The 109902-nt window shown below is 71.3% G+C and carries 110 protein-coding genes (1 of these 110 cut by a window edge); 53 read left to right on the top strand and 57 right to left on the bottom strand.

Annotated features, from left to right (window positions below):
• Positions 1-120 precede the first annotated feature (120 nt).
• Genes ACZ7CH_RS06095 through ACZ7CH_RS06085 form a run of 3 tightly spaced genes read left to right on the top strand, consistent with a single transcriptional unit; the run spans position 121 to position 3145 of the window.
• Positions 121-1113, top strand: a complete 993-nt coding sequence (locus ACZ7CH_RS06095; RefSeq protein ID WP_360386743.1) for an efflux RND transporter periplasmic adaptor subunit — start codon at positions 121-123, stop codon at positions 1111-1113.
• Positions 1113-1823, top strand: a complete 711-nt coding sequence (locus ACZ7CH_RS06090; protein WP_360386741.1) for an ABC transporter ATP-binding protein — start codon at positions 1113-1115, stop codon at positions 1821-1823. Before ACZ7CH_RS06095 ends, ACZ7CH_RS06090 begins: the two co-directional genes overlap by 1 nt.
• Positions 1823-3145 carry an ABC transporter permease gene (locus ACZ7CH_RS06085; RefSeq protein ID WP_360386739.1) on the top strand — a complete coding sequence of 441 codons (1323 nt, stop codon included), beginning with the start codon at positions 1823-1825 and terminating at the stop codon, positions 3143-3145. Before ACZ7CH_RS06090 ends, ACZ7CH_RS06085 begins: the two co-directional genes overlap by 1 nt.
• A 117-nt stretch (positions 3146-3262) precedes the next feature.
• Here the strand turns inward: ACZ7CH_RS06085 and ACZ7CH_RS06080 are convergent, their stop codons facing one another.
• Together ACZ7CH_RS06080 and ACZ7CH_RS06075 are read right to left on the bottom strand one after the other, a co-directional pair.
• Positions 3263-4054 carry an aldo/keto reductase gene (locus ACZ7CH_RS06080; protein ID WP_360388317.1) on the bottom strand — a complete coding sequence of 264 codons (792 nt, stop codon included), beginning with the start codon at positions 4052-4054 and terminating at the stop codon, positions 3263-3265.
• Positions 4055-4108: 54 nt separating this feature from the next.
• Positions 4109-4879, bottom strand: coding sequence for an SDR family NAD(P)-dependent oxidoreductase (locus ACZ7CH_RS06075; protein ID WP_470373284.1), 771 nt, complete (start codon positions 4877-4879; stop codon positions 4109-4111).
• Between the two features lie 84 nt (positions 4880-4963).
• On the opposite strand from ACZ7CH_RS06075, the gene ACZ7CH_RS06070 reads away from it, so the two are divergent.
• From ACZ7CH_RS06070 to ACZ7CH_RS06055, 4 genes are read left to right on the top strand one after another with little or no spacing between them, the layout of a single operon-like run.
• Entirely contained in the window at positions 4964-5401 is a 438-nt protein-coding gene (locus tag ACZ7CH_RS06070; RefSeq protein ID WP_360386734.1) for a MarR family winged helix-turn-helix transcriptional regulator, read from the top strand.
• 21 nt (positions 5402-5422) lie between these two features.
• The gene (locus ACZ7CH_RS06065) at positions 5423-6523 is read left to right on the top strand and encodes an acyl-CoA dehydrogenase family protein (RefSeq protein ID WP_360386732.1); all 1101 of its coding nucleotides are present in this window, start codon (positions 5423-5425) and stop codon (positions 6521-6523) included.
• A 26-nt stretch (positions 6524-6549) separates the two neighbouring features.
• On the top strand, positions 6550-7347 hold the full coding sequence (locus tag ACZ7CH_RS06060; protein WP_470373283.1) for a thymidylate synthase: 798 nt from the start codon (positions 6550-6552) through the stop codon (positions 7345-7347).
• Complete coding sequence (locus ACZ7CH_RS06055; RefSeq protein ID WP_470368650.1) at positions 7344-7799, top strand: dihydrofolate reductase; 456 nt, start codon at positions 7344-7346, stop codon at positions 7797-7799. The genes ACZ7CH_RS06060 and ACZ7CH_RS06055 overlap by 4 nt, the downstream gene beginning before the upstream one ends.
• Before the next feature lie 18 nt (positions 7800-7817).
• Here ACZ7CH_RS06055 and ACZ7CH_RS06050 read toward each other — a convergent pair whose 3' ends face one another.
• Positions 7818-8177 (bottom strand): MmcQ/YjbR family DNA-binding protein, encoded by a 360-nt coding sequence (locus tag ACZ7CH_RS06050; protein WP_360386723.1) that lies wholly within the window; start codon positions 8175-8177, stop codon positions 7818-7820.
• 8 nt (positions 8178-8185) lie between these two features.
• Complete coding sequence (locus tag ACZ7CH_RS06045; RefSeq protein ID WP_470373282.1) at positions 8186-9076, bottom strand: proteasome assembly chaperone family protein; 891 nt, start codon at positions 9074-9076, stop codon at positions 8186-8188.
• Positions 9077-9235: 159 nt separating this feature from the next.
• Here ACZ7CH_RS06045 and ACZ7CH_RS06040 point away from each other — a divergent pair, with 159 nt between their 5' ends.
• Positions 9236-9826: a DUF4230 domain-containing protein gene (locus tag ACZ7CH_RS06040; RefSeq protein ID WP_470373281.1), complete on the top strand. Its 591-nt coding sequence runs from the start codon at positions 9236-9238 to the stop codon at positions 9824-9826.
• 96 nt (positions 9827-9922) lie between these two features.
• The gene (locus ACZ7CH_RS06035; protein ID WP_470373280.1) at positions 9923-11548 is read left to right on the top strand and encodes a serine/threonine-protein kinase; all 1626 of its coding nucleotides are present in this window, start codon (positions 9923-9925) and stop codon (positions 11546-11548) included.
• Positions 11549-11603: 55 nt separating this feature from the next.
• Here ACZ7CH_RS06035 and ACZ7CH_RS06030 read toward each other — a convergent pair whose 3' ends face one another.
• The 4 genes from ACZ7CH_RS06030 to ACZ7CH_RS06015 form a co-directional block, all read right to left on the bottom strand.
• The gene (locus tag ACZ7CH_RS06030; protein ID WP_470373279.1) at positions 11604-13601 is read right to left on the bottom strand and encodes a transglutaminase TgpA family protein; all 1998 of its coding nucleotides are present in this window, start codon (positions 13599-13601) and stop codon (positions 11604-11606) included.
• Positions 13598-14713 (bottom strand): DUF58 domain-containing protein, encoded by a 1116-nt coding sequence (locus ACZ7CH_RS06025; protein WP_470373278.1) that lies wholly within the window; start codon positions 14711-14713, stop codon positions 13598-13600. The genes ACZ7CH_RS06030 and ACZ7CH_RS06025 overlap by 4 nt, the downstream gene beginning before the upstream one ends.
• A gap of 601 nt (positions 14714-15314) precedes the next feature.
• Positions 15315-16280, bottom strand: coding sequence for an AAA family ATPase (locus ACZ7CH_RS06020; RefSeq protein WP_470373277.1), 966 nt, complete (start codon positions 16278-16280; stop codon positions 15315-15317).
• A complete protein-coding gene (locus tag ACZ7CH_RS06015; RefSeq protein ID WP_470373276.1) occupies positions 16277-18442 on the bottom strand; it encodes an NHL repeat-containing protein in 2166 nt (721 codons plus the stop codon). The genes ACZ7CH_RS06020 and ACZ7CH_RS06015 overlap by 4 nt, the downstream gene beginning before the upstream one ends.
• Positions 18443-18686: 244 nt before the next feature.
• On the opposite strand from ACZ7CH_RS06015, the gene ACZ7CH_RS06010 reads away from it, so the two are divergent.
• Complete coding sequence (locus ACZ7CH_RS06010) at positions 18687-19331, top strand: hypothetical protein (RefSeq protein WP_360398621.1); 645 nt, start codon at positions 18687-18689, stop codon at positions 19329-19331.
• Between the two features lie 179 nt (positions 19332-19510).
• Here ACZ7CH_RS06010 and ACZ7CH_RS06005 read toward each other — a convergent pair whose 3' ends face one another.
• Positions 19511-20185, bottom strand: a complete 675-nt coding sequence (locus tag ACZ7CH_RS06005) for a fibronectin type III domain-containing protein (RefSeq protein WP_470368656.1) — start codon at positions 20183-20185, stop codon at positions 19511-19513.
• Positions 20182-20784 carry a polysaccharide lyase family protein gene (locus ACZ7CH_RS06000; protein ID WP_360398625.1) on the bottom strand — a complete coding sequence of 201 codons (603 nt, stop codon included), beginning with the start codon at positions 20782-20784 and terminating at the stop codon, positions 20182-20184. Before ACZ7CH_RS06000 ends, ACZ7CH_RS06005 begins: the two co-directional genes overlap by 4 nt.
• 80 nt (positions 20785-20864) lie before the next feature.
• On the opposite strand from ACZ7CH_RS06000, the gene ACZ7CH_RS05995 reads away from it, so the two are divergent.
• Positions 20865-21752, top strand: a complete 888-nt coding sequence (locus tag ACZ7CH_RS05995) for a LysR family transcriptional regulator (protein WP_458433416.1) — start codon at positions 20865-20867, stop codon at positions 21750-21752.
• Here ACZ7CH_RS05995 and ACZ7CH_RS05990 read toward each other — a convergent pair.
• Positions 21655-22518, bottom strand: coding sequence for an EamA family transporter (locus ACZ7CH_RS05990; RefSeq protein WP_470368657.1), 864 nt, complete (start codon positions 22516-22518; stop codon positions 21655-21657). The two genes, ACZ7CH_RS05995 and ACZ7CH_RS05990, sit on opposite strands and share 98 nt — an antisense overlap.
• A gap of 93 nt (positions 22519-22611) precedes the next feature.
• Between ACZ7CH_RS05990 and ACZ7CH_RS05985 the strand changes: the two genes are divergently transcribed.
• The gene (locus ACZ7CH_RS05985) at positions 22612-23520 is read left to right on the top strand and encodes an RluA family pseudouridine synthase (RefSeq protein WP_458433418.1); all 909 of its coding nucleotides are present in this window, start codon (positions 22612-22614) and stop codon (positions 23518-23520) included.
• Here ACZ7CH_RS05985 and ACZ7CH_RS05980 read toward each other — a convergent pair.
• Positions 23515-24408, bottom strand: a complete 894-nt coding sequence (locus ACZ7CH_RS05980) for a phosphotransferase family protein (RefSeq protein ID WP_470368658.1) — start codon at positions 24406-24408, stop codon at positions 23515-23517. The two genes, ACZ7CH_RS05985 and ACZ7CH_RS05980, sit on opposite strands and share 6 nt — an antisense overlap.
• A 13-nt stretch (positions 24409-24421) precedes the next feature.
• Positions 24422-27616, bottom strand: a complete 3195-nt coding sequence (locus ACZ7CH_RS05975; RefSeq protein ID WP_470368659.1) for a GH92 family glycosyl hydrolase — start codon at positions 27614-27616, stop codon at positions 24422-24424.
• A 133-nt stretch (positions 27617-27749) separates the two neighbouring features.
• Here ACZ7CH_RS05975 and ACZ7CH_RS05970 point away from each other — a divergent pair, with 133 nt between their 5' ends.
• The 4 genes from ACZ7CH_RS05970 (at position 27750) to ACZ7CH_RS05955 (ending at position 30639) form a co-directional block, all read left to right on the top strand.
• On the top strand, positions 27750-28133 hold the full coding sequence (locus ACZ7CH_RS05970; protein ID WP_360398637.1) for a VOC family protein: 384 nt from the start codon (positions 27750-27752) through the stop codon (positions 28131-28133).
• A 109-nt stretch (positions 28134-28242) separates the two neighbouring features.
• Positions 28243-28932 carry a chitinase gene (locus tag ACZ7CH_RS05965; protein ID WP_360398639.1) on the top strand — a complete coding sequence of 230 codons (690 nt, stop codon included), beginning with the start codon at positions 28243-28245 and terminating at the stop codon, positions 28930-28932.
• 113 nt (positions 28933-29045) lie between these two features.
• Positions 29046-30110, top strand: a complete 1065-nt coding sequence (locus ACZ7CH_RS05960) for a glycoside hydrolase family 19 protein (protein ID WP_360398641.1) — start codon at positions 29046-29048, stop codon at positions 30108-30110.
• 37 nt (positions 30111-30147) lie between these two features.
• Positions 30148-30639, top strand: a complete 492-nt coding sequence (locus tag ACZ7CH_RS05955; protein ID WP_470368660.1) for a DinB family protein — start codon at positions 30148-30150, stop codon at positions 30637-30639.
• A gap of 63 nt (positions 30640-30702) precedes the next feature.
• Here the strand turns inward: ACZ7CH_RS05955 and ACZ7CH_RS05950 are convergent, their stop codons facing one another.
• On the bottom strand, positions 30703-30948 hold the full coding sequence (locus tag ACZ7CH_RS05950; protein ID WP_360398645.1) for a mycoredoxin: 246 nt from the start codon (positions 30946-30948) through the stop codon (positions 30703-30705).
• Positions 30949-31230: 282 nt separating this feature from the next.
• On the opposite strand from ACZ7CH_RS05950, the gene ACZ7CH_RS05945 reads away from it, so the two are divergent.
• Entirely contained in the window at positions 31231-31857 is a 627-nt protein-coding gene (locus ACZ7CH_RS05945; protein ID WP_360398647.1) for a DUF4360 domain-containing protein, read from the top strand.
• A 57-nt stretch (positions 31858-31914) separates the two neighbouring features.
• Positions 31915-32559 (top strand): DUF4360 domain-containing protein, encoded by a 645-nt coding sequence (locus tag ACZ7CH_RS05940; RefSeq protein ID WP_360398649.1) that lies wholly within the window; start codon positions 31915-31917, stop codon positions 32557-32559.
• A 54-nt stretch (positions 32560-32613) separates the two neighbouring features.
• On the opposite strand, the gene ilvA is transcribed toward ACZ7CH_RS05940, so the two are convergent.
• Positions 32614-33849 (bottom strand): threonine ammonia-lyase IlvA, encoded by a 1236-nt coding sequence (gene ilvA, locus ACZ7CH_RS05935; RefSeq protein WP_360398651.1) that lies wholly within the window; start codon positions 33847-33849, stop codon positions 32614-32616.
• Positions 33850-33950: 101 nt separating this feature from the next.
• On the opposite strand from ilvA, the gene ACZ7CH_RS05930 reads away from it, so the two are divergent.
• A complete protein-coding gene (locus ACZ7CH_RS05930; protein ID WP_470373459.1) occupies positions 33951-34664 on the top strand; it encodes a lytic polysaccharide monooxygenase in 714 nt (237 codons plus the stop codon).
• A gap of 83 nt (positions 34665-34747) precedes the next feature.
• The gene (locus tag ACZ7CH_RS05925; protein WP_470373275.1) at positions 34748-35995 is read left to right on the top strand and encodes a ThuA domain-containing protein; all 1248 of its coding nucleotides are present in this window, start codon (positions 34748-34750) and stop codon (positions 35993-35995) included.
• Positions 35996-36007: 12 nt separating this feature from the next.
• On the opposite strand, the gene ACZ7CH_RS05920 is transcribed toward ACZ7CH_RS05925, so the two are convergent.
• Positions 36008-36388 (bottom strand): hypothetical protein, encoded by a 381-nt coding sequence (locus ACZ7CH_RS05920; RefSeq protein ID WP_360398655.1) that lies wholly within the window; start codon positions 36386-36388, stop codon positions 36008-36010.
• A gap of 164 nt (positions 36389-36552) precedes the next feature.
• Here ACZ7CH_RS05920 and ACZ7CH_RS05915 point away from each other — a divergent pair, with 164 nt between their 5' ends.
• From ACZ7CH_RS05915 to ACZ7CH_RS05895, 5 genes are read left to right on the top strand one after another with little or no spacing between them, the layout of a single operon-like run.
• The gene (locus tag ACZ7CH_RS05915; protein WP_360398657.1) at positions 36553-36990 is read left to right on the top strand and encodes a helix-turn-helix domain-containing protein; all 438 of its coding nucleotides are present in this window, start codon (positions 36553-36555) and stop codon (positions 36988-36990) included.
• A 3-nt stretch (positions 36991-36993) separates the two neighbouring features.
• Positions 36994-37506 (top strand): hypothetical protein, encoded by a 513-nt coding sequence (locus tag ACZ7CH_RS05910; protein WP_360398659.1) that lies wholly within the window; start codon positions 36994-36996, stop codon positions 37504-37506.
• Entirely contained in the window at positions 37506-38615 is a 1110-nt protein-coding gene (locus tag ACZ7CH_RS05905; protein WP_470373274.1) for an MAB_1171c family putative transporter, read from the top strand. The genes ACZ7CH_RS05910 and ACZ7CH_RS05905 overlap by 1 nt, the downstream gene beginning before the upstream one ends.
• Positions 38616-38630: 15 nt before the next feature.
• Positions 38631-39695, top strand: a complete 1065-nt coding sequence (locus ACZ7CH_RS05900; protein WP_470373273.1) for an ATP-dependent DNA ligase — start codon at positions 38631-38633, stop codon at positions 39693-39695.
• Positions 39692-40291 carry a YigZ family protein gene (locus ACZ7CH_RS05895; RefSeq protein ID WP_470373272.1) on the top strand — a complete coding sequence of 200 codons (600 nt, stop codon included), beginning with the start codon at positions 39692-39694 and terminating at the stop codon, positions 40289-40291. Before ACZ7CH_RS05900 ends, ACZ7CH_RS05895 begins: the two co-directional genes overlap by 4 nt.
• Here the strand turns inward: ACZ7CH_RS05895 and ACZ7CH_RS05890 are convergent.
• On the bottom strand, positions 40288-41103 hold the full coding sequence (locus tag ACZ7CH_RS05890) for a helix-turn-helix transcriptional regulator (RefSeq protein ID WP_470373271.1): 816 nt from the start codon (positions 41101-41103) through the stop codon (positions 40288-40290). The genes ACZ7CH_RS05895 and ACZ7CH_RS05890 overlap by 4 nt on opposite strands.
• Positions 41104-41211: 108 nt before the next feature.
• On the opposite strand from ACZ7CH_RS05890, the gene ACZ7CH_RS05885 reads away from it, so the two are divergent.
• Positions 41212-42264, top strand: coding sequence for an aldo/keto reductase (locus ACZ7CH_RS05885; RefSeq protein ID WP_470373270.1), 1053 nt, complete (start codon positions 41212-41214; stop codon positions 42262-42264).
• Between the two features lie 60 nt (positions 42265-42324).
• On the opposite strand, the gene ACZ7CH_RS05880 is transcribed toward ACZ7CH_RS05885, so the two are convergent.
• Both ACZ7CH_RS05880 and ACZ7CH_RS05875 read right to left on the bottom strand, forming a co-directional pair.
• A complete protein-coding gene (locus ACZ7CH_RS05880) occupies positions 42325-44898 on the bottom strand; it encodes a glycoside hydrolase family 3 protein (RefSeq protein WP_470373458.1) in 2574 nt (857 codons plus the stop codon).
• Between the two features lie 247 nt (positions 44899-45145).
• Positions 45146-46792 carry a glutamate--tRNA ligase gene (locus tag ACZ7CH_RS05875; RefSeq protein ID WP_470373269.1) on the bottom strand — a complete coding sequence of 549 codons (1647 nt, stop codon included), beginning with the start codon at positions 46790-46792 and terminating at the stop codon, positions 45146-45148.
• A gap of 76 nt (positions 46793-46868) precedes the next feature.
• Between ACZ7CH_RS05875 and ACZ7CH_RS05870 the strand changes: the two genes are divergently transcribed.
• Both ACZ7CH_RS05870 and ACZ7CH_RS05865 read left to right on the top strand, forming a co-directional pair.
• Positions 46869-48050, top strand: coding sequence for a zinc-dependent alcohol dehydrogenase (locus tag ACZ7CH_RS05870; protein ID WP_360398673.1), 1182 nt, complete (start codon positions 46869-46871; stop codon positions 48048-48050).
• 20 nt (positions 48051-48070) lie between these two features.
• Positions 48071-48691, top strand: coding sequence for an L-threonylcarbamoyladenylate synthase (locus ACZ7CH_RS05865; protein ID WP_458433427.1), 621 nt, complete (start codon positions 48071-48073; stop codon positions 48689-48691).
• Between the two features lie 146 nt (positions 48692-48837).
• Here ACZ7CH_RS05865 and ACZ7CH_RS05860 read toward each other — a convergent pair whose 3' ends face one another.
• Positions 48838-50664, bottom strand: coding sequence for a S8 family serine peptidase (locus tag ACZ7CH_RS05860; RefSeq protein WP_458433428.1), 1827 nt, complete (start codon positions 50662-50664; stop codon positions 48838-48840).
• A 245-nt stretch (positions 50665-50909) separates the two neighbouring features.
• Between ACZ7CH_RS05860 and ACZ7CH_RS05855 the strand changes: the two genes are divergently transcribed.
• The gene (locus ACZ7CH_RS05855; RefSeq protein WP_360398679.1) at positions 50910-51875 is read left to right on the top strand and encodes a hypothetical protein; all 966 of its coding nucleotides are present in this window, start codon (positions 50910-50912) and stop codon (positions 51873-51875) included.
• A 324-nt stretch (positions 51876-52199) separates the two neighbouring features.
• Here ACZ7CH_RS05855 and ACZ7CH_RS05850 read toward each other — a convergent pair whose 3' ends face one another.
• A complete protein-coding gene (locus tag ACZ7CH_RS05850) occupies positions 52200-52784 on the bottom strand; it encodes an NUDIX hydrolase (protein WP_360398681.1) in 585 nt (194 codons plus the stop codon).
• A gap of 130 nt (positions 52785-52914) precedes the next feature.
• Here ACZ7CH_RS05850 and ACZ7CH_RS05845 point away from each other — a divergent pair, with 130 nt between their 5' ends.
• A complete protein-coding gene (locus ACZ7CH_RS05845) occupies positions 52915-54012 on the top strand; it encodes a helix-turn-helix domain-containing protein (RefSeq protein ID WP_360398683.1) in 1098 nt (365 codons plus the stop codon).
• A gap of 15 nt (positions 54013-54027) precedes the next feature.
• Here the strand turns inward: ACZ7CH_RS05845 and ACZ7CH_RS05840 are convergent, their stop codons facing one another.
• On the bottom strand, positions 54028-54921 hold the full coding sequence (locus ACZ7CH_RS05840) for a ParB/RepB/Spo0J family partition protein (protein ID WP_458433432.1): 894 nt from the start codon (positions 54919-54921) through the stop codon (positions 54028-54030).
• 79 nt (positions 54922-55000) lie between these two features.
• On the bottom strand, positions 55001-55393 hold the full coding sequence (locus tag ACZ7CH_RS05835) for a CoA-binding protein (protein ID WP_360398687.1): 393 nt from the start codon (positions 55391-55393) through the stop codon (positions 55001-55003).
• A gap of 131 nt (positions 55394-55524) precedes the next feature.
• On the opposite strand from ACZ7CH_RS05835, the gene ACZ7CH_RS05830 reads away from it, so the two are divergent.
• Positions 55525-55947 carry a YciI family protein gene (locus ACZ7CH_RS05830; protein ID WP_360398689.1) on the top strand — a complete coding sequence of 141 codons (423 nt, stop codon included), beginning with the start codon at positions 55525-55527 and terminating at the stop codon, positions 55945-55947.
• Positions 55948-56006: 59 nt separating this feature from the next.
• On the opposite strand, the gene ACZ7CH_RS05825 is transcribed toward ACZ7CH_RS05830, so the two are convergent.
• Complete coding sequence (locus ACZ7CH_RS05825) at positions 56007-56753, bottom strand: LysR substrate-binding domain-containing protein (protein ID WP_470373268.1); 747 nt, start codon at positions 56751-56753, stop codon at positions 56007-56009.
• 74 nt (positions 56754-56827) lie between these two features.
• Here ACZ7CH_RS05825 and ACZ7CH_RS05820 point away from each other — a divergent pair, with 74 nt between their 5' ends.
• From ACZ7CH_RS05820 to ACZ7CH_RS05810, 3 genes are read left to right on the top strand one after another with little or no spacing between them, the layout of a single operon-like run.
• Complete coding sequence (locus ACZ7CH_RS05820) at positions 56828-57193, top strand: DUF5997 family protein (RefSeq protein WP_360398876.1); 366 nt, start codon at positions 56828-56830, stop codon at positions 57191-57193.
• Positions 57194-57248: 55 nt separating this feature from the next.
• Entirely contained in the window at positions 57249-58193 is a 945-nt protein-coding gene (gene ligD / locus ACZ7CH_RS05815) for a non-homologous end-joining DNA ligase (protein ID WP_360398693.1), read from the top strand.
• Entirely contained in the window at positions 58183-59100 is a 918-nt protein-coding gene (locus ACZ7CH_RS05810) for a DNA polymerase domain-containing protein (protein ID WP_360398695.1), read from the top strand. Before ligD ends, ACZ7CH_RS05810 begins: the two co-directional genes overlap by 11 nt.
• Positions 59101-59105: 5 nt before the next feature.
• On the opposite strand, the gene ACZ7CH_RS05805 is transcribed toward ACZ7CH_RS05810, so the two are convergent.
• From ACZ7CH_RS05805 to ACZ7CH_RS05780, 6 genes are all read right to left on the bottom strand, one after another.
• Positions 59106-59966 (bottom strand): hypothetical protein, encoded by an 861-nt coding sequence (locus ACZ7CH_RS05805; RefSeq protein ID WP_458433437.1) that lies wholly within the window; start codon positions 59964-59966, stop codon positions 59106-59108.
• An 89-nt stretch (positions 59967-60055) separates the two neighbouring features.
• A complete protein-coding gene (locus ACZ7CH_RS05800) occupies positions 60056-61747 on the bottom strand; it encodes an ABC transporter family substrate-binding protein (RefSeq protein WP_360398699.1) in 1692 nt (563 codons plus the stop codon).
• 77 nt (positions 61748-61824) lie between these two features.
• Positions 61825-63954 carry an ABC transporter ATP-binding protein gene (locus ACZ7CH_RS05795; protein ID WP_470373267.1) on the bottom strand — a complete coding sequence of 710 codons (2130 nt, stop codon included), beginning with the start codon at positions 63952-63954 and terminating at the stop codon, positions 61825-61827.
• Complete coding sequence (locus ACZ7CH_RS05790; protein WP_360398703.1) at positions 63951-64931, bottom strand: ABC transporter permease; 981 nt, start codon at positions 64929-64931, stop codon at positions 63951-63953. The genes ACZ7CH_RS05795 and ACZ7CH_RS05790 overlap by 4 nt, the downstream gene beginning before the upstream one ends.
• A gap of 14 nt (positions 64932-64945) precedes the next feature.
• Positions 64946-65923, bottom strand: coding sequence for an ABC transporter permease (locus tag ACZ7CH_RS05785; protein WP_360398705.1), 978 nt, complete (start codon positions 65921-65923; stop codon positions 64946-64948).
• A gap of 526 nt (positions 65924-66449) precedes the next feature.
• A complete protein-coding gene (locus ACZ7CH_RS05780; RefSeq protein WP_470373266.1) occupies positions 66450-67487 on the bottom strand; it encodes a hypothetical protein in 1038 nt (345 codons plus the stop codon).
• An 18-nt stretch (positions 67488-67505) separates the two neighbouring features.
• On the opposite strand from ACZ7CH_RS05780, the gene ACZ7CH_RS05775 reads away from it, so the two are divergent.
• Both ACZ7CH_RS05775 and ACZ7CH_RS05770 read left to right on the top strand, forming a co-directional pair.
• Positions 67506-68051: a DUF6886 family protein gene (locus tag ACZ7CH_RS05775; RefSeq protein ID WP_470373265.1), complete on the top strand. Its 546-nt coding sequence runs from the start codon at positions 67506-67508 to the stop codon at positions 68049-68051.
• Between the two features lie 45 nt (positions 68052-68096).
• On the top strand, positions 68097-68474 hold the full coding sequence (locus ACZ7CH_RS05770; RefSeq protein WP_360398711.1) for a PH domain-containing protein: 378 nt from the start codon (positions 68097-68099) through the stop codon (positions 68472-68474).
• Positions 68475-68526: 52 nt separating this feature from the next.
• Here ACZ7CH_RS05770 and ACZ7CH_RS05765 read toward each other — a convergent pair whose 3' ends face one another.
• Positions 68527-68955 (bottom strand): hypothetical protein, encoded by a 429-nt coding sequence (locus tag ACZ7CH_RS05765; protein ID WP_470373264.1) that lies wholly within the window; start codon positions 68953-68955, stop codon positions 68527-68529.
• Between the two features lie 274 nt (positions 68956-69229).
• On the opposite strand from ACZ7CH_RS05765, the gene ACZ7CH_RS05760 reads away from it, so the two are divergent.
• Entirely contained in the window at positions 69230-69628 is a 399-nt protein-coding gene (locus ACZ7CH_RS05760) for a VOC family protein (protein ID WP_360398715.1), read from the top strand.
• Between the two features lie 72 nt (positions 69629-69700).
• Positions 69701-70102, top strand: a complete 402-nt coding sequence (locus ACZ7CH_RS05755; protein ID WP_360398718.1) for an SAM-dependent methyltransferase — start codon at positions 69701-69703, stop codon at positions 70100-70102.
• Here the strand turns inward: ACZ7CH_RS05755 and ACZ7CH_RS05750 are convergent.
• Genes ACZ7CH_RS05750 through ACZ7CH_RS05720 form a run of 7 tightly spaced genes read right to left on the bottom strand, consistent with a single transcriptional unit; the run spans position 70085 to position 78001 of the window.
• The gene (locus tag ACZ7CH_RS05750) at positions 70085-71791 is read right to left on the bottom strand and encodes a DUF2264 domain-containing protein (protein WP_470373263.1); all 1707 of its coding nucleotides are present in this window, start codon (positions 71789-71791) and stop codon (positions 70085-70087) included. The two genes, ACZ7CH_RS05755 and ACZ7CH_RS05750, sit on opposite strands and share 18 nt — an antisense overlap.
• The gene (locus ACZ7CH_RS05745; RefSeq protein ID WP_470373262.1) at positions 71788-72738 is read right to left on the bottom strand and encodes a hydroxyacid dehydrogenase; all 951 of its coding nucleotides are present in this window, start codon (positions 72736-72738) and stop codon (positions 71788-71790) included. Before ACZ7CH_RS05745 ends, ACZ7CH_RS05750 begins: the two co-directional genes overlap by 4 nt.
• Positions 72735-73568: a carbohydrate ABC transporter permease gene (locus tag ACZ7CH_RS05740; RefSeq protein WP_470373261.1), complete on the bottom strand. Its 834-nt coding sequence runs from the start codon at positions 73566-73568 to the stop codon at positions 72735-72737. The genes ACZ7CH_RS05745 and ACZ7CH_RS05740 overlap by 4 nt, the downstream gene beginning before the upstream one ends.
• Positions 73565-74443, bottom strand: a complete 879-nt coding sequence (locus ACZ7CH_RS05735; RefSeq protein ID WP_360398730.1) for a carbohydrate ABC transporter permease — start codon at positions 74441-74443, stop codon at positions 73565-73567. The genes ACZ7CH_RS05740 and ACZ7CH_RS05735 overlap by 4 nt, the downstream gene beginning before the upstream one ends.
• The gene (locus ACZ7CH_RS05730; protein ID WP_470373260.1) at positions 74440-75738 is read right to left on the bottom strand and encodes an ABC transporter substrate-binding protein; all 1299 of its coding nucleotides are present in this window, start codon (positions 75736-75738) and stop codon (positions 74440-74442) included. Before ACZ7CH_RS05730 ends, ACZ7CH_RS05735 begins: the two co-directional genes overlap by 4 nt.
• Before the next feature lie 33 nt (positions 75739-75771).
• Positions 75772-76803 (bottom strand): substrate-binding domain-containing protein, encoded by a 1032-nt coding sequence (locus tag ACZ7CH_RS05725; protein WP_470373259.1) that lies wholly within the window; start codon positions 76801-76803, stop codon positions 75772-75774.
• A gap of 7 nt (positions 76804-76810) precedes the next feature.
• Positions 76811-78001, bottom strand: a complete 1191-nt coding sequence (locus ACZ7CH_RS05720; protein ID WP_470373258.1) for an MFS transporter — start codon at positions 77999-78001, stop codon at positions 76811-76813.
• Between ACZ7CH_RS05720 and ACZ7CH_RS05715 the strand changes: the two genes are divergently transcribed.
• The 4 genes from ACZ7CH_RS05715 to ACZ7CH_RS05700 all read left to right on the top strand — a co-directional run bounded on the left by ACZ7CH_RS05715 (position 77903) and on the right by ACZ7CH_RS05700 (position 79694).
• Positions 77903-78493, top strand: a complete 591-nt coding sequence (locus ACZ7CH_RS05715) for a helix-turn-helix domain-containing protein (RefSeq protein ID WP_470373257.1) — start codon at positions 77903-77905, stop codon at positions 78491-78493. The two genes, ACZ7CH_RS05720 and ACZ7CH_RS05715, sit on opposite strands and share 99 nt — an antisense overlap.
• An 89-nt stretch (positions 78494-78582) precedes the next feature.
• Positions 78583-78834, top strand: coding sequence for a hypothetical protein (locus ACZ7CH_RS05710; protein WP_360398745.1), 252 nt, complete (start codon positions 78583-78585; stop codon positions 78832-78834).
• Positions 78827-79111, top strand: coding sequence for an SH3-like domain-containing protein (locus tag ACZ7CH_RS05705; protein WP_360398748.1), 285 nt, complete (start codon positions 78827-78829; stop codon positions 79109-79111). The genes ACZ7CH_RS05710 and ACZ7CH_RS05705 overlap by 8 nt, the downstream gene beginning before the upstream one ends.
• Complete coding sequence (locus ACZ7CH_RS05700) at positions 79104-79694, top strand: nitrile hydratase subunit alpha (protein WP_470368681.1); 591 nt, start codon at positions 79104-79106, stop codon at positions 79692-79694. Before ACZ7CH_RS05705 ends, ACZ7CH_RS05700 begins: the two co-directional genes overlap by 8 nt.
• Before the next feature lie 8 nt (positions 79695-79702).
• Here the strand turns inward: ACZ7CH_RS05700 and ACZ7CH_RS05695 are convergent, their stop codons facing one another.
• The 3 genes from ACZ7CH_RS05695 to ACZ7CH_RS05685 all read right to left on the bottom strand — a co-directional run bounded on the left by ACZ7CH_RS05695 (position 79703) and on the right by ACZ7CH_RS05685 (position 82583).
• Positions 79703-80251: a hypothetical protein gene (locus ACZ7CH_RS05695; RefSeq protein ID WP_470373256.1), complete on the bottom strand. Its 549-nt coding sequence runs from the start codon at positions 80249-80251 to the stop codon at positions 79703-79705.
• Positions 80252-80362: 111 nt separating this feature from the next.
• Positions 80363-80824 (bottom strand): hypothetical protein, encoded by a 462-nt coding sequence (locus tag ACZ7CH_RS05690; protein ID WP_470373255.1) that lies wholly within the window; start codon positions 80822-80824, stop codon positions 80363-80365.
• Between the two features lie 58 nt (positions 80825-80882).
• Positions 80883-82583, bottom strand: coding sequence for a peroxidase family protein (locus ACZ7CH_RS05685; protein WP_360398760.1), 1701 nt, complete (start codon positions 82581-82583; stop codon positions 80883-80885).
• A 248-nt stretch (positions 82584-82831) separates the two neighbouring features.
• Between ACZ7CH_RS05685 and ACZ7CH_RS05680 the strand changes: the two genes are divergently transcribed.
• Positions 82832-83176, top strand: coding sequence for an STAS domain-containing protein (locus ACZ7CH_RS05680; protein ID WP_470368684.1), 345 nt, complete (start codon positions 82832-82834; stop codon positions 83174-83176).
• A 66-nt stretch (positions 83177-83242) separates the two neighbouring features.
• Complete coding sequence (locus tag ACZ7CH_RS05675; RefSeq protein ID WP_458433452.1) at positions 83243-83602, top strand: RNA-binding S4 domain-containing protein; 360 nt, start codon at positions 83243-83245, stop codon at positions 83600-83602.
• Here the strand turns inward: ACZ7CH_RS05675 and ACZ7CH_RS05670 are convergent.
• The 5 genes from ACZ7CH_RS05670 to ACZ7CH_RS05650 all read right to left on the bottom strand — a co-directional run bounded on the left by ACZ7CH_RS05670 (position 83591) and on the right by ACZ7CH_RS05650 (position 88802).
• Positions 83591-84469, bottom strand: coding sequence for an NAD-dependent protein deacetylase (locus tag ACZ7CH_RS05670; RefSeq protein WP_458433453.1), 879 nt, complete (start codon positions 84467-84469; stop codon positions 83591-83593). The two genes, ACZ7CH_RS05675 and ACZ7CH_RS05670, sit on opposite strands and share 12 nt — an antisense overlap.
• 1 nt (position 84470) lies before the next feature.
• Positions 84471-86168, bottom strand: a complete 1698-nt coding sequence (locus ACZ7CH_RS05665) for a cellulase family glycosylhydrolase (protein ID WP_470373254.1) — start codon at positions 86166-86168, stop codon at positions 84471-84473.
• Between the two features lie 163 nt (positions 86169-86331).
• Positions 86332-87189 (bottom strand): class A beta-lactamase, encoded by an 858-nt coding sequence (gene bla, locus ACZ7CH_RS05660; RefSeq protein WP_470368894.1) that lies wholly within the window; start codon positions 87187-87189, stop codon positions 86332-86334.
• Positions 87190-87283: 94 nt separating this feature from the next.
• The gene (locus tag ACZ7CH_RS05655; protein WP_470373253.1) at positions 87284-88114 is read right to left on the bottom strand and encodes a phosphatase PAP2 family protein; all 831 of its coding nucleotides are present in this window, start codon (positions 88112-88114) and stop codon (positions 87284-87286) included.
• 25 nt (positions 88115-88139) lie between these two features.
• Positions 88140-88802: a TetR/AcrR family transcriptional regulator gene (locus tag ACZ7CH_RS05650; protein WP_470373252.1), complete on the bottom strand. Its 663-nt coding sequence runs from the start codon at positions 88800-88802 to the stop codon at positions 88140-88142.
• Between the two features lie 73 nt (positions 88803-88875).
• Between ACZ7CH_RS05650 and ACZ7CH_RS05645 the strand changes: the two genes are divergently transcribed.
• The gene (locus tag ACZ7CH_RS05645; RefSeq protein WP_470373251.1) at positions 88876-89433 is read left to right on the top strand and encodes an ester cyclase; all 558 of its coding nucleotides are present in this window, start codon (positions 88876-88878) and stop codon (positions 89431-89433) included.
• A gap of 37 nt (positions 89434-89470) precedes the next feature.
• Here ACZ7CH_RS05645 and ACZ7CH_RS05640 read toward each other — a convergent pair whose 3' ends face one another.
• Together ACZ7CH_RS05640 and ACZ7CH_RS05635 are read right to left on the bottom strand one after the other, a co-directional pair.
• A complete protein-coding gene (locus ACZ7CH_RS05640; RefSeq protein WP_458433457.1) occupies positions 89471-90076 on the bottom strand; it encodes a response regulator in 606 nt (201 codons plus the stop codon).
• Positions 90073-91035 (bottom strand): sensor histidine kinase, encoded by a 963-nt coding sequence (locus ACZ7CH_RS05635; RefSeq protein ID WP_470373250.1) that lies wholly within the window; start codon positions 91033-91035, stop codon positions 90073-90075. The genes ACZ7CH_RS05640 and ACZ7CH_RS05635 overlap by 4 nt, the downstream gene beginning before the upstream one ends.
• Before the next feature lie 111 nt (positions 91036-91146).
• Here ACZ7CH_RS05635 and ACZ7CH_RS05630 point away from each other — a divergent pair, with 111 nt between their 5' ends.
• Complete coding sequence (locus ACZ7CH_RS05630) at positions 91147-91635, top strand: GlcG/HbpS family heme-binding protein (RefSeq protein WP_470368689.1); 489 nt, start codon at positions 91147-91149, stop codon at positions 91633-91635.
• Positions 91636-91699: 64 nt separating this feature from the next.
• On the opposite strand, the gene ACZ7CH_RS05625 is transcribed toward ACZ7CH_RS05630, so the two are convergent.
• Positions 91700-92035 (bottom strand): hypothetical protein, encoded by a 336-nt coding sequence (locus tag ACZ7CH_RS05625; RefSeq protein ID WP_360401780.1) that lies wholly within the window; start codon positions 92033-92035, stop codon positions 91700-91702.
• A 119-nt stretch (positions 92036-92154) separates the two neighbouring features.
• Between ACZ7CH_RS05625 and ACZ7CH_RS05620 the strand changes: the two genes are divergently transcribed.
• On the top strand, positions 92155-93006 hold the full coding sequence (locus ACZ7CH_RS05620; RefSeq protein WP_360401777.1) for a class II glutamine amidotransferase: 852 nt from the start codon (positions 92155-92157) through the stop codon (positions 93004-93006).
• Positions 93007-93202: 196 nt separating this feature from the next.
• Here ACZ7CH_RS05620 and ACZ7CH_RS05615 read toward each other — a convergent pair whose 3' ends face one another.
• Both ACZ7CH_RS05615 and ACZ7CH_RS05610 read right to left on the bottom strand, forming a co-directional pair.
• A complete protein-coding gene (locus ACZ7CH_RS05615) occupies positions 93203-94123 on the bottom strand; it encodes a LysR family transcriptional regulator (RefSeq protein ID WP_360401792.1) in 921 nt (306 codons plus the stop codon).
• Positions 94123-94659: a LuxR C-terminal-related transcriptional regulator gene (locus ACZ7CH_RS05610; protein WP_360401774.1), complete on the bottom strand. Its 537-nt coding sequence runs from the start codon at positions 94657-94659 to the stop codon at positions 94123-94125. Before ACZ7CH_RS05610 ends, ACZ7CH_RS05615 begins: the two co-directional genes overlap by 1 nt.
• 241 nt (positions 94660-94900) lie before the next feature.
• Here ACZ7CH_RS05610 and ACZ7CH_RS05605 point away from each other — a divergent pair, with 241 nt between their 5' ends.
• Complete coding sequence (locus ACZ7CH_RS05605; RefSeq protein WP_470373249.1) at positions 94901-98701, top strand: type I polyketide synthase; 3801 nt, start codon at positions 94901-94903, stop codon at positions 98699-98701.
• Here ACZ7CH_RS05605 and ACZ7CH_RS05600 read toward each other — a convergent pair.
• Both ACZ7CH_RS05600 and ACZ7CH_RS05595 read right to left on the bottom strand, forming a co-directional pair.
• Positions 98685-99308: a TetR/AcrR family transcriptional regulator gene (locus tag ACZ7CH_RS05600; RefSeq protein WP_360401768.1), complete on the bottom strand. Its 624-nt coding sequence runs from the start codon at positions 99306-99308 to the stop codon at positions 98685-98687. The two genes, ACZ7CH_RS05605 and ACZ7CH_RS05600, sit on opposite strands and share 17 nt — an antisense overlap.
• A gap of 444 nt (positions 99309-99752) precedes the next feature.
• Positions 99753-101444, bottom strand: coding sequence for an L-aspartate oxidase (locus ACZ7CH_RS05595; protein ID WP_360401765.1), 1692 nt, complete (start codon positions 101442-101444; stop codon positions 99753-99755).
• Between the two features lie 282 nt (positions 101445-101726).
• On the opposite strand from ACZ7CH_RS05595, the gene ACZ7CH_RS05590 reads away from it, so the two are divergent.
• Positions 101727-102323, top strand: coding sequence for a phosphoribosylanthranilate isomerase (locus ACZ7CH_RS05590; RefSeq protein ID WP_360401762.1), 597 nt, complete (start codon positions 101727-101729; stop codon positions 102321-102323).
• A gap of 10 nt (positions 102324-102333) precedes the next feature.
• Here ACZ7CH_RS05590 and ACZ7CH_RS05585 read toward each other — a convergent pair whose 3' ends face one another.
• Entirely contained in the window at positions 102334-102696 is a 363-nt protein-coding gene (locus ACZ7CH_RS05585; protein WP_470373248.1) for a DUF4406 domain-containing protein, read from the bottom strand.
• Between the two features lie 48 nt (positions 102697-102744).
• On the opposite strand from ACZ7CH_RS05585, the gene ACZ7CH_RS05580 reads away from it, so the two are divergent.
• Positions 102745-103485, top strand: a complete 741-nt coding sequence (locus ACZ7CH_RS05580) for a DeoR/GlpR family DNA-binding transcription regulator (RefSeq protein ID WP_458433462.1) — start codon at positions 102745-102747, stop codon at positions 103483-103485.
• Here the strand turns inward: ACZ7CH_RS05580 and ACZ7CH_RS05575 are convergent.
• Both ACZ7CH_RS05575 and ACZ7CH_RS05570 read right to left on the bottom strand, forming a co-directional pair.
• The gene (locus tag ACZ7CH_RS05575) at positions 103472-104113 is read right to left on the bottom strand and encodes a response regulator transcription factor (protein WP_360401789.1); all 642 of its coding nucleotides are present in this window, start codon (positions 104111-104113) and stop codon (positions 103472-103474) included. The genes ACZ7CH_RS05580 and ACZ7CH_RS05575 overlap by 14 nt on opposite strands.
• On the bottom strand, positions 104104-105363 hold the full coding sequence (locus ACZ7CH_RS05570) for a sensor histidine kinase (protein ID WP_470373247.1): 1260 nt from the start codon (positions 105361-105363) through the stop codon (positions 104104-104106). The genes ACZ7CH_RS05575 and ACZ7CH_RS05570 overlap by 10 nt, the downstream gene beginning before the upstream one ends.
• 85 nt (positions 105364-105448) lie before the next feature.
• Between ACZ7CH_RS05570 and ACZ7CH_RS05565 the strand changes: the two genes are divergently transcribed.
• The 3 genes from ACZ7CH_RS05565 to ACZ7CH_RS05555 all read left to right on the top strand — a co-directional run bounded on the left by ACZ7CH_RS05565 (position 105449) and on the right by ACZ7CH_RS05555 (position 109407).
• Complete coding sequence (locus ACZ7CH_RS05565; protein ID WP_470373246.1) at positions 105449-106195, top strand: ABC transporter ATP-binding protein; 747 nt, start codon at positions 105449-105451, stop codon at positions 106193-106195.
• Positions 106189-108084 (top strand): FtsX-like permease family protein, encoded by a 1896-nt coding sequence (locus ACZ7CH_RS05560; protein WP_470373245.1) that lies wholly within the window; start codon positions 106189-106191, stop codon positions 108082-108084. Before ACZ7CH_RS05565 ends, ACZ7CH_RS05560 begins: the two co-directional genes overlap by 7 nt.
• A 90-nt stretch (positions 108085-108174) precedes the next feature.
• Positions 108175-109407, top strand: a complete 1233-nt coding sequence (locus ACZ7CH_RS05555) for a cytochrome P450 (protein WP_470373244.1) — start codon at positions 108175-108177, stop codon at positions 109405-109407.
• Positions 109408-109410: 3 nt separating this feature from the next.
• Here the strand turns inward: ACZ7CH_RS05555 and ACZ7CH_RS05550 are convergent, their stop codons facing one another.
• On the bottom strand, positions 109411-109902 hold the 3' end of the coding sequence (locus ACZ7CH_RS05550) for an FAD-dependent monooxygenase family protein (RefSeq protein ID WP_470373243.1). It continues 1095 nt past the right edge of the window; 492 of the gene's 1587 nt are visible here — the last part of the coding sequence; the start codon falls outside the window, past its right edge; its stop codon occupies positions 109411-109413.

The raw sequence follows: 109902 nt of genomic DNA, 5'->3' as shown, positions 1-109902 counted from the left end.
ACACCCCGTGTACCCGTGACCGCGCGGTCGATGCGGCATCGGCCGAAAGTCCGATGCAACCTCGGGCGGGGATGCGGTGTCCTTATCGGTAGGTTGGTCGAAACGACATGGGGGACATTCGTGCGCAACATTCTTCTCGCGCCGCTGTGCGCGCTGGTCACGGTTGCCGTGGCGGCGTGCAGTCCGTCAGGTTCGGAACAGGCCAATCCGGAGCTGGCGCCGCGCGGCACGACGATGACCAAGGTCAAGCCGGGCAAGCAGGACCTGACCACCACGATCAGCATCACCGGCAAAGTCGAGATGAACCCGACGTTCGGGCTGGTCGCGCCGGTCGCGGGCCAGGTGCGGTTCTTCGACCTGCAGCCGTCGGGCGCCACGCCGACGAAGGCCACGCGGGTCGCGACGGTGTGGAAGGACGGCGCGCCCAACTACGTCGAGATCCCGGCGGGAGCGGTGTTCGCCGGCCGCCTGGTGGACGACAAGTCGACCGTCACCGCCGGCATGCCGCTCGCCTCGGCCAAGCACGTGGGGTACGCGCTGGTCGGTGACATCGACGGGCAGCAGGCGTACAAGGTCAGCGGCGCTCTCGGCGAGGTCAAGGCGCAGATCAAGAACGGGCCGGGCCCGTTCCCGTGCGCGGTGCTCGGCACGATCGCCGCACTGCCGCAGGGCACCATCCCGGAGAAGCCGGTGCAGACGCCGGACCCGAAGTCGACGCCCGACGCGAACGCCCCCAAGAACCCCGACCAGCAGCAACAACCACAGCAGCAGCCGAGCGCGTCCACCGGCCTGCGGATCGTCTGCACCGCGCCCGCCGACACCAAGATGATCAACGGCGCGGCCGCGTCGATCGAGGTCATCACCGGCAAGTCGGCGCAGGCACTGGTCGTGCCGGTCGAGGCAGTCGCGGGCCAGCAGGGCAAGGGCAGGGTCGACGTGCTCCAGCCGGACGGCTCGCGCAAGACCGTCGAGGTGGAGCTCGGTCTCACCGACGGCAAGGTGATCGAGGTCAAGTCCGGTCTCACCGGCGAGGAGGAGCTCGCGGTGCCGGGCCCGAACCTGCCGGAACCGCAGCAGGGCGGCGGCGACCAGAGCAAGCCGACGGGTCCGTGATGACCGAGTCCGAGACGACCACGACGATGGCGGCCGTACCGCCGCTGCTCCAGCTGAACGGCATCACGAAAGTCCTGAAGGGCCAGGAGGAACCGCGGACGATCCTGTCCGGTGTGGACCTCACCGTCCACCCGGGGCAGAGCGTGGCGATCCTGGGCCGGTCCGGTTCCGGCAAGTCGACGCTGCTGAGCCTGATCGGGCTCTTCGACCGCGCCGACGAGGGGCAGTACCTGCTGCACGGCAACGACATCACGAAGCTCCCCGAACGCAGGGCGGCCGCGTTGCGCAGCGCCGAGTTCGGGTTCGTGTTCCAGCGCTTCTTCCTGCTCAAGCACCTCACCGCGGCGCAGAACGTGGCCATGGCGCTGGTGAACGGCCAGGGCTGGGCCGCGCGCCGCAAGCGCAGGCAGCAGGTGATGGAGGCGCTGGAGCAGGTCGGCATCGCCCACCTGGCCAAGAGCAAGCCCTCCCGGCTCTCCGGCGGTGAGCAGCAGCGCGTGGCGATCGCGCGGGCCCTGGTCCGCAAGCCGCGGGTGATCCTCGCCGACGAGCCGACCGGCGCGCTCGACACCGAGACCGGCAACCTGGTGGTCGAGGTGTTGCTCAACACGACCAGGCAGGGCTGCGGCCTCGTGCTGGTCACGCACGACCACGACCACGCGCGCAAGATGGGCCGCGTGCTGGAGCTGCGCGACGGGCGGTTCAACTGATGTTCTCCGGCAAGCTGCGGTCCGCCCTGATCATCGGCGGGCAGGGCATCCGCGCCCGCAAGCTGCGCACGTTCCTCTCGATGGTGTCGCTGTTCCTCGGCGTCCTCGCGGTCGTGGCCGTGCAGGCCGGCGCCGCGCTCGCCGAACGCGCCATGCTCACCGACGTGGAGCTGCAGCAGGGCAGGGACGGCACGTTCCAGCTCTACGTCTCCGGCGAGGGCAAGTCCACCTCGGTCGTCGAGACCACGCTGAAGGGCAACTCCCAGGCCGTCGGCATCGTCGGCATGAACGCGGTGATCGGCGAGCCCGGCGTGCGCCCGATCAACGAGGGCGCGACCCCGTTCGAGCACGTCGGCCGCGGCGACTTCTACGGCGGCCCGTCGGTGTACTGCGACCAGAACGGCATCTGCACCGAGCAGAAGAAGCAGGAGAAGAAGCCCGACGGCCAGGCCATCGAGGTCCAGGTGAGCGCGCTGACCGGTGACCTCCGCCAGTTCCGGCCGTTCCGCCCGGTCTCCGGCTCCTGGCTGGACTTCGGCACCGCCCCGTCGCTGGCACCGAAGATCGTGCTGAACGAGGAGGCCGCCAAGGGCTTCGACCGCTACAAGGTCCCCGGCGAGATGATGCTGACCGGCGCGACGCACCACGTCTCGCCGCAGATCATCGGCGTGGTGTCCGACGGCATGTACCAGCCCACCGTCTACATGCGACTCGACGAGGTGCGCAACTGGCTGCCCTCGTCGGACAACGTCCAGGTCGACCGCTTCCGCGGCGGCCCCGGCCTGCAGGTCATGCTCGCACCGGGCACCCAGGACCTCCAGCAGCTGCTGACCGCACGCCTGGTCGGCGCGGGCATGCGCTCCGACGACGTCCGCTTCAACGAGATCCAGTCGAAGAAGCGCATGGAGAAGGAGCTGCTGATCATGCGATTGATCTTCCTGGGCATGGCGGGCCTCGTGCTGCTGATCGGCGTCGCCGGCATCCTCAACGTCGGCCTCGCCACCGTCGGTGAACGCGTCGAGGAGTTCGCGCTGCGCCGCGCGGTCGGCATGTCCCGCATGCTGCTGGCCGGGATCGTGCTCGCCGAGACCCTCCTGACCGGCCTGCTGACCGCCGCACTGGCCATCGGCACCGGCGCGGCGGGCCTCCAGGTGGGCCTGATGCTGTTCGGTTCGAGGTTCCCGTCGCTGGCGGACGTCGCGTTCCCGTGGGAGGCGGGCGTCGCGGGCGTGGTCGCCGGGCTGGTGGCGGGTGTGCTCGGCGGGCTGATCCCCGCGATCCGGGCGGCGCGGATTCCGATCGCCACGGTGATGCGGGCGTGAGCCCGAGGTGGTGACAGACGTGCGGGCCCGATAGAGGCAGGGTCCGTTGCCGGCGAAGCCCCGGTCCGCACCAAGGCGGGCCGGGGCTTCGTACTTCCGAGTGCGCGTTGCAGTCGGTCAGGCCTGGTTGAACTCGTCCGGGTTCGGCCCGATCCGCCCGCCGCGGTCCAGGGTGGACAGCGCGGCCAGCTCCTCCTCGGCCAGCTCGAAGCCGAACACGTCGATGTTCTCCCTGATCCGCGCCGGCGTGACCGACTTCGGGATCACGACGTTGCCGAGCTGCAGGTGCCAGCGCAGCACGACCTGGGCGGCGGACTTGTCGTGGCGGGCCGCGATCTCGGTGACCACGGGGTCCTTCAGCAGCTCGCCGCCCTGGCCGAGCGGCGACCACGCCTCGGTGACGATGCCGTGCTCGGCGTGGAACGCCCGCACCTCGGCCTGCTGCAGGTACGGGTGCAGCTCGATCTGGTTGACCGCGGGCACGACGCCGGTCTCGTCGATCAGGCGCCGCAGGTGCGCGGGCTGGAAGTTGGACACGCCGATGGCGCGGACGCGGCCGCTCTCCCGCAGCTCGACGAACGCCTTCCAGGTGTCGACGTAGAGGTCGCGCTCTGGCGTCGGCCAGTGGATCAGGTACAGGTCGACGACGTCGAGGCCGAGCTTGGACTGCGAGGCGTCGAACGCGCGCAGGGCGGCGTCGTGGCCGTGGTCGGCGTTCCACAGCTTGGTGGTGACGAACACGTCCGCGCGGTCCACGTCGGACTTGGTGATCGCCGCGCCGACGCCGGCCTCGTTGCCGTACGCGGCCGCGGTGTCGATGCTGCGGTATCCGGCGTTCAGCGCCTCGGTGACGGTGGGGATGGCCTCCTCGTCGGGCACCTGCCAGACGCCGAAGCCGAGCTGGGGCATGGTCACGCCGTTGTTGAGCTTCACGGTGGTCAAAGCGGTTTCCTCACGGTGGTGTCAGGGGATGAGCGTCGGGGCGGTGCCGCCGTCGACGCGCAGTGCGGCGCCGGTCGTGGCCGAGGACAGGTCCGACGCGACGTAGGTGATGAGGTTCGCGACCTCGTGCGGCCGGATCAGGCGGCCCAGCAACAGGGTCGGGCGTTCGGTGCGGACGAACTCCGCCTCGCCGCCGTCGCCGACCCGGTCGCGGATGAACTCCTCGACGCCGGGCGTCAGGGTCGGGCCGGGCAGCACCGAGTTCACGGTGACGCCGGTGCCCTTCACCGCCTGGGCCATGCCGCGCGCGATGGCGAGCTGCGCGGTCTTCGTCATGCCGTAGTGGACCATCTCGGTCGGGGTGAAGACGGACGACTCGCTGCTCACGAAGATCACCCGGCCCCAGCCGCGCTCGACCATGCGCGGCGTGTAGTGCCGCGAGAGCCGCACGCCGGACATGACGTTGGTGTCGAAGAAGCGCTGCCACTCGGCGTCGTCGATCTCGAAGACCGGCTTGGCGCCGTAGATGCCCAGGTTGTTCACGAGCACGTCGACGTCGGGCACCTGCGCGACGAGGTCCGCAGCGCCCTCCGCGGTCGAGATGTCGGCCGCGACACCGAGGACGTCGCCGGAGCCGTTGCCGCTGAGCTTGCCGACCGCCTCGGCGACCCGCTCCTCGCTGCGGCCGCTGACGACGACGGACGCGCCCGCCTTGAGCAGCGCCTCCGCCGTGGCGTAGCCGATGCCCGCGGTGGAGCCGGTCACAAGTGCCGTGCGTCCCGACAGGTCCATGTCTCTCCCCGGTAGACTTGTTGATGACGATTACAAGCGTACGCAATAGTTGCAGACGCTGTCTATTCGGAGGGGATGTACTTCATGTCACTGGACGACGACGCCGTCCAGGCGCGCGCGCAAGGCTGGCGCACGCTCGCGGCGCTGCACGCGCGCATCGAAGACCGCCTCGAACGAGCGCTGCAGAAGGCACACGAACTTTCCGTCAGCGAGTACACCGTTCTGGACGTCCTCAACCGCCAGGACGGCTTCCACCTTCGGATGAACCAGCTCTCCAACGCCGTCGTGCTGAGCCAGTCCGCCACGACCCGCCTGGTCACCCGGCTGGAGGACCGCGGCCTGTTGCAGCGCTACCTGTGCCCCACCGACCGCCGCGGCATCTACACCGAGGTAACCGAGAAGGGTCACGAGCTGCTCGCCCTCGCCCGGCCCACCCACGACCGCGCGCTGAGCGAGTCGCTGGACGAGGCGGGGGCCACGCCGGAGCTGAAGCCACTCGTTGAGGCGCTCGCCAAGCTGTAGCCGCTCCAGCAAGATCAGCGCATGCCCGCACCGGACCTGCACGCGTTGATCCGCTCCGAAGCCCACCTGGCCGAGCAGCAACGCGCGCTCACCGAGCCCGTGCTGACCGCGCTCGTCGACGCCGGCGTGCACCGCATGATCGCGCCTCGGCGCTACGCGGGCGCCGAGCTCGGGCTGCCGGAGTGGAGCCGGGAGATCGGCGAGCTGTCCCGTGCGGACGCCTCCACCGGCTGGACCGCCATGACGACCACCTCCTCGTCGTCGCTGGCCTGGTACCTCCCGGCCGACGCCGCCGACGAGGTCTTCACCGACCCGCGTGCCCTGATCGCGGGCACCGCCGCACCGCACGGCCGTGCCGAGGCGGTCGACGGCGGCTACCGCGTCTCGGGCCGCTGGGGCTGGGGCAGCGCCGTGCCGTGGTGCTCGTGGGTCATCGGCGGCACCCTCACACCCAAGGGCCCCCGTCTGGCCGTGTACCCCCGCGCCGACGTGACCGTCCACGACACGTGGCACTCCGCCGGCCTGCGCGCCACCGGCTCGCATGAGTTCTCGCTGTTCAACGCCTTCCTCCCGTCCCGCCGCGCCATCTGGCCGGTCGGCACGACCCCCGGCATCGAGGGCCCGGTCACCGCCTTCCCGTTCTTCAGCTTCCTGGCCGTCGGCGTCGCCTCCGTGTGCCTGGGCATCGCCCGCCGCGCCATCGACGAGGTCGAGGCGCTGGCCGTGGAGAAGACCCCGCAGCACACCACCACCCGCCTCGCCGAGCAGACCGGCCTGCAGATCGACCTGGGCCTCATGGAGGCACGGTTGTCCTCCGCCGCCGCGTTCCTGCACGAGACGTTGAGCGCCGTCTGGGACATGGCCGTGCAACGCACGTACGTGCCCGACGACGCCAAGGCGCGTATGCGGCTCGCGTGCACGTTCGCGGCGTCGGAGTCCGCCGAGGTGACGCAGAAGGCGTTCGCCGCGGGTGGCGGCAGCTCGGTGTTCGAGTCGTCGGCGCTGCAACGTTGCTTCCGTGACGCGCACACGGCCGCCCAGCACACCGTGGTGTCGAAGCGGCTGCTGGAGACGTACTCGATGCACCGGCTCGGCCTGGAGCCGGACATGGCGCGGTTCTAGGTCCAGGGCTGGGTAGGCTCACCCGTATGGCCGACACGCAGTACGAAGACCTCCTCCGCCACGTCCTGAAGGAGGGCGTGCGCAAGGAGGACCGCACCGGCACCGGCACCCGGTCGATCTTCGGTCACCAGCTGCGCTACCCGCTCGCCGCGGGCTTCCCGCTGGTCACGACCAAGAAGGTCCACTTCAGGTCGATCGCGTACGAGCTGCTGTGGTTCCTGCGCGGCGACAGCAACGTGCAGTGGCTGCGCGACCACGGCGTGACGATCTGGGACGAGTGGGCCGCTCCCGATGGTGAGCTCGGGCCTGTCTACGGCGTGCAGTGGCGGTCGTGGCCCACGCCCGGCGGCGGTCACGTCGACCAGATCGCCGAGGTCCTCAAGACGCTGCGGACGAACCCGGACTCGCGGCGGATCATCGTGTCCGCGTGGAACGTCGGCGAGATCGCGCAGATGGCGCTGCCGCCGTGCCACGCGTTCTTCCAGTTCTACGTCGCCGACGGCAAGCTGTCGTGCCAGCTCTACCAGCGCAGCGCCGACCTGTTCCTGGGCGTGCCGTTCAACATCGCCTCGTACGCGCTGCTCACGCACATGATCGCCGCGCAGACCGGTCTCGGTGTCGGCGACTTCATCTGGACCGGCGGCGACTGCCACATCTACGACAACCACGTCGAGCAGGTCGAGCTGCAGCTCAGCCGGGAGGCGCGGGAGTTCCCGACGTTGCGGGTGGCGCACGCGGACAGCCTCTTCGACTACCGCTACGAGGACTTCACGGTCGAGGGCTACGACCCGCACCCCGGCATCAAGGCACCGGTGGCAGTGTGATCGGCCTGATCTGGGCCCAGGCCGCCGGTGGTGTGATCGGCCGGGACAACGCCATCCCGTGGCACGTCCCGGAGGACATGAAGCGCTTCCGCGAGCTCACCACTGGTGCGGCGGTGCTGATGGGCCGCCGCACGTGGGAGTCGTTGCCGCCCCGGTTCCGCCCGCTGCCCGGCCGCCGCAACATCGTGCTCTCCCGCACGCCCCAGGACGGTGTGGAGACGTTCGCCGACCTCGGTGAAGCGCTCGGCGCGGTCGACGGTGACCTCTGGGTGATCGGCGGGTCGGCGGTCTACGCGGCCGCGCTGCCGTTCGCGGACCGGGTCGAGGTCACCGAGATCAGGGAGACCTTCGAGGGCGACACCTACGCGCCGGCGGTCGGCCGTGAGCCGAAGACCGTCGGCGAGTGGCAGCTCTCCACATCCGGCCTGCACTTCCGTTTCCTGAGCTTCTGACCCCCTGCTGCTCCGGCATCAGCGGCGGCGGGCACGTGCGTGCCACGCCTCGACGATGAGCTCCTCCAGCTCGTCCACCGGGATGTGCTCCAGCCGCACCAGGATCGCCGGGTAGCCCTGGAAGTGCGGGGTCGTGAAGTACACCGACTCGTCCGCGGCCAGCAGCGCCTCCTTGGCGCCCAGGTCCGGCACCCGCGCGGCCAGGATGGGCCCGTCGGGTGCCGACGGGCCCAGTGCCGCGAGGTCGGTCTTGCGCAGCGGCCGTTCCCAGACGAAGAGCTTGTCGCTGACCCGCCAGTCGACGACGCCCTCCCGCACCCGTTCCGTCACGTCCGGCATGGAGGTGGCGATCCTGCGCACGTCGTTCCAGGTGGCCATGGGAGCTCCTACAGGTGGTCCGGCGGACGCTGCTGCTCGGCCAGGAACCGCTCGAACTCGGCGCCCAGTTCATCCGCGGAGGGCAGATCGGTGTTCCCGACAGTCTGGATGAAGGCGTCGTACTGCCGCTCGAGCGCTTCCACCACCTGGGCGACCTCCTCCGACTCCGCGACCTGCCGGTGGATCTCGGCGTCGGCGGCCTGGGCGGCGTCGATCAGCGCGCCGATGGGCAGCGCGAGACCGGTCGCGCGGGCGACGGCGTCGAGCAGGGTGACCGCGGCGGTCGGGTACGTCGACTGGGCCAGGTAGTGCGGCACCTGGGCGGCGAAGCCCATGGCGTCGTGGCCGGCCTGACCGAGGCGGAGCTCCAGCAGGCCGGAGACGTTGCCCGGCACCTGCACCCGGTTGAAGAACGGCTGGTACTCCGAGACCAGCTCGGGGCGGGTCGCGTGACCGATGACGTTCAACGGCCGGGTGTGCGGCACGCCCATCGGGATGCCGTGGAAGCCCAGCGTCAGGCGCACGCCCCAGCGGTCGACCAGGTCGCGCACGGCCTGCACGAACGCCTCCCAGCCGCGGTCCGGCTCCGGGCCGTTGAGCAGCAGGAACGGGTGGCCGGCGCTGTCGTGCAGCAGGTGCACGACCAGCTCGGGCGTGGCGTAGTCCTCCCAGTGGTCGGTCGCGTAGGTCATCAGCGGCCGCCGGGAGCGGTAGTCGATCAGGCCGTCGACGTCGAATCGGGCGACGACGCGGCTTTCGAGGGTCTCCAGCAGGTGTTCGGCGAGCAGCCGTCCTGCGGCGCCCGCGTCCATGAAGCCCTCGAAGTGGTGCAGCAGCACCGCACCGGTCAGGTCCGGCACCTCCGAGTCCACCTCGTACAGGTTGTCCGGGTCCAGCACCGCACGCCTCCCAACATCGTTCCCGTGTCCATCAAGCCAACCATGTGGACACCGGACTGATTCCGCACGGGTCGATTACCCCATACGGCCCGACTGAGCGCATCACCCCACGGGTACTCCAACGCGGTGGAGAGGCGCTGGGTGACGCGGGGAGCACTGGTGGCGGTCGTCGTTCTCGCGATCGGCGCGACGATCGGGCTCCTGGGCCAGTTCCGGCCGTTCGGGGACGTGCTCGGCGAGCAGACGGTGGACCGCAGCCAGCCCGCTGTCCTCAAGGCGGTGCGCGACCTCAGCCAGTACCACGCCGCCTCCGGCGAGTTCCAGGTCGTGCTCGACATCGAGCAGGACGTGAAGTGGGTGCCCGCGGTGCTGGCCGGTGAGCGCACCCTGTTCGTGGCGGCCGGGTCGGTCAACGCCTACGTCGACCTCGGCGCGCTCGCGGAGGACGGCCTCGTCGTGTCGCCGGACGGGAAGTCGGTCGAGCTGCGGCTGCCGTCCGCGCGGCTGGACAGGCCGAACCTGCACCACGACCGTTCGTACGTCTTCAGCCAGGAGCGCGGCCTGGTCAACCGGTTGAACGCGCTCGTGGAAGTGCCCGACCAGCAACGGTTCTACGTCGCCGCCGAGGCGAAGCTCGCCGACGCGGCGAAGGAGTCGGAGCTGACCAAGCGCGCCGAGGACAACACGCGCACGATGCTCACCGGAATGCTGCAGGGCCTGGGTTTCCAGGTCACGGTGCAGCCTGGCTGAGAACCGGAACGCGCTCTGCGGCGAACGTCGTACGTGCAGCTCAACGGTTTCGCCGACCCCGCCGGGCACCCGGCCTCACCGGGTTAGGATCCGCTCGTGGACGACGACCTGATGGCCTGGGCTCCGGCGAGCGGTGCCGCGCAGGCACCGGGGATCGCGTTGCCGGGCTACAGCGGTTTCCGCGTGATCGCCCAGGGCGGCGAGGGCACGATCTACCGCGCCCGCCAGGACGGTCTGGGCCGCGACGTCGCCGTGAAGGTCCTCCAGGTCACGGACCCGGCCACGGTGACCCGCTTCCGCCGCGAGCTCGCCATCACCGTGGAGCTGGGCCGCCAGCACCCGCACATCGTCACCGTGCTCGACACCGGCACGTTGCCCGACGGTCGTCCGTGCATCGTCATGGAGTACTACGAACGCGGCTCGCTGCACGACCGTTTGCGCGCCATGGGCCCGTTGCCGGTGCCGGACGTGGTGGCCGCGGGCATCGCTGTGGCCGACGCGCTGGCGTTCGCGCACGGTCAGGGCATCCTGCACCGCGACGTGAAGCCGCAGAACGTGCTCGTGCTGCCCACGTCCTACGTGCTGGCCGACTTCGGCATCGCTCGCGGTGCCGACGCGGGCCACTCCGCGTCGCTGCAGATGGTCAGCTACCGCCACGCCGCACCGCAGATGCTGGAGGGCGGCGCGCCGTCGTTCGCCGACGACGTCTGGTCGCTCGGCTCGACGCTCTTCACGCTGCTGGAGGGCAAGCCGCCGTTCGCCTCCGACAACCCCGACGAGGACACGCTGCTGTCCTACGTCGGCCGGGTGAGCACGGCGGAACCGCGGTCGCTGACCCGGTTCGACGTGCCGGCGTCGCTGGCCGCGGTGATCTCCCGCTGCCTGCGCAAGGACCGCGCCGAACGCTTCTCCTCCGCGCTGGAGCTGCGCGACGCCCTGGTGAACGTGGCCTCCGGCGCCACCCTGGCACCGCTGTCCGTTGTGGACCCCGACTCGACGCAGATGATGGGCGAGCGCCCCGTCTTCTACCCCGAGGGCCCCACCGAGGCACCGGGTTTCGGGCCGCGCGGGGTGAAGGAGGAAGAGCCGGAACCCGAGGAGCCGCAGGAGGAACCCGACGACTCCTGGCAGGGCAGGCTCGCTGACCTCACCTACCGCCGCACCGACCTCCCGCCTCCCCCACCGCCGGTCGTCGCGGCACCGCCGGTCGTGCTGCCCACCGTCGACCTGCCGCCGTACGAACCGCCGGTCGAACCGATGACCGCCCCGGTCCGCCGCCGCAACCGCGGTGGCGTGCTCGCGGTCCTCGCCGTGGTCGCGGTGGCGGGCGGCGTCACCGCGGGCGTGCTGCTCAATCGCGGCCAAACCACCACCGCGGCCCAGCCGACGACCACGACCACGTTGCCCGTGCCCACCTCGGAGTCCCTCGACGCCGGGCCGCCCCCGAACGCCGACCCGAGGTTCGTGCCGGTGCTCAAGCGCGCCGAGTACGAGGGCAGGGCGATCGAGCTGGAGTGGAGCGACCCGAGCGGCGGGCAGGCCGAGTTCGTGGTGATCGACGTGACCGGGGCGAAGCCGCAGGCCGTGACGCGGGTGACCGGCGGCGGCACCACGTACGTGATCGAGGACGGCGGCGGGGTGCGGCGGTGCTTCCAGATCGCCGCGTTCGGCTACCAGGGTGAGCGAGGCAGCTCCTCGAAGGTGTGCGCGGCGAAGAACTGACGCCCGCACCCCCCTTCTTCGCAGGTGGCGGGGCGGGGTGCACGTGGCCTGGGCTTCAGCGGCGGCGGAACAGCGGGCGCGGGTCGACCGCCCACAGCAGCCGGCGCCACCAGGAAGCCTTGCGCCGCACCGCTTTCTCCACCTGCCGCGCGAGCAGCCAGCCGTGCTCGGCGCGGGCGGGTCGCGGTGCGAACGCCGCCTCGTCGACCATCGTGGCCAGCCGCGCGCCCGCCTCGCCCCACTCGCGGCCCACGTCGGGTGCGGTGCGGCTCGGGTGCGGGCGCAGACCGGCCAGCAGCAACGAGTCCAGCACCGCGTTCCACGCGCCCACCGGGCCGGCCGCGCGCAGGCGGACGCGGCGGGTGGTGCGGGCGGCGTACAGCGCCAGCAGCAGCACCACCGGGGTGAGCGCCCAGAACGGGAAGCCCTGCCGGAGCTCGGGTGCGGCGACGTTCTCCTGACCGACGGCGGACGGCTGGACGAGCGGCGGCACCGACGCGAGCGAGGTCGGGGTCGGCTTGGCGGTGCTGGAGGCGAGGCGGTTGAGGACCTCGCGCTTGGAGGCGGCGCTGGGGCCGCTGCCGTTGCCGGACACCGGGTCGAACGCCACCCAGCCCCAGCCGGTGAAGTAGACCTCTGGCCAGGCGGTGGCGTCGGCGGCGCGCACGATGCGTTCGCCGGACTGCTCCGGCACCGGCTGGAAGCCCACGACCACGCGGGTCGGCAGGCCGACGGCGCGGGCCAGGACGGCGTAGGCGGAGGCGAACTGCTCCGCGGTGCCCGCTCCGGCCCCGGCCTCACCGGGGTTGCCGAAGAGGAACGTCTCCAGGCGGGCGTAGGAGGACCCGACCGGTGCCTCGGCGTCGGGGCGGCGGTTGAGGCGCACGACCTGTTCCAGCGCAACGGCCTTCTCGTACGGGGTGCGCGCGTTCTGAGTGGCCTGCCGCGCGTACTCGGCGAGGGTGAACGGCAGCCGCGGCACGGCGGTGTAGCGGGTGTCGCCGGGGACGGCCGCCTCGGCCAGGTCGGTGTCCGCGGGGGTGTCGAGGATGCCGCGGACGGTGTAGCTGAGGCCGGTGCGCAGGCCGTCGGCCACCACCAGCGAGCCGGTGTCGGGATCGACCATGGCGTTGCTGAGCGACACGGACCGCGGTTTTCCGATGCCCGGCAACCACTCGCCGTCGAGGCCGGTGATCGTCAGGTCGACGCTCGTGTCCTGGAACTTGCCGCCGGTCGGGAGGTCCGGGGCGTCGACCACGCCGAGCGGCCCGTAGGTGGAGGCCGCTTCCCAGGAGGCGCCGGAGAACCGGCTCAGGGTCACCAGCCGGACCGGCACCTCGGGGCCGCGCATCCGGAACAGCTCCGCGTCGCCCCGCGCCGCCCACGCGGCGAGCCGCGGCAGCGGGTTGGAGATCGCGACGTTCGTGATGGGTGGCGTGACGAGCTTGCGCGGCTCGAAACCGTTGGTGGGCAGCACGATCGTCAACAGCGTGAGCGCGGCCAGCACCGTGGCGAGCACCGCGGGCGGCACGACGGGACCGCGCCGGTCGATGACCAGCCAGCCCAGCGCCAGCAGCACGACGAGGACGAGCGCGGTGATGCCGTAGCGGTCGGCCTTGCCCGCGGTGAGCAGCGCGGCGGACACGTAGAGGACGGCGGCACCGAGCGCGGGCACGAACAACGCGGTGCGCTGCCTGCCGATCGACAGGACGGTCGCGACGGACATGCCGAACACCAGCAGCAGCCCCGGCACCAGCAGCTCCGGTGTGGCCGGTGCGGGACGCGCGGCGGTGAGCAGCCGCGGCACGGTGTCGAGCAGCACGTGCGTCGGGTCGCGGCCGGGCACCGCACCGCGGGCCGCGAAGTAGCCGCCGGCCATCGCCACGGCCATCAGCGCGATCCCCGCCAGCCCGGCGGGAACGAGGCGCCGCAGCGGAACCGCGAGGAACCCCAGCGCGGCGGCGAGTCCGAAGTAGACGACCGCGCCGTCCCAGGCCTGGGCCAGCTGCACCGCGGCGACCAGCAGGACGGCGGCGACCCACCCGTACCTCATCGCGCCACCACCGCGTTCCACTGGCCGACCAGGTCTTCGGCCTTGGGCCCGCTGACGACGAGCACCGACCCGGCGGCACCCGCGGGTTTCTCCTCGCCGACCACGAGCACGGTGCCGAACGCAGCCCGCCCGGCCTCCAGCACGAGCGCGGGGCTGGTGTGCCCGCTGACCACCGCCACCACGTCGAGGTCGCGCACGGGCACGGTCAGCGCGCCGTCGAGCGCGGTCAGCTCCAGGTCGGCCAGCGTCGCGAGGAGCGGCGCCGAGTCCTGCGCCTCCTCCAGGTCCGCGCTGCCGGAGGTGGTCATGAGCCGCACCGGGTGCCCCTGCTCCAGCGCCGAGGTGACGAGCGAGGCCGCGACCTCCACCGCCTCCTCGAACAGCGCCGGGTCGCCGTAGGCGGCAGAGCTGTCGTCGAGCAGCACGGCGAGGTGCGGCCGGGCCGGGTCGGCGTCCTCGCGGATCATCAACGTGCCGGTGCGCGCCGACGTGGCCCAGTGCAGCCGCCGCAGGTCGTCACCGGGCACGTACTCCCGCAGCCCGACCAGGTCCGTGCCGCCGCGCTCGACCCGTTCGTCCGCGCCGACCTGCCCTCGCCGAGCCCCGGACGGCAACCCGCGCACGGGCAGCACCCGCGGCACGACCCGCACCTGCACGACCTCACCGAGCACGGTCCGCGCCTGCGCGAGCCCCGCCACCCCCTTGCGCCGCAACGTCAACGGCCCCACGTCGAACACACCGCGCCGCTGTGTCGGGATCGCGTAGTCCACCGCCTCGGTGACACCGGGCTTCAACAACGGCACGTCGATCGCCATCGGCTCCCCCGCCACCAGGTCCACGGCGTCGAGCGCGACCGGCCACCGCCCGGTCGTCGACAGCTCCAGCCGCCCACTGCACCGCGCGAGCCGCGGCACGGTGCGCGGCCGGACCGTGCGGGCCGTCGTCAGCGGGCTGGCGACCAGCACGGACACCGTCGAGGCCACGACCAGCGCCGTCAGCGCCAGGCCGAACCCGGTCATGCCCGCGTACCGCCACCACAGGCCGACGCCGGTCATGGCGAGGCCGAGGACCAGCACGCCGGTGCCGCGCAGGGTGAGCCGGAGCGCCTTCACGCCGCCCACCGCCGGGCGGTGCGGGATGCGGGCGATGCCGGGGGGTGGGAGTTGCGCGCCACCGTTTGGGAGGCGGTGGGGTGGAGGCCGGTGGGGCGGAGCCCGGCGGGGTGGAGTCCGGTGGGGTGGAGCCCGGCGGGGCGGAGCCCGGCAAGCCGGAGCCCGGCGGGGCGGAGCCCGGCGGGGCGAAGCCCGGTGCGGCGGAGCCCGGCAAGCCGGAGCCCGGCGGGACGAAGCCCGGCAAGCCGGAGCCCGGCGGGACGAAGCCCGGCAAGCCGGAGCCCGGCGGGGCGGAGGCCGGCGGGGCGAAGCCCGGTGCGGCGGAGGCCGGCGGGGCGAAGCCCGGTGCGGCGGAGGTCAGTGGTGCGAAGCCCGGTGCGGCGGAGGTCAGTGGTGCGAAGCCCGGTGCGGCGGAGGTCAGTGGTGCGAAGCCCGCAGGGGCGAAGCCCGCTGGAGCGCAGTCCGGCAAGGCGGAGTCCGTGCGGTGCGCGGTCCGAGACAGCACCTGGTCCGGCGAACCGGACCAGGGCGAGGTGAGCCGTGACCGACGGAGAGCGGCGCCGTGCCGCGCGGGTGAGCGCGGCGCGGGGTGCGGGCGGTCTCATTGCGTCGCGGGCTTGGGGACCGGCACGCGGGACAGCACGTCGGCCAGCACCTCGGACGTAGTCACGCCCGCCAGCACGCTCTCCCTCGTCAGCACCAGGCGGTGTGCCAGCACCGGGTCCGCGATGTCCTGGACGTCCTGCGGCACCACGAAGTGCCGGCCCTTCGAGGCCGCGTACACCTGGGCGCAGCGCACCAGGGTGCGCAGGCCGCGGGTGGACGTGCCGAGGCGCAGGCGGTCGTCGGAGCGGGTGCCGGTGCCCAGGACCGAGATGTACTGCAGGATCGGGTCGGCCACGTGCAGCAGCTGCAGGCGGCCGCTGAACGCGCTCACCTCGCGCGGTGAGGTCACGGTGCGGACGTCGGTGATGCGGCCGGCGCCGCTGCCGGGGCGCAGCACGTCCAGCTCGTCGGCGACCGAGGGGTAGCCGATGGAGGTGCGCAGCATGAAGCGGTCGAGCTGGGCCTCGGGCAGGCGGTAGGTGCCGTCGAGGTCGATCGGGTTCTGCGTGGCCACCACGAGGAACGGGTCGGGCACGGTGTGGCCGACGCCGTCGATCGTGACGGTCCGCTCCTCCATCACCTCGAGCAGCGCCGACTGGGTCTTGGCCGCGGCGCGGTTGATCTCGTCGGCCAGCACGATGTTCGCGAACACCGGGCCGGGGCGGAAGCGGATCTGGCCGGTCTGCGGGTCGTAGACCGACGTGCCGGTCACGTCGGAGGGCAGCAGGTCCGGCGTGAACTGCACGCGCCGCGACACCCCGCCCAGCGCGCCCGCCACGGCGCGCGCCAGCGTCGTCTTGCCGGTGCCCGGCACGTCCTCCAGCAGCACGTGACCGCCCGCGAACATGGCCACCAGCACCAGGTCGACCACGTCCCGCTTGCCGCGCACCGCGGCCTCGACCGCGTCACCGAGGCGGGTGTGCAGGTCGCGGAAGGCCGAGACCTCGCCCGTGTCGATCACTGTTCCTCTTCCCTTCGCGGCTTGATCCGCAGCAGGAACGCCGCCGCGAGCAGGCCCAGGCCACCGGCGCCCATCGGGGCCGTCTCCACGCCGGCCGGTGCCATGCGCGGGATGCACGACGGCTTGCCGGCGCACTCGTCGTAGGTGAACAGCGTGGTCCGCGCGGCCGAGTCGACCTGGCCGCCGCCGGAGGCCGCGTAGGCGCGCACGACGATCCGGTTGCTGCCCTCGTCCACGTCGATCGTCGCCGACGTGGCGTTGCACGGGATGCCGACCGCGAAGCCGTACGTCACGTTCACGACCTCGCAGCGCCCGTTGTGGCTCGCCCAGTCCGCGGGCGGGGCCATGGTCACGCGGCGCGTCGGGATCGTCCGCGCACCGGTGAGCCCGGTGATGACCGTGGCACCCGCGCTCGGCAACGACGGCGGCGGCGGGGGCGGCGGAGGCGGAGGAGGCGTGGTCGTTGTCGTCGTCACGACCGGCGGCGGGGGCGGTGGCGGCGGAGGGGGCGTGGTCGTCGTCGTGGTGGGCGGCGGAGGCGGGGGCGGGGTGTTCGGCGGCGTCACCGTGAACGCGGCCATGCCCGCGGCACCGGCGGCGGTCGCCGTCGACGCGCGCACCGTCACGTCCAGCCTGCCGTTCGTGCAGAACGTCGAACCCGCGCACGGCAGCGACAGCTCGGCCGTCGTGCCCGCCACCTGGGCCGACTTCGACCCGCCGGTGAACGAGCCGGAGCCCGACACCGTGTAGCCCGCGATCGGCTCGGCCGACGCCGGCGCGGTCCAGCTCACCGTCACGACGAGCGCCGAGGAGCTGCGCGACTTCTCCCGCACGGACACACCGGCGGGCGCACCGGGAGCGGCACCACCCGCGGAAGGCGTCGTGGTGGTGGTCACCGGCGGCGGCGACACCTCGGTCGTCGGGCCGCTGCCGTCCGGGGTGCCGCCGGGGTTGCGCGGCGGCTTCGTCGGCTCGTTCGGGTTCGGCGGCGGGGGCGGCGGCACCGACGGCGGCGGCGAGCGGTCCGGGTCCTTCACCGGCAGCTCGGGCGAGCGGATCGTCAGCGAGCGGGTCGCGCCGTCGGCGTCGACCAGCACACCGGTCGAAGAGCCCGGCACGTTCACGAACAGCCGGCCGTCGTCGAACACCAGCTCCGGGTCGGACCCGCCGGCGGTGCGCACGTCGTCACCGCCGCGCTTGCCGCCGCGGTCGAGCACGATGACCTTGCCGGACCCCTTGCAGGGCACGTAGACCTTGTCGCGGAACACCGCGGGACGACCGGGCTTCGGGCAGCCCAGCGAGCCGACGTCGACGCGCAGCACGTCGCGGCCCACGACCAGCACGACGACCGACGACGACGGGACCGAGGCGGGCACGAGGTCGAGCGGCGCGAGCTGCGCGGCGATCACCTCGGCGTCCAGTCGGCCGGTCGAGGCGGAGACGTCCTCGCCGGTGCCGTCGCGCACCACGACGCCTCCGTCCAGGCCGAGCAGCGTCACGCCCTGGTCGTGCGGCACGAGCACGGTGCGCGGCCCGGCACCGGTGACCTGGCGGTGCGACCGCTCCTCGAACTTCTCCTCGTCCACCGACCAGTCGAGCGCGCGCAGGGTGCCGCCGTGGTCCACGACCCACAGCACGCCGCGCTCGTCCACCACGGCGTCCGCGAGCGGCTGCCCCGCCTGCCACGTCTGGCCGACGTCGTCCAGCGTCAGCGGGTCGGCGGTGTGCACGGTGCCCGCCGCGCGGTCGACGACGAACACCAGCCCGTTCGCCACCAGCACCTTGCTCGTCGCTCCCGGCGGGGCCTGCCTGCGCCCGGAGGCGAGCAGCGTCGCGAGGTCGATGACGGTGATCTCGCCCGTGCGCCGGTCCAGCACGATCAGGCGCCCGTCCTCCTGGGCGATCTCCAGCTGCGAGTCCGGCCCGCTGATCTGCAGGCGGGTCTGCGGCTTGCCCGACACCGGGTTGACCTGCACGACCTCACCGCGCTGGTCGTCGCCCAGCCAGGTGAGACCGTCGGAGACGTCCACCGAGGTGCGCGAGATGCCCTGCCCGAGCGCGGCGCCCGCGAGCACCAGCACGCCGAGCAGTGCCGCGACGAAGCTCGCCGACTCCCGCCCTCCACCGGAGATGATCCGTCTGATCCGGTGCCACCAAGCCATCGCGCACCCTCCCTCGCCCGCCGGGGATGCTAACCCCCTGCTCTGACAGCTTCGGACGGTGCTCGGTTCCCGGATCGCCCGGTCAGCCACACGGCCGACATGGACAACGGTAATGACGGGGTCTGACAATTCCGGATTCCGAATGGCACTGGACCGAACCGCGCAGCGCGGAAGACCGAACGGATCAACGCGGACACACGGCGGACGCCCTGCCGCGGAGCGCTCTCCTGAATACAGTGGACCCATGGAGATCCCCGGCATGGGACTGGCCAGGCAGGTGCTGGGCACCGCCGTCACGACGACGACCGCGGTGGCCGCGGTCCCCGGCCGCGTGCTCGACCTGATCGGCGAGGTGGAACAGCTCGTCCGCAAGGTCAACGGCACGATCGACGCGGTCGACGCCGTCGTCGCGCGGGCGGACGGCCTGGTGGAGCGCACCGGCAACGTCATAGCCGACGCGGAGAAGGCGGTCGACCAGGTGCGCGCGATCACCGCGAGCGCCGCGGACGTCGCCGAGCGCGCGGGTGGCGTCGTCGCGACGGCCGGGAGGACGGCGGACACCGCCGACGAGCTGATCCACATCTACGAGCCGATCGCGAAGCAGGCCCAGCCGCTCGCGAAGCGGTTCGTCGACGAGCTGTCGCCGCAGGAGATCGAGGCCGCGATCAGGCTGGTCGACGAGCTGCCCGCCCTCACCGAGCACCTGACCAGCGACATCTTGCCGATCCTGGCCACGCTCGACCGGGTCGGACCGGAGGTGCACCAGCTGCTGGAGGTCACGAGCGACGTCCGCCAGGCCATCCTCGGCATCCCCGGTTTCGGGTTCATGCGCCGGCGCGGCGAGAAGAAAGAGGAGGAAGAGGGTGTGAAGGACGGCGAGAACGGGTAGCCGCTTCGACATGACCGGTCTGAGACATGAAGATCAGCTCACGTGGTGGCTGCTGAGCGGCATCTTCGCCCTGCTGGCCGCGGTGAACGTCGGCCTCGCCGTCACCGAGAGCGCGACCTGGCCCTACGCGCTCGCGACCGTGCTGCTCGCCGCGAGCGCGTGGAGCGCCCGGCAGGCGTTCAGGCCCTTCCCGTCTTCTGGTGCGTCAGGTTCGACGCGACCCCGAATCGGAACGCCCGCACCCGATACGTCGCGTTTTTCTCGTCTGGGAGTGTGATCAGCCCGAACGAGGTGACGTCCGGGTCGAGCTGCGCCGCGACGCGGTAGTCCGCCGCACCCGCGGGCCTGAGCTCGATCAGGTACCCCTCCTCGTCGGACGCGTGGTCCTCCCACGTGAACAGGATTCCGTTCGCGTGCTTGACCTCCGCCTTCAGCACGCCCGGCGCCGCCTCCGGTGACGACACCGGGTGCGTGCCCCCGCCGGTCCTGCGCGGTTCCGCCCACTCGTGGCCATCGGTCTCCGGCACCTCCTCCCCCGGTGGCAGCGCGACGTCCACGGTGTCCGTGGCCGGTCCGGTGAACGGCCGGACCCGGTAGTAGAACTGCGTCTCCGGGATCAGGTCCGGGTGCTCGTAGGTGTTCTTGCCCGGCGGCGCGAACTCCAGCACCGCATACTCGCCGTCGGCCGCGTTCGCGTACTCGATGACCTGCCCGGCCGCCCCCGCCTCCGGACGCCAGTGCAGCGTCACGTCGACCGGCGAGGTCAGCTCGGACGTCAGCGCGGGGGCCTGCTGCTCCTGGCCACAGGCAGCCAGGAGCAGCAGGACCGCCAACCACGTGTGCCGTCGGGTCACTTGCGCCAGAACCGGATGTTGCTCCAGACGACCGTGGCAGGTCCTTGGCCGCTGGAGGTCCGATAAGCGCCGAACTTGTCGTAGAAGCTCGTACCCGAGCTCGCATAGGTGTGCTTGCGCGAGCCGTTGATGTACGTGCGGTGCTCGGTCGCCGTGTTGTGCACGGTGTTCACCCGCACGGTCGTGCCCACGGTCGCGCCGGTCGCGATGGTGTCGCCTCCGTGCACGGCGTAGAGCCGGCCGCCGCGTTCCACGGCGAGCATCCAGAACGGTCCCGCGGTGGGCCCTTCCCGGAACGTCTGCTTGAGACTGACGCGGGTGCCGCCGAGACTGGTGATCCGGAAGCTCCCCTCGAACTGCCGCGTGCCGCCGGAGTAGGTGGCGTACCGGCGCTCTGCGCGCTGGTCTCCGCTCGCGGTGGAGCAGGTCAGCCGGAACGTCAGGTCGTCGACCGTGCCGCAACCGCGTTCCTGGACGGTGAACGATGGTGAGTAACCGGTCCACGGACCGGTTTCCACCTGGGCCTGCGCGGGCGAACCCGCCACGAGCAGACCGGTTGCCGCTGCGATCCCCGCGACGGTGCGGAGTCGTGTGGACATACCGATTCCTCCTCAAGACGTGCTGAGGACAGCACGTTTTCTCAGGGGGCGGTAGCGGCAGCGTAGCCGATAATGATCGGATGTTCGACCTCCACCGGCTGCGGCTGCTGCGCGAGCTCTCCAGAAGGGGAACGCTCGCGGCGGTCGCGCAGGCGCTGAACTACAGCCCGTCCTCGGTCTCGCAGCAGTTGTCGTTGCTGGAGAACGAGGTCGGCGTGCCGTTGCTGGAGCCGGTCGGCCGCCGGGTGCGCCTGACCCCGCAGGCGGAGATCCTGGTGCGGCACACCGAGGAGGTCCTCACCCGGCTGGAGCAGGCCGAGTCCGAGGTCGCCGCGTCGCTGCACGAGGTGACCGGCACGCTGCGGGTCGCGACGTTCCAGACCGCGGCGCTCGCGCTGATCCCGGCGACCCTGGCGCGGATGCGCGACGAGCACCCGGCGCTGCGGGTCGAGTTCCAGGTGCTCGACCCGGCGGAAGCGCTGTCCGCCTTGAACGCCAGGGACTTCGACCTGGTGTTCGTGGAGGAGTGGCCGGACCAGCCGGAGGCGAGGTTCTCCGGCCTGGAGTACCGGGAGGTGTGCCGTGACCCGATCCGGCTCGCGGTCCCGCGTGGACTGCCCGCCGCCGAGGTCGCCGCGTTCCCGTGGATCATGGAGCCGGCCGGGATGCCGCAGCGGGTCTTCGGCGTGAACTGGTGCCGTCACAACGGTTACGAGCCGGACGTGCGGTTCTCCTCGACCGACGTGCTGGTGAAGCTGCGGTTCGTGGAACGGGGACTCGCGGTCGCGCTGCTGCCGGACCTGGTCTGGTACGACCGCGACGTCACCGTGGACCTGCACGAGCTGCCGGTGCCGCAGTCGCGGCTGCTGTTCACCGCGGCACGGGCAGGGCGAGGTCAGCATCCCGCGGTGCGGGCGTTCCGGGAGGCGCTGGCGCTGTCCACAGCGCCGCTCCGACCCCCGCGGTGATGACGAGCCCGACGGCGCACAGCGAGACCAGGTCCAGGTGCTGGCCGAGCAGCACCGCGCCGGCGAGCGCGGCCGCCGCCGGTTCCAGCGCGAGCACCACGCCGAACGTGCTGGCCTGCAACGTCTTCAGCGCCCTGATCTCCAGCGTGTAGGGGATCGCGGAGGCCAGCACCGCCACGAGCGTGCCCAGCAGCAAGATCCGCGGCTCGAACAACGCCGTGCCCGCCGTCGACAGCCCGTACGGCAGGGTCAGCGCCGCCGCGACGGCACTCGCGCCCGCGAGCCCGCCGGTGCCGAGGCCCAGCGTGGCGATGGTGCGGCCGGCGAGGACGTAGCAGGCCCAAAAAGCAGCGGCGACCAGCGCCAGCACGACGCCGACCAGGTCGAGGCCGGCACCGCTGTGCTCGCGCAGCCCCAGCACCACGACCCCGGCGAACGCGAGCCCGACCCACACGAAGTCCCTGGGCCTGCGGCTCAGGACGGCCGCGAGCCCCAGCGGCCCGAGGAACTCGATCGTGACCGCGACGCCGAGCGGGATGCGTTCGAGCGCGAGGTAGAACGTGCCGTTCATGCCGGCCATGGTCATGCCGAGCACGAGCGTCTCCTGGCGGAACTTCGGCCGCACCACCACTGCCAGCAGCAACGCCGCGATGCCCAGCCGCAGCGCCGTGGCCCCCGGCGCGCCGATCTGGCCGAAGAGCTGACTTGCGAACGCCGCTCCGAACTGCAGGGAGATGACCGAACCGAGGACCAGGAAGACCGCCATGGGCACAGCCTCGTTGACCAGGTCTCTTCGGTACAGCTCAAGTTTTCGAGCGATGTCGTTCGGTTTTTCCGAACGTTTAGACTGGCGGGTGCGATGAGACGCAAACCCTCCTCCCCACTCCCCCAGCGCAACGGCCTGGACGCGGCGCGCCTGAAGCTGCCGCCGGACGGCACGTGGCCGTCGCTGCGCGCGCACCTGGTCGAGCGCCTGCCGCGGGTGGCTCCCGAACGCATCGAGGAGATGCTGCGCGAGGAGCGGATCTGGGGTGTCACGGGCCCGCTGGGCGTCGACGCGCCGTTCGTGCCGGACAGCTACATCTGGTTCCACCGCGACCTGCCGGTCGAGGTGCCGGTGCCGTTCTCCATCGGTGTCGTGCACCGGGACGACGACATCGTGGTCGCCGACAAACCGCACTTCCTCGCCACGATCCCGCGCGGTCAGCACATCATGCAGACGGCGCTGGTGAGGCTGCGCGACGAGCTGGGCCTGCCCGACCTCTCCCCCGCGCACCGCCTGGACCGCGTCACGGCCGGGCTCGTGCTGTTCGTGGCCCGCCGGGAGCTGCGCGGCCGGTACCAGACCATGTTCCGCGACCGGGTGGTGCGCAAGGAGTACGAGGCGGTCGCGCCGGTGCGGCCCGACCTGGAGCTGCCGTGCGTGGTGCGGTCGCGGATCGTCAAGGAGCGCGGCATCATCACCGCGTTCGAGGAGCCCGGCGAGCCGAACGCGGAGACGCACGTGTCGCTGGTGGAGCAGCGCGGTGCGCTGGGGCGCTACCGGTTGCGGCCGCTGACCGGGCGCACGCACCAGCTGCGGCTGCACATGTCCGGTCTCGGCGTGCCGATCCTGAACGACGACTTCTACCCGGTGCTGCGGGAACGCCCGCTCGACGACTTCTCCTCGCCGTTGCAGCTGCTGGCCCGCACGTTGTCCTTCACAGACCCGGTCTCGGGCGTCGAGCGCTCGTTCACCTCGCGGCTGTCGTTGTCCGCCTGGTCATGAGACGTGCGTGCGCACGGCTGGAATGCTGTGCTCCGGCCAGATCTCGCACATCCGCTCGTGCAGCCGCCGTGCGAGCGCGCTCGTCTTCGGGTGCGTCTCGGTGAACGCCGCCACCACCCGCGTGCGGAACATCAACCGGTCACGCGCGGTCGTGGTCGTCCACGCCCAGTCCTCCTCCACCACCCTGGCGAGGTGGTCGGTGCCGTCGCGGTGCAGCCGCCGCACGAGAGCGTCCCCCTGCACCAACCAGCGCACGCACGCGTCCTCCAACGGCGCGGTGAACCCGCGTTCGGCGAAGTAGGCCTGTTCGGCGGCCTCCCACAACGGTGCCGGTGTCTCGCTGACGAGCGCGCACGTCGGAAAGCCGATGCGGAGGTAGACGAGCTCGCTGAGGCCGTCGCCGAGCGCCGCTCCTTCGAGGTCCACGAACCGTGCGCCCCGGTCGGTGTACAGGTCGTTGCCGGGACAGGGATCGCCGTGCAGCAGGTCGAACCCGCCGGTGTCGGTGAACACCAGCTCGTCCTCGGCGCCACCGGTCTCGACTCCAAGGGCGTGGACCAGCCGCAGGAACGGCTCCGGGTCCGGTACCCGCTGGCGTGGCAGCAGACCGGCGTGCCGCGGACCGGTGGACATGTGCAGGCGGGCCAACGCCCGCGCGTAGTCGACCACCCAGTCCTCTCGCGGCGGCTCGGACTGCAACCGTTCGAGCACCACGGTCTGTGCGGCCTCGTCGACGTCGAGGACGCGCGGCACCACGCCGGTGTGCGCGGCCAGCCGCAGCGCGGTGACCTCGCGGGTGAAAGCGGCCGGATCGCCGATGACGCGTTTGACGATCCGGTCGCCGTCAGCCCACACGCTGGACCGCGGGTTGTCGTTCAGCAGCTCCACGGTCCCATCATCCTCAGGCGAGCGTGAGCGCGTACAGCTCCACCCGCGGGTCGTCCGGCAGCGTCACCGACCGCACGGTCTTGGCCGGGTCCAGCCGCAGCGACTGCCCGAACAACCGCACCGGCGGCCCGTCCACGCCCTGGCCCGCCTTGATCCGGTGCGGCATCTCCAGCACCGCGAGCCCACCGCCGGCCCAGTCCGGCACGGTGGCGGCGACCTCGGCGGAGGTGCCGTCGGTGTACCAGACGGTGAAGCCCGCCGACACCGGCCCGTTGTGCGAGGAGCCGACGACGTGCAGCCACGAGAACTGACCGGACGGCAGCAGCAGGCCCTGGCCGCGGGCCTCGACGAAGTTCGCCGCAGTGCCCGTCGGGTCCGGTGCCTGGTAGGTGATGCCGCCCCAGGTCACGGGTCCGGCGGGCGGCAGCAGCGCCTCGTCGTAGCTCCAGCCGCCGCCGTCGAAGTTGCCCGACGAGGACGCGGTGACGGACGCGGTGCCGTCGTGGTTGCGCTCCGGTGCGATGTCCACCGAGCACGCCGAGAACGCGCACAGCGCGGCCTGCTTGACCTCCACGGTGGCCTTGAGCTGCACCGCCTCGACCTTCACCGCCACCTCGTAGGTGCCCACCGGCGTGCCCGCGGGCACGGAGACCGTCAGCGGCACCGTCTTCTGCGTCGGCAGGCCGCGCGAGACGATCGCGAACGGCCGTGCGCCGGTCACCGCCCAGCCCGCGGGCGCGGTCACCTCCGGCCGCACCGTCGTGGCCGACGGTGACTGCGCCAGCACGTCGAGCTGCAGCGTCAGCGACTGCGCCGACTCGGAGGTGGGCATGACGACCTCGGTGCCGCGCAGCGAGGCGTTCAGCGACCGCCGCGAGTCCACCTTGCCGTCGTTGAGCGACGGCGGCTCGTCACCGCGGCTCGTGCCCCACGACGACGGCTTCGCCGACACCTCGTAGGACAGCTTCCCGCCGCGCTGCACCGTGGACCAGTCGACCCATGTCTTGCGCACGTCGCGGCCGTTGAACGACGCCGACTTCACGTACCGCACCGAGTCGGAGACACCGGGCGCGGTCACCGTCAGCGTGCCGCCCTGGGAGCCGTGCTGTCCGATCCGGACGGTCGCGGACGGGAACTGCGGTGACGACAGGGCCAGGAAACCGGAGCCGCTGAACGTCGGGTACAGGCCCAGCGACGAGAACACGTACCAGGCCGACATCGTGCCCAGGTCGTCGTTGCCGGTCATGCCGTCCGGGCCGGTGGTGAACAACGTCATCGCGGCCCGCACGACGGTCGCCGCCTTCGACGGCGTGCCCGTCCACAGGTACACGTACGGCGCCAGCAGGTCGGGCTCGTTGTTCGGGTTGTAGGTCGGCTTGCCGTAGTAGTCGTACGGCTCGGTGATCCAGTCCTGCCGTGCCGTGCCCGCCGGGTCGACGAGCAGCTTGTCGTAGGCGAAGAACGCGTCGAGCCGCTTCTCGGCCTCCCTGCGCCCGCCCATCAGCGAGATCAGCCCGGCCGGGTCCTGCGGCACCAGCCACTGGTACTGGTAGGCGCCGCCCTCGTGGAACTGGTGCGCGGCGTCGACCGGGTTGTACGGCGACAGCCAGGTGCCGGCGGCGGTGCGCGGCCGGAAGTGACCGGTCGAGGCGTCCCACAGGTTGCGGTACCACTGGCCGCGGTCGGCGAACATCCGCGCGTCCGAGCGGTGGCCGAGCCCCTTCGCCATCAACGCCAGCGACGCGTCCGCCGCCGAGTACTCCAGCGTGGCCGAGGCCGGGTGCACGCAGTCGTTGTCGCCGCCCTTGTGCGCGCAGTCCGTGCCGAGCTTCAAACCGGACGGGATGTAGCCGCGCTCGTTGTAGTGCTCGACGCCTGAACGCCCGTTGTAGGGCGAGTCGGCCGGCGGCAACGTCAGCGCGTTCTTGCGCAGCAGCTGGTAGGTCTCCTCCTCGAAGCCCTTCAGCAGCCCCTTCTCCCACGCCTCGACCAGGAACGGCGTGACGGGGTCACCGGTCATGATGTTGGTCTCGGAGGAGGCCAGCGCCCACCGCGGCAACCACCCGCCGTCGCGCCCGCCGGCCACCACGGACAGCGCCACGTCCCTGGCCACCCGTGGTTCGAGGACCTGCAGCAGCTGGTTCTGCGGCCGGTAGGTGTCCCACAGCGAGAAGTTCTGGTACGGCGTGTAGCCCTCGGCGGTGCGCACCTTCCCGTCGAACCCGGTGTACCTCCCGTCGACGTCTCCGGCGACGTTCGGGTGCAGCACGGAGTGGTAGAGCGCCGTGTAGAACGCGACCTGCCGCTCGCGCGTGCCGCCGGTGATCCGCACGGCGTCGAGCTGCTTCCTCCACACCGCCTTCGCCGCGGCCACCGCGGCGTCGAAGTCGAACGCGGGCGCCTCGGCGGCGAGGTTCTTCCGCGCGCCCTCCAGCCCGGTGTAGGACAGGCCGACCTTCAGCACGACGTCGCGGTCGGCCGTGGCGTCGAACGTGACCCACGCGCCGTTGCCACCCGTGCCGGCCGCGTCCCGCGACCCCGGCGTGGGCACGTTCCCCCGCCACGAGCCGAAGGACGCGAACGGCCGGTCGAACGTCGCCGTGAAGTACACGGTGTGCTCGTCCTTGCCCGCGCAGAACCGCCCGTTGCGCACGCGGCCCTCGATGGTCCGGTCGCCGACGACGTGGATCTCGGAGTCGAGCACGGTCTGGTTGGACTTGCCGGTGTTGAACAGGACGTTCGCGGCGCCGTTGGACGGGAAGGTGTACCTCTGCCAGCCGGTCCGCTGGGTCGCCGTGACCTCGGCGTTCACGCCGTACCGGGACAGCCCGACGCGGTAGTAGCCGGGCTGCGCTTGCTCGTCCGAGTGGCTGAACTCGGACTTGTAGGCATTGATGTCAACGTTGTCAACGGACCCGACCGTCGGCATCACGGGCAGCTCGCCCATGACGCCGCACCCCACGCCCGAGAGGTGCGTCTGGGAGAAGCCGTAGATCGACGTGGCCTTGTAGTCGTAGCCGCCCTGACCTCCTGTGTCCGGGCTGACCTGCACCATTCCGAAGGGCACCGACGCTCCGGGGAACGTGTTGCCGAAGTTCTGCGTCCCCACGAAGGGGTTCACCAATGACGACGGGTCCTCCTGCGCCGGTGCCGCCTGCGCAGGAACTGTCAGACCCAGCAACAGCCCGGCTACAACCAGTGTCCGCATGGTCAGTCAGTATTGCCCGATCACCGCCACCCCGGCAGCTTCTGTCGTGTTTTGTCAGCCGGTGCGCAGCCGGCGAACCGCTTCCACCGACACGATCGCTGACAACTCCCCGGCACCGGGGTAAGCAGGAGGCATGCCCGTACAGCTCAACCACACCATCGTCCACGCCACCGACCAGGAGCGCTCCGCCCGCTTCCTCACCGACCTGCTGGGCCTGCCCGCCCCCGTGCGCTTCGGCCCGTTCCTCGTCGTCGAGGTCGCGAACGGCGTCTCGCTCGACTACGTGACCGCGCCCGGCCCGATCGCCGAGCAGCACTACGCGTTCCTCGTGACCGAGGACGAGTTCGACGAGGTCTTCGGCCGCATCCGGGAGCAGGGGCTCGAGCACTGGGCCGACCCGTTCCGCAGCCGCCCCGGCGAGATCAACCGCAACGACGGCGGCCGGGGCGTCTACTGGAGCGATCCGGACGGCCACACCCTGGAGATCATCACCCGGCCCTACGGGTCCGGCTCCTGACGGATCAGGCCCAAAAGGTATAGACCACCTCTTGTGCTCGGAGTGCCTGCCTGCCACCGTGAGAGCGGTAACACAGTGGGCGCGCAGATGCTCGGAGGAGTTGGTCCGCATGTTCTCCACACGCGCCGCCGCCCTGCTCGTCGCGCTGCTGGGCGTCTTCACGCTCGTGCAGCCGGCGACGGCGGCGCCGTTCATCGTCAGCGAGGCGCAGTTCAACCGGATGTTCCCGTCCCGCAACGGTTTCTACACCTACAGCGGCCTGCGGAACGCGATGGGCGCGTTCGGCTCGTTCGCGAACCAGGGCAGTGACACGGTCAAGAAGCAGGAGCTCGCGGCGTTCCTCGCGAACGTCTCGCACGAGACCGGCGGGCTCGTCTACATCCGCGAGATCAACCAGAGCGGTGACTACTGCGACGAGACCAAGCCCTACGGTTGTCCGGCGGGCACCAGGGCGTACTACGGCCGCGGCCCCATCCAGCTGTCGTGGAACTTCAACTACAAGGCCGCGGGCGACTACCTGGGCATCAACCTGCTGAGCAACCCCGACCAGGTCGCCACCAACGCCACCACGTCGTGGAAGACCGCGATCTGGTACTGGATGACGCAGAGCGGTCCCGGCACGATGACCCCGCACAATGCCATGGTCAACTCGCGCGGTTTCGGTCAGACCATCCGCAGCATCAACGGGTCGCTGGAGTGCGACGGCCGCAACCCGGGAACCGTCGAGAGCCGCGTCTCGAAGTACCGCTCATTCACCGGGATCATCGGCGTCACACCGGGTTCGAACCTGTACTGCTGAGGGCAGAAGAGGTCTAGACCCTTGACTGGTCTGGACCATTGATGCCAGGCTCAGCAGCACTGTTCACATCCTTGATCCCTCGGATGCGCTAAAGACTCCAGAGGTGGGTGACCTTGCTGAAAAAACGCATCTTGGCGTCTCTCGCGGCGGGTGTGGTGGCGGCTTCCCTCGCCGTCATCGCGCCGACCGCGTCCTCTCAGGCAGAAGTGTCCGCGCAGGCCTGCACCTTCACGGACTGGGTCCAGGGCAAGTGGTACACCACCGGCTCGATCGTGAGGTTCGAAGGCAACTACTACGTCGCCGAGCACGACAACCCGGGCTACAGCCCGACGGTCTCCACCTGGTACTGGGAGCCGACGGGCTGTGACGGTGGTGGCGGCGGTGGCGGCGGCACCACCTGCAGCAGTGCGACCGACTGGGTGGCCGGCCGGCAGTACTACACCGGCAACATCGTGCGCTACAACGGTTCCTACTACATCGCCGAGCACGACAACCCCGGCTACGACCCGACGGTCTCCACGTGGTTCTGGGAGCCGCACAACTGCGGTGGCGGCGGCAACCCCGGTGGCTTCCCCGTCACCGAGGCCCAGTTCAACCAGATGTTCCCCGGCCGCAACAGCTTCTACACCTACCAGGGTTTCGTCGACGCGGCCCGCACCATCCCCGCGTTCGCCACGACCGGCAGTGACACGGTGAAGAAGCAGGAGGTCGCGGCGTTCCTCGCGAACGCGTCGCACGAGACCGGTGGCCTGGTCTACATCGAAGAGATCAACAAGAACAACGACCTCTGCGACGAGAGCCAGCCCTACGGCTGCCCGGCCGGTACCTACGCCTACTACGGCCGCGGTCCGATCCAGCTGTCGTGGAACTTCAACTACAAGGCCGCGGGCGACTACCTCGGCCTGAACCTGCTGCAGAACCCGTACCAGGTGGCGCAGAACTCCACGACCGCGTGGCGGACGGCGATCTGGTACTGGATGACGCAGCGCGGCCCCGGCACCATGACCCCGCACGACGCGATGGTCAACAGCGCCGGCTTCGGTCAGACGATCCGCAGCATCAACGGGTCACTGGAGTGCGACGGCCGCAACCCGGCGCAGGTCCAGAGCCGCGTCTCGAAGTACCAGTCGATCACCGGCATCATCGGTGTGACGCCGGGCGGCAACCTGTACTGCTAGGACTTGAGCTGTCCTGGTTCGCTGTCAGCTTCACTGCATGACCATGGAGCTGGACGAACTGCTGCACGAGCTGAACGACCAACGCAAGACCTTCCGCGTCACCGTGCGGGGTCTGACCGCTGCGGAGGCCGCGAAGCGCACGACCGCCAGCGAGCTCACGCTGGGTGGGTTGCTCAAGCACCTCACCCGGTGTGAGCGCGGCTGGACGCACATCCTCACCGAGCAGCCCCTGCCCCCGCCCGGGATGCTGGACTTCGACCAGTACACCTGGACGGGCGGCGACTTCGACGCGCTGCTCACGTCTTACGACGAAGCGGTGCGCGCGACCGACGAGGCCGTGCGCACCGCTTCGCTCGACCACCCGGTGCCGTTGCCGTCCGCGCCCTGGGACCCGGACCCGCGCCCGATGTCGATCCGCCGGATCGTGCTGCACCTGATCAGGGAGACCGCGCAGCACGCGGGCCACGCGGACATCCTGCGCGAGTCGCTGGACGGCCAGTCGACCACGGCGTTCCTGTACGAGGACTGAGCACCTGGCCAGAAGCCTCGCCCGCCGTTGCTGCCCAGGCGTCTGCTCAGCCCCGGAAGGGGACTAGCTCGCGAGCTGTTCCTTCACCTGCGCCAGCGACGGGTTCGTGAGCGCCGTGCCGTTCGGGAAGTGGACGGTGGGCACCGTGCGGTTGCCGCCGTTCACGCTCATCACGAAGTCGGCCGCGCCGGGCGTCTCCTCGATGTTGATCTCCGCGTACTCGATGCCCTCGCGGTCGAGCGAGCTCTTCAGGATGCGGCAGTACCCGCACCACGAGGTGGAGTAGACGGTCAGCTGGTCCGGAGCCATCAGGCACTCCTCGTCGAGTCGTCGGACGTCACCGTTGTCAACGTGCGGCGGGACCACCTGATGCCGGGATGAGCGCCAGATCACTCCGGCGTGGGCCGCCGCGCTGCTCCGGCGAGGCGGCTTTCGCTCGTTCAGAGCAGCCGCGGCGATCGTCAGACAACCGTCAGGTCAATTCCGCCCGCGGTCGGCGAGCATGGTTCGCGCACACCCCGAAATCATCCGGAAACGCGATCGGTTCCCATTCCGCCGCCGGTTCCGCACCCCAGGAAAGAAAGGCTGGCCATGCTGAAAACGCTGGCGGCTGCCGCCCTCGCGCTGTCCGCGGTCGTCGTTGCCGCGCCCGCCGCCCAGGCGGTTCCCGACGTCCCCGACTTCGTCACGATCGACGTGGTCACCGTGAACGGTTCCGGCTGCCCCGCCGGTACCGCCGCCGTCGCCTCCGCCGACGACCGCACGGCGTTCACGGTGACCTACAGCCAGTACCTCGCGCAGGCGGGGCAGGGCTCCGCGCCCACCGACTTCCGCAAGAACTGCCAGCTCAACCTGCGCGTCACCTACCCGCAGGGCTTCACGTTCGGCATCGCCCAGGCCGACTACCGCGGCTTCGCCCACCTGCAGGCGGGAGCCACCGGGACGGAGAAGGGGAACTACTACTTCCAGGGCATGTCCCAGACCGCCAGCCGCACCCACACGTTCACCGGCCCGAAGAGCGACAACTGGCAGGCGACCGACCGTGCGCAGGTGGCGGAAATCATTTACGCGCCCTGCGGTGAGGTCCGGCACCTCAACATCAACACCGAACTGCGCGTGAACGCGGGAACCGCGTCGAAGGCGAACAGCTTCATGACGATGGATTCCACCGACAGCAGCGTCAGCACCAAGTACCAGTTCTCCTGGAAGCGCTGCTGACAGCTGCGTCCACCGCCGCCGCCGGTCTTTGTCGGACTCCAGTCGGAAAGGTGCCCCATGCTCAACGCAGTGGCCGCGGCCGTGCTCGCGACGTCGACGATCATCATCCCGCCGGGAGGCGCACCCGGCACCACGCCTCCGCCGGACCACATCACCATCGACGTCGTGACCATCAACGGGTCGGGCTGCCGGGCCGGCACGGCCGCCGTCGCCGTGTCCCCCGACAACAAGGCCTTCACCGTCACCTACAGCGAGTTCATGGCCCAGGTCGGCCCGCAGGCCCTGCCGACCGACTTCCGCAAGAACTGCCAGCTCAACCTGCGCGTCAACGTGCCGTCCGGCTTCACCTACGGCATCTCCTCGACCGACTACCGCGGGTTCGCGCACCTCGAACGCGGCGCCACCGCCCTGGAGCGGGCCAACTACTACTTCCAGGGCATGTCGCAGACCGAGTACAGGCAGCACAACTACAAGGGCCCGTTCAGCGACGACTGGCAGGCGACCGACACGACCGACGTGGCCGCGATCGTCTACCACCCGTGCGGTGAGAAGCGGAACTTCAACATCAACACTGAGCTGCGGGTCAGCGCGGGCACGTCCGACCCGAAGAAGACCACCAGCTTCATCGCGATGGACTCGACCGACGGGTCGATCGAGACGACGTACCACTTCGCGTGGAAGCTCTGCACCCCCAGGACGTGACACCCGGTCAGGGAGCTCCGGGTCGCGCACCGGCGCGGCCCGGGGTTTCCGTTCTCAGATCAGGAAGCGGTACGCGGTCGACCCCGGCTCCACGTGCTGGATCTTGAGCGGGGACTCCTTCATCCGCCCCCACAGCAGGTCGTAGTCCTCGCGCCGGCCCAGCTCGATGCACACGAGCGCGGCACCGGTCTCCCGGTTGTCCCGCTTCACGTACTCGAACTGCACGATGTCGTCGTCCTTGCCGAGCACGTCGTCGAGGAACCGCCGCAGCGCGCCCGGCTCCTGCGGGAACTCCACCAGGAACCAGTGCTTGAGGCCGCGGTGGATCATCGACCGCTCGACGATCTCGGCGTAGCGCGACACGTCGTTGTTGCCGCCGGAGAGCAGGCAGACGACCGTCGCGTCCGGCGCGACCGAGATCTCCTCCAGCAGCGCCGCCGAGGCGAGCGCGCCCGCGGGCTCGGCGATGATGCCGTCGATCTGGTACAGCTCCAGCATCTCCGTGCAGACCGCGCCCTCGGCGACGGTGAGCAGCTCGGCACCGGAGTCGCGCACCATCGGGAACGTGACGTCGCCCGCGCGCCGCACGGCCGCACCGTCGACGAACGTGTCCACCTCGGGCAGCGTGACCGGGTGGCCCGCCTGCATCGCGGCGATCATGCTGGCCGCGCCCGCGGGTTCCACGCCGATGACGCGGGTGCGCGGGAAGCGCTCCTTGAACCAGGTGCCGACGCCGGAGAGCAGGCCGCCGCCGCCGACCGGGGCGATGACCACGTCCGGGGCGCCACCGAGCTGCTGCACGATCTCCAGGCCCACCGTGCCCTGGCCCGCGACCGTGCGCGCGTCGTCGAACGCCGGCACGAGGGTGGCGCCGGTGTGCTGGGCGTACTCCTTGGCCAACGCCGCCGCGTCGTCGTAGGTGTCGCCGTCGACGATGAGCTGCACCATGCCCTGGCCGAGGGCGGCGATGCGGTCGCGCTTCTGGCGGGGCGTGGTGCGCGGCACGTGCACGCGGCCCTCGATGCCCAGGCGGCGGCACGCGTACGCCATGCCCTGGCCGTGGTTGCCCGCCGACGCGCAGACCGCGCCGCCGAAGGCGAACTCGGTCTGGCAGAGCAGGTTGAAGGCGCCGCGCAGCTTGTACGAGCGGCCGACCTGGAGATCCTCGCGCTTGAACCAGACGCGGGCGCCGGTGCGCTCGGACAGCCGCTGGTTCACCTCCAGCGGGGTCGTGCGAGCGACTCCACCGAGCCGGGCTGCGGCCGCGGACACCTCATCAGCGAAGGACATGACACTACATCTTCCGTGAACGACTCGGGTCTGGCACGCGTACCCCTGGAAGACAGGGAGGTGCCGAATTGTTTCGCCTTGTGGGCGTGTCAGCGCTGCTCATGATGCTCTCCGCGGTTCCCGCGCACGCCCATGGCGCGCCCACCGACCCACCGAGCAGGGCTTTTCTCTGCTCACCGGGCCGGCAGACAGCATCATCCTCGCCGTGCCGGACCGCCATCGCAGCGGGGTTGCCGTCCACGAAGTGGGATGACGTCCGGCTGGCGAACGTCGCCGGGCAGGACACCGCGCGCGTGCCCGACGGCAAGCTGTGCAGCGCCGGGCTGCCGAGGTACGCGGGCCTGGACCAGCCGCGCGCCGACTGGCCGACCACCCGGCTGACGACCACGGCGTTCACCTACCGGGCGACGATCCCGCACCAGGGCTCGTTCCGGTTCTACGTCACCCGCGACGGCTACTCCCCGGCCCGGCCGCTGCGATGGGCGGACCTGGAGCAGTTCCTGACCGTGCCCTCTCCCCCGCTGGTGAACGACGCGTACCGGTTCACGGTGCAGCTGCCGAAGCGAACGGGCCGGCACGTCGTCTACACGGTCTGGCAGAACACCGACACGCCCGACACCTACTACTCGTGCACGGACGTCGAGCTCGCGGCAGCACCCGCGACCGCTTCGGCACGGAAGCCCGTTCCCGTTGCGTCGAGCACCGAACAACCTCCTTCCGCCACAACGAGGATCGGGCTGTCGGCGGTGATCGGAGCGGTCGGCGGGCTCGCGGTCCTCGGCGGCTTCCTGTTGTGGCGCAGAAGAATTCTGTGAACGTCCCGGTACCCAACAGGTCTGGACCACCCTTACGATGATCTTCGGGCGCGCAACCCCTGTGAGATGGAGTGTGTGCCCCCATGGCCCGAAAACTGCTGGCGTTGCTGGCGATGCTCGCCGCGGCACTCGTCCCGGTCGCCGTCCCGGTCGCCGTCCCGGCACCGGCCCAGGCCGCCCCGTTCAAGGTGCTGGCGTTCTACAACGGCACGTTCGACGCGGCGCACGTCGCCTTCGTCAACGAGGCGAACCCGTGGCTGACCCGCGCCGGCCAGGAGAACGGCTTCACCTACGAGGCGACGCGGGACTGGAATCGCCTGGCCACCCTCACGCCCGCTCAGGCGCAGGTCGTGGTGTTCCTCGACGACGCGCCCACCGGTGCCGCGGCCCGTGCCGGGTTCCAGCGGTACGTGGAGGCCGGTGGCGGGTTCTTCGGCTTCCACGTCAGCGCGTTCACCCAGAACGCGAACGAGTGGTCGTGGTACCACAACACGTTCCTGGGCAAGGGCAACTTCGTGAGCAACACCTGGGAGCCCACCACGGCGGTGCTGAAGGTCGAGACCCGCACCCACCCGGCGACCCTGCGCCTGCCGGAGCGCTTCACGTCGTCGGTCAGCGAGTGGTACAGCTGGTCGCGCGACCTGCGCACCAACCCGGACGTCCAGGTGCTGGCGAGCGTCGACCCGTCGAGCTTCCCGCTCGGCACCGACCCGAACCAGCAGTGGCGCAGCGGCTACTACCCGATCATGTGGACCAACAAGAACTTCAAGATGGTCTACGCGAACTTCGGCCACAACGCCATGGACTACGTGAACAACGTCCCGAGGTCCTCGACGTTCGCCTCCGCCACGCAGAACGACTTCCTGGTCGACAGCCTGCTGTGGCTGGGCGGCGGCACCCGGCAGCCGCAGCCGGAGTGGAAGACCCTCGTCAACCGCGGCAACGGCAAGTGCGTCGACGCCCGCGCCGCCGGTACCGGCAACGGCACCGTCGTGCAGCAGTACACCTGCAACTCCACCACCGCCCAGAACTTCCGCGCGGTGGCCACCACCGACGGCTTCTCCCGGCTGGAGTACCGCAACAACCCCGCGAAGGTGGTCGACGTGAGCGACGTGTCCACCGCGGACGGCGCCGGCCTGCACCTGTGGGACTACGTCGGCGGCGCCAACCAGCAGTGGCGGGTGACCACCGGCTCCGACGGCTACTCGACGATCGTCGCGCGGCACTCGGGCAAGTGCCTGTCGGCGCCGGCCGGGAACAACGCCGACGGGGTGCAGCTGGTGCAGGCGACGTGCACCGGCTCGGCCGCGCAGAGCTTCCGGATCGGCTGACCGGCCGGGTCGTCAGTCGGCGGTGCCCGGCTGCGGCCTGGCCGTCACGGTGACGCGTTCGGCCGGTCTCCGCGCCGCGGAGGCCGGGCCGGGCGCGGGGAGGAAGCCGTACATGTCGTTGAGCTGGTGCAACGCCGACACCGCGTCCCTCCACACCGGGCACGGCCAGGCGCGGTGGCGCCCGTACCAGGTGTGGCACGACTTGCACCGGTGCTTCTCGTCGGGCTCGTGCATCCGCAGCAGTCCGCGCCACCACGGCAGCGCCGAGCGCAGCTGTTCGCGCAGCTCGACGACCTCGTGCGGCGAGTCCGCCCGCGCGAGCCGGCCCATGGTGCGGTAGACGACGTCGATCACCGCCCGGTGGAACGGTCCCTGCCGTTCAGCGAGCGCCATGACCTGCTGCCTCCCAGGTCGCGGGTACCCCGGTCGCGGTTGAGACTCCCACGGTGGGAGTCTATGTTGGCCCACGGCGGCTTTCAACTGGTGAAAATCCAGTCACCCGCACAGCTCTTTCCGTGGGTGGAAATGCTCACCGCGCGCAACGGGAGGAGTCGGCAATGGCGGGGGAACGGTCCCTGGCTGACAAGCTCAACCACCTGTTCGCCGCTCACACCGCGCGGTCCGGGCAGGAGTACAGCAACGAGCACGTCGCGGCGGCGATCGCCGACACCGGGGTGACCATCTCGCAGAGCTACATCTGGCAGCTGCGCAAGGGCCGCAAGGACAACCCGACCTTCAAGCACCTCCAGGCGCTGGCGGGGTTCTTCGGCGTGCCGGTGAGCTACTTCTTCGACGACGAGGTCACCGACCGGGTCAACGAGCAGCTGCAGCTGCTCAAGGAGGAGCAGTCCAGGTTGAACGAGCTGACCGCCTCCAGCGACGCGCAGCTGATGGCCATGCGCGCGGATGCGTTGTCACCGGACCGGCGCCGGCTCGTCATGGAGCTGCTGGACGTCGTCTACCGGCAGGAACAGGCCGAGCGCGGCGAGGGCTGACCCGTGGCCGAACGAGAGCTGCGCAGGCGCTGCCGCCGGCTGCTGAACGAGCTCGACATCCAGCCGCCGCTGGACGTCGCCGAGCTGTGCCGCCGCGTCGGCGAGCAGCGCGGCAGGCCGATCCGGCTGCTCGCGCACCCGATCCCGGTGCCGGGGCCGTTCGGCGTCTGGATCGCGACCGCGCAGGCCGACTACATCCTGTACCAGCGGGAGACGTCGAAGGCGCACCAGAACCACATCATCCTGCACGAGCTCGGGCACCTGCTGGCCGGTCACACGACCTCCGAGCAGGACGACGGTCTGCTCGCCGGCCTGTACCCGGACCTCGAACCGGAGGCGGTGCGGCGCGCGCTGCGGCGCACCTCCTACGACTCCGCGCACGAACGCGAGGCCGAGACGGTCGCGACGATCATCCTCGAATGGGCGTCGGTGCTGGACCAGGTCGCGCCGCGCAGCTCGGAGGGCCCCGCGCGGCGGATGGCCTCCTCGCTCGCCGACCGGATCGGGTGGTTGTAGTGGAGTACCTGAAGGAGACGCAGGGCATCGTCGCGTTCTCCGCGCTCGCCGTGGTGCTGTACCTGCTGGTGCGCCGCCCGCACGACCCGCGGCTGCGCTCGGTGACCGGTCTGGTGGCCGGTTGGGCGGTCGGCTACCCGTTCGGGCGGGCGGCGGCGAACGGGCGGTGGTTCCTCGGGCTCGACCCGATGGTGTGCCAGCTGGTCCAGCACTCGATGCTGCAGATCGGGGTGTTCTGCCTGATCTGCTTCTTCCTCTTCTCCGCGCTGGACGACGAGGGTGCGCGCCGGAAGGCGGTGCAGCACCTGGTGCCGCTCGCCGGGTGCATCGCGGTCATGACGTGGGCGGTGCTGTCGATCCCGGACGAGCTGCGGGTGGCGGCGGCGCGCGTGCCGAACTCGCTGGGCGGCGGGCCGACCGGTGTCCTCGCGATCACGGTGTTCTACGCGCTGGGCAACGGCTACCTGCTCTACGGGTTCGCGACGATGTTCGGGTGGGCCCGCCGGTACGCGCGCGGTGCCGAACCGCGGCTGCGCAGGGGCCTGCTGATCACCTCGACCGGCCTCGCGCTGCTGGTGCCCGCCGACGCGATCTTCGTGTCGTCGAACGTCTCGCGCTACTTCGGCGAGCCGCTCCCCCGCTGGCTGCTGACCGCGGCCGTGTGGTTCCTGCTGCCCGGGGTGCTGCTGTGCGTGGTCGGCGTGCTCTACCCGGTCGCGGCGATGCGGTTCGCGGCGACGAGGCTGTGGTTGCGGCACCTGCGCGCCTACCACCGGCTCGGTCCGCTGTGGACGCTGCTGCACCAGTCGTTCCCGGAGGACGCGCTGCACCGGGTGCCGTCGCGGCGGGACGCGTTCTCGTTGCGCGGCGTGCACCGGCGCTACTACCGGCGGGTGATCGAGTGCCGGGACGGCCTGGTGCGGATCAGCCCGTACGTCGCGCAGACGCCGGAGGACCTGCCGCTGGCCGAACGGCTGCGGGCCGGCCTGGAGACGCGCAGGGCGGGCGGGGTGGCGCAGCGCAGGCCGATCGCGCTGGCCGTGCCCGAGCACGACGGGATGGACGCCGACGTCGGGGAGCTGGAAAAGCTCGCGGTGGCGTTGCGCTGAGCTTATGGTCCGGAGGTGGACCTGCCCGTGATGCCTCCGGTGAAGCCGATGCTCGCGAAGTCCGTGCCCGAGCTGCCGCGCGGGGACGGCCTGCACTACGAGCCGAAGTGGGACGGCTTCCGCTGCATCGTGTTCCGCGACGGCGACGAGGTCGAGCTCGGCTCGCGCAACGACAAGCCGCTGACCCGCTACTTCCCCGAGGTCGTGGAGCTGCTGCGGGACGCGCTGCCGCCGCGGTGCGTGGTCGACGGCGAGATCGTGCTGGTCACCCCGGACGGCCTGAGCTTCGACACGCTTCAGCTGCGCCTGCACCCCGCCGCGTCCCGCGTCCGCAAGCTCGCCGCGGAGACCCCGGCGAGCTTCGTGGCGTTCGACCTGCTGGCCCTCGGCGACACCGACGTGACCGGCCTCCCGCTGGCCGAGCGCCGCACGATGCTGGAGGACGCCGTCCGCGAGGTGCCCGGTGCCTACCTGACACCGTCCACAACGGACCCGGAGGTGGCGCAGGACTGGTTCACCCGCTTCGAGGGCGCCGGCTTCGACGGTGTGGTGGTGAAGGCGCTGGACGGCGTCTACGAACCCGACAAGCGGGTGATGTTCAAGGTCAAGCACGAGCGCACGGCCGACTGCGTGGTCGCGGGCTACCGGCTGCACAAGGACGGCGAGACCGTCGGGTCGCTGGTCCTCGGCCTCTACCGGGACGGCGAGCTGCACAACGTGGGCGTGGCCAGCAGCTTCACCGCGGCCCGGCGGCGGGAGCTGGTCGAGGAGCTCGCGCCCCTGCTCGACCCCGCGGAGCACCCGTGGAGCGCTTGGGCGACGTACGAGGGTCCCGGCATGAACAGCCGCTGGAACCCCGACAAGCAGCTCCAGGTCGTGCTGCTCGACCCGGTGCGGGTGGCCGAGGTGCGCTACGAGCACGTGCAGGGCGGCCGGTTCCGGCACACGGCGCGGCTGGTGCGGTTCCGCCCCGACAAGGAGCCGCGGGACTGCACGTTCGAGCAGCTGGAGGAGGTGCCGCCCGCGGAGCTGGACGCGCTGTTCGGCGAGGCGGAGCGGCGGCGGATGATCGAGCCGTGAAGGTGATCAGGCGGAACGGCACGCACGAGATCGAGATCGGGCGGTCGCGGTTCCTGTGCCACGTCGCCCGCGTCACCTCCGACCAGGAAGCGTCCGAGTTCTTCGCCCGCGTCCGCAAGGAGCACTGGCAGGCCACGCACAACTGCACGGCGTTCCGCACCGCCGACACCCAGCGGTCCTCCGACGACGGCGAGCCCGCGGGCACCGCCGGTGTGCCGATGCTGGAGGTGCTGACCCGGCGCGACCTGGTCGACACCGCCGTCGTCGTCACCCGCTACTACGGCGGCATCAAGCTGGGCGCGGGTGGTTTGGTCCGTGCGTACGGACGAGCCGTATCCGAGGCGGTCGACGCACTGGGCACGCTGACCCGCGAACGGCACGAGAGCGTGCTTCTGGCCGTTCCGCACGACCAGGCCGGGAAGCTGGAGAACGCGTTGCGCGCGGCCGGGTACCACGTCGCCGACACCGAGTACGGCCACGACGTCACCTTCACCGTGCTGACGAAGGACCCGGACGGCTTCGAGGTCTGGCTCGCCGCGCAGACCGGCGGTGCGGTCACCGCGATCCGGGGCGAGCCGGTTGACCTCGACAGCTAGGCCGTCAGAGCGTCCAGAGCGGACTGGCTCGCGGCGTCCGCGGCGCGGTGCACCACCACCAGCTGACCGGGGTCCTGCACCGGCCGCAGCGTCTCGAACCGGGTGGTGATGACTCCGGCGTCCGGGTGGTGCAGCACCTTGTGCCCGCGGGCGTTGACCCTGACCTCGCCCGAGGCCCAGAGCCGGGCGAACTGCTCGTCCCCGGCCACGCACTCGGCGATGAGCGCGCCCAGCACCCGGTCGTCGGAGTGCGCGGCCCACGCCGTGCGCAGGTGCGCGACCCCGTCCCGCACGACCTGGTCGCGGTCGGCGTAGAGCGTGCGCATCCGCGGGTCCACCAGGCACACCAGGATCGCGTTCCGCCTGGCTGGCGGCAGCGTGCCGAAGTCGAGGAACAGCCGCGCCATCGCGTCGTTCCAGGCCAGGACGTCGTAGCGGTGGTTGAGGACCATGGCCGGGCGCGGTGCGAGGTCGGCGACCAGCGCGGCGAGCGCCGGGTCCGCGGTGGTGGCGGGCTCGGCGGTACCGCGCGGGCGCTGCCGGGTCAGGCCGTAGAGGTAGGCGCGCTCGTCCGGTGCCAGGCGCAACGCCCCGGCCAGCGCCTCCACCACGTCCGCCGACGGCCGCAGCCCGCGGGCCTGTTCCAGGCGCACGACGTAGTCGACGCTGATCCCGGCCAGCTCGGCGACCTCCTCGCGGCGCAGACCGGGTGTGCGGCGGGAACGGCGTTCGGGCAGGCCGACGGCGCGGGGGTCGAGGCGTTCGCGCCGGGTCCGCAGGAACGCGGCCAGCTCCGCGGTGGTGCTGATCACCCCTGGTCCAACCCGCCGGGTGGGACGGCTGTTCCCAGGAAGCGCCGTCCCTTACCCGCCGCTCGCCGCCGGCCGACCCTGGTCGCACGACGAGCACAGGAGGACCTGATGGCAACCACCCTCGACACCTACCGGCTGCTGGGCCGCTCGGGGTTGCGGGTCTCCCCGCTGGCGCTGGGCACGGCCACGTTCGGCAGCGAGCTGGGCTGGGGCGCCGACCGCGCCGACGCGCGGAAGCTGTTCGACACCTACGTCGAGCGCGGCGGCAACTTCATCGACACCGCGAGCGGCTACGGCGGTTCCGAGCGCCTGCTGGGCGAGTTCGCCGGGGACCGCCGCGAGAGCCTGGTGCTGGCGACGAAGTACGCGACGCTGCGCCGGCCCGGCGACCCGAACTCCGGTGGCGCGCACCGCAAGAACCTGGTCGCGTCGGTGGAGAACAGCCTGCGGCAGCTGCGGACCGGCTACCTCGACCTGCTGCACGTGCACGTGTGGGACTTCGCGACACCGGCCGAGGAGGTGCTGCGCAGCCTCGACGACCTGGTGCGCCAGGGCAAGGTGCTGTACGTGGCGGTGTCGAACACCCCCGCGTGGGAGATCTCGCGCATGCAGGCGGTCGCTGACCTGCGCGGGTGGTCGCCGCTGGTGGCGGTGCAGGTCGAGTACAGCCTGCTCAACCGGGCCGCGGAGCGCGACCTGGTCCCGATGGCGCGGGCGCTGGGACTGGGCGTGACGCCGTACTCGCCGCTGGGCGGCGGGGTGCTGACCGGCAAGTACCGCCGCGCCGACCTGACCGCGCCGGACACGACCGAGAGCACCCGCAGGAGCTTCAACGCGGCCCTGGGCATGGTCACCGAACGCGCGCTGGGCATCGCCGATGTCGTGCGGGAGGTCGCCGCGGAGCTGGACCGCACGCCCGCGCAGGTCGCGCTGGCGTGGAACCTGCGGCAGCCGGGCGTGACCGCACCCGTCGTCGGGGCCCGCACCCCCGAGCAGCTGCTCGCGAACCTGGACGCGCTGGCGGTCGACCTCTCCGACGACCAGCTGGCCCGGCTGGACGCCGTGAGCGCGATCGACCTCGGCCACCCGCACGACCTGCTGGCCGGTGAGCACCTCCGCGCGGTGACCACCGGTGGGCTGAAGGTCGAGGCCCGCCGCTGAGAACAGCAGCGGCGCGGCTCCCCCGCTCCCGGGAGGGCCGCGCCGCGGTCTGCTGACGAGCTACGTGCAGGGCAAGGCGTCCGGATCAGCCCCCGCCTTGGGCACCCACCGCACGTTCGCGAACGAGGCCTGGAACGTGCCGTCGGTGTAGACGAGGAACGGCGTGTTCACGGTCTCCAGGTCGAGCCCCTTGTCGGAGAAGCAGGAGACCGGGATCTTGACGGTCGCCTTCTGCCCGATCGGGAGGCTGCGGAACGCCTGCGTGGCGTCGAACTCCGCCAGGCACGGATACACGCAGTGCGCGCTGAGGACCGTGCGGTTGGCCGGGGCCTGGTGCACGATCACGTCGAACTGGACGGCCGCGTTGGCGTTGCCGTAGCCGCGCAGGTCGGCTGCGACCGGGCTCTGCAGGTACACCTGCGCGGGGCCGGTGCCGGTCCACGTCGTCTTGAGCGCGTCCTGCTGGACGTTCACGTCGGACTGCACGACGTTGATCTCGGCGTGCGCGGCCTGACCGTCGGGGCCGATGACCGTGCCGCCCCAGTTCTCCGCCGACCCGATCATCGACTGGTAGGGCGCGACGTCGGTGCGGTTGAAGACCTCCAGGTCCTCGGTGGCCGTGCCGCCGCCACCGCCGGAGCACAGGGCGCCGGGGCTGGTCTCGTCGAGCTTGCCGACGTTGCCGGTCTGCCAGTCGCGCAGGCCGTAGCCGAGCTTGAACAGCGGCGTCTTCGCGGGCTCACCGGGCAGCGCCGGGCAGGCCTCGGCCGGCCACGAGTAGGACAGCTTGCCGCTGAACCCGTTGTGCTTGCCGCGGATCAGCAGGTCCGCGATGCCCTGGCCCTCGGTGCCCGGCAGCCAGGCGGCCACGAACGCGTCGGAGCGGTTGATCTCCTTGTTCATGTGCAGCGCGCGGCCGCCGACGTAGACGGTGATGACCGGCTTGCCCTTGCCGGAGACCTTGTCCAGCACGGCGATGTCCTGCGGGTGCAGGCGCGCGGCCTCGAACGACCGCTTGCCGAGGTCGCCCACGCCCTCCGCGTACGGGGTCTCGCCGATGACGGCGATGACGGCGTCGAACTGGCTCGCGTCCACACCCTCCGCGGTCTCGGCGAACGTGACGTTGGCGGTGCCCAGGGTGTCCTGGATGCCCTTGAGGATGCTGGTGGCGTTGGGGAAGTCGGCGTTGGTGTTGCCGGTGCCCTGCCAGGACAGCGTCCAGCCGCCCGTCTGGTTCGAGATGTTGTCCGCGCTCTTGCCGACCACGAGCACCTTGCTGCGCTTGGACAACGGCAGCACGCGCTTGTCGTTCTTCAGCAGCACCGCGGACTCGCGCACGGCCTCGCGGGCGAGCTCCTTGTGCAGCAACGCCTTCTGCTCACCCGCGTGCTCGCGCTGCGAGGGCTTGGGGGCGTCGAACGTGCCGGCGCGCAGCTTGACGCGCAGGATGCGGGTGACGGCGTCGTCGATGCGCGCCATCGGGATCTCGCCGGCCTGGACCTGCGCGATCGTGTTGGTGATGAACGCCTTCCAGTCGTTGGGCACCATGATGATGTCCATGCCGGCGTTGATCGCCTGCGCGCAGCTCGCGTTGGTGCAGCCGGTGACCTGGCCGATGCCGTTCCAGTCGGAGACGAGCAGGCCGTCGAAGCCCATCTTCTCCTTGAGGATGCCGGTCTGCACGTACTTGCTGCCGTGCACCTTGCCCTCGTTGATGACGTCGTTCGTCCAGCTGTTGAACGAGATCATCACCGTCTGCGCACCGGCGGCGAGGGCACCGTAGTAGCCCTGCCCGTGCACGTTGATCATCTTCTGCTCGGTGGACGGGTTGACGCCCTGGTCCTTGCCGCCGGTCGTGCCGCCGTCACCGATGAAGTGCTTCGCGGTGGCGATCACGCCATCCTCGCCGATGCGCTTCTTCGCGTTGTCCTGCAAGCCCTTGACGGCCTCGTAGCCGTAGGCGCGGGTGATCCGCGGGTCCTCGGAGAAGCCCTCGTAGGTGCGGCCCCAGCGGTCGTCCTCGACGACGGCGAGGGTCGGCGCGAACGCCCAGTCCTGGCCGGTGGCGCGGATCTGCTCCGCGGTGGCCGCGCTGATGTCGCGGACCAGGCACGGGTCCTGCGCGGCACCGAGACCGATGTTGTGCGGGAAGACCGTGGTGCCGAAGACGTTGTTGTTGCCGTGCACCGCGTCGATGCCCCAGATGACGGGGATCTTGGTGCGCGTCTGCTTCGACGCCTCCCAGTAGGCGTCGGCCAGCTTCAGCCAGTCCTGCGGCGTGGCCCGCTTGTTGCCGCCGGGGAAGCTGCCGCCGCCGTTCAGGACAGAGCCGAACCCGTAGGTCGTGACGTCGGCCGGGGTGATCGCGGCGATCTCCGGCTGCGTCATCTGGCCGACCTTCTCGGCCAGCGTCATGTCCTTGAGGATCGCCTTGACGCGCGCCTCGTCCCTGCGGTCACCGTCGAGCTGGCTGTCGACCTTCGGCCAGTCCTTCAGCGTCGGCAGGGACTTCTCGATGCGGGCGCACCCGTGCTCGGTCTTGGGCTGCCCGATGACCGTCTGCTTCGGCGGCCGGTGCTGCGCTTCCTGCGCAGTGGCCGCCGACGTCGCGCTGGCGGCGAGCGTCAACCCCAGCACTGCGGCGAGAGTGCTTCTCCAATGCATGCCGCCGATCCTCAACTCCGTGTTACACCCACGTCAATGGGAACGCTCTCATGACTTTGTTCCGGAACGGGCCTGGACGAGGTTCCACTGTCCGAGCTGTGCGTTCGTGTGGGATTTTGGTCGAGGATTTTGAGGTGGGGCGGGTGTGCACGTGCGTGCCCGGACAGCGAACGGCCCCCGGCTCCTTCCGGAACAGGGGGCCGTTGTCAGCCGAAGATCAGCCGGCGAGCGCGCGCACCCGCCGCAGCACCTCGTCCTTGCCCAGCGTGCGGGCGACGGAGTGCAGGTCGGGGCTGCGGGTCGACCCGGTCAGGGCGACGCGGACCAGCTGCGCCGCCTCCTTGATGGAGCCGGGGTAGGCGTCCGGGTTCTTCTTGAACTCCTTGGGGTTCGGCGCGAAGCCGTGCTTGCCGGCCAGCTCGCGGATCTGGCCGAACCACTCCTGCCCGTCCTCGAGGTCGGCGTAGCCGTCCGCGAAGTCCGCGGCGAAGGCCGAGATCAGCTCCGGGGACAGGCCGCCGAGGCGCTCGTCGGTGCGGTCGGTGACCAGCTCGAACAGCGACGGGAAGAAGAACCCGTAGGCGGAGCGGAAGTCGGACCACTTGCGGAGGTCCTTGCGCGGGTTCGAGACCTCCGGGCCGCGCTCGACCTGGAGGGCCGCCAGTGCCTCCTCGCGAGACGACGACAGCACCTCGACCAGCTCGGGGTCGTACGTGGCCGCCCACACCGAGATGCGCTCGACGATCTCCTCGCCGGACAGGGTCGCGACGTAGTCGGCGCAGATGTCGTCGAGCTTCACGAGGTCGACCAGCGGGCCGGCGACGCCGCACTCGGCCAGCGTCAGGGGCGACTCGAGGGCCTCGGCCAGGGGCAGCTCGGCCAGGCGGGCGTTGACCAGGCCGCGCAGGTAGTACTGGACGGCCTGCGCGGGGAAGCCCGCCTCGATGAAGTACTCGACGGAGGCCTCGGGGTCCTTGCGCTTGGAGAGCTTGCGGCGGGAACCGCCCTGCTGCTTCATCAGCGGCGCGATGTGGGCGTACTCGACGCGCTCGAAGCCCAGTGCGTCGAACAGCTGCAGGTGGGTGGGGACCGAGGAGATCCACTCCTCGCCGCGGATCACCAGGTTCACGCGCATCAGGTGGTCGTCGACGGCGTGCGCGAAGTGGTAGGTGGGCAGGCGCGGCGACTGGTCGGAGGCCTTGAGGACCACCACGTCGTTGCGGTTGGCGTCGTGCTCCAGCTGACCGCGGATCGCGTCCACGAACGAGGTGCGCTCCCCCGCCTTGCCCGGCGAGCGGAAGCGGACGACGTACGGGCGGCCGGCGTCCAGGGCCTCCTGGACCTCCTCGGCGGTCTTGTCGCGCCACAGCGCCCAGCGGCCGTAGTAGCCGGTCGGGAGCTTCGTCGCCTGCTGGCGGGCGGTGATGTCGGCGAGCTCCTCCTTCGTGGCGAAGCAGAGGTACGCCTTGTCCTGGCGCAGCAGCTCGCGCACGTAGGTCAGGTAGACCTGCTCGCGCTGCGACTGGTGGTACGGGCCGTAGGCGCCGACGGAGTCCGCCTCGTCGGGCTGGATGCCGAAGTAGGCGAACGCCCGGTTGAACTGGTCGACGGCGCCCTCGACCTCACGGGCCTGGTCGGTGTCCTCGACGCGCACGATGTAGGAGCCACCGGAGTGGGTGGCGATGTCGCGGTCGATCATGCCGACGTACAGGCCGCCGATGTGCAGGAAACCGGTCGGCGACGGCCCCAGCCGGGTGACCTTGGCGCCTTCGGCCAGCCCGCGGGGCGGGTACTGCTCCTCCCAGTGGGACGGCTCGGGCAGGTCCGAGGGGAACAGGGCGTCGACGACGGCACGGTCGAGCATCGCTGAGGGTCTCCAAAACCGGGGAAAGAGAGTCGTCCCAGGTTATCAATGCGAACGACCGGGGAACGCCCTGGGCATGAAGGCAGTCACTTGGCACGGCAAACGCGACGTCCGGGTCGACAACGTTCCCGACCCGGCGCTCAAGGAACCAGAGGACGTCATCGTCAGGGTCACGTCCAGCGGCATCTGCGGGTCGGACCTGCACCTGTACGAGGTGCTGGGGCCGTTCCTCACCGAGGGCGACATCCTCGGGCACGAGCCGATGGGCGTCGTCGAGGAGGTGGGCGCCCAGGTCACCGAGCTCAAGCCCGGCGACCGGGTGGTGATCCCGTTCAACGTCTCCTGCAACCACTGCTTCATGTGCGACCAGGGGCTGCAGTCGCAGTGCGAGACGACGCAGGTCCGCGAGTACGGGTCCGGTGCCGCCCTGTTCGGCTACACGAAGCTCTACGGCCAGGTGCCCGGCGGTCAGGCCGAGTACCTGCGGGTTCCGTTCGGCAACAGCCTGCCGATCAAGGTGCCGGAGGGCCCGTCGGACGACCGGTTCGTGTACCTGTCGGACGTGCTGCCCACGGCGTGGCAGGCGGTCGAGTACGCGGGCGTGCGGGACGGCGGCACGGTCGCGGTGCTGGGCCTCGGCCCGATCGGCGACATGGCGTGCCGGGTCGCGATGCACCGGGGCGTGCGGGCGATCGGCATCGACCTGGTGCCCGAACGGCTGGCCCGCGCCAAGGCCAGGGGCGTCGAGACGATCGACCTGCGGGGTGCTGGCAAGCGCATCGCCGAGGTGGTCAGGGACCTCACCGGCGGTCGCGGGCCGGACGCGGTGATCGACGCGGTCGGCATGGAGGCCCACGGCGCACCGGTCGCGAAGGCCGCGCAGCAGTTCACCGGCCTGCTGCCGGACGTGGTCGCGCAGAAGTTCATGCGCGAGGCGGGCCTGGACCGGCTCAAGGCGCTGCACACCGCCATCGAGATCGTGCGGCGCGGTGGCACCATCTCGATCTCCGGCGTCTACGGCGGCATGGCCGACCCGATGCCCATGCTCACCATGTTCGACAAGCAGGTCCAGCTGCGCATGGGCCAGGCGAACGTGTGGCGCTGGGTGCCGGAGATCCTGCCGCTGCTGACCGACGGCGACCCGCTGGGCGTGGACGACTTCGCCACGCACCGGCTGCCGCTGGCCGAGGCGCCCCGGGCGTACGAGACGTTCCAGAAGAAGGCCGACGGCATGGTCAAAGTGCTGCTCAAACCTTGATCGGCCTAGACTGCGCGGCCATGGCGAAGTACCTGGACGTCCACCCGGACAACCCGCAGAAGCGCGCGATCGACCAGGCCGTGCGGATCTTGCAGGAGGACGGCCTGATCGCGTACCCGACCGACTCCTGCTACGCGCTGGGCTGCCGTCTGGGCAACAAGGACGGCATCGACCGGATCCGGTCGATCCGCAAGCTCGACGACAAGCACCACTTCACCCTGATGTGCGAGAACTTCGCGCAGCTCGGGCAGTTCGTGCAGGTCGACAACGCGGTGTTCCGCGCGGTCAAGGCGGCGACGCCGGGCGGCTACACGTTCATCCTGCCCGCCACGAAGGAGGTGCCGCGCCGGATGATGCACCCGAAGAAGAAGACGGTGGGTGCGCGCATCCCGGACCACATCGTGACGCAGGCGCTGCTGCAGGCGATGGGTGAGCCGCTGCTGACGTCCACCCTGCTGCTGCCCGACGAGGCGGAGCCGCTGGTGCAGGGCTGGGAGATCAAGGAACGGCTCGACCACGTGGTGGACGCGGTGATCGACTCCGGTGAGTGCGGCACCACGCCCACCACGGTGGTGGACTTCTCCGACGGCGAGCCCGAGATCACCCGCTACGGCGCCGGCGACCCGTCCCGCTTCGAGTGACGTGTCACGCGGGGCCCCCGCGTGCCCCCCAGGGGAACGCGGGACTCCCGCGTGACCCGAAAAGGGAACGCGGGGCCCCCGCGTGCCGTCGCACGCGGGGGCCTTTCGTGCGCTCAGAGAGTACGAAAGCTCCCCGCGTGCACTCTTTAGGAGACGACGAGGGCGTAGTCGGCGTCCGTTGAGGCCGTCTCGCGGTGGCCGTCGACGTTGACCGCCGTCGCGATCACCTCGACCGTCCAGGTGCCCGCGGCGGGCGTCTGGACGAGCACGTTCTCGACGGTGTCGACGGTGTTCGCGGACCCGCCGGGCGTCGACCAGTTGCCGGCCAGCAGGCCGTTGTTGCCGTAGTAGACGGTGCCGTCGGGCGCGGTGACCTTGAGCGTGAGGTCGTTGACGGTGGCCTTGGCCGCGGTCGGCGAGCCGGCCGGGTCGGTGTAGGCCAGGGTGGCCCGCAGCGGCGTCTGGCCGTTCGACGTCACGGTGTACTTGCGCGACTGGCCGGTCGTGAGCAGGTCGGTCTCGTTGACCAGCACCGGGAGCTTCCAGCCGCCGGCCTTCGCGCGGTCGTAGAGGTTGCGCACGGACGCGGTGCCCCAGCCCTGGTGGGTGCGGGTCTGGTCGTGCGTGGTGCCGGAGAACGCGTGCTGGTCGGCGGTGTTGATCAGCAGCGCCTTGGCCGTGGCCGCGTGCGGGCGCGCGGTGAACACGTCACGGCCCTTGCCGGGACCGCCGTCGAACACGCCGTCGGCCCACATCTGGAACAGCAGGCCGGCGTTGCCGCAGGTGATCGGCGTGGCGCCGGACGTGCCGCCGAACGACGTGGTGTAGGAGGTGTCCGAGGTGGACGACGTGGTGTCGATGCGGTCGTAGAAGTTCGACAGCTCCGGCTTGATGCGGCCGTCGGCGGCCGGTCCGATCGACGCGCCGCCGTTCCACTTGTCGTCGGCGCGCGAGGCGGTGTTGTAGTGGTAGTGGCCGCCGACCGACAGCACGTTCTTCGCCCACGCCTGCGGGCGTGAGCTGCGGGTGCCGGCGTTGCTCTGCGACTGGCAGATCAGGATGTCGTGGTCGAACACGATCCGGTCCATCTGCTGCGAGACCGACGTGTACGCGGTGGTGAGCGAGTCGCCCCAGCTGTTGCTCTGGAACACCGCCCGGTACTGCCCCGCCGGGTCGACGAGCTGCGCGGTGTGGGCGTAGCGGTCACCGGAGTTGTAGACGGCGAAGATGCCCTGGCCCTCCGGCAGCACGCCGCGCTGCGCGGCCGAGACGCCGGAGGCGAAGATCTGCCCGTAGGTCGACGTGCCGTGCGAGGTGCTCGACGAGTTGCCGGTGTGCATCAGCGGCGGGCGGGCCTTGAACTCCTGGTGCGTGGTGCGCAGCCCGCCGTCCATCACCTCGCCGCGCACGCCCTGGCCGCGGTAGCCGCCGGCGGCCTCGACGTAGTTGGCACCGGACGACTCGCGGGAGATCGCCATGTCGGTCTCCGGCGCGGACACCGGGTCGACGGCGAGCACGGCCGGCAGCTTCGCGACCTGCGCCGCCTGCCCCGCGTCCAGGTGGGCCAGGATGTGTTCGCGGCTCGCCGAGATCGAGTCGACGCGCGCGCCGATCGCCTTGATCTTGTCGGCGACGGCCCTCTGGTCGTCGGCGTTCTGCTCGACGAGCGTCACCAGGTACGCGGCGGACCCGGACAGCGCGGCCACCTGCGGCCGGGCCTCGAACGGGCGCAGGTCCCGCACGTAGCTCAACCGGGCGATCCGCGCCGTGTTCGTCATCCGCGCCACGTAGGTGCCGTCCTGCACGAACGCGCCGAGCCGGACCCCGAGGCCCTTGAGCTGGACGCGTTGCGCGTCGGACAACGTGTCGCGGAACTGGAGCAGATATGCGCCCTCGACCGGTGCGGCGACCGCGGGCGTGGCACCGCTGATCAGCGCGAACACTGATACGGCGGAGAGAATTGTGCGCAGCACTAAAGGAACCTCCACATCGGCAGGGATGCCCGGACAGGAGGTGCAGTCCAGGCCCGTGACCAGCACGTTACCGTGATCGACGAGATCAGGGCATCAGTCGTTCGGCGGGAGATGATCTGTCATAGGGTGTAGGTCGGCCACTTTGCCCGTCGATATCCACATTCACCCGGACGGGTGCGTCCGCAGTAACGCCGGAGCAGGTGGGCCCGACATGTCCGGCGAACTGAAATCCGCGCGGAGGATGGATGTCTGTCTCACCTGAGCAGTTGATGGAAGAACTGCGCACGTTGTGCCGCGGGCGCGGTGTGCAGACTCCCGGAATCGACGTGCACGTCGGTCCTGCGCTGCGCCAGGTGTGCGGCATCGCGGAGGCGGACGGCGCGGAGACCGTGCGCACGAAACTGCGCGAGTGGGTGACGAACGCGGTGCGCGGATTCCCGGTGGAGGTCCGCAACGCCGTTCTCGCGCCGCTCGGACTGCACGACGAGGCGCAGTACCGGTTCCTCAACGAACGCATCGACTGGCTCGCGCGGCAGCAGGACCGCGGCGCGCGCACGGTGCGCAGGAGGATGGAGTCCGGTTTGCAGCGCCTCGTGGAGGTGGCGCTGCAACCGGCTCCGGCGACGGCGCCCCCGGCACCGTCCGAGTCGTGGCACGTCAAGGAGTTCGAGGCGCTGCTGAAGCTGGACGGCCCGACGCCGGCCTGCACGGAGCGCCGGACCGTCGTGGCCGACACCGACGGCGTGAACGAGATCGCCTGGTCCATCACGATCCCCTCCCCGACCCCCGAGGGCGCGCCGGGCGACCTGGACATCGAGGTGTTGCACGGGGTCGAGCTCATCGGCCACGAACGACCGTCCCCGCGGCGCTTCCTCATGAAGCTGCGGTTGCCCCGACCCCTCAACACGGGGCAAACGCACCAGTTCGCACTGGAGGTGAGGGTGCCGCGGGGACAGTCGATGCGTCCGACCTACGTGTTCTGGCCGGAGCGGATGTGCGAGTCGTTCCGGTTGCGGGTGCGGTTCGACCGGAACGACCTGCCCGAGTCGGTGTGGCGCGTCGACGAGGCCTTGGCCCGCGACACCGACGACCTGACGCCCTGGCCCGCGAGGCTGCCCGTCGACGAGATCGGTGAGATCGACGTGGAGTTCTCACACCCCCGTCAGGGCCGCGGTTACGGCGTGCAGTGGGCACCACGTCCGCCGGTCTAGGCGAAGACGCCCAGCAGAGCGGACAGGAGCTCAACGAAGAAATGCGGTTCCACGGTTTCCACCTCCCTGTTTCGGCAAGGGAGAACCGCAGATCGAAGTCGGGTCAGATCACCGAGACGATGAGGAAACTACCGGCCACGAATCCCACCAGCAGGCAGATCGCGGCCACCTTCACCACGGTGGCGAGTGAGCACAGAACTCTCATCGCTAATTCACCTTCTCATTTCGACTGACTTCGGTCTGTTGTTCTCGCGTGCCACAAGAATGCGACCGGGCCGATCGGATGAGAACGGGTTTCCTGTTTCCTGGTAGATCAGGAAACACCTAGTGCGCGGTGGCGCGGCGCAGTGCCATCACGAGCACCGCGTGGGAGCTGCCGGCGTGCGGGAGCATGCCCTGCTGGACCAGTTCGAGCGCGTGCCGGAACGGGATCGTGCGCACCCGCAGGTCGGACTCGCCGGGTTCGAGGGACGCCTGGCCCTGGGTGAGGCCGGTGGCCAGGAAGATGTGGTCGACGTGGTTGCTCAGGCTGTCCGCGCCGTGGATCTGGCCGAGCCGTTCCCACCGCTCGGCGTGCAGCCCGGTCTCCTCGGCGAGCTCGCGCGCGGCCGCCTCGGCGGGACCCGCGTCGGTCTCGTCCACGGCACCGCCGGGTAGTCGCCACTGCGTGCCGTTGTGCGTGTAGATCCACTGCCTGGTCAGCACGACCTGGTCGTCGTCGCGGATCGCCAGCACCGTCACCGACGCGGGCGCCACCACGTGCGTGTACACGCCGTGGCCGCCGTCAGGTCTGACGACGTCGTCGCTGCGGACTTCGAACCACGGCGAACGGTGCACCACGTTGGTCGCCAAGCGCTGCCAGACCATCACCACACCAGCCGAGGAGGAGTCGGGACACGTCGTAGCCATGCCTCACATGGAACCATCGCCAACCGTCCCAGATACGCCCAGTTGATCGTCAATGAATGGCCAAATCGTGGACATTCGGCTCGGTGGGGCGCGCGGCGCGACACACTGGCGCGGGGAGGGGGTGAGCCCGGTGTCGCCCACGTTCGCCCAGGAGGTGCGTCGCCTGCGCACCGAGCGCGGGCTGTCGCTGACCAGACTCGCCGAACAGGTCCGCTACAGCAAGAGCTACCTGAGCAAGATAGAGAACGGCCAGGTCCGCCCGACGCCGGAGATGGCGCGGGTGTTCGAGGACGCCCTGCACGCCGGCGGCCGGTTGACGGCGCTCGCCGACGCGCCGGCCCGCCCGATCCCGGCTGACGACACGGTGCTGCTGACGTTCGACGCGATGTTCGGCAACATCCGCATGCTCGGTCACCGCTCCAGCCCCGAGGCGGTGCTGCAGTGGCTGCGGCCGCAGGTCGACACGCTGGGCACGATGGCGCGTTCCGCCGGCGACCCCGGTCTGGGCCAGGGCCTGTGGCTGCTGGCCGCGCGGTACGCCGAGTACGCGGGGTGGATGGAGCAGGAGAACGGCGACGAGGCGGCGGCCGCGGAGCTGACCCGCCAGGCGGTGCAGTACGCGATCAAGGGCGGTGACCGGGAGCTGGAGGCCTTCGCGCTGGTCCGGTCCGCCGAGTTCGCCCTGTACCGCGGTGACGCGCGCGCCACGGTCGAACGCGCGCGCCGGGCCGGGCGGTCGCGGTCACCGGCGGTGCAGCGGGCGGCGGCGCTGCGGGAGGCGCAGGGCTACGCGCTGGCCGGGGCCGCCCGGCGGTGTGAGGAGACGCTGGAACGCGCGTTGCTGCTGCAGCAGCAGGGCGGCGAGATCCGGTACGGCTCGACGAGCCTGGTCGACCAGGTGGCGATCACGACGGCGTGGGCGTTCCACGACCTGGGCCGCCACGCGGAGGCCGCCGCGATCCTCGACCTGCAGCTGCCGCTGATCGCCCCGGCGGCGTTGCGCGCCCGCACCCGGTTCGGGCTGCGGCGGGCGCTGGCCCACGCGGCGGCGGGCGACCTGGAGCACGCGTGCGAGCTCGTGACCGCGTTGCTGGACGACGTGCGGCAGGTGCAGTCGGCGACCGTGCACATCGACCTGACGGCGTTCAGCAACCTGCTCACCCGCTCCTGTCCCGCGGTGGGCCGGGAGCTGGCGGCGGAGATCGCGGAGCTCCTCTTCGCCGGCTAGCCGTCCGGCGCGGGGTCACACAGCGGCGCGGTTTTCGCGTTCCAGGGCGTCGGCCATCTCGGTCCACGCCTCGGCGCAGCTGCGCGCCATGTCCGCGACCAGCTCACGGCAGTGCGACGGCACCCCGTTCACCACCACGGCCCACTCCCCCGACGACACGGCGTGCGCCTCCAGCCAGCGCAGCACCAGCCGGCCGTGCTCGGTGAACCGCAGCGACGGGTCACGGCGCAGGATCGGCAGCGTCACGCCCGGTGCCCGCACCTCGGTGCGCACCTGCGGCACCACGGCGTCGGCCCGTTCGGCGGCGCGCATGCGTTCGGGCACCGGGTCCAGGCCCTGGCTCAGCCGCCGCCGCACGTCCCGCACCGTCCCCGGTGACACCCCGGCGGCGCGGGCGACGTCGCGCAACGACGCCCCCGGCCGGTCCTGGATCAGCTGGCCCGCGAGCCGGCGGCCGGCGGCGCTGTTGACCGGGCGGACCTTGCCGTCGCGACCGACCCTGCTCGGTGACTGGCCGCCCACGGCCCTGCGCAGGACGCCGACGGACTTGGCCGCGAGACCGGTGACGGCGGCGATCGAGCGGTCGGACCACTGCGGGTGCGACCGCAGCACCCGCCGGGCCGCCGCCTCGCGGTCGGCGGTGGACAGCGTGGCCTGGTTCAGCTCGACGGACAGGACGAACGCGTCCTCGACCGTCCCGTCGACGTACTCGACGTCGACCGAACTCCAGCCGCGCAGTGCCGCCGCCCTGACCCGGTGCACGCCGTCGACGACCCTCATCGAGGGCCGGTGCACGACGACCGGTGGGATCGAGGCGTCCGAGGACGCCAGGTGGCGGACGAACTCGTCACTGCAGCCGCCAACGCGCGGAGAATCCGCGGGCTGCAGCACGTCGATGTCAACGCGCATGGCAGAACAAGCCCCCCAGGCTCAGTGTCCCCGAACCCCCAGGTGCCGGAGACGACTACAACGCAGGGTAGCCAAGGCGTCAGCGCGAGCGCCACTCGATCGCCGGGCAGACGTCCATGACCATCCGCAGCCCCGCGTCCTTGGTGCGCCGGAACGCCTGGTCGTCGACCACGCCGAGCTGGAACCACACGGCTTTGGCACCGATCTCGACGGCTTCGTCGGCGAACTGCCCCGCGTCCTCGGAGCGCCGGAACACGTCCACGACGTCCACCTCGAACGGGATGTCCTTCAGCGAGGCGTAGCCCTGTTCGCCGTGGACGGTCTCGGCCGACGGGTGCACGGGCACGATCTTCTTGCCGCGCTGCTGCAGGAAGCGGGCAACGCCGTGGGCGGCGCGGGACGGGTTGTCGGACAGGCCGACGATCGCCCAGACCTGGCAGTTCTCGAGAATCCACTCGACGTCGTCACGCATGCGCCCAGCCTAGCCCCGCATCGCAATTTGTGACGCCGGTCACAATGGAGTCCGTGCTGTCGAAAGCCACCGCCGCCCGATCGACGCGTGGGTAGAAACGCACGCACACCCGAGTTCACGAGGAGACCGACATGCGCTTCATGGTCATCGTCAAGGCGTCCGAGGAGTCCGAGAGCGGCGTCCTGCCCACCGCCGGCGAGCTCGCCGAGATGGGGGCCTTCAACGAGGAGCTGGTGAAGGCAGGCGTGATGCTCGCGGGCGAGGGGCTCTACGACAGCGCGAAGGGCGTCCGCGTCCACTTCGACGAGAAGGGCGCGACGACCGTGGTCGACGGCCCCTTCGCCGAGACCAAGGAGCTGATCGCCGGCTTCTGGATCTGGGAGCTGCCCACGCTCACCGACGCCGTCGAGTGGCTGAAGAAGGCGCCGTTCCGCGGCGGTTCGGTCGAGATCCGGCAGATCCACGGCGCGGAGGCGTTCGAGGAGGTCATGACGCAGGAGCTCAGGGAGCAGGAGGACCGGCTGCGCGAGCAGATCACGGCGCAGAACCAGTAGCGGCGGCGCGTGGCGGGCCCACCCGGCCCGCCGCACCGTCCGGTGTGGACGCCGCGGGCCTAGCGGCGCCGGGTCTTCGCGCCCTTCTTGGTCGGCTTCTTCGGCTGCCGCTGCCCGGAGGACTGGCGCTGCCCGGAGGACTGCCGCGCCTGGGACTGCGACTTCGACTGGGCCGCCGCCTTGCGCGGCTTCTCGGCCGGTTCCGCGGCGGGACCGCGGGTGCTGTTGACCGTGCGGCCGCGCACGATGCCGATCAGGTGCTCGACCAGCTCGGGGTTCTCGTCCTCGATCAACCACGCCAGCGCGACCCGCGACTGCGGTGCGTCGTGCACAGGCACGTGCTTGAGGTCCTTGCGGTGGTGCAGGCGGGCCAGCGACTGCGGCACGACCAGCAGACCCACCCCCGCGGCCACGAGCTCGACGGCGGCCGCGGTGGTCTCCGGCCGTTCGACGGGCGCCTGTCCCGGCTGCTCGTCCCAGCGGAGGGTGTCGTCGGCGGGCTGCCACAGCACGTGCTCGCGCAGGTCGGCCAGGGACAGCTCCTCGGCGGCCGCGAGCTCGTGGTCCTTCGGGACGACGACGACCGTGGTCTCGGTGTAGAGCGGGATCGCGTGCAGGTCCTCGCGGTCGCCGGGCAGCCGCAGCAGCACGGCGTCGGCCTCCTTCGCGCGCGCCTTGGCCGCGGCCTCGGCGACGGGGACTCCGACGAGGTGCAGCGGGGTCTCCGGCAGGCGTTCCTGCCAGACCCGCGCCCACTTGCCCGGCGTCACACCTGGGACGTACGCGAGCGTGAAAGAGCCGGTCACCTCCCGAGAGTAGCCTGGTCCGCCGGGTGGCCGAACGACCCGGTTACCCTTTGCGCATGAAGTCGCAGCAGACGATGAAGCCCGCCACCGCCGCCAAGAAGCTCGGCGTGTACCTGGAGGCGACGCCCGAGGAGTTCCGGGCCGGCGTCGTCTCGCGCGACCAGCTGGACGAGATGCAGGCGAACCCGCCGGAGTGGCTGCGAGACCTGCGCCGCAACGGCCCGCACCCCAAGCAGCTGATCGCGCAGAAGCTCGGCATCTCGACGTCGGGCCTCGTGCGCGCGGGCATCACCGAGGCGCTGACCACCGAGCAGATCACCGCGATCAAGGAGGAGAACCCGGACTGGCTGGTGCGCGAGCGCGCCACCTACGCCGAGTTCAAGGCCGAGGAGGCGCGGCTGGCGGAGAAGGCCCGTCTGGAGGCGGACGCCGAGGCCTAGGAGCCGCCCCGCCGTTCCGCTGAAGAAACCGCTCCAAGCGGTTAGGTTGAACGGCATGGGCAAGTCCCCGGCTGTGGAGCTCGAGGTGGAGGACCGCGTCGTGCGGATCTCCAACCCCGACCGCGTCTACTTCCCCGCACGCGGGGAGACGAAGCTGGACCTCGCGCGGTACTACCTGTCCGTCGGCGACGGCATCGTCCGCGCCCTGCGGGAACGCCCGTGCATGCTGCACCGCTTCCCCGAGGGCGTCACCGGCGAGAAGGTGCACCAGAAGCGCCTTCCGCACGGTGCGCCGCCGTGGGTCCGCACGGTGCGGGTGCACTTCCCGCGCTACAACCGGCACGCGGACGAGCTGTGCGTCTCCCACCTCGCCGACGTCATCTGGGCGGTGCAGATGTCCACAGTGGAGTTCCACCCGTGGAACTCCCGCGCGGCCGACACGGAGAAGCCCGACGAGTGGCGCATCGACCTCGACCCGGGGCCAACGTGCCCGTTCGACCGCGTGCGCCGCGTCGCCCTGGTGGTGCAGGAGGTGCTCGCCGAGCTGGGCGCGGTGGGTTTCCCGAAGACGTCGGGTTCGAAGGGCTTGCACGTCTACGTGCGCATCAAGCCGTCCTTCGGCTTCCAGGACGTCCGCAAGGCCGCGCTGGCGTTCGCGCACGAGGTGGAGCGCCGGGCGCCCGACGACGTCGAGACCACCTGGTGGCGCAAGGACCGCGATCCGTCCCTGGTGTTCGTCGACTACAACCAGAACACCCGTGACCGCACGATCGCCAGCGCCTACTCGGTCCGCGGCCACCCGGAGGCCACGGTCTCGACCCCGGTCCGCTGGGACGAGATCCCGGACGTGGACCCGCGCGAGTTCACCATCGCCACCGTCCCCGCCCGGTTCGCGGAGCTGGGTGACCTGCACGCCGGCATCGACGACGCGGTGTGGTCCATCGAACCCCTGCTGGAGTGGGCAGCCCGTGACGAGCTCGAGGTCCCCGATGAGCAGTGACGCCGTGAAGTTCACGAGCCTCGACCAACCGCTCTTCGGCGGCACCGTCAAGGCCGACCTCGTCGACTACCTGGGCTTCGTCGCCGACCGCTTCGTCCCGGTCCTCGCCGGCCGCCCGCTGTCGGTGTGGCGGGTCCTGCGCGGCCAGGACCCCTTCATGCAGAAGAACGTCCCGAAGTACACGCCGTCGTTCGTCAAGACCACCTCGGTCTGGGCGGAGGCCTCCCACCGCTCGATCCGGTACGCGCTGTGCGACGACGAGCGGACGCTGATGTGGTTCGCCAACCAGCGGGCCGTCGAGTACCACGTCCCGCTGTCCGCCGGTGAGCACCAGACGCACCTGGTCCTCGACGTCGACCCGCCGGAGGACGCGGGCTTCGACGTGGTCGTGCGGTCGGCGTTCCTGATCCGCGAGGCACTGGCGGCGGCCGGTCTCTCCGGCCTGGTGAAGACGAGCGGTGCCAAGGGCGTCCACGTCTTCGTCCCCCTGCTCCCCCACGACCCCGACGACGTCGCCGCCGCCACCCGCGCCCTAGCCGCGCGCGCCGAGAAGCTCGACCCCGCTCTCGCGACCACGGCGTACATCCGCGCGGAACGCGGCGGCAAGGTCTTCCTCGACTCGACCCGCGCGTGGGGCGCCACGGTGGTCGCCGCCTACAGCCCGCGGTTGCGCGAGGGCCTGCCGATCTCGTTCCCGGTGCCCTGGGAGTCGCTGGCCGACGTGACCCCGGCCGACTTCACCGTCCGCAGCCGGTTCGAGGGCGATCCGTGGACGTCGCTCATGCCCGCACCGCAGCAGCTGCCCGCGGACCTCGTGGCCGAGGGGCACGAGATCCCGGTGGCCAGGGTCGTGGCGATGCACGAGGGGAAGCGGCGGAAGCGGGCGGCGGAGCAGGCGGGCGAGTAGCCGCGCTACGACGGGTCGGACCCGCGGAAGGCGCCCCACCACAGCCCGAGGGCCCCGGCGACCACCGTGGCCGTGACCCACCCGAAGAACCCGCTGTCGTCCAGGTAGGCCCAGAACAGCCCGACGAACGGTGCCGGGGCGAAGAACACCGAGTCGACCCGCAGCTGCGCCCACACCCCGCGCACCCCGACGGTCTCGGCGTCCGGCCGCACCGGGTTGTCCACGCGCCGTCCCCGCGGGTGCCGCGTCACCACCCGCCCCGACGGGTACACCGCCACCCCGTCCAGGACGAACACCCGCCCGCGCCGCTCCCCGGCCGACGGCGACGGCAGCGTCACGAGCACCGGGTCGTAGTACACGGGCACCCACCGCTCGGTGGGGCCGTCGAGCTCCAGCCACGACCGCACCATCAGCCCTGACTGCACCCGGATCCGCCGCACGGTCACCGCTTCCGGCGCACCGCGGCGGGAGGCGAGCAGCACCCGCACCGCACCGGCCAGCACGACCAGCACCGCCACCGCGGCGGGGAACGTCACGCCGCCCAGCGCGCGGTCCGTGTCCACCAGCAGGTCCGACCCCGGCAGCACCGCCCGCGACGGGTCGGCCGGGTCGTAGGCGACCTGCGCCTGCCGGCCGACCAGCTTGTCCCCGGAGGAGTAAGCCACCCGCGCCGAACCGGACGGCCAGCGGACGTCCACGTAACCGTCCGAATAGGACACGACGTCGGCGATGGCACGGGAGGTCAGCGACGCCAGCTCCGCGCGTTTGTCCGTGTAGGACAGCCACGAGAACAGGGCGACCACGCCGCACACGAGCAGCACCACACCGGTGGCGACGAGACCATGACGCAAAGCGCGGACGCGCACAGGAAACTCCTACGGGCAAAGCGAACGGCCCGGCGGGGAGACCCACCGGGCCGTTCGGGTCTTACTACAACCGAGTACCTACAGCCGGGTCACTTCTGGATGAAGCCCATGTGGATGTAGTCGTACGGGCGGTTCGCGTACGCGACGGCACCGAAGTTCGCCACGGTGTCGCGGACCGCGACGGCGCCGGGCGACTGGTAGAGGGGCAGCTGGTGGCCCGCCTCCCAGATCTTCTTGTCCGCCTCGTTGGCGATCTCGAAGCGCTTGGCGTCGTCGAGCTCACCGTTGGCCTGCTCGAGCAGCTTGTTGATCTCCTCGGAACCGATGCGGCCGTAGTTCTGGTTGGTGCTGGCCTGGTCGAGGAAGTAGATGCCCTTGCTGTCCGAGATCGGCGAGGCGGAGGACAGCCAGCGGAAGCCGGTCATGTCGAAGTTGCCGACGTTCACGTACTGCTTGAAGTAGTCGGCGCTCGGCACGGCCTGGATGTCGACCTTGGCGCCGACGTCCTTCAGCTGCGTCTGGACCAGCTTCGAGATGTTGTCCGACACCGGGTTCGGGGTCGGGATGATGTACCGGATGACGAGCTCCTTGCCGTCCTTCTTCCGGGTCTCACCCTCGAGCTTCCAGCCCAGCTCGTCGAGCTGCTTCTTCGCGGCTTCCTTGTCGAACGCGGCGACGGCCGAGTTGTCCTTGTACTCCTTCGAGCCGATCAGGAAGAAGTGGTTGCCGACGACCTGCGGCTCGCCCTTGAGCATCTGGCCGAGCAGCGCCTTGGCGATCGTCTTGGTGTCGATGGCCTTCATCAGCGCGACGCGGAGCTTGGCGTCCTTGAGGATCGAGGTGTCCGCACCGTTGAACGTGATGTGCGAGTAGTCCGGCGACACGGCCTGGCGGATGACGGCGCCCGGCGTGGTCTTGGCACGCTGGAAGTAGTCGATGTTCGAGCCGATGTCGTAGAAGTCGATCTGGCCGTTCGCGAACGCGTCAGGGCCGGCGGTGCGGTCGACCTGGCGGAACGTGATCGAGTCGAGCTTCGGCTTCTCGCCCCACCAGTTGGCGTCGCGGACGACGGTCACGATCTTCGCGGTGCGGTCGATCGAGCCCAGCTTGAACGGGCCGGCGGTCGTCTGCGGCTGGTCGGCCCAGCCCTTGTTGAAGACCTCGGGCGAGTCGAACATCGCCTTCGGGTAGAGGGGCGAGAAGATGCCCTTCCACTCGGCGAACTTCTTCTTGAACGTCACCTTGACGTCCTGGTCAGTCGCGCCCTTCTCGACCTTCTCGATGTCCTCGTAGCCCGTGGTGGTCGACACCTCGTAGGCCTTGTTGGTGCCGTTGAGGGCCTTCCACATGGACTCGAAGTCCTGCCACGAGATCGCGGTGCCGTCCGACCACTTGGCCTTCGGGTTGATCTTGAACTCGAGGACCTGCGGGTCGGACGACGCGAGCTTCGCGTCCTCCAGGTAGTCCTTGTTGACCTCGATGGTCGAGTCGGCCTTCTGCGTGAACAGGCTCGGCATGAACGTGCGGAGCATGACGTCCGTGTCGGCGTTCGTGCCGTCGAGCTGCCAGTTGTTCCAGTTGTCCGCCAGCGAGGTGATCGGCCAGTTGAAGTTGCCGCCGTCCTTCACCTTGGACGCGTCCTGCGGGTTGATGTCCGCCTGACCGACGGCCTGGTCCGTTCCCTTGAGCCCGGTGTCGTTCTTAGCGGGCCCCCCACACGCCGTAAGCGTGAGGGCGACCGCGACCAGTGCGGCCGCTCCCACCTTGGTACGTCGACTCACTGTCGTGAACCTCCCTCGTGCCCGGACACCAGTTGCCGGGGACACTGTTCCTTCGTGCACGCAGGTCACCTGAGCCATCAGAGGACCTGTCGAATCTGGGCGAAGTGGCAGGCGGCCTCGTGGTCGGCTGCCTGGACCTCGCGCGGCGGTTCCAGCTCGATGCACGTGCGCTGCTTCTCGGGAGGCAGCGAGGCGTGCAGGAAGCACCGGGTGCGGAACCGGCAGCCGGACGGCGGGTTCGCCGGGCTCGGCAGGTCGCCGGTGAGGATGATGCGCTCGCGCTGGCGTTCCTTGACGGGGTCCGGGATCGGGATCGCCGACAGCAGCGCCTGCGTGTACGGGTGGCGCGGTGCGTCGAACACCGAGTCCACCTCGCCGATCTCGACGATCTTCCCCAGGTACATCACGGCCACCCGGTCCGCGATGTGGCGCACCACCGACAGGTCGTGCGCCACGAACAGGTAGGCCAGTCCGAGCTTGGACTTCAGCTCCTCCAGCAGGTTGATGACACCGGCCTGGATGGAGACGTCGAGCGCGGAGACCGGCTCGTCGAGCACGACGAGCTTGGGCTCCAGAGCGAGGGCACGCGCGATGCCGATGCGCTGGCGCTGGCCGCCGGAGAACTCACCGGGGTAGCGCGACACCACCTCGGGCCGCAGTCCGACGAGCGACATCAGCTCCGGCACCCGGCGGGCGATGTCGGACTTGCCGTAGCCGTGCACCTGCATCGGCTCGGCGATGATGTCGTAGATCGGCAAGCGCGGGTCGAGCGAGGCCATCGGGTCCTGGAACACGACGGACATGTCCCTGCGGATCTCGAAGCGGCGCTTGGCGTCCAGGGACGCCACGTCCCGCCCGAGCACGGAGATGCCGCCGCTCATGGGCTTCTCGAGGCCGAGGATCTCCATCAGCGTCGTGGTCTTGCCGCAGCCCGACTCGCCGACGAGGCCCAGGGTCTCGCCCTCGCGGATGTCGAACGTGATGCCGTCGACGGCGTGCACGGTGCCGACGCGGCGCTTGAACACCACGCCCTTGGTGACCGCGTACTCCTTGACCAGCTCGTCGAGGCCCAGCACGACGTCGCGCTGCTCGCGCGGCACCTTGGCGATCTCGGCCTCTTCGACGACCTCGGCGCCGTAGATCTCCGCCGCGGCCTCCGCGCCCTCGGCGTCGGTCGCCGCGATCTCGCCGGTGCGGATGCACGCGGCCTGGTGCTCTGGCGAGCCGTCCACGTCGATCAGCGGCGGCTCGGCGGTGTGGCAGGCGTCGACGACCATCGGGCAGCGCGGCGCGAACGGGCACCCCGGGGGGAGGTCCGTGAGCGCGGGCGGCTGGCCCACGATCGGCACCAGCGCCTGCTTCTCGCCGACGTCCAGGCGCGGGATCGAGCCGAGCAGGCCGAGCGTGTACGGCATGCGCGGCCGCTGGTAGATCTCGTCGACCAGGCCGGTCTCGACGGCGCGGCCCGCGTACATGACCATCAGCCGGTCCGCGAACCCGGCGACCACGCCGAGGTCGTGGGTGATGAGCACGATGCCAGCGCCGGTGACCTCCTGCGCGGTCTTGAGCAGTTGCAGCACCTGCGCCTGCACCGTCACGTCGAGCGCGGTGGTCGGCTCGTCGGCGATGATCAGGTCGGGGTCGTTGGCGATCGCCATGGCGATCACCGCGCGCTGCCGCATGCCGCCGGAGAACTCGTGCGGGAACGCCTTGGCGCGCTCTGCGGCGTTCGGGATGCCGACCAGGTCGAGCAGCTCGACCGCGCGCTTGGCCGCGGCCTGCTTCGACACGGCGCCCCTGCGGTGCACCAGGATCGCCTCGGCGATCTGGTCGCCGACGGTGTAGACGGGCGTCAGCGCCGACAGCGGGTCCTGGAACACCATCGAGACGCGCCGGCCGCGGATCTTCGACAGCTCGGTGTCGGTGCGGCCGATGAGCTCGCGGCCCTGGAACCTGATGGAACCGGTGATGCGCGCCGAGGACGGCAGCAGGCCCATCACGGCGAGCGACGACACGGACTTGCCGGAGCCGGACTCGCCGACGATGCCGAGCACCTCACCGGGCGAGACCTGGTAGCTCAGGCCGCGCACGGCCTGCACGCGACCGGCCTCGCTGGGGAAGGACACGTGCAGGTCCTCGACCTGCAGCACCGGCCCGACGGCCGCCGGGCCGGCCGGCGAGTCGAACTGGATCTCCGAGGTGGTCATCGGGACGCCTTCTCCTTGCTGTCCTTCTTCTCGCGCTTGCGCACGCGCGTGGAGGTCGGGTCGAGCGCGTCGCGCAGACCGTCGCCGACCCAGTTGACCGCCAGCACGAACACGACGAGGAAGCCCGCCGGGAACAGGAACAGCCACGGGAAGGTGGTCGCGGACTGCGACGCGGAACCGATCAGGGTGCCGAGCGAGACGTCGGGCGACTGGACGCCGAACCCGAAGTAGCTCAGGCCCGTCTCGGCGAGCACGGCCGACCCGACGTTGATGGTCGCGTCGATGATCAGCAGCGACGCCATGTTCGGCACGATGTGCTTGGCGATGATCGTGCGCGCCGGCTGGCCCATGAACTTGGCCGCCTTGACGAACTCGCGTTCCTTGAGCGTCAGCGTCATGCCGCGCACGATGCGCGCGGTGATCATCCACTGGAACGCCGCCAGCATGAACACCAGCAGCCACCACGACTCGCCGCGGAACAGCGGGCTGAGGATCGCGATGATCAGGAACGACGGCAGCACCAGCAGCAGGTCGACGACCCACATGAGCGCGCGGTCGGCGACGCCGAGGAAGTACCCGGCGGTCGCGCCGATGATCGCGGCGACGGTGGTGGAGATGAGCGCCACCAGCATGCCGATGATCAACGACTTCTGCAGCCCGCGCATCACCTGCGCGAACATGTCGGTGCCGATGTTGTCGGTGCCGAAGATGTGCTCGTTGTAGGGCGGCTGCAGGAACGCGGTGTAGTCGCGGTCGGTGTAGCTCCACTGCGAGAAGAACGGGCTGACGAACGCCATCAGGTACAGCACCACGATGATGCCGAGCCCGACCAGCGCCAGCTTGTTGCGCTTGAAGCGGATGAACACCAGCTTGCCGCGGGTCATCGCCTTGCCGGGGTCCGGAGCGGCGTCCACCGGGCTGCCGGAGGCGGCGCCGGAGGTTCCTGCGGAGTCGCCCTCGTTGAGGATCACGGTCACGTCGTCGTCCTCTTCTAGTTGACCCGGATGCGGGGGTCGAGTGCGGCGTACAGGACGTCGGCCAGCCAGCCGGAGAACAGCACGCAGACCGCCACGAACAGGGTGACCGTCGCGGTGACGTTCGTGTCCTGCTTCGAGATCCCCTCGACCAGCCAGTGGCCCATGCCGAACCAGTTGAAGATCGTCTCCGTGAACGTGCCGCCGACGACGAGCAGGCCGAACCCGAACGCGAACAGCGTCGCCATCGGGATGAGCGCCGTGCGCAGGCCGTGCTTGAACAGCGCCCGCCTGCGGGTGAGCCCCTTGGCCTGCGCGGTGCGCAGGAAGTCGCTGCCCAGCACGTCGAGCATCGACGAGCGCTGGTAGCGGCTGTAGTAGGCGATCTGGCCGAGCGCGATCGTCAGCGTCGGCAGGATCAGGTGCTGCATCCGGTCCCAGAAGTGCTCGAACCAGCTGCCCTCGAAGTTCGGCGTCGTCTCGCCGACGAACAGCAGCACGTTGCTGCCGACCGCCTCGTTGAGGTCCTGTGCGCCGATCTTGAGCAGGTTGCCCAGCACGAACACCGGCGTGGACAGCAGTATGAAGCTGAAGAGGGTCGCGAAGTAGTCGCTGAACTTGTACTGCCGGATGGCGCTCACGACGCCCAGCAGCACGCCGAACAGGATGCCGATCGTGATGCCCAGCAGGAACAGCCGCAGGCTCACGCCGACGCGCCGGCCCAGCTCCTCCGTGATCGGCCGGTCGGTGACCGTCTTGCCGAAGTCACCCTGCACGACCCCGCTCATCCACGTCACGAACCGCTGCGGGATCGGCTGGTCCAGGTGGAGGTCTCTCTTCTTCGCCTCGATCGTGGCTGCCGGCGGCGGGGGGTTGCGCTGCTGCAGCACCCCGATCGGGTCGAACGTGACGGAGGCCAACGTGAACGCGAGGAACGTCGCCACGAGGGCGAGCACCACGTAGTTGACCAACCGCCGCAACAGAAATCCGGCCACCCGTGTTCAGTCCTCTCCCCGGTGGTTGCGACGTCGGCGCACTGGATTGCAGTGGACGAGTTGCACGAGATTAACCGCCGTTCTGGCGGACCGCCGCCCACCCCCACCATTCGCGGGGGCCCACTGACCGGGCCATAGTCGCCCACGTCAGCGGCAAAGGACGGCCGATCAGCCACATCAACAGTTGACTCTCGGCAATTGTGTGTCCAAGCGTGACCATTGTGCGTCCAGATCGCTGTATTCCCGGGCTTGTTCTGTCTCGGCACGGATCGACATGCCGCATCCGGGTGAATGCATTGACCGGAAGACGTGGGACAAGCAGCGCAATGTCATCGCAAACCCGGCATCACACAGCGGAGCTATTCGGGTGTCCGGAGTGACTGGATCGATCAGGCCCAGCGGGTGCCGCCGGGCGGCCCACCGGTGGCTCCGCCACTCCGCCCGCGAGCCGGTCGTCCCGTGGCCGCAACCGCACCGCCTCCAGGTGGGCCAGCGGTGAGGCGTGACGCGCGGTGTGGCGCGCGGGTCAAGCCAGCCGCCACAGGCGGTCGCCCGCGATCACGAACACCTGCCCACCCGCCACCGCGGCGGCGCTGACCTTCCCGGTGGGCCCGTCGGCGGGCCGCTCGTCCCGTTCGGACACGAGCTTGACGCCGCCGTGGTCGACGAACAGCGTCGGGACGCCGTTGACCGGCACCGGTGGCGCGAGGTCGTCGCGGTCGCCCACCGGGACGTTGGGCATCGAGACCTTCCGCCACCGGGCGGGCTCGGCCTGCGACCCCTGCCACCACGCGAGCTTCCCGCCGCTGCGGCCGACGACGTGGCAGGTGCCGTCCCAGCAGCGCGCGGCGAGCGCGGCGTCGCCGTCGGGGAGGGTCGCGGTGGTCCAGGTGCGGCCGTCGAACCGCCAGACCGCGGCACCGGTGCTGCCGCCGCCGGTCTGCCAGCCGACGACGAGCGCGCCGCCGTCGTCCGTCGAGGTGGCCGCCATCGGGAACTTCAGCAGCTCCTGCGAGCTCTCCAGGACCGTGCCCGCGCTGGGTTCGCGGGTCCACGTACCGGCGCCGTAGGTCCAGGTGGCGATGTCGAGACCGGCCTTCGCGCTCTGCCAGCTGCCGATGATCCGCGGGCCGGTCGCGGTGCCGACGACGGTGAGCAGCTCCCCCGCCCCGTACCCGCCGAACGTGCTGAAGCCCTGCGGCTGCTCGGCGATCTGGCGGCCGTCACCGGTCCACGCGCTCCACCGGACGTTGCCGTGCGCGCCGCCGCGTTCACCGCCGACGCCGAAGACGTCCCGGCCGTCGGACGTGAGCCCGTACCAGTGCGCCTCCTTGCCGTACGGGGTGGCCGGCGTGAGGCGGACGGCGCTCTGGGTGCCGTCCTTCGCGCGCAGCACCAGCTCGGGGTGGTCGCTGGGCCGCGTGCCGACGAGCAGCGCGTCCCCGTGCGGCGCCAGGGCCTCCGGGGTCGCGGTCAGGTCCACGCGGACCAGCTCGACCCCGTTCGCCGCGGTGCCGGAGCACCCGGTGAGCACCAGCAGAACCACGAGCACCAACCTGCGCATGGGCGTCAGTATGACCACATGCGCCCTGAACGCGGACAGGTTCTGCACTTCTCCGAGGACCCGGCGATCACGCTGTTCGTGCCGCACCTGGCGGCGACCGCGCGGCAGTCCGGCGAGTACGTGTGGGCGGTGGACGCGGAGCGGTCGCCGGACTACTGGTTCCCGCGCCAGTGCCCGCGGGTGCTGGCCTGGGTGGTGGACGGGACGACCGCCGGGGACCGCGACCGGGTCATCGGGCCCGGCTGCGGCGACCGCGTGCACGCCGTCGAGTACGGCTGGCTGGAGCGGATGCGGACGGTGGTGCTCTACGCCTACCGGTTCGACGCCGGGCCGTTCCGCCCGTTCGACGAGCAGGGCGAGGGGCCGGGGCACGCGGTGGTGGCGACGGTCCCGGTCGAGCCGCTCGGGCCGCCCGAACGCGTGGGCGACCTGTTCGAGCTGCACGAGGAAGCGAAGATCTCGCTGCGGGTGCTGCCGGCGCTGCAGCCGTTCTGGGCCGCGGTGCGCGGGAGCACCCTCGGGTGGAGCGGCATCCGGTTGCGCAACGCCCGGCCGGTGGGGTGACCGGCGTGCGGACGAGTTCCCGGGAAGCCTGGTAAACGTGGACGCATGGGACTTCTCAGCGGGATGATGGGCAACGCTTCCAAGCTCGACCCCAGGGCGGCCGCGCAGGAGTTCGGCCGGCTGCTGGCCCAGGGCGAGCAGGTGCACGCGGCGTACCAGCTGCTGCGCGACGCCTTCGTGTTCACCGACCGGCGCCTGATCCTGGTCGACAAGCAGGGCATGACCGGCAAGAAGGTCGAGTACCACTCGATCCCCTACCGGGCGGTCACGCAGTTCAGCGTGGAGACCGCGGGCCACTTCGACCTCGACGCGGAGCTGAAGATCTGGGTCTCCGGCGCGGACGCGCCGATCGCCAAGCAGTTCGGCAAGGGCGTGGACGTGTACGAGGTGCAGGCCCTGCTGGCCGCTTTCGTCGCGCGGTAGCCGGTGTCCTGTGTGGACACCGGCGGCGCGGGAACCCGTTCTGCGGTGAGCCCTAGCGGGCCTGCAGCATCGGGCGGAACCGGTCGCGGTACGCCCATGCCAGACCGATCTCGGCGGCGACGACGAGCAGTGCCGTCACCAGGCCGCCGGTCTCCAGGAAGACGTGGAACAGGAAGATGTTCACCACCACCGGCGCCAGCAGTGCGAGGGCCAGCGGCACGAACCGGCCGGCCACCAGCAGCACGCCGGCGACAAGCTCGACACCGGCGGTCAGCTGCAGCATGTACCCGGTGGCGTACAACGCCCCGGTGAACGCGACACCGGCCGGCGCCATGGTGCTCGGGTCCGGTGCGGGCAGGAACATCAGGAAGCCGTTCAGGCCGGTCGTCGCGAACAGCAACCCGGTCAGCACCCGCGTCACGGCGGTGGCGTAGCGGCCGACGGCGAACTTGCGGGTGGCGGTGGCGGTCGTGGCGCTCATGGTGATTCCCTCCAGGATGTCGTGTCCTTCCACTGATGCGTCGAACGGCACCGGCACCGGATCGACACGCGCCGCGAAAAATCTTGAAAGAGTTCTGCCGCCGTCCCGAGCACGAGGACCACGTCGTCTCCACGGTCCTGCCAACGTTGTCACCTCGGGCGCGGCACCGCGTGGCCACGTTCGCACGGCTGGCACGGTGCGGCGTGCTTCAGGTTGTCGGCCTGGCAGGGCTTTGCGAGTATGCGGGTCCGTCTCTTCGTGAGGAGCGATTCCGGTGGCCACTCGCCTCAACCCGTACCTGCGCTTCGACGGCTCGGCCCGCGAGGCCATGGAGTTCTACCACTCGGTCTTCGGCGGCGAGCTGAAGGTGAGCACCTTCGGCGAGTTCGGCATGCGGGACACGCCGCAGGCCGATCAGGTCATGCACGCCCAGCTGGAGACCGAGGCCGGTTACACGATCATGGCCTCGGACACGCCGCCCGGAATGGACCACCGGCCCGGCGACACCATCACCGTGTCCCTGTCGGGTGACGAGGAGGTGCTGCGCACCTACTTCGAGAGGCTGTCCGAGGGCGGCGAGGTCGGGACGCCGCTGGAGAAGCAGATGTGGGGTGACGAGTACGGCGACCTCACCGACCGCTTCGGCGTGCGGTGGATGGTCAACCTCGGCTGACCGGTCCGGCGAGGTCCTCCCACCGGGTCGCGGCGGTGGCCCCGCCCGCCGCACTGCCGCATCATGTGGACCATGAGCGAGCGTCTGCGCCGGGTGGTCGGCCGGCTCGGCGTCCGGCCCCGCGACCGGGTGCTGGAGATCGGCTGCGGCCAGGGCGTGGCCGCCGGGCTGGTGTGCGAGCTGCTGTCCACCGGGACGCTCACGGCGATCGACCGGTCGGTGAAGATGGTGGAGGCCGCGACCCGGCGCAACGCGGCGCACGTCGCGTCCGGCAGGGCCGAGTTCCTGATCGCCTCGCTGGAGGACGCGGACCTCGGCGACCGCCGGTTCGACCTGGTCTTCGCGGTCAGGGTCGGGCTGTTCCACCGCGACCCCGGCCGTGCGCACGAGCTGGTGCGGCCCTGGCTGGCACCGGACGCGCGCGTGCTGTCGTTCTTCGACGAGCCCGGTGTCGCCTCAGCGCGGCTCCCCTGACGGGCCGCGCGGCGCGTCGAGGCTCTGCCGCAGGACCTCCTCGGCCCTGGCCCGCCAGTCCGCGGTCTCGTCGACCACGCCGTTGAGCACGGCGACGGCCACCAGCGTGACGGTGCCCTGGACGTCCGCGGTCAGCGCCGGGACCACCGGGGCGGCGGTGAACGCGGTGCCCTGCGGTGCCCTGTGCCGTGCGGTACCGGTCCAGCCGGCGACCGGGACGAGCGCGGACGGCAGGTCGGTGGCCCAGCCGGTGAGCTCGGCGCGGGTGCCGGGCGGGGCGCCGACCACCCGGTGGATGCGCAGCTCCTGGTCGTCCCACACGGCGGTGACGCTCTCGACCCGCAGGCCGGGCACCATCGGCTGGTGCGCGTCGAACACCGGGCGGTGCGCGGAGGCGGCCCAGTTGTCCCGCGCGCCGAGCGGCTGGATGCGGCGGCGGACGCTGCGGTCGCCGTTGACCGTGAGGCAGAGGTGGTTGTCGGCGGTGTTGTGCCGCGCGGTCGGGCCCGTGGCGGTCGAGTAGGCGAAGCGGCCGTAGAGCGGGTCGTCGTCGGTCGCGTGCTCGCCCTCGAACGGGCGGACGTGGTCGCTGCCGTGGTTGTGCAGCCGGGTGATGCCGTTGTGCCGCTGGACGAGCAGCCCCGGTCCCGGGAGTGCGAGCACGCGGTCCTCCTCGTCGGCCTGCTCCTCCGGTGCGGTCCACAGCGGGTGGTCCGGTCCGGCGAGCAGGCAGACGAACGCCTTGCCGGCCCAGTACGGGGAGGCGGGACCGGAGTAGGGCTGCAGCGACGCCTCGTGCGGGCCGTGCCAGCCGAGGCTGAGCAGGCCGTCGGTGAGGGCGCCGCGGTCGAGGAAGTAGCGGAGGTTCCGGCCGATCAGGTCGCGGGACCGGCCTGGGCTCAGCGGCGTCTCGCCGGTGACCGCGCCGAGGGCGATCGCGGCCGAGGCGGCGAAGCGGTAGGTGAGCGACCGTCCGAAGTAGACAGGGGCGCCGTCCGCGCCGAACAGCAGGGCGAAGCTCTCCAGGTGCTCCCCGAGGTGGGTGGTGACCGGTGTGCCGCCGAGGTGCGCGTCCAGCGCCGGGTAGAGGTGCAGCGCCCAGCCGTTGTAGTGGTCGAACGCGCGGCCGTCGCCGTCGGAGTACCAGCCGTCGCCGACGTACCAGCCTTCGAGCAGCTCCATCGCGCGGTGCCGCGCCTGGCGGGTCTCGGTGTCTCCCCTGCCCACGGCGTCGAGGAACGACGCGACGGTGTACGGGAAGAAGTACCAGTTGTTGGCGGCGGGCACGTGCCGGAGCGCTTCCCGCAGCCACGCCTCGGCGCGGTCCTGCTGGGCTTCGCTCAGCCCGTCCCACAGCCACGGCTTGGTGAGGCGCAAGCCGAGTGCGACCGACGCCGACTCGACCATCGGCTGACCGACGTCGGTGATCGCGGGCCACTCCCCCGCCGTTCCCGCGGTGAGGCCGGCCGCGTAGCGCTCCAGCAGGTTGTCCGGGTCCTCGCCGTGGGCGGTGCGGAAGGCGGCGGCGAGGAACGTCCGCGCGTAGCCCTCCAGGCCGTCGGAGCGGACACCGCTGCGCGAGGGCCGTCCGGGCAGGTCGAGGAAGGCGTTGTCGGGTGAGGCGTGCCGCCAGGCGGCGGCCAGCAGGTCGTCGGCGGTGCGGACCCAGTGCTCGCGGCTGAGGCTCACGCGATGTGCTCCCGTCGTTCGGCCGGTACCGGTGTGGCGAAGGGTTCGCCGCCCGCCCACCTGCGGACCTCGGCGACGGCGTGCTCGGCGAGGCGGCCCCACTCGTTGCCTTGCGACCCGGCGAGGTGCGGGGTGATCAGCACGTTCTCGTTGTGCCACAGCGGGTGCTCCGGCGGCAGGACCTCGGGGTCGGTCACGTCGAGCACGGCCCGGATGCGGCCGGCCTCCTCGGCGAGCGCGTCCTGGTCGACGACGGCGCCGCGGGCGGTGTTGATGAGCACGGCGTCGTCGCGCAGGAGGCCGAGCAGCTCGCGGCTCACCAGTCCCCTGGTCTCGGGCAGCAGCGGGGTGTGCACGGTGACGACGTCGCTGCGGCGGAACAGGTCCTTGAGCGACACGGACTCGGCACCGTCCACGCAGGACACGAACGGGTCGTGCACCAGGACGTGGAAGTCGTGCGGGCGCAGCAGTTCGACCACCCGCCTGCCGACCAGCGAGGCGGACAGGACGCCGACGGTGGTGCGGAAGTTGCCGACGGTGCCCGGGACGTCGTAGAGCCCCATCTGCCCGGTCTCGCGGTAGTCGCGGGCGCGTTCGAGCACGCGTTTGCCGCTCAGCAGGATCATGGCGAGCGCGTACTCGGCGACCGGCACGGCGTTGGCGGGCGCGGCGCTGGACACGGCGATGCCGCGGTCCCAGCAGGCGTCGGTGACGAATCCCTTGACGGACCCGGCGGTGTGCACGATCGCCTTCAGGCTCGGCAACCGGCGCAGCACCTGTTCGGTGATCGGCGGGCAGCCCCAGCCGGTGACGAGCAGGTCGACGTCGGGCAGCTCGTCGAGGTCCCCGGTGACCGGCCCGAAGTCGCAGAGCTGCCGGAGCCGGTCGAGCACGGGCGCGAGGACGGCGGCCTGCGCCTGCGCCGACATCGCGGCCGCGGCCCTCACTTGACGGCTCCCGCGGTCAGGCCGGCCCGCCAGAACCGTTGCAGCAGCAGGAAGGCGATGATCAGCGGCAGGACGGCGAGCAGCGATCCCATGATCACCACCGGGAAGTACTCGGGGCTGACGGTGGCGGAGCTGTTCCACTGGTAGAGGCCGAGGCTGACCGGGTAGAGCTTCTGGTCGGACAGCATGACCATGGGGAGGAAGAAGTTGTTCCAGATCGCGGTGAGCTGGAACAGGAAGATCGTGACCGCGCCGGGGCCGAGCATGCGCAGCGCGACCTTGAAGTAGGTGCCGAGGTCGCCGGCGCCGTCGATGCGGGCGGCCTCCAAGACCTCGTCGGGGACGTAGCCCTGGCTGAAGATGCGGCCGAGGTAGACGCCGAAGGGGTTGAACAGCACCGGGATGAACACCGCCCAGAACGTGTTGACCAGCCCGGCCTCGGACGCCATCAGGTAGAGCGGCAGCGCGAGCACGGTCTGCGGCACCATGACGGCGGCGAGGACGAGGGCGAACAGCTTCTCCTTGTGCCGGAACGCGTACTTGTCGAACGCGTAGCCGGCGGCGATGGAGACGAACGCGCTGACGGCGGCACCGACGACCGCGTACAGGACGCTGTTGAGGTACCAGCGGCTGTAGAGGCCCTTGTCCATCGCGAAGAGCTCCTTCACGTTGTCGGCGAAGGAGAAGTCGCTGAGCGAGAGCAGGTCGCTCTGGAACAGCGCGTCGACGTTCTTCGTGGCGGCGAGGACGAGCCACAGCACCGGCAGCAGGGTGTAGAGGACCGAGATGCCGACGACCGCGTTGACCGCGGTGCGGCCGAGGAGGGTCATCGGGCCGCCTTCCTGTTGGTCCAGCGGGTGATGGCGTAGGACAGCGCGACCGTGAACGCCAGCAGCACCACGGACGCGGCGGCGGCGAGGCCGTAGTTGTTGCGGGTGAAGGCGGCGTCGTAGATGTACATGCTGGGCGAGAAGCGGGCGCTGATCACCGGGGTGGACTGGCTGAGCAGCACCGGTTCGGTGAACAGCTGCAACGCCCAGATGAGCGTGAACATCGAGACGGTCACGATCGCGGCCTTGACCAGCGGTGTCTTGATCCGGATGGCCTGCTTGACCGGTCCGGCGCCGTCCACGACGGAGGCTTCGAGCACCTCCCGCGGCACGGCCTGGAGCGCGGCGTAGAAGATCACCATGTTGTAGCCGAGGTTCGACCACAGGGCGATGTTCACGATGGACGGCAGGACGGTGTGGATGCCGAGGAAGTTGATCCGGACGTCGGCGTGGGCGAACAGGTCGATGATCGGGCTGAGGCCGGGGGTGTAGAGGTAGAGCCAGATCAGCGCGGCGATGATGCCGGGCACCGCGTGCGGCAGGTAGAGGCCCATCTGCGCCCAGCCGCGCAGCTTCGCGACGCCGGAGTCGAGCAGGAGCGCGAGGGTGAGCGCGCCGACGACCATGACCGGGAGGTAGATCAGGCAGTAGAGGACGACGGTGAGCAGACCGGAGCGGAAGGTGGGGTCGCTGAGCACGGCGGCGTAGCTGCGCAGGCCGACGAACACGGTGCTCTCGGGGCCGAAGCCGAGGCCGGGCTGGTCCTGGGCGAAGAAGCTCAGCCAGACCGCGGTGCCGGTGGGGATGAGGAAGACGGTGGTCAGCAGCAGGAAGAACGGCGCCATCAGGACGGCGCAGGCGAGCTTGCTCCTCACCGGTCGACCTCCTCTGTGGACAGTCCGAGCGCCTTGAGGTCGGGCATGGTGCCGCTCTGCGCTTCCCTGACCGCGTCGAGCAGGGTGCCCTCGCCGGCGCCGGCCCTGGCGAAGCCGTCCTGCATGACCTTCTGGGTGGCGGTCATCCGCGGGCCCCACACCCAGCCGTCGAGGATCTTGTCGGCTTCCTGCTTGAAGAGCCGGTAGACGTCCTGGCCGCCGTAGTAGTCGCTCGGGAACGCCTTGGCGCCCGCCTCGACCAGGCCGGGTGCCACCGGGTACTGGCTGCTGGTGCCGCTCTTGAGGCGGGCGGTGAGCGCGTCGGGGTGGGTGGTCTGCCACTCGATGAACTCCATGGCGGCCTCGGGTTCCCGGCAGTCCCTGGTGACCGCGAACGTGGAGCCGCCGTGGGTGCCGACGTGCGGCCGGTCCCAGACCGGCATGGGGGCGATGCGCCACTTGCCCTTCTGCCCGGGGCGGGCGCGCATCTGGGCGCCGGCGTCCCAGGCGCCGCTGAGCCGCGTGAGCACGAGGTCCTGGCCGAGCTGGGCGTCGTGCTGCTTGCTGTCGGCGGCGTTGCGGAAGACGAGGTCCTCGTCGATGAGGCCCTGCCAGTAGCCGGCGACCTTGCGGGTGGGGCCGTCGGCGAGGCTGACCTGCCACCTGCCCGCGCTGGTGTCGAACCACTTCGCACCGGCCTGCCAGGCGAAGCAGGCGAACTGCGTCGCGCCGTCGGTGGGGAAGAGCGCGAGCCGGCGGTGCGGGTGGCCGGCCCTGACCTTCCGCGCCAGTGCGGTGAACTCGTCCCAGTCCCGCGGCGGCTGGTAACCGCTTTCCGCGAACAGGTCGGCGCGGTAGTGCAGGACCATCGGCTCGACGTCGAGGGGAACGCTGAACACGCGGCCGTCGAACGTGGTGAGCTTGAGGGCCTGGGGCAGCAGCTTCCGCTTGACGCGGTCGGTGACGAGGTCGGTGATGTCGCGGGCCACGCCGTCGATGGCGTAGCCGGGGACCTGCGGGTACTCGATGGTCGCGACGTCCGGCGCGTTGCCGGCGCGAGCGGCGTTGCTGAGCTTCGCGTAGCCGCCCTGACCGCCGGAGGGGATCTGTTGGAAGACCACCCTGATGCGGGTCTGCGAGGAGTTGAACGCGTCGACGACCTGCTGACTACCGCGCAGTGCCGACCAGAAAGTGATCTCTACCGGACCTCCGGCACCGCGGCGTTGCGGAGTGGAGCAGGCCGCCAGTGGTGCCGCGAGACCCGCCGCGAGGAGCGTGCGACGACTCAGGCGCATACGACGCATCCTGATCGCCTGATCGCTTTTGCGTCAAGAAACGGTCAAACGCTCAGTCGATGACCGGACCTTCAACTCGGGCAGCAGCTCGATCCGTTCGCCGGTCGTGCTCTCCCCGCGCAGCTTCCTCAGCAGCAGCTCGGCGGCCACCCGCCCGACCTCGGTCTTCGGTGGCGCGACGGCGGTGAGCGGGATGCTGCCGAGCGCCGCGACCACGTCGTCGTAGGCGACGACGGAGACCCCGCCCGGCACGCTCACCCCGGCGTCGACGAGCTGCTGGACCAGGATCAGCGCGTCCACGTCACCGTGCAGGATCATCGCGGTCGCCTTGCGGGCCTTCACGACCTCCACCAGGCCGAGCCCGGGGTCGCTGCCCATCGCGACCGCCAGGTCGAGCCCCTCGCGGGTGATCTCGGCAAACGCTTTCCGCAACGCCCGCGCCGTCGGGCTGTCGTCCCGCGCGGCCAAGATGACCCGCCGGTGCCCGAGCGCCCTGAGGTGCTCGACGGCGAGCTGCATGCCGTACCAGTGGTCCGAGCACACCGAGCTCATGGCCCGCAGCGCCCCGCCCGGCCGCCGTTCCATGAGGACGGTCGGCACGCCGGTCCCGGCCAGCCACGAGTCAGCGAGCTCCTCCTCGTGCGTCCGCCACCGCGGCGCGATCAGCAGGCCCTGCACGGGTTCCTGCAGCGCCCGTTCGACGATCGGCCGCTCCGCGCCCCTGACCTGCGGCGCGATGTGCAGCACCACCCGCAGGCCGGCCTCCTCGAGGGCTTTGCGGGCACCGTTCATCGTCTCGTACAGGTAGGTGTGCCGTTCCGGGACGACCAGCGCGACCGCGCCGTTGACCTGCTGGTGCACCACCGGCTGCGCGACCGGCACCAGTGACCGCACCACGCCGTGCCCGCGCCGCAGCCGCCCGCTCTGCGCGAGCTCCTCGACGTCGCGCCGCACGGTGACGACCGAGACGTCCAGTTCGGTCGCGAGGTCGCTCACCCGCACCGCACCGCGTGAGGCGACCACGGCCAGGATTCGCTGCCTGCGCACTTCGCCGACCTCGCGCATGGGCCTCCTACCGCGCCACTTCCCTGATCGTTTGACCGTTTGCCGGGAGCATAACCCGCGGTGTCGCGACCGCACCGGCAACCGCGCCGGCCGCCGTGACCCCGGCCGCCACGAACGCCGCCGTCCGCACGGACGTGCCCTCGGCGATCAGCGGCCCCGCGACCGCACCCACGACCGTCGCAAACGCTTCCACCACCAGGAAAACGGCGCCGATCCGCCCGAGGAACCCGTTGGGCACGACCCGTTGCAGCACCGTCTGCGGCACGACCAGCGCCACCGACCCGCACACCCCGACCACCACCGCCGCCCCGGCCGCGCCCACCGTCCCGCCCGCCGTGAACAACCCGACGAACCCCGCCGCAACCCCGAGCTGCGCCACCGCCAGCACCGTCCGCGGCTGCACCCGGCCCACCCACCGGTTGACCACCGCTCCGGCGAGGAACCCGATCCCCAGCGCCGACAACACCACCCCGACCTGCGCCGCACCTCCCAGCTCCCGCACCCCGAACGGCACCAGCACCGCCGACAACGACGCGTTCGCCGCGAGGAACACCCCGCTCAACGGCAACAGCACCCGCGCCACCGGCACCCCGGCGAGCACCCCGACCCCCTCCCGCAGCCCAGGCTTCGCCACCCCTGCCACCGACCGCGCCCTCGTCAACGCGATCGCACCCGCCGACACCAGGTAACTGGCGACGTCGACGACCACCAACGCCTCGAACCCGGCCCACAACAACAACACCCCACCCAACGGCGGCCCCGCCAACCGCACGACGCCGTCGGTGGCGGCGTTCCACGAGTTGGCACTCGTCAGCCGCTCCCCCACCCCGACCACCGCCGGCACGAAGGCCTGCGCCGCAGGCCGAAAGGCCACCGCCCCGGCACTTTCCACGACCACCGCCACGTAGATCGCGGCCGGCGTGCCCACCACCATCCCCGCAACCGCACCGGCCCGCACAAGATCGGCCACGACCATGACCCGCCGCCGATCCCACCGGTCGACCACCACCCCGGCCCACACGCCGAGCAGCAACGCCGGCAGGTGCTCCGCCGCCAACGCCAGCCCGGTCGCGACCACCGACCCGGTCACCGCGTACACGTGCGCCGGCACCGCCACCACCAACAGCCACGACCCGAGCAGGCTCACCGCACGCCCACCCCACAACAGCCGGAAATCCCGAAGCCCCCAGGCGCTCATACTCACAAGATAGAGACAGCCCTGGAGTGTTCTGTCAAGATAGGCAGTGTGAACGCTTCTTCCGCGGACTCGTCGGACTCTCCGGGCTCTCTGGGCTCAACCCTGCGCGCCCTTCGCCAGGCCACCGGCCGCACGGTCGCGTCGGTGGCCGCCGACGCCGGCCTCTCGGTGCCCTACATCGCGAACCTGGAGAACGACCGCGGCAACCCCACAGCCGGTGCGCTGACCCGGCTGGCCACGGCGCTGGGCACCACGCTGCGGATCGAGTTCGGCGCCCCGGCCCCGGCAGCTCCGGGGCCGGCCGCGCTGCCGCCGTCACTGGTCCGGCTGCGGCGCACCGAGCGGTTCCGGCGGGCGGTGGCCGAGCTCGACGCCGATCCGGGCGACGTGATCACGGCGCTGGCGGGGCTTGCGCGGGTGGTGGACGGCGGTGAGCAGGACTGGTGGCGGGTGCTGGATGCGCTGGTGCTGATTGCGCGCCATCCGGCGTGAGCGGGTGTCACCTCGCTCGACACAGCTCCCACTTCCCCAACACGACTCCAACAGCGCAGAATCGCCCCCAAGCCCAGGAGGGAGCACAGATGCCGAGGCTCAACGACGTCGGCGGCCAGACCACGTTCGGCCCCGTCGAGGAGGAACTGGACGAACCGCCGTTCCACCACGACTGGGAGGCCCACGTGCTCGCCATGAACCGGTCGCTGATCGGGCGCGGCATCTACAACCTCGACGAGTTCCGGGACGCGGTCGAGCGGACGATGTCGCACGAGTCGTCCTACTACGAGAACTGGTTCCGGGCGATCGGGACGTTGCTGCGGGAGAAGGGCCATGTCTGAGCGGCACAGGTCTGAGCGGTACGGGATGGGCGCGCGCGTCCGCACGTCCACAGTGGACCCGGACCACCACACGCGGCTGCCGCACTACGCGCGTGGCAAGCGGGGGACGGTGGTCGGCAGTGAAGGTGCGCACCCGTTGGCCGATGACCGGGCGCGGGGGTTGGACGTGCCGCCGCAGCCGGTGTACGCGGTGCGGTTCACGGCGCGGGAGTTGTTCGGGCACGGCGATCACACGGTGACGCTGTCCTTGTGGGAGGACTACCTCAGCGATGACTGACCATCACGACGACGCCCCGATCGCGGCGCAGGTGCGCGAGCTCGAAGCGCTGCTGGAGGAGAAGGGGTTGCTGGACGCGCGGGAGCTCGACCGCGCGTTGGAGGCGTTCACGGCGAACGCCTCGCCGGCCAACGGGTTCCGGGTGGTCGCCAGGGCGTGGGTCGACGAGGACTTCAAGGCGAGGCTGCTCGACGACGCCAACGCCGCCCTGCCGGCGATCGGCCTGTCCATGAGCAGTGGTCTTCAGGTGCAGGCGCTCAAGGTCGTCGAGAACACGCCGGACGTGCACAACGTGGTCGTCTGCACGCTGTGCTCGTGCTACCCGATCGCGCTGCTCGGGCCGTCGCCCACCTGGTACAAGAGCCCGGCCTACCGCTCGCGAGTCGTCACGCACCCGCGTGAGGTGCTCGCGCAGTTCGGGTTCGTCCCGCCCGACGACGTCGAGATCCGGGTGTGGGACGCGACCGCCGAGACGCGGTACCTCGTGCTGCCTCGGCGCCCTGCGGACACCGAGCACCTCGGCGAGGACGAACTGCGGGCGCTGGTCACGCGCAACGGCCTGATCGGCACCGCAGCCGTCTGAAGTCCGCTCTAGTGCGACACGGGCTCGACGCAGCTGCCCTCACCGGTGGTGCCCTGCACGAACAACCGGATCACGCCCGCCGACAGGTCGCCGTTCAGGCACGTGACCCGTTGTCCCGCCCTGGTCTCCATCGAGAAGAACACCAGCGTCGGCCGCTGTTCGACGTGGGGCCGGTGCTCGGCGAGCGCCTTGCGGACGGGGGCGGCGGACAGGTCTCCGGCTGCGCAGATCGGTTCGAGTACCGGGAGGACCCGTTTGATCAGGTCGCGGCCGGCCTGCACCCCGTCGGCGGGCAGCGACTTGCGCTGCTTCCACCTGTTGTTCTCCGCGTTGTGCGGTGCGACGTCGGGGCCGACACCCGCGGTCGGCCCGTCGAGGGGCGCGGCGGGCGGCTGCTCGACGACCGGTTCCGGGATCTGCTCCTCGACCTTGCACGGCCCGGTCACCGCCACGGTCAGGCCGGGCGGGTCCGGCGGTGGTGTCGGCACGACCTCCACCGTCGGCGCGCACGCGGCGCAGCACAGCAGTCCGACCAGTGCCCCCAGCACTTTGCCCATGACCGCAGACTCTTGCACAAAACGCCGGCGCGCGCGTCCGATCGCCGCAAAGCAGTCCCCCGGCCCGCAACGCGAGGAGCCGCCCGGCCCCTGCGGCCGAGCGGCTCCGCGTCACCGCACCCGCGAGTGCGATGAGGCGATGACCACCGCGGCGGCGACGGTCACCAGGTTCTTGAGGACGTACTGGGCCTCGAACGTCGGCTGCACCGGTCCCGCCCACATCTCCGCGGGGAAGAGCACCAGCGGTGTCGACACCACGACGACGTGACCGACGAGCAGTGCCGCGCTCACGAGGGGAACGCGGAAGCTCAGCAGCACCAGCGCGATCGCGATCTCCGTGAGGGCGGCCGTCACCCTCGCGAGGTCCCCGTGGACGATCCCGAACGTCAGTGCGGACACCGTGCGTTCGACGAGGTCCTGTGCGGGACTGCCACCGGGGAAGAGCTTCAGCACGCCGAACCAGAGGTACACGATCCCCAGTCCGATGCGCAGCAGCGGTGTGCCGGCCTCACCCGTGAACCGGGTGAGCCTTTCCTCCGCGCTGTGCCGGCGGGTCATTCCTGGACGCAACATCGATCTCCCTCTCCTGTCTGGCTGCCACCACCCGGCCAGACAGGAGGAACGAGGGGGATCAGGCGCCGGCCGGCCCGGCGACCGGGTCGCCCAGCGGGTTCAGCAGGTCCGCCTTGCCCTCGAACGCGAACAGCAGCAGGTCGACCATCCGGAACGTCGAGCTGTCCGGTCCGAGCGTGGGCCGCCAGTACGGCGAGCGCACGATCGAGATCCGGCTGCCCTCGATGGCCCGGTGGAACACCTCGGCGGTGATGCGGCCTCCGACAGGTCCCAGCCGCCCGCTGTTCAGCTCCGCCTCGCGCAGCACGTAGAACCACAGCGGCGTCGCCTCGACGAGCTCCGCCTTCTGCTCGTCGGTCAGCGCGTCGAGCGACACGCCTCCCGGTCCGCCGGTCAGGAGCTGCTCGGCGGTGAGCGGTTCGACGCCCATGAGCCCGGCCATCTGCTGGCCGCTCGCGAGGTCCATCATGCCGGCGCGGGTCAGGTTCCGGAACGCGAGGTTGCGCTCGACGTCCCGGAACTGCGTGCCGCGGCCGCCGAACGTGCCCGCCGGCAGTGCGGTGAGCGGGTTGACCAGCAGCGTGTCGATCTCCTTCGCGACGTTGCCGCCACCGATCTCCGCGGGCGGCACCAGGTCGTCGCGCCCCGCCTCGGCGAAGTCGTAGAGCCGCCGGAAGTCCGCGATCCAGTTGCTGGGCAACGTGAAGATCGGGCCCCGGTTGACGTCGTCGAGGTCGGCGGGCGTCTGCGAGCTCGGGTCGAAGTTGCCCGCCACGCCGGTGAACGTGAACAGCGCGAACAGCGTCGCGATCCCGCCGGGACCGGTCGAGTTGAACACCCGGTTCCACTGGTAGGCGCCGCGGATCATGCTGTGCCCCAGCCGGTACGACGCGACCGAGAACTCGATCGGCATCGTCGGCGTGTTGTCGCGGCCGTGGCAGCGGCCGGGCACCTCGAAGAACCGGCGGCCGTTGGTGAAGACGTCGTCCACGATCGCCGGGTCGACGATGCGCGGCAGGAAGTCCGTCTTCAGCATGTACTGGTAGTGCCGCACCACCAGCTCCTTGGCCGCGCGGAACAACCGCTCCCCGGTCAGGCCGGTGAGCGCGAGCTCGTCGACCACCCGGTTGTGGAAGCGGATGAACGCCAGGTGCGTCTGCGCCACCACCAGGTTCTCGTCGTTGCGCGCGTCCGGGATCAGCGGCAGCCGCCGGTCCGCCGCCGTGCCCGCGTCCCCGCCGCGGCGCGGCAGGTCGAAGCCCTCGAACGGCACGTTGGTGCCCTCGTCCGGGAACGGCACCGGCGTCGTCGTGCCGACCTTGAGCTTCACCCCGTCCTCGGCGTAGAACACCCGGTCGTCGCGGTCACGCGGCCCCCGCCCGTAGACCGAGTCGAGGTCGAGCGCCGGCGAGCGGCCCTGCAACAGCTCGTCCAGGTTGACCTCGCTGCCCAGCTGCGCCTCGGTGCGGTCCATCGTGAGGTCGTGGTCCACGAACTGCCCGAGGTAGGTGAACCCCGCCGGCACGGCCGGGTCCTCCGAGTCGGGCTGCGCCACGGCCGGGCCGGGCGCCATCGCGGTCGCGAGCGCCACCCGCAGCTCCTCGCTCGTCCCGGTGCCCTTGGGCCCCAGGCGCGAGAACCGGAACCGTCGCAGCTCCTCCGTCGTGGAGGGCCGGCGGGTGGTGGCCTCGCCGTTCTCGCCGAATTCCAGCACACCTTCGCCCACGACGAAGAAACTGTCGCGCGAATGCCTTTTCATGTCTCCCCCTGTGTTCCCCTGATCCAGGCGACCTGTTCTCCCCAACAAGCACCTGCCCCAACGCCAGTCTCCAGACGGTGGAAAACACCGTCGAAGCTTTCGAGGAAACCCAAAACGTCGTCACGCAGCGGATACGAGGCGGTCGGAATGATTTTTTTCGAAAGGATCTTCCGACAGCCACGCCGGGCGGCCTGGAATCTTTCCGGTGAATGGGGATTCGGAGCCCGCGGCACGGGGTACCCACAAGAATGCTCTCTGTCACGACCACGGCGTCGTCCGGCGTCTCCACGCTGCTCACGGTGGCCGGAGTGCTCGACAAGAACGGCGCGGAACGCCTGCTGTCCCGGCTCGACCGGCTCCTCGACCAGGGTCACCGGCGGCTGGTGCTGGACCTCGGCGGCGTCGAGTTCTGCGACTCCAGCGGGGTGAGCGCCCTCGTCCGCGGGCACGCGCGGGCGTCCTCGGCGGCGGGCGGGCTGCGGATCTCGGAGGCCTCGCCGCAGGTGCTGAAGGTGCTGGAGATCTCCGGTCTGGCACGGATGTTCGGACTTCAGTCCACTGTGGACTCACAGGCGGCGGCCGTCCGGTCCTGACCTCCCGGCCGGCGGGCGGGGAGCGGACCGTGCACATCGGATCGGCCGGGATGCCATGATGGCGGGGTGGAGTCCACGCGCATCGACCGCTGGCTGTGGGCGGTCCGGCTGACGAAGACCCGTCCCGACGCCGCCGCCGCGTGCCGTGGCGGGCACGTGCGCATCAACGACAAGCCGGCCAAGCCCTCCACGGTCGTCGTGCCCGGTGACGAGGTGCGGGCCCGCGTGGGCGACCGGACGAAGATCGTCGAGGTCGTGCGGGTGATCCAGAAACGGGTCGGTGCCGCGGATGCCTCGACGTGCTTCATCGACCGCACACCGCCTCCGCCGAAGGACGTGCCGGTGGTGGCGCAGCGCGAACGCGGTGCCGGGCGGCCGACGAAGCGCGAACGCCGGGTGCTCGACCGCTTCCGGTCACAGGGCTAGGCGCTCCACCGCGTCGGCGAGCTCGGTGAGCGCTGAGCCCAGCGGCAGGTCTACCCGCACGGTGGCGTACCGGTCGCCGCGGGTCTCGCCGCGGTTGATGATCGCGACCGGCAGCCCGGCCTCGGCTGCGCGGCGGACGAACCGCAGGCCCGACATCACGGTCAGCGAGGAACCCAGCACCAGCAGCGACTTCGCGCCGGCGACGAGGTCGTAGCACTGCTCGACGCGCGGGCGCGGGACGTTCTCGCCGAAGAACACGACGTCCGGTTTGAGCACACCGCCGCACGCCGGGCAGTCGACGACCGCGAAGCCGCGCACCTGCTCCTCGGGCAGGAACACGTCGCCGTCGGGGTTGATCTCGGTCGTGGTGGCGGCGAAGTCCGGGTTCGCCTCGCGCAGCCGCCGGTCGAGCTCGGCGCGCGGCGACAGCAGGCCGCAGCCCAGGCAGACCACCCGGTCCAGGCCGCCGTGCAGCTCGACGACGTCGCGGGTGCCCGCCGCCTGGTGCAGGCCGTCGACGTTCTGGGTGATCACGCCGGACAGCCGCTCGTCCAGCCGGGTCACGGCGTGGTGGCCCGCGTTGGGGTGGGCGCGGGCGATGGTGCGCCAGCCGACGTGGCTGCGCGCCCAGTAGCGCTGCCGGCCCGCGGCGCTGGTGGTGAACTCCTCGTAGGTCATCGGGGTGTGCCGGCGCAGGGAGCCGCCCTCGCCGCGGTAGTCGGGGATGCCGGACTCGGTCGACAGGCCCGCGCCGCTGAGCACCAGGACCCCGCCGCGTTCGACGAGACCCACGACCTCGGTCAGGTCGGAGGTGCGCGGCAACGGAGGGCCCGAAGGCGACCAGGTCAGCGTGGGCCGTGTCCGCACGTCACCAGCTTACGTGCCACTGGCGGAGCTCGGCCTCCGCTGCGGCCGCGTTGCCCGCCGACGGGGCCGTGACCAGCGCGAACTGCCGTCCGGGGCCGCCGGTGAGGAGCAGCTCGTCCCCGTTCACCGCGGCGTTCGCGGAGCTGACCACGAGCGGTGAGCGCAGCGACTCCGGCAGGTGCACCTCCGTCGGTGCGGGGCCGCCGGTCGAGTCCCAGACCAGGACCGCGAACGGCGCCGAGCCGACCAGCGCGCGCACGGCGGGCAACGGGATCTGCTGCCAGGTCTGGTGCACGCGGTCCTCGTAGGTGAACGCGAGCGTGGTGCCCGCGACGGCCTGCGGGTAGACGCGGTCCACGACCGCGCGGTCGACGGTGAACACCGGGGTGCCGGCCGCGTCGAGCCTGATCGCCGAGAAGTGCTCGTCGTTCATGGCGTCGCCCTCGGTCTTGACCTTGTCCGGGTTGTCGTTCATCAGCTCGTGGTGGCGGTCGTAGCCGGTGTCCCAGTGCCACTGGCTGCCCGAGACCACGGTGCCGCGCGGCGCCGACCACCACTGCGCGCCCGCCGCGGTCGAGTCGAGGGCCTGGTACATCGCCTTGAGCACCGAGGCGTTCTTGTCGGAGGTGAAGCCGGCGACCGGGTGCCCGAACTCCGACACGATGGCCGTGGTGCCGAGCGCGTGCGCGCGGGAGCGGATGGTGTTGAACGCCGCGACGTACTGGCCGTCCGACGCCTTGCCGGGCATGAGGACGCCGGACTGCGCTTTGCCGTCGTAGAAGTGCGAGTTGAACACGAACCGCTCACCGAGGGCGGGCACGAGCGTGAGACCGCCGGGTTCGGCGAAGAAGTCGACGTTCTGGTTCCAGAACACGAGCGGTTCGACGAACGCCGCCTTGTGCGCCCAGCCCTCGGCGTCCATCTCCGCGCGGAACCGGCGGTAGAACGGCATCAGGAGGTCACGCTCCCACGTCTGCGAGGTCTGGCCCTGGTCGTACCGGCCGGCGTACGGCTCGTTGAGCGGGTCGACGCCGGCGACGAGCTTGAACTCGGCGGCGGGCAACGCTTCCCGCACGTGTCGCAACGCCTCGCCCGCGGCTGCGATGAACGAGTCCTGCACACCGTTGCGGTTGTGCCAGAAGTCGTGGGTGGCTGCGGTGACCGCGGTGTTGTTCTTCATGTTCTGCCCCCAGTGGAAGCAGAGGCCGCACGACTCCTGCGGGTACCCGCTCGCGGCCCACGCCGGTGCGCCGTCGCCGGTGTACCAGCTGCCGGGGTTGAACAGGTACCGCGAGTACAGGTCCTGGTGGAAGTCGAGGTAGACCCGGAGGCCCTGGCCGGTGAACGCGCGCAGCTGCTCGGTCATCCGCTGCAGGTAGCCGTGGTCGATCCGGCCGCGCTGCGGTTCGACCCACGCCCAGGTGAGCAGGAACCGCACGGCGTTCGCCCCGGTCAGCCGCTTCATCAGCTCGGCGGACCGGCGCGCGTCCGCGGTGGTGGCGAACGGCAGGCCGCGGTGCTCGGCGAGCTTGGCCGTGCCGGAGACGTTGAAGCCGCGCAACACCACCTCGCGGCCGTGCTCGTCGCGCAGGACCCCGCCGGAGACGCGCAGCTCGGTGCCGTCGAACGACTCCGCGCGCACGGGCGTGACCAGGGAGGAGAACAGGAACAGCACAGCCAGGAGAACCGATCGCCGCATCGCCGCCGCCTTTGCCGAACATGAACGAGGTTCATGTTGGACCGTAGCGGATGCGGTCGGACCGGACCAGCGGCCGATCAGCCCTCTGAACAGCTGCCCGAGCAGCGGGGTGGCGCGGAACGAACGGCTCCGCGCCACCCTGGGTTCACCGAACCGCAGCCGGTCAGCTGAACGCGTCCGCGACCAGTCCCGCCACCTGGGCCACCAGCGGCTCGTCCGCCCCGGCCTTCGGGTCCTCCGGCTTGGTGACCAGCACGGCGATCACGATCGGCGCGCGGCCGGGCGGCCAGGCGATGCCGACGTCGTTGGTGGTGCCGTAGCTGCCGGTGCCGGTCTTGTCGCCGAGCCGCCACTCACCGGGCAGGCCGGCGCGGATGCGGTTGGCGCCGGTGGTGTTGGCGAGCAGCCAGTCGGTCAGCTGGCGGGCGTCCGGCCGTTCGAGCGCGTGGCCGACGGTCAGGCGGGCGTAGGACTGACCGATCGCCCGCGGCGAGGTCGTGTCGAGCTCCTGCCACGGTTCGGCGGAGTTGAGCTCGGGCTCCCAGCGGTCCAGGCGCGTGACCGGGTCGCCGATCGAACGGCAGAACCGGGTGACGGCGCTCGGGCCGCCCAGCTCGCGCAGCAGGAGGTTGGCCGCGGCGTTGTCGCTGTAGGTGATGGTGGCCTCGCACAGGGCCCTGACGGTCATGCCGTTCGCGAGGTTCTCCGGCTTGCCGGTGATGGGCCCGTAGCCGGACTTCTCGACCTCCGCGGAGGTGTAGCGGACGACCTTCCCGAGCAGCGCGCCGTCCTGGTCGCGCCGCAGCACCGCCCCCGCGACGAGCGTCTTGAACACCGAGCAGATCGGGAAGCGCTCGTTCGACCGGTGCAGGACCGTCCTGCCGGTTCCCGTGTCGCTCGCGAAGACGCCCAGCCGGGCACCGTGCTGCCGTTCCAGGTCCCGCAGCCGGCCGGTGATCGGTGAGGCCTGCGCCTGCGCGGGCACCGCGACGGCCAGTGCGGCCCCCGCCCCCAACGCCAGCGCTACCCGACGGTTGACTCCCAACGCATTGTCCCCTTTCCACGTAACCCCTCGCCCACCAGGACGCGCTGGAGATCAACTGGTTGCCCGGCGGTCAGCAGACGCGCCGCCAGCAGGCCAGGAACGCGAGCGCCGCCGCGACCGACCCGGCCGACGCGAGCGACCCCGCGCCCAGGTAGATCACCCACTCGTCCGCGCCGAGCCCCTCCCTGGCCAGCGGTACCGCCCACAGGAACACGCCGAGCACGAGCGACACCAGGCCGCCCAGCGCCCAGAACACGACCAGCACCACGCGTGGTTTCTTGCTGGGCCCCTCGTACCGTTCGAGCGCTCCCCTTCTGGCGAGCCACCAGGACGCCAGCGCCGCGACCGCCAGCGCGATGGCGTCCGCGGCCAGCGTGTCGCTGAGCCGGTGCCACTTCGCGACCAGCGTGTACTGCCCGATGCCGACCGCCCACGGCAGGACGAAGAACAGCATCACGCCGCGCCACCGGTACGGCACCACGATCACCGCCGCGAACAGCACCGTCATGGCGATCGTCGTGTGCCCGCTGGGCAGGCTGTTGTGCGCGTAGTCGCCGGTGACCTGCACCAGCGCCGGCCGCGGCAGCACGAACCGCTTGAGCACCTGCACCACGGCCTGCCCGGCGACGATCACCCCGACGGCGGCGACGGCCAGGTCCCAGCGCTTGCGCAGGACCCCGACGAGCGCCACGGCCACGACGGCCGCCGCGAGCGAGTAGACGGTGATGTCCCCCAGCGCCTGCCAGGCGGCGTCCGTTTCGGACACGTCGTCCTGGTCGGCGCCGCGCAGGGCGGCGTTCTCGATGGTCTGACCGGCTCTGGTCAGCACGGCGAGCACGTAGACGACCGCCGCCACCACGAAACCTGAGACCGCCACCACCGGCCAGCGTCGAGAGTTCACGCGCAGGAGTCTGCTGCTGTTCTGATCAACTCGCCTGTCGAAGATCGGCGATGCGGTCGAGCACGGCCGTGACGGCGAGCATCACGCCGTAGTCGAACTCGGCGCGCCGGTCGAACCGCGCGAGCTGCGGGGCGAGCGCCGCCACGGCGGGCAGACCGGAGCCGGCGAGCACCTCCGCGCGGGAGCCGTCCGGGTCGCCGAACGCCGGGGCCGCTGCCACCTCGCGCAGCAGGGTGCCGACCAGCGTCGCGAGCAGCATCCGCAGCAGGTGGACGGCCTCCGCGGCCGGTGCGCCTGCGTCGAGCAGCACGGTCAGCACCGCGTCCACCGGGGCGAGGCCCTCCAGCGAGCCGAGCTGCCGGGTCAGCACGAGGGGCGCGGCCTGCGGGTGCTCCAGGGCCCGCGTGCGGAAGCTGTCGGCGATGGCGTGCAGGTCGTGGCGGGGGTCGCCGGTGCGTGCGGGCAGTGTGAGACCGGCCAGCAGGTGCTCGGCGACCGCGTCGAGGAGGTCGTCCTTGCCGGCCACGTGGTTGTAGAGGCTCTTCGGGTCGACCCCGAGGACGCGCGCGACCGACCGCATGCCCACGGCCGCCGTCCCCTCCGCGTCCAGGACCTGCAACGTCGCCGCCACGACCGCCGCGCGCGACAGCACGGCGGCGCCCTTGGGCGGCCTGCCCCGACGGGTCATGCCCACCACCCCTTGCTCGAACCCACGCCGTGGACCTACTTTAACCCACACCGTGGGTAAATGGAGGAGAGACATGCGATCGCGGTTCGACATGCCCGGTGAAGAGGTCCTGAAGGCGCGCGAGAAGCTCGTGCTCGACCACTTCCACGACGAGGTGGTGCACGACTGGGACGCGACCCTCTCGACGTTCCCGCACCCGCACTACGAGCTCATCGCGCAGATGGTCGTGCACGACGGCGACGAGGACGTGCGGCGGTACTACGCCGACACGCGCACGGCGTTCCCCGACCAGGACCACGAGCTGATCGCGTTGCGGCACAGCCACGACGCGGTGATCGTCGAGTTCTGGCTGCTGGGCACGCACCTGGGGCCGCTGGGCAAGATCCCGCCGACGGGCGGGAGGCACCGCACGCGCATGACGGCGTACTTCGTGTTCGACGAGGACGAGAACCTGGTCACCGAACGCGTCTACTTCGACCAGCTGACCGTCCTCAAACAGGTGATCAGCGGCATCGACCGGCGCTCACCGCGCGGGCTCGCGAAGCTGTTCAAGGTGATGAGGGGCATGCTCGCGATGTCCGGCGGCAAACCCGACCCGCGCCTCACCGCCACCACCCCACCCGCACTCTGACCCCCTGCTTCTGGCAGATGCCTGGGCAAACAGGGGGTTAGAGGCGGATCAGTTTGCGTTCCACGGCGGTCGTCACGGCCGCCGTGCGCGTCTCCACGCCGAGCTTGTCGAAGATCCGCACCAGGTGGGTCTTCACGGTGGCCTCGCTGATGAACAACGCCCTGGCGATCTCCCGGTTCGACAGGCCCTTGGCCAGGTGCTCCAGGATCTGCACCTCACGGCGGCTGAGCTTCGGCGCCGGACGGCGGACCTGGCTCAGCAGCCGTTGCGCGATGTCGGGCGACAGCACGGTCTGGCCGCTCGCCGCGGTGCGCACGGCGGCGGCGAGGTCCTCTGGCGCGCAGTCCTTGAGCAGGTAGCCGATCGCGCCGGCCTCGACCGCGCGCACGATGTCGGCGTCCGAGTCGTACGTCGTGAGCACCACGACCTGCGGCGGCGACGGCAGCGCGCGAATCCTCGTGGTGGCCTCGACACCGTCGATGCCCTTGCCCAGCTGGAGGTCCATCAGCACGACCTCCACAGTGGACGCCAGCTCGACGGCGCGTTCACCGGTCGGCGCCTCCACCACCTCGAAGTCGCGCGACAGCAGTCCGACCAGTCCGAACCGGACCACCGGGTGGTCGTCGACCACCAGCACCCTCACGGCGTCGGCACCGTCACGGCCACGGCGGTTCCCTCCCCCGGCGCGCTCTCCACGGACACCGTGCCACCCAGCTCGGTGATGCGCCCGCGGATCGAGGCCAGGCCGTAGCCGCGGCCCTCCACCGGCACGACCGCGGCCGGGTCGAACCCGCGGCCGTCGTCCACCACGTCCAGCGTCACCGCGTCCCCCAGGTACGACAGCGTGATCGCCACCCGCGCGGCACGGGCGTGCTCGGCGGCGTTGGCCACGGCGCCCTGCGCGACCCGCAGCAGCGCCACCTCGGTCTGCACGCTCAACGGGTACGGCTCGCCGTCGACCTCGACGTGCGGGCACAGCCGGTGCAGCGCGTCGACCAGCGTGCCGCGGATCGGCGCGAGGTCGCGGACGAACCGGCGCGCCTCGGCGAGGCTGTCCCTGGCGACGGTGGCCGCGCGGTCGTGCTCTCCCAGCTCCAGCAGCAGGGTGATGCTGGAGAACCCCTGCGCCAGCGTGTCGTGGATCTCGCGGGCGACCCGCTGGCGTTCCTGCAGCGCCCCCGCCTCGCGCAGCAGCCGCGCCCGGTCGAAGAACACCGCCGCCGTCAGCACCGCCACCCCGATCGGCCCGAGCACGAGGCTGAGGTCGAACGCCGCCGCCAGCCGGATCTGCGCCAGCACCACCGCGCACGTCAGCACGCCCGCGATCGGCAGCGCGCCCCGCGGCCGCAGCTGCCGCAGGCACTGGAAGAACAGCGGGATCGCGCACCACCCGAAGCTCGGCGCGACCCACACGAGCACCAGCCACACCGCGAGCACGACCGGCAACGCCCGCGTCCACCGCACCCCCGCCGGGTACGCGAGCCCCAGCGCCGCGGTCAGGCCGAGCACCAGCACGCCGGCGCCGTGGTACGTCGCGTACCGCGCCGCCGACGCCGTCAACAGCACGTAGAAGCCCGCGTGCATCGCCCGGTGCAGCCACACGTCGGCGACTGTAGGCGAGCGGTGCCGGTGCGCGGGTCAACCGATGGGTTGAACGCCGGTTCAACCGTCACCACCAGGTTCCCGCTGCTCCCGTTCGCGATCGTGGAGCACATGGACATCAAGAAGATCGCAGTCGCCACCCTCGTCGTGCTGACCGTCGGCGGCGGCTACGCGGCCGCCGACCAGCGCACCACGACCCGCACCGAGAAGGTGCTGACCATCGACGCCGCCGTCCGCGCCGCCCAGGCCACCCTCGACGCGGCCGAGAAGGAGAACCAGCGGGTCACGGTCGCCGTCGTCGACCGCGGCGGCGACCTGGTCGTGCTGCTCGCGGGCGACGGCGCCGGCCCGCAGACCGAGGAGTCAGCGCGGCGCAAGGCGTTCACCGCGGTGTCGTTCGGCGCGCCGACCTCGGAGCTCGCCGGTCGCGTGACCGGGCAGGGCGCGACGCTGCGGGACATCCCGGGGACGCTGTTCCTGGGCGGCGGGGTGCCGGTGGCCGTGGACGGCACGCCGGTCGCGGGCATCGGGGTCGGCGGGGCGCCCAGCGGTGACCTGGACGAGAAGTTCGCACGGGCGGGACTTGCGACGCTGCGCTGACAGGGGGCGTCAGGGGTGCTGGCGGGGCCGCCAGTCCCGGCGCGTGCCGTGCCGAGCGGCCCGGTCAGTCCTGGTGTTCCCGTGCGTGGCGGGCCACGTGCCGCCCCGGTTCCGGCCGCTTCGCCATCAGCAGCACCACGACGGCGGTGATGAGCCCGAGCGTGGCCAGCACGGCGGCCACGGCGCGGGCACCGGGGTGGTCGAGGACCAGCGTGCAGATCGTCAACGCCAGCACCACGGCGGCGATCGGGCCGATGACGGCGATGTGGCCGGCGGGCTCGGTGCGGTCCTCGCGCTGGTCCAGCGGGGCGAGCGGCGGGAGCTGGGCGACGGGCTCGAAGGGCGCCATCGTCTCGACCGTCTCGAAGTGCCCGCGGGAGGGCAGGTGAGGAGGCGTCACGTACGCACCTTTGGTCGGGGGCCGAAAACCATCGTGCCCGACGCGGGCACGCCGGGGCAAACCTCGCACCGGCACCCGGCGCCGTGGTCCCATGTGCGGCGGAACGACAGGAGGTCGACATGTGCCGGTGGCTCGCCTACTCCGGTTCACCGGTGTTGCTGGAGGACATCCTCTACCGGCCGGAGAACTCGCTCGTCATGCAGAGCAAGCACGCCCGGCTCGGCGCGACGGCGGTGAACGGCGACGGGTTCGGCATCGGCTGGTACGGCGCGGTCACCGGCACGCCGGGGCTGTTCCTCAGCACCGAGCCGGCGTGGAACGACCGCAACCTGCGCGAGCTGGCGGCGCAGATCACCGCGGACCGGGTGTTCGCGCACGTCCGGGCGTCGACGGGGGCCGCAGTGCAGCGCACGAACTGTCACCCGTTCCGGTACAAGAACTGGCTGTGGATGCACAACGGGCTCATCGCGAAGTTCCCGCTGGTGCGCCGCGAGCTCGCGCTGGCCGTGACGCCGGAGCTGTACCCGCTGATCGAGGGGTCGACGGACTCGGAGGTCATGTTCTACCTGGCCGTCGGGTTCGGCCTGGAGCAGGACCCGACGGGCGCGGTGGCGCGGATGGTGGCGTTCGTCGAGGACGTCGGCCACCGCAACGGGGTCGAGTTCCCGGTCCAGATGACGGTCGCGACCACGGACGGCACGACCACGTGGGCGTTCCGCTACTCCAGCCGCGGCAGGTCGCGCAGCCTCTTCCACAGCGCGGACCTGTCGACGTTGCGCGACCAGTACCCGGACAACCCGGCGTTGCACGACCTCGCGGACGGGTCGCGGCTGATCGTGTCCGAACCGCTGGGCGACCTGCGCGGGGCGTGGCTGGAGGTGCCGGAGTCGACGTGCGTCGTCGTCCGGGCCGGGGTGGAGGAGTTCTTCCCGTTCCGGCCGGAGGCCTCGGCGCTGGTGCCGCGCGGCTGAGCCGGAGCAGGACCGCGCCGAGACCGTCAGTCACGCGACAACGGCTGCGCGCACAGACGTCCTGCCGTCCCACCACCGCCGGCCCAGCGGTGAGCGCACGTGTCACCGCCGGGCCCGCCGGTCACCCGATCAGAAATCCCTGTTCCTCGATCGCACGGTCATACGACCACCGTTCCTCCTGTTCTCGAACGAACGATCAGCAGCGCTGCACGGTCGCGAGCGCCGCCGCCGCACCGAGTGCCCTGAGCACCGCCGCGAGGTGCGGTGCTTCTTCACTTCCCCGTCGCACGGCCGCGAACACGTGCCGGGTGGGTTGTTCCGCGTCGAGCACCCTGATCACCACGTCCTCGGGCGGTGCAGCGGTGATCAGCCGGGGCACCAGAGCGAGGCCCAGCCCGAGTCCCACCGCGCCCAGCGTCGTGTCCCAGTCGGCGATCTCGTGCACGATCTCCGGCGTGAACCCGGCGGTGACGCACGCGGCGAACGAGATGTCGCGGCACGTGCCGGGGGTGGGGAAGATCCACGCCTCGCCGGACAGGTCCGCCAGCCGCACCACCGGCGCGTCCGCCAGCGGGTGACCCACCGGCAGCGCCACGTCGAACCGCTCGGCGAACAGCGCGAGCCGGTGGAACCGCCGGTCGGTCGCCGCCGGGCTCTCCTTGGACTCCACGCTCAGCACGACGTCGACGTCCCCGCGCACCAGCTGGTCGAACGAGTGCGGCGGATCGGACTCCACCAGCCGCACCACCACCCCGGGCAGGGTGTCGCGCAGCTCGCGCACCGCGGGCAGCACGAGCCCGGACAACGTGGCCGCGAACCCCGCGACCCGCACCTCGGCCACCGAGCCCTCCGAGTAGGCCGCGAGGTCGGCCTGCACCCGTTCCAGCTCGGCGAAGATCTCGTTGGCGCGCCTGAGCAGCACGCGGGCGGCGTCGGTGAGGCGCACCCGGCGGCCCGCGGGCTCGACCAGCCGGACCCCCGCCTCCTTCGACAGCGACACGAGCTGCTGGGACACGGCCGACGGCGTGAGGTGCAACGCCTGGGCCACCGCGGCGACGGTGCCCCGCTCGTCGAGTTCGCGCAGCATCCGCAGCTTGCGGACGTCCAGGTCTGCCATCACGCGGCCAGCGCGCCGGCTAGCTGGGCCCTGCGGTGGATCCCGAGCTTGCGGTAGATGCTCGTGATGTGCAGCTCCACCGCGCGGACCGACACCCGGAACCTGGAAGCGATCTCACGGTTGGTCCGGCCGTCCACGATGAGCGTGGCGATGCGCTGCTCGTGCGCTGTCAGCGCGCGGCTCCCCATCGAGGATCCGGATGGGCGAGAAGCCATAGGAATTCCCGATTGCTGCGGCTCCGCCTCCTTTCCGGACGGACCGGGAAGGCCGTCGAGGAACCCGCGCCATTCACGAATCCTGATACCGCGCAACAACTTTCCGCGAACGTACGGATCGGCGGCCACCAAACGGCGGACAGTGACGTCGTCCTCGGCCTCGCACAGCAGCAACCCACCGGACTCGTCGGCGTACGGGCCACCCCCCAGCAGGACCCCGCGCCCCGCCAGCTCTTCCCAGTACCGCCGGTGAGCGGGCCGAACGCCGGCTAACCGCTCGTGTTCCGGCCCGAACACCATCTCGACGACAAAGCGCGCCATGCCGATCCCCCCTGCCGAAGCGTTGACCGCACCAGTGAGTACGTCAGTACAAACTTGAACGCAAGACCTAGTTTGAGTGTAGGTGCCCCGGTTCCATCCTGCGAGACCGAGCTTCACCGCATTGCCCGAGTACACCGGCAATTGCGTACTTTCACTACCAGGAGGCGCGACGCTGCGGCTAAACTTGACTCTGGGTACATAGTTGTACTGGGAACCACTTTGAACCCAACTCGGGGGAAACTTGACACGCCGCAACGCCTCCAGCACCTCGGGAACCACTACCGGACCCGGTGCTCGGACCGGATCGGCGGGTGCCCCTGCACGGGACCGCGCGGTCGCCGTCGCCGGGATGGCCTGCCGCTTACCCGGCGCCGGGTCGGTCGGTGCCTTCTGGGACCTGCTGCTCGGCAACACCGACGCGATCACCGAGATCCCGCGCGACCGGTTCGACGTCGACGACCACTACTCACCGGAACCCGCTCCGGGTAGGACGATCTCGCGCCACGGCGGGTTCCTCGCAGATGTCCGCGGTTTCGACGCGGAGTTCTTCGGCATCTCCCCGCGCGAGGCCCGCGCCATGGACCCGCAGCAACGCCTGCTGCTGGAGGTCGCCTGGGAGGCCCTGGAGGACGCCGGAATCCGGCCGTCCGGGCTCGCCGGGCGCCGGGTCGGCGTCTTCGTCGGGCAGGCGACCGCCGAGTACGGCAAGGCCAGCCGCAGTGCCGGCAACCACGACGTGCGCCACGCGGCCGGCGGTGAGCTGCGCGCGGTGACGTCCGGCCGGCTGTCCTACGCGCTGGACCTGCGCGGGCCGTCGATCACGGTCGACACGGCCTGCTCGTCCTCGCTGGTGGCCGTGCACAACGCCCGGCAGGCGCTGCTCGCGGGCGAGTGCGACCTCGCGGTCGCGGCCGGGGTCAACGTGATCCTGCTGCCCGACGACGCGATCGCCTACTCGCAGGCCGCGATGCTCGCACCCGACGGCCGGTGCAAGTTCGGGTCGGTGAACGCGAACGGCTTCGTGCGCAGCGAGGGCGTCGGCGCGGTCGTGCTGGAACGCCACGCCGACGCCGTCGAGCACGGCGACCGGGTGCGTGCCCTGCTGCTCGGGAGCGCGATCAGCAACGACGGCAGGGGCAGCGGCCTGCTGCTGCAACCGGCGGTGCGTGGTCAGGTCGAGATGCTCCAGGCGGCGTACCGCGACGCCGGCCTCGATCCGTCCACTGTGGACTACATCGAGGCGCACGGCACCGGCACGAGCGTCGGCGACCGGGTCGAGCTGACGGCGCTGGCCGAGGTCGCGGGCACCGGCAGGGAGCACCCGCTGCTGCTGGGGTCGGTGAAGAGCAACATCGGCCACACCGAGGCCACCGCGGGCATCGCCGGGCTGATCAAGGCCGTGCTGGTCGCCGAGCACCGGACCGTGCCCGCCTCGCTGCACGCGCAGGTGCAGGCCGAGCAGCTCACCGGTGCCCCGATGCGGGTCGTCACCCGCAACCAGCCGCTGACCGCCGAGCACCCGGTGGTCGGCGTCAGCTCCTTCGGCATCTCCGGCACCAACGTGCACGTGGTGCTGACCTCGCCACCGCCGGGGGAGCCCGCGGCGGAACCCGACGGCCGTCCCCGCGTGCTCACGCTGTCCGCGAAGAGCGGGGCCGCGTTGCGCGAGTCCGCGCAGGCGCACCTGGCGCACCTGCGGGAGACCGACGCGGTGCGGGACGTCTGCCACACCGCGTCCGTGCGACGCGACCACCACGAGCACCGGCTCGCGGTCGCCGGCGTGAGCACCGCCGAGCTGCTGGCCGGGCTGCGGGCGTTCCTCGCGGGCGCCGAGGCGAAGGGCGCGGTGGCGGGCCGGGCGGCCGACCGGCCGAAGGTCGTGTTCCTGTTCCCCGGCCAGGGGTCGCAGTGGCGCGGCATGGGCCGGGAGCTGCACGCGGTCTCCCCCGCGTTCCGGGAGGCACTGCTGGAGTGCGACGCGGCCGTGCGCGAGGAGGCCGGCTGGTCGGTCGTGGACGTGCTGCTCGGCGACGCGCCGTGGCCGGAGGCGCTGTCGGTGCTGCAACCCGTGCTGTGGGCGGTGCAGGTGGCGCTGGCAGCGCACTGGCGGTCGTGGGGCGTCGAACCGGATGTCGTGGTGGGGCACAGCATGGGCGAGGTGGCCGCGGCCCAGGTGTCCGGCGCGCTCACGGTGCGCGCCGCGGCGGCGGTGATCTGCCGGCGCAGCGCGGCGATGCAGGAGACCGCGGGCAGCGGCGCGATGCTGTGGGCCGAGCTGTCAGCCGAACGCGCGGAGGGCCTGGTCGACCGGTACCGCGGCGAGGTGTGCGTGGCGGCGGACAACTCGCCCGGCACGTGCGTGCTGGCCGGGCCCGCGGAGCTGATGGCGGGTGTGGCGGAGGACCTGGACGCGTTCGGCATCGCCTGCCGGCCGGTGCGCGACGTCGACGTGGCGTCGCATTCGCCGTTGATGGACAAGGTCGCGACGGCGCTGCGCGAACAGCTGGAGGACCTGCGCCCGAACGCACCGCAGGTCGACTTCCGGTCCACCGTGGAGCACGGCAGGCGCGAGCTCGACGCCGCGTACTGGGCGGACAACGTGCGGCGCACGGTGCGGCTCAACGACACCGTGCGCCGGGTGCTCGCCGACGCCCGCACCGCCGTGGTGCTGGAGGTCAGCCCGCACCCGGTGCTGCTGACCGCCGTCGCGGAGATCGGGGAGGCGGCGGGCTGGACCGGCACGGGCGTGCCGACGCTGCTGCGCGACGAGCCCGAGCTGCGCGCGGTCACGGCGGCGCTGGGCGCGCTGCACGTCGCGGGCGTGCCGGTCGACTGGGCGAGCCGCCAGGGCGACGGCCGGTGCGTGCCGCTGCCCGCCTACCCGTGGCAGCACCAGGACTACTGGTTCGAGTCGTTCACCGCCGACACCGAGGTCGTCCGCGAGGTCGACGTGGCCTCCCTCGGCGTGGCGGAGGCGTTGCGGGGCCTGCGGTTCCGCGGTCTCACACCGCTGCCGGCGGCCGTGCTGTTCGAGGCCGTGCTGTCGGTCGTGCGCGGCACCGGCACCACGCACACGTTGCGCAACATCCGCTTCCACGAGCTGTGCACGGTCGATCCCGACGCGCTGCCGTCCCTGACGGTCACGGTGCGGCCGGAACGCGGTGGTGTGCGGGCGTTCACCGTGCACACCGACGAGGGCGTGCGGTGCGTGAGCGGTGAGGTGGAACGCGGGGGCGCGGTCGCCTCGTCCGGGCTGGACTGGGCGCTGGCGCGGTGCCGGGAGTACGTGCGCGACAGCGACTTCCGCGACCTCGCCGCCCGGCAGGGGTACGAGTTCGAGGGGCCGTTCCGCGCGCTGCGGCAGGCGTGGCGCGGGCAGGACGCGGCGGTCGCCAGGTTCACGCCGGGAACGGCGGCGGGGCCGGTGGTGCTGGAGACCGGCATGCAGGCCGTGCTGCTGGCACTGGGCACCGCGGTCGTGCCGCTGGGCGTCGAACGGGTGCGGGTCACCGGCAGGGCGAGCGGCGAGTTCTGGGCGGTCGCCCGCAAGCGGCGCGGCAAGCCGGTCGTCGACGTGCGGTTGTTCGACGCCGAGCACGAGTGCTTCGCCGAGCTGAGCGGCGTCACCGTGCGCACCGGCACCGCCGGGCCGTTCGCGGAGCTGGTGAACGGTGTGGCGGGCCTGCTGCGCACGGCCCGCACCCGGCGGCCGCGACCCGAGCCGGCCCGGGAACCGGTCCCGGTCGCCGCCACCGTCCCCGCCGTCCCGGCTGTCCCCGCCGTCCCGGCCGTCGCGGACGAACCGGCCGGGCAGACGGTGGACGCGGTGCTGGAGCACGTGGCGGCGGTGCTGGGCACGACACCGGACCGGGTGGACACCCGGCGGGCGTTGCGCGACCTGGGCCTCGACTCCCTGATGGCCGCGCAGCTCGCCGCACGCCTGAAGAAGGCGTTCGGGCGGACCGTGCCCGCCGCCCTGCTGCTGGGGCCGGAGGAGGTGGGCGCGCTCGCCGACCGCCTGCTGGCTAGCGGTCCGGCCTGACCAGCACGCCGTGCATCAGCACCCGCAGGGTCGTGACGAGCTCGTTCGCCAGCGTCGTCGGCTGCTTGCCGCGGCCGACGTACCGGTAGAGCGTGCCCAGGTAGACGTCCCGCAGCATGTTGCCGACGAGGATCGGGTCGACGTGGTCCCCCACGTCACCCGCGTCCTTGCCGGCGCTGACGATCTCGGCGAACAACGGCGTCGCGTACGGCTCCTCGAAGATGGGGTGGCCGCACCGCACCCAGGCCGCGAGCATGACCTGCGTGGTGCGCCACTCCAGCTTGTTGATCCGCGCGAGCGCGCGCATGCAGTTCTCCAGAGAGGACAGCACGTCGTTGCCGCCGCCCGCGATGGCACCGAGCTCCGCCCGCAGCGTCTCCCTGCGCCGCGTGCCCCACGCGGCGATGACCTCCTCCTTCTTCTCGAAGTAGTTGAAGAAGGTGCCCCGCGCGACATCGGCCCGTTCGGTGATGTCCTCGATCGAGGTCTCGTCGTAGCCCTGCTCGGTGAACAGGTCGAGCGCCGCCGTGTACAGCCGCTCGTACATGGCCCGCTTGTGCCGCTCACGCCTCCCGACGGCCTGAGTCGGCTCCGCGGGCTCGGCCACGCGTCGCGTCCCCGCCATACGTGAACCCCCGTCTAAGTGTGTACCGCAGTACAGGCTAGCGGTACGCCGCGCCCGGAAGTACCGCCCGATGGTGCGATCACACTCTGCTACGAATGCGTGCTCCAGTGGTGGATGCCGGTACCGCGAGTGTCGCAATGCCGCCCAACGTACGCACCGCCAGGAGTGTGTTGCCACCACGTCCGGCGCCTTTCCCGGTCACCTGTGCTCGGCGACCAGGTGAACGCAGAAGATCACGCGCACCGCCGTGAGCGCCAGGGGCGGTGTCCCGCCAGGGCCGTCGCGCCCCTCGCGGTGGAGCGGGTCTCAGGCCCTCCACCGGTTCCGTGCTCGCTGGAACGAGCCTCTTCGTCCTCTTCGCACTTTTCGCCGTCGAGGTGGTCGTGCCCGGACCGGGCGGGAGCCCGCGCTCCCGCCCGGCGGCGGTCACTCCACCAGCTTGCCCGCCGTGTCGACCTCGCGCATCAGCGCCGCGATCTCCTCGGGCACCGGCGGGATCTCCTCCCGCTCCACCCGTCCCGGCCCCGACCACACCAGGTTGACCTGCAACGCGGGGTCGAGCTCCGGGTGGTCGGACCGGTTGTGGCAGCCGCGGGTCTCCCGGCGTTCCAGCGCGCACTCCAGGGTCGCGCGGGCCGCCAGCGCCGAGGCCTTGAGGTCGAACGCGTGCGCCAGGTCCTGGTGGCCGGCGAGGTCCGGGTGCACGCCGACCTGCTCGATGCGCGCCTCCAGCTCGTCGAGCTCCGCCAACCCCTTGCGCAGCCCGGCTTCGTCGCGCACCACGCCCGCGTGCTCGGTCATCGTGTTGCGCAGCGACCGTTGCAGCGCGCGGACGTTCTCCGGGCCGTCGGCGGCCAGCAGCGCGTCCACCTCGGCCCGTGCCTCGGCCAGTGCGGCGTGCGAACGGTGTTGTGCCGTCAGGGAAGCCGAGTACTCGGCGGCGGCCTCGCCGACGATCCGGCCGTAGACCAGCAGCTCGATGAGCGAGTTGCCACCCAGCCGGTTCGCGCCGTGCAGACCGCTCGACGCCTCACCGATGGCGAACAGGCCGTCCACACCGGTCGAGTGGTCCGACGGCGACACCCACACCCCGCCCATGGAGTAGTGGGCGGTCGGCGCGATCTCGACCGGTTCGCGGGTGATGTCCTTCATCTGCAGCTCCAGCAACGTCTGGTAGACGCGCGGGAGGCGCCGCATGATCTGCTCGCGCGGCAGGTGGGACACGTCGAGCCACACACCGCCGTTCGGGGTGCCGCGGCCCTCCTTGATCTCCGTGTACGCGGCGAGCGCCACCCGGTCGCGGGTGGACAGTTCCCTCCGGGCCGGGTCGTAGCGGTCCATGAACCGCTCGCCCAGCGCGTTCGTGAGGATTCCGCCCTCGCCGCGCGCCGCCTCGGACACCAGCGTGCCGGCCGCGTTCTCCGGTTCCAGCAGGCCGGACGGGTGGAACTGCACGAGCTCGGGGTCGCGGATGCGGCCGCCGGCGAGCACGGCCAGCCGGAACGAGTCGCCGGTGTTCTCGTCACGGCGCGACGACGTGCGCCGCCAGATGCGGGTGTGGCCACCGGCGGCGAGGATCACGACGTCGGCGTGGAAGACGTACCGCGTGCCGTCGGTCAGGTCGAACCCGTAGGCGCCGAAGACCACGTTGTCCCGCACCAGGATGCGGGTGACGTAACACGAGTCGAGGACGGGGACGCCCAGCTGCGCGGCCCGGTTGACGAGCGTGCGCTGGATCTCCAGCCCGGTGTAGTCGCCGGCGAACGACGTGCGCCGGAACGTGTGCGCGCCGAAGAACCGCTGCGAGATGCGCCCGTCGTCCTCGCGTGCGAACGGCATGCCCCAGCGTTCCAGGTCGGCGATGCCGCGCGGGGCCTGCTCGGCGACGACCCGGACGATCTCCGGGTTGGCGAGCAGGTAGCTCTCCTTGACGGTGTCCGCTGCGTGCTGCTGCCAGGTGTCGGCCTCGTCCATCGTGCCGAGCGCCGCGTTGATGCCGCCCGCGGCGAGCGCGGTGTGCGCGTCGGACTTCGGCCGCTTCCCGACGACCGTCACGTCCACGCCGCGTTCGGCGAGCTCGATGGCGGCGCGCAGCCCTGCGCCCCCGGTTCCGATCACCAACACCGATGTGGCGACTTGCTTTTCTGTCATCACGGCCTCCGTTGCCCGTTGGTTCCATTAACCAGGACCGGACAGCGCATGCGCTTGTGACTGTTAGCCGCGCGACACCGCGAGCCGCGTCACGTGTGCCGCCCTGAGCAGCTCGCCAACTCAACATCAACAGGCACTTCTCCACTGCCAACAGCGCCGCCGGCCGTCCGTGGTCCGGCCGGTGGCGGGGTGAGTTGGTGGTACTTGCAGATGCCTGAGCAACAGGGGGCGAGAGCATAGGATTGGGGTGTGTTCGTGAAGCTCTGCGGTCTGCGCACCGAAGCCGATGTCGACGTCGCGGTCGCGACGGGGGCCGACGCGGTCGGGTTCGTGCTGACCGCCAGCCCCCGCCGCATCGACGTGGACCTGGCCCGCCGTCTGGTGGCCGCGGTGCCGGACCACGTGCTGACCGTGGCCGTCGTGCGCGGCATCCCCGCCGGCGAGGCGGGTGAGCTGGCTCTGCGGACCGGCGTGCGCGCGTTGCAGCTGCACGGCGACTACCCGAAGGAGTCGTTCGACGAGCTGAGCGGCCACCCGTTCACGCTCGTGCGGGCGACCGCACTGGGCCCGGACACGGACGTGCGCACCGGCGCGTTCGGCGAGCAGCTGCTGCTGATCGACTCCCCGGTCGCGGGCTCCGGCGAGCAGTGGGACGTCACCCGCCTCGCGGACCGCCGCCCGGAGGGCACCTGGGTGCTGGCGGGCGGCCTGTCGCCGGAGACCGTCGCCGACGCGGTCGCGGTGGCACGGCCGTGGGGCGTGGACGTGTCCAGCGGCATCGAGTCCAGCCGCGGGGTCAAGGACCACGGCCGCATGCGCGAGTTCGTCGCCGCCGCCCGCGCCTGAACGCGGCGCGTCAGGCCGCGCGGTAGCCGGGGATGTCCTCGACCCGGTGGTAGACCGGCAGACCGCGTTCCCGGGCGATCCGCACGTCCTGGTCGGCGCCGGTCGACGCACCGGGCAGCCGCAGCACCGCGTCGCACTTCTCGAGCAGGCGCTGCGCCGTCGGGTACATGATCCCCTCGGCCACCGGATCGGCCGGGGAGCTGCCGCCCGCGCCGCGCAGCACCGGCAGCGCCACCCATTCACCGATCATCGGCACGTGGCCGCTGCGGAAGATCGGCCACGCGGCCTCCTCCAGGCGTTCGAGGTTGCGCGCCATCAGGTCCGGGTCGTCCTCGGTGCCGGAGCGGTAGGGGCCGGCGATCAGGATCAGCATGCCCCGACCATAATGTGCAAGACTCGGCAAAAACAAGGAGAAACGTGCATGCTTGCCGCTCAACGCCGTGACCTGCTGCTCGAACGCCTGCGCACCGACGGCCGGATCGTCGCCAAGGAACTCGCCGCGGAGGTCGGCCTGTCCGAGGACACGATCCGCCGCGACCTGCGCGACCTCGCGGCGGCCGGGCTGTGCCAGCGCGTCTACGGCGGCGCGTTGCCCGCCTCGCCCGCGGTCGCCGACTACACCGCGCGGCAGGAGGTGTCGGTGCCCGGCAAGCAGCGGGTCGCCGCGGCGGCAGCGGCGCTGGTCGAACCGGGCAGCACCGTGATCATCGACGGTGGCACGACCGCACTGGCCGTCGTGCGGGCGTTGCCGTCGGACTTGCGCGCCACGGTCGTCACGCACAGCCCGACGGTCGCAAGTGCGTTGGAGCACCACGAGAACGTGGACGTCTACGTGATCGGTGGCCGGCTGTTCAAGCATTCGATGGTCGCGTGCGGCGCCGCGGCGGTGGAGGCCGCCCAGGGCGTGCACGCCGACCTGTTCCTGCTGGGCGTCACCGGTGTGCACCCGGAGGCAGGGCTGACGACCGGGGACGCGGACGAGGCGGCGATGAAACGCGCGCTGGCCCACCGGGCGGCGGACACCTACGTGCTGGCGAGCGCGGAGAAGATCGGTGCGGCGTCGCGGTTCTCGGTGCTGCCGCTGGAGGAGGTCGCCGGGGTCGTCACCGACGCGGACGACGACGTCGTGCGCGCCCTGCCCGTGCCGGTCATCCGCTCCTGACGGTGCGCAGGTAGGTCAGCACGGCCATGACCCGCCGGTTGACGTCGTCGTCCGGCGGCAGGCCGAGCTTCGCGAGGATGTTGCCGACGTGCTTGCCCACCCCGGCGTCCGACAACGTGAGCCGGCGGGCGATGGCGGCGTTGGAGTGCCCTTCGGCGAGCAGCCCGAGCACCTCGGTCTCGCGGGCGGACAGCGTCGCGAGCGGGGAGCGCCGGACGAGTCCGCGCACCACCTCGGGGTCGATGACCGTGCCGCCCGCGACGACGTGCCGCAGCTTCGCGACGAACTCCTCGACGTCGGCCACCCGGTCCTTGAGCAGGTAGCCGACGCGGTCGCCGCTGTCGATGAGGTCGGCGGCGTGCCGGTGCTCGACGTACTGGCTGAGCACCACGACCGGCAGCCCGGGGTGGTCGCGGCGCAACGCGAGCGCGGCCCGCAGTCCCTCGTCGGTGAAGTCCGGCGGCATGCGGATGTCGGTCAGCACCAGGTCCGGGCCGTGCTCGGTCACGGCGGCCCGCAGCGCCTCCGCGTCCCCGACCGCCGCCACCACCTCGAACCCGAACCGGCCCAGCAGACCGGTGAGCCCTTCGCGCAGCAGCACGCCGTCCTCGGCGAGGACTACTCGGATCGGCACGGGATCTCCACGCGCAGTCGGGTCGGGCCACCGGTCGGGCTGGACAGCAGCATTCTCCCGCCCACCACCGCGACCCGGTCGGCCAGCCCGGTCAGACCGGTGCCGCCGGCCGGGTCGGCACCGCCGTGCCCGTTGTCGACGACCTCGACGACGAGCGCGGACCCCTCCTGCCGTGCCTGGACTTGCGCCTCGGTCGCCTGCGCGTGCTTGGCCACGTTCGTGAGCGCTTCGGACACCACGAAGTACGCCGCCGACTCGACGGCTGCGGGCAGGCGGGTGAGGTCCGCGCTGACGGTGACGGGCAGCGGCATCCGGTCGGCGAGGTCGTCCAGCGCGGCTGCCAGGCCGTGGTCGGTGAGCACCTGCGGGTGGATGTCGCGGATGAGCTCGCGCAGCTCCGCCATCAGCTCCTTGGCCTGCTCGTGCGCCGCCGCGACGTTCTCGTTGCCCGGCAGGTCGACGCGGGCCAGCCCGAGCTGGATCGTGAGGCTGACCAGCCGCTGCTGCGCGCCGTCGTGCAGGTCGCGTTCGATGCGGCGCCGCTCGGCCTCGAACGCGTCGACCAGCCGTGCCCGCGAGGCCGACACCTCGACCAGCTCGGCACGCAGGTCGCCGCGACCGCCGAGCAGCTCCCGCGCCAGCTGGGCCTGCACACCGGTGATCCCGGCCGCGAGGTAGGTGAGCGCCACCAGCCCGGCCAGCCCGACCGCGGTGCACGCCCACGCCTCCGCGGCCGTGCCGACCTCCCAGAACAGCACGGCCACCGGCCCGTCCACGACCAGGGCCGGCATCAGCGCGAACGCCACCACCAGCAGGAACAGCACGAAGAAGGCCGAGGACACCACCGGCACGACCGTCGCCAGCAGGCACGTGTGGGCGACCTCCCGCCACGTCGCCGCCTCGCCGTAGCGGTGCAGGCCCGCCGCGCGGTCGCCGGTCGTGATCGGCCTGGTGTCGACGAGCCGCACCCGCGCCCGTTCCACCTTCGCGAGCTGCGTCGCCAGCACCGGGACAACGGTCGCGGCCAGCACGCCGAGCGCCGCCGACAACACCGCGGCGGGACTCGGCCCCTTGGTCGCGATCGGTTGCCACAGCAGCACCACGAGCGCGAGCGGTGCGCCCGCGACCAACGCCACCGGCAGGTTCGTGACCAGGTACCACAGCGACCGCCACGGCCAGCCGCCCAGCAGGAACCCGCGGCCGGTCACCGCGTCGAGCACCGTCACCGGCGCGCCCTCCCCCATGCGCCCAGGGTAGGCCCAGCCCCACCTCGATCCGGGCGCTGGACGTAGTGCAGGGACCCGGCTCCGCACGGTTGGCTTTGACACCGTGAGCTACGGGGGAACCACACCGTTCGCGGTCGAGCTGCGCGCGGTGACCAAGCAGTACGGGGCCAAGTCCGCCACGGTGCGCGCGCTCGACGGGATCAGCCTCGGCTTCCCGCCCGGCACCTGGACGGCGGTCATGGGGCCGTCCGGGTCGGGCAAGTCGACGCTGCTGCACTGCGCCACCGGCCTGGACCGCGTGACGACCGGCCAGGTGCTGCTGACCGGCGCCGACATCACCAGGGCACCGGAGGCGTACCTGACGACGTTGCGGCGCCGGTCGATCGGCTTCGTCTTCCAGCACTTCAACCTGGTCGCCTCGCTGACGGCCGCGCAGAACGTGGCGCTGCCGTTGAAGCTCGCCGGCTCCCGTGCGTCCACACAGGACATCGCGGAGACGCTGGGCCGGGTCGGTCTCGCCGACCGGCAGCACCACCGCCCGCGCGAGCTGTCCGGCGGTCAGCAGCAGCGCGTCGCCATCGCCCGCGCGATGATCACCCGCCCGGCCGTGCTGTTCGCCGACGAACCCACCGGCGCACTGGACTCGCGGTCCGCGCGCACGGTGCTGGGCCTGCTGAAGGACCTCGTCACCGCCGGTCAGACGATCATCATGGTCACCCACGACCCCGCCGCCGCGGCCTCGGCCGACTCGGTCGTCTTCCTCTCCGACGGCCGGGTGGTCGACCGGCTCGACCGGCCCACCACCCACGCGGTGGCGGAACGCCTGGCACGCCTGGAGGAGTCGTGCTGACCCTGTCGCTGAGCACGTTGCGCGAACGCTGGCCGTTGTTCGTCGGCGCCGTGCTGACCGTGGCGCTGGGCGTCGCGCTCGTGCAGGCGGCCCTGCTGGTCATGGCCGCCACCGGGCGCGGCTGGGTGCCGCCGGGCGTCACCGAGGAGGAGGCGCTGCGGATCAACGAGGGGTACGTCGGCGCCGCCACGCTGCTCGGGATGACCGTGCCGCTCGCCGCGTTCCTCGCGGTGTTCATCGTCGGGTCGACGTTCGCGTTCACCGTCGCCCAGCGCAGCCGCGACCTCGCACTGCTGAGCGTGCTGGGAGCGAACCGGCGTCAGCTGCGCCGCCTGCTGCTGTGCGAGGCGTTGTTCCTCGGCGCCTTCGGCACGCTGGTCGGCGTCGTGCTCGCGTTCCCCGCCACGCTGGCGCAGACGGCCGTGCTGCACGGCTTCGGCTTCCTGCCCGACGGCTTCGAGGCGCCGTTCGGCCCGTGGGTGCTGGGCGCGTCGGTGCCGATCGGCGTGGGCGTGGCGGTGCTCGGCGTGCTGTCGGCGTCCCGCGGCGCCGCGCGGGTCCAGCCGCTCGACGCCTTGCGCGACACCGGTTCCGCAGCACGGGTGATGACGCCGGGAAGGTGGGTCACCGGCCTGCTGTGCGCTGCCGCCACGGCCGGGTTCATCGCGCTGACCCGCTCCGGCGACCTGCTGGTGGCGCTCGGAATGTCGTTGCTGATCTCGATGACCGGCTCAGTCGCCCTGAGCAGGCTTAGCCCGCTGCTGGTGCCCCTGGTGGGCCGGCTGTTCGTCCTTCCCGGAAGCACTCTCGCCGAGCTGGCACGGGCGAACCTGCGCGACGGCGTCCGCCGCAGCGCCTCGACCGCCGCACCGCTGATCGTCCTCGTCGCGCTGGTCCTGGGCATCGACGGCTCCCTCGGGTCGCTGGCGAAGCTCACCGGCGTCGAACAGGAGCGGTCCGTCCGCGCCGACCTGGTCGTCGACTCGACCGGCGCCCAGTCCGCCCGCCTCGCCGCACTCCCCGGCGTCGCCGTGGCCGCCCCGCAGACCCTCCTCCCGGTGTCGATCACGGCCCTGAGCGCCGAGTCCCCCGACGACCCGCCCCGCCCGCAGACCTACGACGACCTCGTGTTCGCCGTCGACCCGGTGACCTACCTGGAGACCCACGTGACCCAGCCCCGCTCCGGCGACCTCGCCGCACTGACCGGCCTGACGGTCGCGGGCGGCTCCGCGGTGTGGGGCGACCGACTGGTCGGTGAGACGGTCACCCTGCGGCACAACGGCCAGGAGACCACCCTTCGCTTCGTCGCCCGCCTGCCGGAGACCCTGGCGCTGGGCGAGGAGTTCCTGCTCTCCCGCGACGCCGTCCCCGCCGACCTGCTCGCCACCTCCCCCACGCAGACGTTCCTGCGCCTCACCCCCGGCACCGACCCCGCCACCGTCCGCTCCGCCATCGCCGCCGGGAACCTCGGCACCGTCCGCACCGTCGCCGAGTGGGCCGGTGCCGCCGCGAAGGCCCAGCAGGGCGGCAACCTCGTCATCATGGCCGTCCTCATGGGACTGTCCGGTCTGTACGCGGCCATCGCCGCCGTCAACGCCGTGGTCATCGCCGGCGCCGAACGCCGCGCCGAGTTCGCGGTCCTGCGCCTGTCCGGCCTCACCCGCCAGCAGGTCACCACGGCCGCGTTGATCGAGTCGACCGTGGTCACCGTGGTCGGTCTGCTGCTCGGTGCCCTGGTGGCGGCGGGGGCGTTGATCGGGGTGGCCGGTGGGACGGGTGGCGTCGTGGCCGTGCCGTGGGGGTTGTTCGGCGTGCTCTCGGCGGGCGCGCTGGTGGTCACCGCGGTCGCTTGCGCGCTCACGACCTGGAAGGTCTCCTCAACCTCGTGAACCAGCGCCTACCCTGGGCGTCGTTCCCGTGCGAAGGAGGCGACCATCAAAACGGTCATCCGCTGGGGCTTGAACCACGGCGTGCCGAGGGTGGCGTTGCGCCTGGCCGCGCGCAAGGGCGACCTCCAGGGCCGCATCACGGTCGAGGCGAACAACGGCAACGACCTCACGGGGTTGTTCGACGAGATCAGGGCACACGGCCCCTTGGCGCCCACCGGCATCGGACACGTCACGACCAGCCACGCCGCCGTGCGCGAGGTGCTGGGCAGTGACGCCTTCCAGGCCAGCCGCCCCCGTTACGGCAACGGTGTGCTGGGCAGGATCGCGGACTGGGCGGCCACCGACGTGCTGCACCCGGTGCAGCCGCCGTCGTTGCTGGTCACCGAGCCGCCCGCGCACACCCGCTACCGCAAGCTCGTCACGCGCGTGTTCACCGTGCGCGCGGTCGAGCAGCTGCGGCACCGCACGCAGGAGATCGCGGACCAGCTCCTCGACGGCCTCGACCCGAGCGACCCGGTGGACCTGATCCAGACCTACTGCGGCCTGCTGCCGGTCACGGTGATCTCCGAGATCCTCGGCGTGCCGCAGGAAGACCGCGCGAGGGTGCTGGCGTTCGGCGCCTCCGCGGCACCGAGCCTCGACCTGGGCCTGTCGTGGCGGGTGTTCCGCGACGTCGAGACGACGCTGGCCGAGTTCGACGCCTGGCTCAGCCGCCACATCGACGCCCTGCGCGCCAGGCCCGGCACCGACCTGCTCAGCCGCCTGGTCACCGCGAGCGACGACGGCGTGGGCCTCACCGAACGCGAGCTCAAGTCCACGGCGGGCCTGGTGCTGGCGGCGGGGTTCGAAACGACGGTGAACCTGCTCGGCAACGGCATCTCGCTGCTGGCCGGCCACCCCGGGCAGCTGGAGGTGCTGCGCGCGCGGCCGGAGCTGTGGGCGAACACCGTCGACGAGGTGCTGCGCCACGACCCGCCGGTGCTGCTGACCGGCCGGACCTGCGTGAAGGACACCGAGGTCCTCGGCGTGCCGGTCCGCCGCGGGCAGCTCGTCGCGACCGTGCTGGCCGGTGCGAACCGCGACCCGGACGTGTTCACCGACCCGCACACCTTCGACGTGACCCGCGCCAACGCGCGCGACCACGTGTCGTTCGGAGCGGGCCGCCACTACTGCCTCGGGGCGGCGCTCGCGCGGATGGAGGGCGAGATCGGGCTGCGGGCGATGTTCCGGCGGTTCCCGGGGCTGCGGCTGGAGCAGGGCGCCGGTCGGCGGCCGACGCGCATCCTGCGCGGGTTCGAACGGCTGCCGGTCAGCCTGGGCTGAGCGTCACGAGACCAGCGACAGACCGGGGCGCACCCCGGCCACCGGCTCGGCGGGCACCGCGGCCGGCACCACGACCTCGTCCCCGCCGATCTCCCGCGTGATCCACGCCCCCGACTCGACCATCACCTTCAACGTCCGCACGTCGAGCGCCTGGATGCGCCCCAGGTACCACTCGTCGGAGGCCAGCGAGCCCATCCGGTCGCCCAGGCGCGCCTTGACGTCCTTGACGCGCTGGAAGAGTTCGGCGACCAGCGGCTCGCGGTCGAACGGGCCGGTCAGGCCGTCGCGGATGCGGTCCTCGATGCCGCGCGGCACGCCGTCGGCGTCGGGCATCAGCATCGTGGTCCAGGCGCGGGACTTCTCGCGGTACTGGAGCTGCTGCATGATCCCCTCGTGCTGGGCGAAGTCGGCGGCGCGGAAACCGCGGCCCTTCCAGCGCTGGAACAGGTTCACCGCGAGCGACTGGGCGCTCTTCAGGCCCGTGTTGAGGCCGCG

It is taken from the genome of Lentzea sp. NPDC037011, from assembly GCF_055607425.1.
The sequence above is the reverse complement of the archived record's forward strand: the minus strand, read 5'-3'. Positions and strand labels throughout refer to the sequence as shown.

What these genes read in the sequence shown, in the direction of transcription:
- ACZ7CH_RS05690 (WP_470373255.1), bottom strand. Translation starts at nt 80,824, where the DNA reads ATGTTGCGTCCAGGAATGACCCGCCGGCACAGCGCGGAGGAAAGGCTC.
- ACZ7CH_RS05725 (WP_470373259.1), bottom strand. Translation starts at nt 76,803, where the DNA reads ATGCGCGAGGTCGGCGAAGTGCGCAGGCAGCGAATCCTGGCCGTGGTC.
- ACZ7CH_RS05650 (WP_470373252.1), bottom strand. Translation starts at nt 88,802, where the DNA reads ATGACCCGTCGGGGCAGGCCGCCCAAGGGCGCCGCCGTGCTGTCGCGC.
- ACZ7CH_RS05850 (WP_360398681.1), bottom strand. Translation starts at nt 52,784, where the DNA reads ATGGCTACGACGTGTCCCGACTCCTCCTCGGCTGGTGTGGTGATGGTC.
- ACZ7CH_RS05840 (WP_458433432.1), bottom strand. Translation starts at nt 54,921, where the DNA reads ATGCGCGTTGACATCGACGTGCTGCAGCCCGCGGATTCTCCGCGCGTT.
- ACZ7CH_RS05585 (WP_470373248.1), bottom strand. Translation starts at nt 102,696, where the DNA reads ATGCTGATCCTGATCGCCGGCCCCTACCGCTCCGGCACCGAGGACGAC.
- ligD (WP_360398693.1), top strand. Translation starts at nt 57,249, where the DNA reads ATGGGCAAGTCCCCGGCTGTGGAGCTCGAGGTGGAGGACCGCGTCGTG.
- ACZ7CH_RS05765 (WP_470373264.1), bottom strand. Translation starts at nt 68,955, where the DNA reads ATGAGCGCCACGACCGCCACCGCCACCCGCAAGTTCGCCGTCGGCCGC.
- ACZ7CH_RS05645 (WP_470373251.1), top strand. Translation starts at nt 88,876, where the DNA reads ATGCGATCGCGGTTCGACATGCCCGGTGAAGAGGTCCTGAAGGCGCGC.
- ACZ7CH_RS05950 (WP_360398645.1), bottom strand. Translation starts at nt 30,948, where the DNA reads ATGGCTCCGGACCAGCTGACCGTCTACTCCACCTCGTGGTGCGGGTAC.
- ACZ7CH_RS06000 (WP_360398625.1), bottom strand. Translation starts at nt 20,784, where the DNA reads ATGTCCACACGACTCCGCACCGTCGCGGGGATCGCAGCGGCAACCGGT.
- ACZ7CH_RS06075 (WP_470373284.1), bottom strand. Translation starts at nt 4,879, where the DNA reads ATGGACCTGTCGGGACGCACGGCACTTGTGACCGGCTCCACCGCGGGC.
- ACZ7CH_RS06030 (WP_470373279.1), bottom strand. Translation starts at nt 13,601, where the DNA reads ATGAGGTACGGGTGGGTCGCCGCCGTCCTGCTGGTCGCCGCGGTGCAG.
- ACZ7CH_RS05990 (WP_470368657.1), bottom strand. Translation starts at nt 22,518, where the DNA reads ATGGCGGTCTTCCTGGTCCTCGGTTCGGTCATCTCCCTGCAGTTCGGA.
- ACZ7CH_RS05855 (WP_360398679.1), top strand. Translation starts at nt 50,910, where the DNA reads ATGTCTGTCTCACCTGAGCAGTTGATGGAAGAACTGCGCACGTTGTGC.
- ACZ7CH_RS05770 (WP_360398711.1), top strand. Translation starts at nt 68,097, where the DNA reads ATGGGACTTCTCAGCGGGATGATGGGCAACGCTTCCAAGCTCGACCCC.
- ACZ7CH_RS06070 (WP_360386734.1), top strand. Translation starts at nt 4,964, where the DNA reads ATGTCACTGGACGACGACGCCGTCCAGGCGCGCGCGCAAGGCTGGCGC.
- ACZ7CH_RS05995 (WP_458433416.1), top strand. Translation starts at nt 20,865, where the DNA reads ATGTTCGACCTCCACCGGCTGCGGCTGCTGCGCGAGCTCTCCAGAAGG.
- ACZ7CH_RS05835 (WP_360398687.1), bottom strand. Translation starts at nt 55,393, where the DNA reads ATGCGTGACGACGTCGAGTGGATTCTCGAGAACTGCCAGGTCTGGGCG.
- ACZ7CH_RS06085 (WP_360386739.1), top strand. Translation starts at nt 1,823, where the DNA reads ATGTTCTCCGGCAAGCTGCGGTCCGCCCTGATCATCGGCGGGCAGGGC.
- ACZ7CH_RS05810 (WP_360398695.1), top strand. Translation starts at nt 58,183, where the DNA reads ATGAGCAGTGACGCCGTGAAGTTCACGAGCCTCGACCAACCGCTCTTC.
- ACZ7CH_RS05940 (WP_360398649.1), top strand. Translation starts at nt 31,915, where the DNA reads ATGCTCAACGCAGTGGCCGCGGCCGTGCTCGCGACGTCGACGATCATC.
- ACZ7CH_RS05970 (WP_360398637.1), top strand. Translation starts at nt 27,750, where the DNA reads ATGCCCGTACAGCTCAACCACACCATCGTCCACGCCACCGACCAGGAG.
- ACZ7CH_RS05870 (WP_360398673.1), top strand. Translation starts at nt 46,869, where the DNA reads ATGAAGGCAGTCACTTGGCACGGCAAACGCGACGTCCGGGTCGACAAC.
- ACZ7CH_RS05915 (WP_360398657.1), top strand. Translation starts at nt 36,553, where the DNA reads ATGGCGGGGGAACGGTCCCTGGCTGACAAGCTCAACCACCTGTTCGCC.
- ACZ7CH_RS05865 (WP_458433427.1), top strand. Translation starts at nt 48,071, where the DNA reads ATGGCGAAGTACCTGGACGTCCACCCGGACAACCCGCAGAAGCGCGCG.
- ACZ7CH_RS05680 (WP_470368684.1), top strand. Translation starts at nt 82,832, where the DNA reads ATGCTCTCTGTCACGACCACGGCGTCGTCCGGCGTCTCCACGCTGCTC.
- ACZ7CH_RS06090 (WP_360386741.1), top strand. Translation starts at nt 1,113, where the DNA reads ATGACCGAGTCCGAGACGACCACGACGATGGCGGCCGTACCGCCGCTG.
- ACZ7CH_RS05700 (WP_470368681.1), top strand. Translation starts at nt 79,104, where the DNA reads ATGACTGACCATCACGACGACGCCCCGATCGCGGCGCAGGTGCGCGAG.
- ACZ7CH_RS05720 (WP_470373258.1), bottom strand. Translation starts at nt 78,001, where the DNA reads ATGAGCGCCTGGGGGCTTCGGGATTTCCGGCTGTTGTGGGGTGGGCGT.
- ACZ7CH_RS06010 (WP_360398621.1), top strand. Translation starts at nt 18,687, where the DNA reads ATGGAGATCCCCGGCATGGGACTGGCCAGGCAGGTGCTGGGCACCGCC.
- ilvA (WP_360398651.1), bottom strand. Translation starts at nt 33,849, where the DNA reads ATGTCCTTCGCTGATGAGGTGTCCGCGGCCGCAGCCCGGCTCGGTGGA.
- ACZ7CH_RS06015 (WP_470373276.1), bottom strand. Translation starts at nt 18,442, where the DNA reads ATGGCTTGGTGGCACCGGATCAGACGGATCATCTCCGGTGGAGGGCGG.
- ACZ7CH_RS05875 (WP_470373269.1), bottom strand. Translation starts at nt 46,792, where the DNA reads ATGCTCGACCGTGCCGTCGTCGACGCCCTGTTCCCCTCGGACCTGCCC.
- ACZ7CH_RS05930 (WP_470373459.1), top strand. Translation starts at nt 33,951, where the DNA reads ATGATGCTCTCCGCGGTTCCCGCGCACGCCCATGGCGCGCCCACCGAC.
- ACZ7CH_RS05955 (WP_470368660.1), top strand. Translation starts at nt 30,148, where the DNA reads ATGACCATGGAGCTGGACGAACTGCTGCACGAGCTGAACGACCAACGC.
- ACZ7CH_RS06060 (WP_470373283.1), top strand. Translation starts at nt 6,550, where the DNA reads ATGGCCGACACGCAGTACGAAGACCTCCTCCGCCACGTCCTGAAGGAG.
- ACZ7CH_RS05665 (WP_470373254.1), bottom strand. Translation starts at nt 86,168, where the DNA reads ATGCGGCGATCGGTTCTCCTGGCTGTGCTGTTCCTGTTCTCCTCCCTG.
- ACZ7CH_RS05795 (WP_470373267.1), bottom strand. Translation starts at nt 63,954, where the DNA reads ATGACCACCTCGGAGATCCAGTTCGACTCGCCGGCCGGCCCGGCGGCC.
- ACZ7CH_RS05730 (WP_470373260.1), bottom strand. Translation starts at nt 75,738, where the DNA reads ATGCGCCTGAGTCGTCGCACGCTCCTCGCGGCGGGTCTCGCGGCACCA.
- ACZ7CH_RS05610 (WP_360401774.1), bottom strand. Translation starts at nt 94,659, where the DNA reads ATGGCGCGCTTTGTCGTCGAGATGGTGTTCGGGCCGGAACACGAGCGG.
- ACZ7CH_RS05630 (WP_470368689.1), top strand. Translation starts at nt 91,147, where the DNA reads ATGGACATCAAGAAGATCGCAGTCGCCACCCTCGTCGTGCTGACCGTC.
- ACZ7CH_RS05965 (WP_360398639.1), top strand. Translation starts at nt 28,243, where the DNA reads ATGTTCTCCACACGCGCCGCCGCCCTGCTCGTCGCGCTGCTGGGCGTC.
- ACZ7CH_RS05780 (WP_470373266.1), bottom strand. Translation starts at nt 67,487, where the DNA reads ATGCGCAGGTTGGTGCTCGTGGTTCTGCTGGTGCTCACCGGGTGCTCC.
- ACZ7CH_RS05985 (WP_458433418.1), top strand. Translation starts at nt 22,612, where the DNA reads ATGAGACGCAAACCCTCCTCCCCACTCCCCCAGCGCAACGGCCTGGAC.
- ACZ7CH_RS05580 (WP_458433462.1), top strand. Translation starts at nt 102,745, where the DNA reads ATGCTTGCCGCTCAACGCCGTGACCTGCTGCTCGAACGCCTGCGCACC.
- ACZ7CH_RS05615 (WP_360401792.1), bottom strand. Translation starts at nt 94,123, where the DNA reads ATGGCAGACCTGGACGTCCGCAAGCTGCGGATGCTGCGCGAACTCGAC.
- ACZ7CH_RS05755 (WP_360398718.1), top strand. Translation starts at nt 69,701, where the DNA reads ATGAGCGAGCGTCTGCGCCGGGTGGTCGGCCGGCTCGGCGTCCGGCCC.
- ACZ7CH_RS06065 (WP_360386732.1), top strand. Translation starts at nt 5,423, where the DNA reads ATGCCCGCACCGGACCTGCACGCGTTGATCCGCTCCGAAGCCCACCTG.
- ACZ7CH_RS05740 (WP_470373261.1), bottom strand. Translation starts at nt 73,568, where the DNA reads ATGACCCTCCTCGGCCGCACCGCGGTCAACGCGGTCGTCGGCATCTCG.
- ACZ7CH_RS05685 (WP_360398760.1), bottom strand. Translation starts at nt 82,583, where the DNA reads ATGAAAAGGCATTCGCGCGACAGTTTCTTCGTCGTGGGCGAAGGTGTG.
- ACZ7CH_RS05620 (WP_360401777.1), top strand. Translation starts at nt 92,155, where the DNA reads ATGTGCCGGTGGCTCGCCTACTCCGGTTCACCGGTGTTGCTGGAGGAC.
- ACZ7CH_RS05705 (WP_360398748.1), top strand. Translation starts at nt 78,827, where the DNA reads ATGTCTGAGCGGCACAGGTCTGAGCGGTACGGGATGGGCGCGCGCGTC.
- ACZ7CH_RS05695 (WP_470373256.1), bottom strand. Translation starts at nt 80,251, where the DNA reads ATGGGCAAAGTGCTGGGGGCACTGGTCGGACTGCTGTGCTGCGCCGCG.
- ACZ7CH_RS05885 (WP_470373270.1), top strand. Translation starts at nt 41,212, where the DNA reads ATGGCAACCACCCTCGACACCTACCGGCTGCTGGGCCGCTCGGGGTTG.
- ACZ7CH_RS05775 (WP_470373265.1), top strand. Translation starts at nt 67,506, where the DNA reads ATGCGCCCTGAACGCGGACAGGTTCTGCACTTCTCCGAGGACCCGGCG.
- ACZ7CH_RS05920 (WP_360398655.1), bottom strand. Translation starts at nt 36,388, where the DNA reads ATGGCGCTCGCTGAACGGCAGGGACCGTTCCACCGGGCGGTGATCGAC.
- ACZ7CH_RS05975 (WP_470368659.1), bottom strand. Translation starts at nt 27,616, where the DNA reads ATGCGGACACTGGTTGTAGCCGGGCTGTTGCTGGGTCTGACAGTTCCT.
- ACZ7CH_RS06080 (WP_360388317.1), bottom strand. Translation starts at nt 4,054, where the DNA reads ATGCCCCAGCTCGGCTTCGGCGTCTGGCAGGTGCCCGACGAGGAGGCC.
- ACZ7CH_RS06050 (WP_360386723.1), bottom strand. Translation starts at nt 8,177, where the DNA reads ATGGCCACCTGGAACGACGTGCGCAGGATCGCCACCTCCATGCCGGAC.
- ACZ7CH_RS05830 (WP_360398689.1), top strand. Translation starts at nt 55,525, where the DNA reads ATGCGCTTCATGGTCATCGTCAAGGCGTCCGAGGAGTCCGAGAGCGGC.
- ACZ7CH_RS05925 (WP_470373275.1), top strand. Translation starts at nt 34,748, where the DNA reads ATGGCCCGAAAACTGCTGGCGTTGCTGGCGATGCTCGCCGCGGCACTC.
- ACZ7CH_RS05945 (WP_360398647.1), top strand. Translation starts at nt 31,231, where the DNA reads ATGCTGAAAACGCTGGCGGCTGCCGCCCTCGCGCTGTCCGCGGTCGTC.
- ACZ7CH_RS05820 (WP_360398876.1), top strand. Translation starts at nt 56,828, where the DNA reads ATGAAGCCCGCCACCGCCGCCAAGAAGCTCGGCGTGTACCTGGAGGCG.
- ACZ7CH_RS05570 (WP_470373247.1), bottom strand. Translation starts at nt 105,363, where the DNA reads ATGGGGGAGGGCGCGCCGGTGACGGTGCTCGACGCGGTGACCGGCCGC.
- ACZ7CH_RS05710 (WP_360398745.1), top strand. Translation starts at nt 78,583, where the DNA reads ATGCCGAGGCTCAACGACGTCGGCGGCCAGACCACGTTCGGCCCCGTC.